Origin of the sequence: Streptomyces sp. BK022, from assembly GCF_004217355.1 — a bacterium.
Classification (GTDB): Bacteria; Actinomycetota; Actinomycetes; order Streptomycetales; family Streptomycetaceae; genus Streptomyces; species Streptomyces griseoluteus.
Map to the genome: position 1 here is coordinate 1 of NZ_SHKU01000001.1, position 113,878 is coordinate 113,878.

Consider the following 113,878-nt stretch of genomic DNA (forward strand, 5'->3'; position numbering starts at 1 on the left):
TCCACGTTCGACACGAACCGCACCGTCAGATCACGGTCCGTGAAGGCACGCAGCGCCTCGAACGCCATCGCCGGACCCAGATCCGAACCACCGATGCCGATGTTCACGATGTTGCGGATCCGCTTACCCGTGTGACCCGTCCACTCACCCGAACGGACCCGGTCGGCGAAACCGCTCATCTTGTCCAGCACCGCGTGCACGGCCGGGACCACGTTCTCCCCGTCCACCTCGACCACCGCGTCCCGAGGCGCGCGCAACGCCGTGTGCAGCACCGCCCGGTTCTCGGTCGTGTTGATCCGCTCACCGCGGAACATCGCGTCCCGCTGCCCGAACACATCCGTGGCGACGGCGAGTTCCTGGAGCAGGGCCAGGGTCTCGTCGGTGACCTGGTGCTTGCTGTAGTCGATGTGCAGGTCGCCCACCCGGACGACGTAACGCTCGGCCCGGCCGGGATCGGCGTCGAACAGCTCGCGCAGGTGCGGCTGCCCGCCGGCGCGGTGGTCGGCCAGGGCCGTCCACTCGGGGCGCCGGGTGAGCTTGGGGGTGTCTGACGATGCGTCGGACATCAGGCGTTCTCCTTGAGTGCCTCGCCGGTCAGGGCGACGGCGTACATCTCGTCCGCGTCGAGGCGGCGCAGCTCCTCGGCGATCAGTTCCGAGGTCGGGCGGACCTTCAGGGCCAGGGTGCGCGGCGGCTGGCCCGGCAGGGTCAGCGTGGCGAGGGGGCCTTCGGGGCGGTCGATGACGATCTCGCCCTCGTCGGTGCCGAGCCGCACGGCGGTGACCACCGGGCCCTCGGAGACGACGCGGTCCACCTTGACGTGCAGACGGGCCTCCAGCCAGCGCGCGAGCAGCTCGGCGCTGGGGTTGTCCTCCTCCGCCTCCACGGCGGCCGACGTCACCTTGACCCGCGCCTGGTCCAGCGCGGCCGCGAGCATCGAGCGCCACGGGGTGAGCCGGGTCCAGGCCAGGTCGGTGTCGCCCGGCGCGTAGGTGCGGGCACGGGTGTCCAGCACCTCCAGCGGGTTGTCCACCGCGTACAGGTCGGTGATCCGGCGCTGGGCGAGCGCGCCGAGGGAGTCCTTCGCGGGGGCCTCGGGGGCGTTCACCGGCCACCAGACCACCACCGGCGCGTCCGGGAGCAGCAGCGGCAGCACCACCGAGTCGGCGTGGTCGGACACCTCGCCGTAGGTGCGCAGCACGACCGTCTCACCGGCGCCGGCCTCGGAGCCGACCCGGACCTCGGCGTCGAGCCGGGAGGTGGTGCGGTCGCGCAGGCGGGCGTGGCGCTTGATGACGACCAGGGTGCGCGAGGGGTGCTCGTGCGAGGCATCCCCGGCCGCCTTGAGGGCGTCGTAGGCGTTCTCCTCGTCCGTGACGATGACCATCGTCAGGACCATGCCCACAGCCGGGGTGCCGATGGCGCGGCGGCCCTCCACCAACGCCTTGTTGATCTTGCTTGCCGTGGTGTCGGTCAGGTCGATCTTCATGGCCTGCGCCAGCTCCGTCCGTCTCGTGCGAGCATCTCGTCCGCTTCCTCGGGTCCCCAGCTTCCGGACGCGTACTGCGCCGGCGTGCCGTGCTCGCTCCAGTAGCGCTCGATCGGGTCGAGGATCTTCCAGGACTCTTCCACTTCCTGGGTGCGCGGGAACAGGTTGGCGTCGCCGAGCAGCACATCGAGGATCAGCCGCTCGTACGCCTCGGGGCTGGACTCGGTGAAGGACTCGCCGTAGGCGAAGTCCATCGACACGTCCCGGATCTCCATCGACGTGCCCGGCACCTTGGAGCCGAAGCGGACGGTCATGCCCTCGTCCGGCTGGACGCGGATGACGATCGCGTTCTGGCCCAGCTCCTCCGTGGCGGTGGAGTCGAACGGCGAGTGCGGGGCGCGCTTGAACACGACCGCGATCTCGGTGACCCGGCGCCCCAGCCGCTTGCCGGTGCGCAGGTAGAACGGCACGCCCGCCCAGCGGCGGTTGTCGATCTCCAGCTTCAGCGCCGCGTAGGTGTCGGTCTTCGACTTGGGGTCGATGCCGTCCTCGTCGAGGTAGCCGACGACCTTCTCGCCGCCCTGCCAGCCGGCCGCGTACTGGCCGCGCACGGTGTGCTCGCCCAGCTCGTCCGGGAGGCGGACCGACTTCAGGACCTTCAGCTTCTCGGTGAGCAGCGAGTCCGCGTCGAACGCGATCGGCTCCTCCATGGCGGTGAGCGCCATGAGCTGGAGCAGGTGGTTCTGGATCACGTCACGGGCGGCGCCGATGCCGTCGTAGTAGCCCGCGCGGCCGCCGATGCCGATGTCCTCGGCCATCGTGATCTGCACGTGGTCCACGTAGGAGCGGTTCCAGATGGGCTCGTACATCTGGTTGGCGAACCGGAGCGCCATGATGTTCTGGACGGTCTCCTTGCCCAGGTAGTGGTCGATCCGGAACACCTGGTCCGGCTCGAACACCTCGTGCACGACCTTGTTCAGCTCGTGCGCGCTCTCCAGGTCGTGGCCGAACGGCTTCTCGATGACCGCGCGGCGCCAGGAGCCCTCGGGGGCGTCCGCCAGCCCGTGCTTCTTGAGCTGCCGGACGACCTTCGGGAAGAACTTCGGCGGCACCGAGAGGTAGTACGCGAAGTTGCCGCCCGTGCCGCGGGAGGCGTCCAGCTCGTCGACGGCCTCCTTGAGCTGGTCGAAGGCGATGTCGTCGTCGAAGTCACCGGGGATGAAGCGCATGCCCTCGGCGAGCTGCTGCCAGACCTCCTCGCGGAACGGCGTCCGCGCGTGCTCCTTGACCGCGTCGTGGACGACCTGCGCGAAGTCCTGGTCCTCCCAGTCGCGGCGGGCGAAGCCCACCAGGGAGAAGCCCGGCGGCAGCAGACCGCGGTTGGCCAGGTCGTAGACGGCCGGCATCAGCTTCTTGCGCGACAGGTCGCCGGTGACACCGAAGATCACCAGGCCCGACGGCCCCGCGATACGGGGCAGCCGGCGGTCCTGGGGGTCGCGCAGCGGGTTGTCCCACTCGGCGGCCGGCGTGACCGGGACCCTGATGTCCTCGGCCTCGCGGACCGCGGCGGGCTTCGCCTTGGTCCGCGTCCTGCGCGCCTTGGGCTCCGCCTCGGCGGCGGCCGGCTTCGGCTCCGCCTTCGGCTCCGCCTTCGGCTCGGCCTCGGGCGCGGCCTTGGCCGCCGCCTTCGGCTCGCCTGACTTGCTCGTCATTACGCGTCCACTCCCTTGCTCTTCAGGGACTCGGTCACGGCGCCCAGCAGCTCCAGCCAGGCCGCCTCGAACTTGGCGACGGCCTCGTCCTCGAGCTGCTGGACGACCTCGTCGTAGGAGATGCCCAGCTTCTCCACGGCGGCGAGGTCGGCGCGGGCCTGCTCGTAGCGGCCGGTCACCGTGTCGCCGGTGATGTCACCGTGGTCGGCGGTGGCCTTGAGCGTGCCCTCGGGCATGGTGTTGACGGTGCCGGGGGCGACCAGCTCGTCCACGTACAGGGTGTCCTTGTACGCCGGGTCCTTCACGCCGGTGGAGGCCCACAGCGGGCGCTGCTTGTTGGCGCCGGTGCCGGTCAGCGCCTGCCAGCGGGCGGAGGAGAAGACTTCCTCGTACGCCTCGTAGGCCAGACGGGCGTTGGCGAGGGCCGCGCGGCCCTTCAGGCCGAGGGCCTCCTCGGTGCCGAGCGCGGTCAGGCGCTTGTCGATCTCGGAGTCGACGCGGGACACGAAGAAGGACGCCACCGAGTGGATCTCGGACAGGTCCAGGCCGCGCTCCCTGGCCTTCTCCAGGCCCGCCAGGTAGGCGTCCATGACGGCGCGGTAGCGCTCCAGGGAGAAGATCAGGGTCACGTTGACGCTGATGCCCAGGCCGATGACCTCGGTGATGGCCGGGAGGCCCGCCTCGGTGGCCGGGATCTTGATCATCACGTTGGGGCGGTCGACCAGCCAGAAGAGCTGCTTGGCCTCGGCGACCGTGGCGAGCGTGTTGTGGGCCAGACGGGGGTCCACCTCGATGGAGACCCGGCCGTCGCGGCCCTCGGTGGCGTCGTACACCCCGCGCAGCACGTCGGCCGCGTCGCGCACGTCGGCGGTCGTCATCATGCGCACGGCCTCGTCGACCGTGACACCGCGCTCCGCGAGGTCGGTGAGCTGCTCCTCGTACCCCTCGCCGGAGCCGATGGCGGCCTGGAAGATCGACGGGTTGGTGGTGACGCCGACGACGCCGCCGTCCGTCACGAGGGCGGCCAGGTCGCCCGAGGTGATCCGCTTGCGCGACAGGTCGTCCAGCCACACCGACACGCCCTCGTCGGCGAGACGCTTGAGGGCTCCGGGGGTGCTGATTGCTTCGGTCACAGTGCTCATCTTTCTTCGTCGCGTAATTCTGTGTCGCGGGGGATCAGGCGCGCGCGGCGGCCAGCGAGGCGCGGGCGGCGGCGGCGACGTTCTCGGGGGTGAAGCCGTACTCGGCGAACAGGGCGTTCGCGTCGGCGGAGGCGCCGAAGTGCTCCAGGGAGACGATGCGGCCGGCGTCACCCACATAGCGGTACCAGGTCAGGCCGATGCCCGCCTCGACGGCGACGCGCGCCTTCACGGCGGCCGGCAGGACGCTCTCGCGGTAGGCGGCGGGCTGCTGGTCGAACCACTCCACGCACGGCATGGACACCACGCGCGTGCCGGTGCCCTCGGCCTCCAGGGCCTCACGGGCGGCCATGGCGAGCTGGACCTCGGAGCCGGTCGCCATGATGATCACCTCCGGGACCTCGGTCGAGGAGTCGGCGAGGACGTAGCCGCCCTTGGCCGCGTCCTCGTTCGGAGCGTACGTCGGTACGCCCTGACGGGTGAGGGCGAGACCGTGCGGGGCCGGGTCGGTGGCGTGCCGCTTCAGGATCTCGGCCCAGGCGATGGCGGTCTCGTTGGCGTCCGCCGGGCGGACCACGTTCAGGCCCGGGATCGCGCGCAGCGAGGCCAGGTGCTCGACCGGCTGGTGGGTCGGGCCGTCCTCGCCGAGGCCGATGGAGTCGTGGGTCCACACATAGGTGACCGGGAGCTGCATCAGGGCCGACATGCGGACGGCGTTGCGCATGTAGTCGGAGAACACCAGGAAGGTGCCGCCGTAGATGCGGGTGTTGCCGTGCAGCGCGATGCCGTTCATCTCTGCGGCCATGGAGAACTCACGGATGCCGAAGTGGACGGTACGGCCGTACGGGTTCGCCTCGGGCAGCGGGTTGCCCTTCGGCAGGAAGGAGCTGGTCTTGTCGATCGTGGTGTTGTTGGAGCCGGCGAGGTCGGCCGAGCCGCCCCACAGCTCGGGCAGCACCGGGCCGAGCGCCTGGAGGATCTTGCCGGACGCGGCACGGGTGGCGACGGACTTGCCCTCCTCGAACACCGGGAGCGCGTCCTGCCAGCCCTCGGGCAGCTCGCCCTTGGAGACGCGGTCGAACAGCTCCGCGCGCTCGGGCTGGGCGGTGCGCCACTCGGCGATCTTCTTGTCCCAGGCGGCGTGCGCCTCGGCACCCCGGTCCAGGGCGCGGCGGGCGTGGCGCAGGACCTCGTCGGAGACCTCGAAGGTCTGCTCCGGGTCGAAGCCGAGGACGCGCTTGGTGGCCGCGATCTCCTCGTCGCCCAGGGCGGAGCCGTGGGACGCCTCGGTGTTCCGGGCGGTCGGCGCGGGCCACGCGATGATCGTGCGCATGGCGATGATGGAGGGGCGGCCGGTCTCGGCCCTGGCGGCCTCCAGCGCGGCGTGCAGCGCCGGGACGTCCACGTCGCCCTCGGCGGTGGGCTCGATGCGCTGGGTGTGCCAGCCGTACGCCTCGTACCGCTTCAGGACGTCCTCGGAGAAGGCGGTCTCGGTGTCGCCCTCGATGGAGATGTGGTTGTCGTCGTAGAGGAAGACGAGGTTGCCGAGCTTCTGGTGGCCGGCGAGCGAGGACGCCTCGGAGGAGACGCCCTCCTCCAGGTCGCCGTCGGAGACGATCGCCCAGATCATGTGGTCGAAGGGGGAGGTGCCCTCGGGGGCCTCCGGGTCGAAGAGACCGCGCTCGTAGCGGGCGGCCATCGCCATGCCCACCGCGTTGGCGGCACCCTGGCCGAGCGGGCCGGTGGTGGTCTCCACACCGGCGGTGTGCCCGTACTCGGGGTGGCCGGGCGTCTTGGAGCCCTGCGTGCGGAAGGCCTTGAGGTCGTCCAGCTCCAGCTCGTACCCGGCGAGGAAGAGCTGGGTGTAGAGGGTCAGCGAGGTGTGACCGGGGGAGAGCACGAAGCGGTCACGGCCGGTCCACTCGGGGTCGGCCGGGTCGTGCTTCATCACCTTCTGAAAGATCGTGTACGCGGCAGGCGCGAGGCTCATCGCGGTGCCGGGGTGGCCGTTGCCGACCTTCTGCACCGCATCGGCCGCGAGAAGCCGGGCCGTGTCGACGGCACGGCGGTCGAGATCGGTCCACTCGAAGCTCTCGGGTGTCTGCGTGCTCATCTTCAAGAAGTCCTCTTCAGAAGCAGGGATGCTGATCAAACGCGTTCAAACTTAAAAGTCTGACTTTTTCGCGGAAAGGTCGGGGTGTGTCAGCCTGTGGTGAATCTGGGACACCGATCGCTTGATAGGAACGGCAAATCGAACATGGCGGACAGATCGCCTCAAGGTGTGGGTCGCGGCACGGACGGTGACGGGATCAGGACCTTCCCCTTCCCGACCGAGCTGGCCGTGGGCGGTGTCGGCATGCAGGTCGGCGCCATGGGTGAGGACCGCACCTGGCATGCGGATGCCCCGCTGGACCGGGTCCACCGCATCGACTTCCACGTGGTGATGCTGTTCACCGAGGGGCCGGTCCGGCACATGATCGACTTCGCCGAGTACGAGGCCGGCGCGGGTGACGTGCTCTGGATCCGTCCCGGCCAGGTGCACCGCTTCTCCCGCACCAGCCGGTACCGGGGCACCGTGCTGACCATGCAGCCCGGCTTCCTGCCCCGCTCCACCGTCGAGGCGACCGGGCTCTACCGGTACGACCTGCCTCCGCTGCTGCACCCCGGCCCGGCGCAGCGCGCCGCGCTGCGGGACTCCCTCGCCCAGCTCGGCCGCGAGTACGAGGACACCGAGACCCTGCCGCTCAGCCTGCACACCGCCGTCCTGCGGCACAGCCTCACCGCGTTCCTGCTCCGCCTCGCCCACCTCGCGGCCAGCTCCGCCGAGGCCACCCGGAGCCAGGCGGACACCACCTTCACCCTGTTCCGGGACGCGGTGGAGCGCGGTTTCCACTCCAACCACAGCGTCAACGCCTACGCCGACGCGCTCGGCTACTCCCGCCGCACCCTCGTCCGCGCGGTCCGCGCCGCCACCGGCCAGACCCCGAAGGGCTTCATCGACAAACGCGTCATCCTGGAGGCCAAGCGCCTCCTCGCCCACACCGACATGCCCATCGGCCGGGTCGGCGCCGCGATCGGTTTCCCGGACGCGGCCAACTTCTCCAAGTTCTTCCATCTGCACACCGGAGTCACGCCGGTCGGGTTCCGGGCGGAGCTGAGCTGACGCGTCGTCCTCACCTCCGTGTCACGGTCCGGTGTCGCTTCGGTTGTGAAGGCAACTTCCCGGACTCTTCACGGGTCTCGCACACGCATGGTGTGGGAGAGCACAGGGGGGACTCATGAATCGTCCGGGACGATCGCAGGTGCCGGTCCGGGGCGCGCGCACGGCATGGCTGAAGGGCATCGGGGCCGGGGTGCTGATATGCGCCCTCGTCACCGGATGCGGCGGCGGGGACGACGAGAAGGCGGCCGCGGCCGTCAAGCCGGGCCCCACGGTGACGGTCACCGCGACCGTCACGGCGACGCCCGCCCTGATGGAGAGCCAGGTGGACAGCACGGTCGGCTCCGCGACCGGGGTCGCGAAGGAGCGCGGCTACCGCGTCGCCGCGCACGACGCGAGCGAGAAGGACGCGTCCCCGGCGGACGACTGGACGGTCTGCTTCGAGAAGTACGGGCGCGACAGCGTCGACTTCGGGGCCGTCGCGTCCGGGGCGCCGTGCCCCAAGGCGGACGGCGGCCCCATCCCGTGGCCGACGATGCCGGGGGTGATCGGACGTACCTACTCGGCCGCCGCCACCGCGGTCGGCAGGGTGACGAAGGGTGAGATCTCCGTCAGGGCGTCCTACCGGGACGAGCGGGTGCCCGCCGGGCACGACGGCTGGAAGGTGTGCTTCCAGTCGCCGGACGCGGGAACGAAGGTCGTGGGCGACCGGGATGTCACGCTGTGGCTGACGAAGAGCGGGTGCCCGGCGGCGACGGGGACGTACAAGGACAGGGCCAACGACCCGGACTACACGCCGCCGGTCGCGGCGGACAACGGCAGCGGCGGGTCTTCCGGCTCGTCCGGCGGGTCCTCCTCGGCGGGCTCCTCCACCGGTGGATCTTCCGGCGGAAGCGCCGGCACCACCTGCGAGATCAGGTCGAACGCCGGAAACTGCTACAATGCGGGCCAGTTCTGCCGCAACGCGGACGTCGGCCGCTCCACCCACGCGGGGAACGGCCGGCTGATCCACTGCCGCGGCGAAGGCAGCCGGAACCGCTGGAACTACTGACGGCCGGCGGCGCCGGACCTCGTGCCCGGCGCCGCCCGCTCGCGTCAGTGCGTGAAGGTGAACCAGTTCACGTTCACGAAGTCGGCCGGCTGGCCGCTGCTGAACGTGAGGTAGACGTCGTGGGTGCCGGTGACCCCGCTGATGTTGGCCGGGATCGTCTGCCAGTTCTGCCAGCCGCCGGTGCCGGAGAGGGCGAAGCTGCCGACGGGGGAGTTGGAACGGCTGTCGAGCCGTACCTCGACCAGGCCGCCCACCCCGGACGCCGCCCCGCTGGCGACGCGGGCCTTGAACTGGGTGGCGGGCGTCGAGCCGAAGTCGACGCCCTTGTACTGGGCCCAGTCGCCGTTCGAGACATAGCTGAGGTTCTGGCCGCCGCCGGAGTCCGTGGTGGTCTCGGTGGTCACGCCGGACTGGCTGTCGAAGGACTCGGCCTGGACGGTGCCGTAGGCGTCGCGGTTGCCGGAGGGCGGGGGAGTGGTGCCGCCGCCGCTGCCGGACTGGAGCACCTGGACGTAGTCCACGGTCATGGGGTGGCCCGGGTCGGTGTCGGCGTAGGGACCGCCGCCGAAGGCCCCGGGGAAGCCGCCGCCCATCGCCACGTTGAGGATGAGGAAGTAGCCGTGCTTCGTGGCGTTGTTCCAGGTCGTGGCGTCGAACTGGTTCGCCCGCACGGTGTGCAGGTTGACCCCGTCGACGTAGAAGCGGATCTCCTCGACCGAGGTCGAGCGGTCCCACTCCATCGCGTAGGTGTGGAACGCGGACTGGCAGGTGCTGCCGGGACAGGCCGTGGAGTTGCCGACGCCGGTGGTCTCGTTGCACGGGCCGCCGGGGTTGGTGCCGCAGTGGAACGTGGACCAGACGGTGTTCAGGCCCTGGACGTTCTCCATGATGTCCAGCTCGCCGACGCCCGGCCAGTTCTGGTAGTTGCCCCGGTAGGGCGCCCCCAGGGCCCAGAAGGCCGGCCAGTAGCCCTTGGCCGCCGCACCCGTGACGTTCGGCATCTGGATGCGCGCCTGCACCCGCAGCTTGCCGCCCGCCGGAGGCTGGAAGTCGGTGCGGTTGGTCTCGATGCGGCCCGAGGTCCAGCGGCCTGAGGAGTCGCGGCGCGGGGTGATCTGCAGATTGCCGTTGCCGTCGAGCGCGACGTTGCTGGTGCTGTTGGTCATCGTCTCGACCTCGCCGGTGCCCCAGTTGGCGGCGCCGCCCGGATACGACGTACCGGTGTCGTAGAGCCAGTTGGCGGTGTTGACGCCGGAGCCCGCCGAGCCGTTGAAGTCGTCCAGGAACACCTGGGTCCAGCCGGACGGCGGCGCCGGGGCGGACGCGTCGGCGGGCGCGACGCCGGCCACCGCGGCCGCGGCCGCGAGCCCCAGCGTGCCGAGGGCGGCGACCAGCGCCCGCCGGACGGAACGCCGGCGTCTGCCGCCGGCCGGGGAGGTGCCGGAGGTTTCACTCATGGGGGTGCCTTCCGGGGTACGGGGATGGGGTGCGGGGACCCCGAGAGCCTTTTGAGAGCGCTCTCAAGGTGCGCACAATGTGCTCCCCGGTCCTGCGGGCGTCAAGGGTTGAAGCAGATAAAGTCCTTACCGGGCTGGGGAGTTCACAGTCCGAAGGCGTGGTTGACGGTGCGGGCCGCGTGCTCGGCAGGACGTGGCCGGGGCGATCTTCCGGACCTCCGGCCCCGCGTCGACGCATGCCATGATCGGACCAGGCGGGCCGGAAAGGGTGAGGCATGAGGCTGGCGATTCTGGGGGGCGGCGGGTTCCGGGTGCCGCTCGTGTACGGCGCGCTGCTGGGCGACCGGGGCGCGGGGCGGGTGACCGAGGTCGTCCTGCACGACGTCGACGCCGGGCGGCTGGACGCGGTGACGCGGGTGCTGGCCGAGCAGGCGGACGGGGTCCCGGACGCACCCGCCGTACGGGCGACCACCGATCTCGACGACGCCCTGCGCGGGGCCGACTTCGTGTTCTCCGCGATCCGGGTCGGCGGGCTGCGCGGGCGGGCCGAGGACGAGCGGGTGGCGCTGGCCGAGGGGGTGCTCGGGCAGGAGACGGTGGGCGCGGGGGGTATCGCGTACGGGCTGCGGACCGTGCCCGTCGCCGTCGACATCGCCCGGCGGGTGGCCCGGCTCGCGCCCGACGCCTGGGTCATCAACTTCACCAACCCGGCCGGACTGGTCACCGAGGCCATGGCCCGGTACCTGGGCGACCGGGTCATCGGCATCTGCGACTCCCCGGTCGGCCTCGGCCGCCGTGTCGCCCGTGCCCTCGGCGCCGACCCGGCGGAGGCGTTCGTCGACTACGTCGGCCTCAACCACCTCGGCTGGGTACGCGGCCTGCGCGTCGCCGGACGTGACGAACTGCCGCGCCTGCTGGCCGACCCCGACCGGCTCGGCTCCTTCGAGGAGGGGCGGCTGTTCGGCCCCGAGTGGCTGCGCTCCCTCGGCGCGATCCCCAACGAGTACCTGCACTACTACTACTTCAACCGCGAGACCGTACGCGCCTACCAGGAGGCCGAGTCGACCCGCGGCGCCTTCCTGCGCGACCAGCAGTCCCGGTTCTACACCGACGCGCTGCGCCCCGGCGGGTCGGCGCTGCGGGCCTGGGAGGACACCCGCGCCGAGCGCGAGGCGACGTACATGGCGGAGAACCGGGAGAGCGCCGGGGCCGGGGAGCGCGAGGAGGAGGATCTGGCGGGCGGCTACGAGCAGGTGGCGCTCGCCCTGATGCGGGCCGTCGCCCGCGACGAACGCACCACCCTGATCCTCAACGTCCGCAACCGCTCCACGCTCACCGCGCTGGACGCGGGCGCCGTGATCGAGGTGCCCTGCCTGGTCGGCGCGGACGGCGCGCACCCGCTGGCCACCGATCCGCTGCCGGGACACGCCACCGGGCTGGTCTGCTCGGTCAAGGCGGTCGAGCGGGAGGTGCTGGCCGCCGCCGAGTCGGGATCGCGGGAGACGGCTGTGAAGGCGTTCGCGCTGCATCCGCTTGTTGACTCGGTCAACGTGGCCCGCCGGCTGGTCGACGGTTACACCGCGGCTCACCCGGAGCTGGCGTATCTGAAGTGAACACACGTGGGGGCCGCTCCGCCGAGCGGCCCCCACGCGGGGCTTGCGGCACTCAGCCGGTGAAGCCGGCCGTGATCGAGGTGAACTGCCAGGTGCTCTGGTTGATACCGGAGCAGTTGCTCACCACACCCCCGCCGGCGCACGGCCGGTCCCGGTTGACCGCCCAGTAGGCGAGCCGGGCGATGTGGTGCGAGTTGGACCAGTCGCGGATCTTGGTCCAGATCTCCGGCGTGGTGTTCTCCTGCTGGTCGGAGAGACCGTTCATGCCGGAGATGCCGATGTGGGAGTAGGCGGTCGCGTCGTCCCAGCCGAAGGTCGACTTCAGCTTGGCCTTCAGGCCCTCCGCCGCGTTCACCGTGTTGCCGTACATGTCCGAGCCGCCGCCGAAGTCGAACGGCATGATCGTGAACACGTCGATGTCGGCACCGATCGACTTGGCCTGCTCGATGAGCCGGTTGCCGTAGTAGGTCGGGCCGGTGGTCGTGGTGCCGAAGGTGACGATGGTCTTCAGGCCGGGGTTGTTCGCCTTGACCGTCTTCAGCGCGGTGAGGATCTTCGCCTGCACGGCCTCGTTCTCGAACTCGTCCGTGTTCTCGATGTCCATGTCGATCGATTTCAGCGAGTAGGCGTTGATCACCTTCTGGATCGCGCCGGCCAGGGCGCTCGCCGAGGAGCAGTTGGCGCCGAGCTTGCTGCCCTGCCAACCGCCGAACGACGGCACGATGTCACCGCCCGCCGAGCGGATCTGGTTGATCGCGGTCTGGTCCGCCCCGCCGGTGAGCGGCCGGCTGCCGTCCCACGCCGGGTTGCAGCCGCCGGAGTCCAGCACGAACGCCATGGTGAACCACTTCACCCCGGTCGCGTTCATCACCGTCGCCGGGTTCGGCGGGTCGCCCCAGCCCTCGTAGAGGTACGGCGCGGCCTGCTTGAATCCGGTGCCGCCGCCCGAGCCCGCGTTGGTGGTCACCGAGACGGAGTTGGAGGCGCCGGAGCTGTTCCCGGCCGCGTCCCGCGCCTTCACGGTGAAGGTGTACGCGGTGCTCGGGGAGAGCCCGCTGACCGTGGCCGACGTCCCGGAGACGCTGAGCACCTGGTTGGAGCCGCTGTAGATGTCGTACGCGGTGACGCCCACGTTGTCGGTGGCCGCGTTCCACTGCAGCGAGACGCTGTTCGAGGTCTTGCCGGTCGAGGTGAGGCCGCCCGGTGTGCTCGGCGCCTGGGTGTCACCGGTGCCGCCGCCGCCCGGTCCGTCCAGGCTGATGTCGTCCGCCTGGTAGGAGCCCTGCGCGTACCAGCCGTGCACGTACACGGTCGCGCTGGTCTGCGAGGCGCCGGTGGTGAAGGAGACGCTGAGCTGGCTGTAAGCCGACGGGGACGAGGTCCAGGTCGAGGCGCCGCCGTCCACGCCGAGGTAGACGTACGAGCCGCGGACCCATCCGCTGAGGGTGTAGGCGGTGTTCGGCTTCACCGCGACCGTCTGCGCGCACTGCGCGGTGTCGCTCGAACTCACCGCTCCCTGGAGCGCCTTGGAGCCGCCGTGCACAGGGGAGGAGACGACCGAGCCGAGGTTGCCGGAACAGCTCCACGGGGACAGGCCACCCGACTCGAAGCCGGGGTTGGTGAGCACGTTGGCCGCCTCGGCGGTGCCCGGCAGGGCGACGGCCCCGCCGAGGGCCAGGGCGGCGGTGCCGACCAGGGCGAGAAGCCGGCGTCTGGGACGCCCGAGAATGTGTCGCACGCGATCTCCCTGATGGTATGGGGGCGTTCGGGAGTGCACCGGGGTGCGGGAAGTGCCGGAACGAGCCTGCGGAGAGTGCGCCCCCCAAAGTGGTATGGACCAATCCAACTGTCAAGGGACAGCGCGGGATTGGTCCATACCGGGATGGTGACGGGTGCTACAGCGGCAGCGCGGCTCCGGCTCCCGCCGCCGCGGCGGCGGACGCGGCGAGCGGGGCGGTGGGCGCGGGCAGGCACACCTCCGCCTCCTCGGGCCCCTGCTCGGTGAGCGTCGGCGGGCCCAGCGGGCGCGGCCCGGAGACCACCGCGTAGTCCTGGCCCAGGAACGGCGGCTCGACCCTGCCGGGGTCCTCGCCCAGCGCCAGCTGCACAGCGGCCCACGGGGCGTTGACCCCGCACAGGGAGAGCTGGTGCAGCCCGCCGGCGGCACGGGTGTTGACGTCGAGCAGTACCGGCCGGTCACCCAGCATGCGGAACTGGATGTTGGACAGGTAGTGCAGCCCGAAGCCCTCCGCGATCAGCCGGGCCGGCTCCAGCCAGCGCTCGTCCAGGGTGAAGCCGCGCCGTCGGCCGTTCTTGGTGCGGCCCACCATCAGCCGGACCCGGTTGTCGGGTCCGGTCAGGCAGTCCACCGACACCTCCGGCTGCTCCAGCCTCGGCATCACCAGCAGGTCCACCGGCTCCTCGGCCTCCCGCAGCGCCGACACCGCCAGGTCGAGCTGCACATACGGGCTCGGGAAGCCGCTCAGATGGGCCAGCGAGAAGGGCGAGCGGGTGATCATCCGGAAACCGACCCCGCCCGCACCGGAGGCGGGCTTCAGGCACGCCCGGTGTCCGGCCGCCTCCAACTCATCGACAGCCAAGAGGAGTTCGTCCGCCGTGCGGACCCGGAACCACGGCGGCACGGGCACGCCCACCGAGCTGACCGCCTCGTACGCGGTCACCTTGTCCTCGAACACCGCCACCGCCTCGGGCGTCGGCGCCAGCAGGGCCGTACCCACCGCTGTGAAGTCGGCGCGGTGCGCCACGATCGCCGCCTGGTGCAGCCGGGGCACGAAGACATCGATGCCACGCCGGGCGCACTGGTCGAGCGCGTATTCGACGTATCCGGCCGGGGACAGCCCGTCCGGCTCCAGCGCGGCGGTGTCGGCGGCGGCCAGCACGGGGGAGTCCGGGTCGCCGTGCGTCGCGTGGATCTCCACGGCGCGGTCGCTCGGGTTTCTCCGCAGCTGATCCATGAAGAACACGTTCTCCGCGTACGTGCGGTTGAGCCATACGCGTACGCGAGAGACCATGCGGGCCGCCTTTCGGGGGTTTTCGGGCAGGACTCAGCGGTCCGCGCCCGGACAGGAGGAAGGAAGGGTCACCAAACCGCCCTGGGAAAAGGGGTGTTGGGCAGCGTGTGATGGGGCGATCATACGGCCTGCGCGGAGTGGTCCGTGCAACGCGCGTGTTACGGATTCGCCGGGCGCGTCGGCACCGGAAGAGGGCCGCTCTTGCCCGCGCCCGAGGCGATGTGCTGTCGTGGTGCCGCACCGCACTGTCGTGGGAGGTCGGGTACCGGGTGATCGAGGAGCTGCTGCCGGACACGGTGGTCGCCGTGGAATCGTACGGCGTCCCCGACGACGACCCGGACACCGCGCTCTTCCCCGAGGAGCGGGCGCTGGTGGACCGCGCGGTCGCCAAGCGGCGCCTGGAATTCACCTCGGCGCGGGTCTGCGCCCGGCGCGCGATGGAGAAACTCGGCCGGGCGCCCGCCGCCGTGCCGACCGGCGAACGCGGCGCGCCCGTCTGGCCCGACGGCCTGCTCGGCAGCATGACCCACTGCGACGGCTACCGGTGCGCGGCCCTGGCCCGCACCGGTGACCTCGCCTCGCTCGGCATCGACGCCGAGACGCACGAACCGCTGCCCGAGGGAGTCCTCGAATCCGTCTCCCTGCCCGCCGAACGCGACCGCCAGCGGGCGCTGGCCGCAGCCCGGCCCGGTGTGCACTGGGACAGGCTGCTGTTCAGCGCCAAGGAGTCCGTCTACAAGGCGTGGTTCCCGCTCACCCGCGCCTGGCTGGACTTCTCCGAGGCCGACATCGACCTCGTCCCCACGCATGACGACCGGGGCACCTTCCACGCCCGGCTGCTGGTGCCGGGCCCCGTGGCGGGCGACGCCCGCCTGACCGGACTCGACGGCCGCTGGCGCACCGGCGACGGGCTGGTCCTGACGGCGGTCACCGTACCGGCGCCTTGATCCGGGCCTACGGGCACCAGGCGCGCAGCAGCTCGAAGAACTCGTCCTCGTTCCCCGTCAGCCCCGCTCCGGCCAGCGCCCGTTCGGCCTCGGCCAGTACGGTCGGCGGCACCATCGCCGGGACCGCGCCCGGCGGGCCGTCCAGGGTGGCGCGCACGGTGTGCAGCAGCCGGAGATACGCCTGTACGGCGGTGCGCTCACGGTCGGTCAGTACGGCGGTCGGCATCGGTCGGGCTCCCCGGTCGGCGGCACGGTTCACGCACGCTGGCGCCGCGCACCGCCCCTCGCGGCACGCAGGGTTCCAGCTTGCCGCCCCCCACTGACAACGAGCCGGCTCAAGGTCGCCCGGGGTCGCCCGTACGGCCCAGGGCGCCTCAGCCCTGCGGCCCCGGATATCCCAGCGACGTACCGATGCGCCCCGCCACGTCGTCCCGGCGGACCGGGCCGCTCAACGACGAACCCCGCATCCTGGTACGGCACTTGCTGGCCAGCAGCAGGCCGAAGGTCTCGGCGTCCCGCTCCTCGTCCTGGTCGAACCGGGTACGCGCGGCGACCCGGTGCACGGCCGCCCGCAGCGCGTCCCGGTCGGTGTCGTCCGCCAGCAGCCGGGTGGCCACGCCCATGCCGAGACCGTCGACCCGGTGGGCGACGTGGTCGGTCTGCATGTGCCACAGCTCATGGCCGAGGATCACCAACTGGTGGTCGGGTGCGGTCCGTTCCTCCACCACGACCAGATCCCGGTCGCTCATGTCCACCCACAGCCCGCTGGCCGTGCCGGGCGGGAAGACCGACGTACGGAAGTGCACCGGGCGGCCGCGCCTGCGGCTCATCGCCGAGCACAGCGAGCGGTACAGCTCCTCGGGCGGCACCGGCGCGGGCCGCCGGTCCAACTGGCCGACGAGTTCGGCGCACAGCCGCCGCATCCCCCTGGCGATGTTCTTGGACCCCATCCCGATCACGACCCCGGCTGCCGGACGCTCTCCAGCAGCATGTCCAGCCACTCCGCCACCTTGTCGCGGTGCTGGTCGGTGGGGAGCTGGGCGGCACGCCAGGCGATCCCGCGCACCCCGTGGTCCTGGAGCAGTCGCTCCAGCGGGTCCTGCGCCGTCCCTGAGGCGGCCCTCTCCCGGTCGGCCAGCTTCTGGAGCAGCTCCTGCTCGGTGTGCTGGAGGACGCCCGCGAGCGCCTCGGGGTCCTCCGCGGTGAGGAAACCGGCGTGTACGTGGAAGAACCGCTGGAGCGCGTCGCAGTGCTCCATCGTGGGGCGCCGGTCGCCGTTGATCAGGGCCCCGGCCTGCTGCCGGGACATGCCGGCGCCGTCCGCGATCTCCTGCTGGGTGTATCTGCGCCCGCCGGGCTTGAGCCGGGTGCGGCGCAGCAGGTCCAGCCGTTGCAGGAAGCGGGCCTGCACGTCCGGTTCACCGGCCGGGCGGCCGGTGAGCAGCGCCTTGACGACGGGCTCCGGGACCCCGCTGCCGACCGAGAGCCGGGCGGTGTCGAACACCTCGGGGTGCGGGACGCCGAGGCGGTCGGCGAGCGCGGTGACGCGGGCGACGACGGCCGGAAGCTGAGCGGTCGCCGCGGCGCCCGTATTCCCGTAGCCATCCGTCACCGACAGAACTCCTACGTCTCTTGGGGCCGCGCGAGAGCGGGCGCGCTTGTCACCCCCGGCCGCCGTGAACATCCCGGAGAGTAGCCCGTGGTTCGAACTCGCATCCAGGTCTCGCCACAACTGTGGCGAATTTCAGCCGTCAACAGGCATGAAATGCCACGATAGTTGACACGGCTCTTGTCGGAGCAGCAGGATCGCAGCGCCGCGTGCAGGCGGCCAAGGCAAGAGGGGTGACCACCCGATGGCACATCAGGCGGGAGGGCGGCGGCCGGTATCCCGGTCCGTCCCCGAGAGCTGTGAGGCGCGGGAGTATCTGGACGACTACGCCGCCGTGGTGGAGGCTGCCCCGTTCCCCTCGCTCGTCGTGGACCACCGCTGGAACGTCGTTCTGGCCAACGACGCCTTCGCCACCCTCTTCGGAGAGGTGCGCCACCACCCCACCGCGATGCCCGGCGACAACTTCCTGCGCTTCGTCCTCTTCCACCCCGACGCGGGCCGGGTGCTCGGCGAGCACGAGCCGGCCTGGTGCCTGCCGATGCTGGCCCAGCTCAAGACCGCGATGGAGGGGTACGGCCACGACCACGAACTCCAGGCGATACGCCGGGACGTGGCCCACGACCCGATCATGGAGGCCGCCTACCGGCAGGGGCTGCCGCACTGGATACACGCGGTCGGCGAGAGCGCGGCCCGGCTCGACGGCGCGGTACGCCTGCTGCACCACCCCGATCCGCGCCGGGGCACCGCCGAGTGCCGGGTGGTGGACGAGACCCCGCCCCTGCTGCGCGACCTGGGCCACCGGCGCCTGACGATGATCCCCCGGCAGCCGTCCGCCGCAGGCCGGCGCGCCCACCTGATGGTCGTCCCCACCCCGTAGACCCGGCCCGGCCCCGTCGGTGTTCAGGTCATCGACGGCGCCGGGTCATCCGCACCCGCCGCACACTTACGCAAGCTGCTTGCGTAGCTTGCGCTACCCTTGCGCGCATGACGCGACGACTTGCGGAAGTGGCGAAGAAGGTCGGGGTCAGCGAGGCCACGGTCAGCCGGGTGCTCAACGGCAAGCCCGGAGTCTCCGACGCCACCCGGCAGTCGGTCCTCACCGCCCTGGACGTCCTGGGGTACGAGCGCCCCACCCAGCTGCGCGGCGAGCGCGCCCGGCTGGTCGGCCTGGTCCTGCCGGAACTCCAGAACCCCATCTTCCCCGCGTTCGCCGAGGTCATCGGGGGTGCGCTCGCCCAGCTCGGGCTGACCCCGGTGCTCTGCACCCAGACCAAGGGCGGCGTCTCGGAGGCCGACTACGTCGAACTCCTCCTCCAGCAGCAGGTCTCCGGCGTCGTCTTCGCCGGCGGGCTGTACGCGCAGGCCGACGCCCCCCACGACCACTACCGCCGCCTCGCGGACCGGAGCATCCCGGTCGTACTGGTCAACGCGGCCATAGAGCACCTCGGCTTCCCCGCCGTCTCCTGCGACGACACGGTCGCCGTCGAGCAGGCGTGGCGCCATCTCGCCTCCCTCGGCCACGAACGCATCGGTCTGGTCCTCGGCCCCGCCGACCACGTCCCCTCCGCCCGCAAGCTCGCCGCCGCCCGAGCGCTGGCCGGGGATCTGCCGGACGCCCATGTGGCCCGCGCCATCTTCTCCATCGAGGGCGGCCACGCCGCCGCCTCCCGGCTCATCGACCGGGGTGTCACCGGCATCATCTGCGCCAGCGACCCGCTCGCCCTCGGCGCGGTGCGGGCCGCCCGCCGCAAGGGACTCGACGTGCCGGGGCGGATCTCCGTGGTCGGCTACGACGACTCGGCCTTCATGAACTGCACCGAGCCCCCGCTCACCACCGTCCGCCAGCCGATCGAGGCCATGGGGCGGGCGGCCGTGGAACTGCTGAACGCCCAGATCGGCGGCACCGCCGTCCCCGCCGAGGAGCTGTTGTTCGAGCCCGAGCTGGTGGTCCGGGGCTCCACCGCGCAAGCGCCGCGCGACTGAGCGCTCCGAGGAACCGTCTAGCTGTCAAATAATTACAGATTCTGCGCGACATCTTGCGGCCAGGTGTCGTCGGTGCTTGAGTGTGCGGCGCCCACCGCTCCTGCCTTGAGGGGTCCACCGATGAGAAGCACCGGGTTCCGCCGCACCGTCGCCGCGATCGGCGTCTGTTCCTCCCTCGCCCTCACCGCAGCAGCCTGCGGCTCGGACGACGACAGTTCGGCGGGCGGCAAGACCCGCATCACCGTCAACTGCGAGCCGCCCAAGAGCGCCAAGGTCGACCGCCGGTTCTTCGAGGAGGACATCGCCTCCTTCGAGAAGGCCCATCCGGACATCGACGTGGCCGCCCACGACGCCTTCCCCTGCCAGGACCCCAAGACCTTCGACGCCAAGCTCGCCGGCGGCCAGATGGAGGACGTGTTCTACACCTACTTCACCGACGCCCGGCATGTGGTCGACATCCACCAGGCCGCCGACCTCACCCCGTACGTCAAGGAGCTCAAGAGCTACGACAGCATCCAGAAGCAGCTCCGGGACATCTACACCGTCGACGGCAAGGTCTACGGCATCCCGCGCACCGGCTACTCCATGGGGCTGATCTACAACCGTGCCCTGTTCGAGAAGGCCGGCCTCGACCCCGACAAGCCCCCGGCCACCTGGGACGAGGTGCGCGCCGCCGCCAAGAAGATCGCCGGACTGGGCGACGGCACCGTCGGATACGCCGACTACAGCGCCCAGAACCAGGGCGGCTGGCACTTCACGGCGGAGCTGTACTCCCAGGGCGGCGACGTCGTCAGCGCCGACGGCAAGAAGGCCACCGTGGACACCCCCGAGGGCCACGCCGTGCTGCGGAACCTGCACGACATGCGCTGGGCGGACGACTCCATGGGCAGCAAGCAGCTCCTCGTCATCAACGACGCCCAGCAGATGATGGGTTCGGGCAAGCTCGGCATGTACCTCTCGGCGCCGGACAACATCCCGATCCTGGTGAAGGAGAAGGGCGGCTCGTACAAGGACCTGGCGCTCGCCCCGATGCCCGGCGGCAAGGGCACGCTCATCGGCGGCGACGGCTACATGTTCAACAAGAAGGCGAGCCCCGCCCAGATCCGCGCCGGCCTGAAGTGGCTCGACCACATGTTCCTCACTCCCGGAGACGGCTTCCTCGGCGACTACGCCCGCGCCAAGAAGAACGACGCGCCCGTGGGACTGCCCGAGCCGCGCCTGTTCACCGGCGCCGCCGACGCCAAGGACCAGCAGGTCAAGAAGGCCAACGCCAACGTCCCGGTGGAGAACTACCAGTCGTTCCTGGACGGCAACCAGAGCCTCGACATGAAGATCGAGCCGCCGCACGCCCAGCAGATCTACTCGGTGCTCGACGGGGTCGTCTCCGCCGTCCTCACCAAGAAGGACGCGGACGTCGACCAGCTGCTCAAGGACGCCGACGGCAAGATCGACAGCATCCTGGCGCGGGGCTGACCACCATGACCAAGACGGCCGAGCGGCTCCCCGCTGCCGCCGCCCCCCTGGCCCCGCCCCCGTCCCCGGCGGGCGGCGGCCGGGGCCGCCGGGCGCTCGCCGACCAGGTCCGTGCCTACGGCTTCCTCCTCGGCGGCCTGCTCTGCTTCGCCCTGTTCTCCTGGTACCCGGCGATCCGCGCCGTCGTCATCGCCTTCCAGCGCTACACCCCGGGCTCCGCGCCCGAATGGGTCGGCACCGCCAACTTCCGCCGGGTCCTGCACGATCCAGAGTTCGGCGCGGCCTGGCGCAACACCCTCACCTTCACCGTGCTCGCCCTCCTCATCGGCTTCGCCGTCCCCTTCGTGCTCGCCCTCGTGCTGAACGAACTCCGGCACGCCAAGGCCTTCTTCCGGGTCGTGGTCTACCTCCCGGTGATGATCCCGCCGGTGGTCAGCGCCCTGCTGTGGAAGTGGTTCTACGACCCCGGCGCCGGCCTCGCCAACGAGACCCTGCGCGCCCTGCACCTGCCCACCTCGAACTGGTCCAACGGCACCGACACCGCGCTGATCTCCCTGGTGATCGTGGCGACCTGGGCCAACCTCGGCGGCACCGTCCTCATCTACCTCGCCGCCCTCCAGTCCATCCCCGGCGAGCTGTACGAGGCCGCCGAACTCGACGGAGCCAACCTGATCCAGCGCGTCCGGCACGTCACGGTCCCGCAGACGCGGTTCGTGATCCTGATGCTGATGCTCCTCCAGATCATCGCCACCATGCAGGTGTTCACCGAGCCCTTCGTGATCACCGGAGGCGGTCCGGAGAGCGCGACCGTGACCGTGCTCTACCTGATCTACAAGTACGCCTTCCTCTACAACGACTTCGGCGGGGCCTGCGCCCTCAGCACGATGCTGCTGGTACTGCTCGGCGCCTTCTCCGCCCTCTACCTCCGGCTCACCCGCGGCGAGGGGGACGCATGAACACCCGTACCGAGGAGGGCGCGTGAGCACCCGCACCCTCATCTCCCCGGCCACCCTCGCCCGTCCGCGCGGGCGGGCCCTGTACTGGACGGTGTTCGGGGCCGTCGTCGTCCTCTTCGCGCTCGCCTTCCTGTTCCCGGTGTACTGGATGGCGTCCGGCGCGATGAAGTCCCCGGACGAGATCGCCCGTACCCCGCCCACCCTGGCCCCCGAGCACTGGCACCTGGACGGCTACACCGACGCCTGGGACCTGATGCAGCTCCCGCAGCACCTGTGGAACACCGTGGTGCAGGCCGCCGGTGCCTGGGCCTTCCAGCTCGTGTTCTGCACGGCCGCCGCCTACGCGCTGTCCAAGCTGAAGCCCGCCTTCGGCAACGTGGTCCTCGGCGGCATCCTCGCCACCCTGATGGTCCCGGCGCAGGCGCTCGTCGTGCCGAAGTACCTGACCGCGGCCGACCTGCCGCTGATCCACACCAGCCTGCTCAACGACCCGCTGGGCATCTGGCTGCCGGCCGTCGCCAACGCCTTCAACCTGTACCTGCTCAAGCGGTTCTTCGACCAGCTGCCCCGCGATGTGCTGGAGGCCGCCGAGATCGACGGCGCGGGGAAGCTGCGCACCCTCTGGTCGGTCGTGCTGCCCATGTCCCGCCCGGTGCTCGGCGTGGTCTCCATCTTCGCGCTGGTCGCCGTCTGGCAGGACTTCCTCTGGCCGCTGATGGTCTTCTCCGACACCGACAAGCAGCCCATCAGTGTGGCCCTCGTCCAGTTGTCGCAGAACATCCAGCTCACCGTGCTCGTCGCGGCCATGGTGATCGCCAGCATCCCCATGGTGGCGCTCTTCCTGGTGTTCCAGCGGCACATCATCGCCGGGATCAGCGCGGGCAGCACCAAGGGCTGACCCGGCCCCCTCGACAGACTCGACAGAAAGGGCACGCACCGTGGCACAGCCCAGCCATGCCCGCAGGCAGGCCGACTGGTGGCGCTCGGCCGTCATCTACCAGGTGTACGTGCGCAGCTTCGCGGACGGCGACGGCGACGGCACCGGCGACCTCGCCGGGGTCCGCGCCCGACTGCCCTACCTCGCCGAACTCGGCGTGGACGCACTGTGGTTCAACCCCTGGTACCTGTCCCCGATGAAGGACGGCGGCTACGACGTCGCCGACTACCGCACCGTCGACCCGGCCTTCGGCACCCTCGCCGAGGCCGAGAAGCTCATCGCCGAGGCCCGTGAGCTGGGCATCCGCACCATCGTCGACATCGTGCCCAACCACGTCTCCGACCAGCACCCCTGGTTCCGGGCCGCGCTCGCCGCCGGGCCCGGCAGCCCCGAGCGCGAACTGTTCCACTTCCGCCCCGGACGCGGCGCGCACGGCGAGCTCCCGCCCAACGACTGGCCGTCGCAGTTCGTCGGCTCCACCGAACCGGTGTGGACCCGGCTGCCCGACGGCGACTGGTACCTGCACCTGTTCACCCCCGAACAGCCCGACCTCAACTGGGCCCACCCCGCCGTGCGCCGCGAGCACGAGGACATCCTGCGCTTCTGGTTCGAGCGCGGTGTCGCGGGCGTCCGCATCGACTCCGCCGCCCTGCTCGCCAAGGACCCCGACCTGCCCGACCTCGCCGGTGCCCCCGACCCCCACCCCTTCGTCGACCGCGACGAACTGCACGACGTCTACCGTTCCTGGCGCGCGGTCGCCGACGAGTACGGCGGGGTGTTCGTCGGCGAGGTCTGGCTCCCCGACGCCGAGCGCTTCGCCCGCTATCTCCGCCCCGACGAGCTGCACACCGCCTTCAACTTCGCCTTCCTGTCCTGCCCCTGGGACGCGGACCGGCTGCGCGCGGCCATCGACTCCACCCTCGCCGAGCACGCCCCCGTAGGCGCCCCCGCCACCTGGGTGCTCTGCAACCACGACATCACCCGCACCGTCACCCGCTACGGCCGCGCCGACACCGGCTTCGACTTCGCGGCCAAGGCGTTCGGCACCCCCACCGACCTCGCGCTCGGCACCCGCCGCGCCCGCGCCGCCGCCCTGCTCTCCCTCGCCCTGCCCGGCTCGGTGTACCTGTACCAGGGAGAGGAACTGGGCCTGCCCGAGGCGGACATCCCGGTGGACCGGATCGAGGACCCGATGCACCACCGCTCCGGCGGCACCGACCCCGGCCGCGACGGCTGCCGGGTCCCGCTGCCCTGGTCCGCCGACGCCCCCCACGCGGGCTTCGGCTCGCGCGAGGAGCCCTGGCTGCCGCAGCCGGCGGACTGGGCGGCGTACGCGGCCGACCGGCAGGAGCGCGACCCGCACTCCATGCTCACCCTGTACCGCGCGGCGCTCGCCACCCGTCCCGCGTTCGGCGAGGGCCCGCTGACCTGGCTCCCCGCCCCCGAGGGCGTCCTCGCCTTCGCCCGCTCCGACGGCGCCCTGTGCGTGGTGAACCTCGCCGCCACCGCCGCCGAACTGCCCGCGCACGCGGAACTCCTGCTCAGCAGCGGCCCCCTGGACGAGTCGGGCCGGCTGCCGCAGGACACGGCGGTCTGGCTGCGCGCCTGAACCGCCGCCCCACCCCCGCACCTGCTATCCCCGGCACCCCCACCCTGAAGGGATCAGCACATGCACAGCAGCACCGCAAGACACCTCAGGAGCCTGCCCGCCCTGGGCGCCGTCGTCGCCCTAGCAGCGGGCATGACGGTCGCCGTGGCCCCGGCCGCGCACGCCGCCTCCGGCGCGACGCTCCCGTTCACCTCCGTCGAGGCCGAGTCCGCCGGCACCACCGGCAGCAAGGTCGGCCCCGACTACACCCAGGGCAGCCTCGCCTCGGAGGCCTCCGGACGGCAGGCCGTCCGCCTGAGCTCCGGGCAGCGCGTGGAGTTCACCGTGCCGCGCGCGGCCAACGCCGTGAACGTCGCCTACAGCGTCCCGGACGGCCAGTCCGGTTCGCTCGCGGTCTACGTCAACGGCACCCGGATCGCCAGGACGCTGCCCGTGACCTCCAAGTACAGCTACATCGACACGAGCTGGATCCCCGGTTCGAAGAACCACCACTTCTTCGACAACGCCCGCCTGCTGCTCGGCCAGAACGTCCAGGCGGGCGACAAGGTCGCCTTCGAGTCCACCGGCACCCAGGTCACGGTGGACGTCGCCGACTTCGAGCAGGCCGCGGCCGCCGCCACCCAGCCCGCCGGTTCGGTGTCCGTCGTCTCCAAGGGCGCCGACCCCAGCGGCGGCGGCGACTCCACCCAGGCGTTCCGCGACGCCATCGCGGCCGCGCAGGGCGGCACGGTGTGGATTCCACCGGGCGACTACCGGATCACGTCCTCGCTCAGCGGGGTGCAGAACGTGACACTGCGCGGCGCCGGGCACTGGTACTCGGTCGTGCACACCTCACGCTTCATCGACCAGTCGAGCTCCGCGGGCAACGTCCACCTGCGGGACTTCGCGGTCATCGGCGAGGTGACCGAGCGCGTCGACTCCAGCCCGGACAACTTCGTCAACGGCTCGCTCGGCCCCAACTCGTCGGTGTCCGGCATGTGGGTCCAGCACATGAAGGTCGGCCTGTGGCTGACGGGCAACAACGACAACCTGGTCGTGGAGAACAACCGCATCCTCGACACCACCGCCGACGGCCTCAACCTCAACGGCAACGCCCGCGGGGTCCGCGTCAGCAACAACTTCCTGCGCAACCAGGGCGACGACTCCCTCGCCATGTGGTCGCTCTACGCCCCCGACAGCAACTCCAGCTTCGAGAACAACACCATCTCGCAGCCCAACCTCGCCAACGGCATCGCCATCTACGGCGGCACCGACATCTCGGTGAAGAACAACCTGGTCTCCGACACCAACGCCCTCGGCAGCGGGATCGCCATCTCCAACCAGAAGTTCCTCGACCCCTTCTCGCCGCTGGCCGGCACCATCACGGTCTCGGGCAACACCCTGGTCCGCACCGGCGCCCTGAACCCCAACTGGAACCACCCGATGGGCGCGCTGCGCGTCGACTCCTACGACAGCGCCATCAACGCCACGGTCAACATCACCGACACCACGATCACCGACAGCCCCTACTCCGCCTTCGAGTTCGTCTCCGGCGGCGGCCAGGGCTACCCGGTACGCAACGTCAACGTGACCGGCGCGACGGTGAAGAACACCGGGACCGTGGTCGTGCAGGCCGAGGCGCAGGGCGCGGCCACCCTCAGGAACGTCACCGCCACCCAGGTGGGCGTCGCCGGGATCTACAACTGCCCCTACCCGGCGAACTCCGGCTCCTTCGCGCTCACCGACGGCGGGGGCAACTCCGGCTGGAGCAGCACCTGGGCGGACTGCTCGACCTGGCCCCAGCCCGGCCAGGGCAACCCCGAGCCGGACCCGGGCCGCAACCTGGTCAAGGGCCGCCCGGCCACCGCGACCGGCTCCCAGGACGTCTACACCCCCGGCAAGGCGGCCGACGGCGACGCCAACACCTACTGGGAGTCGGCCAACAACGCCTTCCCGCAGTCCTGGACGTCCGACCTCGGCTCCGCCTACCCGGTCCGCCGCGTCGTGCTCAAGCTGCCCCCGTCCTCGGCGTGGGGCGCCCGTACCCAGACCGTCGCCGTCCAGGGCAGCACCGACGGCTCGAACTTCACCACCCTGGCCGCCGCCAAGGACTACCGCTTCGACCCGGCGACCGGCAACACCGTCACCGTCTCCCTCCCGAGCGGCACCAGCCTCCGCCATCTCCGCCTGACCGTCACCGGCAACACCGGCTGGCCGGCCGGGCAGTTCAGCGAGGTGGAGGCGTACCAGACCTCCTGACGAATGAAGCCCGCGCACCGGTCCGCTCCTCGACGGGGGAGTGGGCCGGTGCGTCCGGAACCAAGCGGAACTTCCCGTTCCCGGAACAGAATGGTCAGGTACGGTTCAAGCCACGGTAGGGTGCCCCGGTGACCACGCAATCGAACGTTTCTTCAGGCTCCCACCCCGGCCCGGACGGTACGGAACCGACACCCGGCGGGACCCTGTTCACCGAGCCCGTCCTCGTGGTGAACCAGAAGGCCAAGCTCATCGAGCTGACCAACGAGTACAAGGTCATGGACCAGAACGGCCGGGACCTCGGTGCCGTGGTCGAGGTCGGCCAGGGCGTGCTCCGCAAGATCCTGCGCTTCGTGTCGAGCTGGGACCAGTTCCTCACCCACCGGCTGGAGATCCGGGACACCCAGGGGCAGCCGCAGCTGCTGCTCACCCGTCCCGCGAAGATCTTCAAGTCGCGTGTCCTGGTGGCCCGTCCGGACGGCTCGCAGGTCGGTGAGATCGTCCAGCAGAACATGATCGGCAAGATCAACTTCGCCATGAACGTGGACGGCCGGCAGGTCGGCGCGATCAAGGCGGAGAACTGGCGGGCCTGGAACTTCGCCATCGTGGACCACGAGGGCACCGAGATCGCCCGTATCACCAAGTCCTGGGAAGGTCTGGCCAAGACGCTGTTCACCACGGCGGACAACTACGTCCTCCAGATCCACCAGCCGCTGCCCGAGCCGCTGCGGAGCCTCGTCGTGGCGACGGCGCTCACCGTGGACACCGCGCTGAAGCAGGACTCGCGCGGCCTGGGCTGACGAGTCCCCGGGTCGAGACACGAAAGGGCGGCCGGCGCGTGACGCGCCGGCCGCCCTTTCGTGTGCGGTCTCTCCGGGCCCCGGCTACAGCCGGGTCAGCCGCCGTGGCCTCGACCGCCGACGGGTCAGCCTCGGCTCCCGCGTCGCTGTGTGCGGCTCCAGGGCCAGTACCGCCGCCACCGGGTGCTCCTCGTCGTCCGGTCCGGGCGCGGGCGTCGGTACGGACGCGGTGGCCGGGGTCGCGCGGGTCAGCAGGACGACGCCCCGGGCCGCCAGGGCCGCCCCGGCGAGGGCCAGCAGGATGCCGACGGCGCCGCCGTGGAGGCCCTGGCCGAGCAGGGTCAGCCCGATGACCGAGGCGGCCAGCGGGTTGGCCAGGGTGACCACCGCGAGCGGGGCACCGAGACCGCCCCGGTAGGCCGTCTGCGACAGCAGCAGCCCGCCGGTGGCGAACGCGGCCACCAGTACCGCGACCACGATCACCAGCGGGCTCAGCGCCGGGCCGGTGCCCTCGGTGGCCGCCACCGTCGCGGTCTGGGTGAGTGCGGAGGCGACACCCGAGGCGAACCCGGACGCGGTCGCGTGCCTGAGGCCCGGCCGGGCGCCGGGGCGGCTCAGGGTGCCGATCACGGCGGTGGTCGTGGCGGCGACCGCCAGCGCGGAGGGCAGGCTCAGCGCCCGCTCCGGCGCCGGACCGGAGGCCGCCGTCAGCAGCGCGCCCAGCCCCAGCAGGGTCAGGGCCGTACCCCGCCACTCCAGGGCGCTGACCCGGCGTCCGGCCGCCCGCGCGCCGAGCGGCACCGCCGCGACCAGGGTCAGGGCGCCGAGCGGCTGGACCACGGTGAGCGGGCCGTACCGCAGGGCGACGACGTGCAGCAGGGCGGCGCCCGCGTTGAGGCCGACCGCCGACCACCAGGCGCCGGTGCTGAGCATCCGCAGCAGACCCGAGCCCGGGTTCCGGGAGGCGAGGCGCTCCTGCGCGACGGCCGCCGAGGCGTAGGCGACGGCCGATATCAGGGACAGGCCGATGGCGGCCGCCAGCGCGCCGCTCATCGGGCCGGTCCCGCGAGCGCGGTGTCCTGCGGAAGGAGCCGGAGCCGGGCGGTGCCCGCGTTCCCCGGCCCCGCGGTGCGGTGCGGGGAGGGGATCAGGGCCAGCGCGGTGACCAGCAGAGCCGTCGCCACGATCGAGTCCAGCCAGTAGTGGTTCGCGGTGCCCACGATCACCGCCAGGGTGACCAGCGGATGCAGCAGCCACAGCCAGCGCCACCGGGACCGGGTGGCGGCGATCAGGCCGACGGCCACCATCAGCGCCCAGCCGAAGTGCAGCGAGGGCATCGCGGCGAACTGGTTGGACAGGTGGTCGCGGGCGGGCGGCCCGTACACCGAGGGGCCGTATATCCGGGCCGTGTCCAGCAGGCCGGTGCCGCTGAGCATCCTCGGCGGGGCCAGCGGGAAGGTGAAGGTCAGCACCAGCGCCGCGCTCGTCACCAGCGCCAGGACCCGGCGGGCCCAGACGTAGTGGGCGGGGCGGCGCAGATACAGCCAGGCGAGGAAGGCGACGGTGGCCGGGAAGTGCACGGTGGCGTAGTAGGTGTTCGCCAGGTGGACCAGGGCGTCGCCGTGCAGCAGCGCCGACTGGACGTCCGTCTCGGACGGCAGATGGACGGCGCGCTCCAGGTGCCAGACCCGGTCGGCGTCGCGGAAGGCGTCCGAGGTGTGGCCGTCGGCGAGCCGCCGTCCGAGCTTGTAGACCAAGAAGAGCCCCGCGACGAGCAGGAACTCCCGCAGGAGCGGCGGCCGGAGCGTTGGTTCCGGTTCCGTTCCGGCGGGCTCGGATCGGGCGTTCATCCCCCGGCCCCCTTCACTGACGGTGGTGCGTGCTGGGTCCGGACGGCTTCCGAACTCAGCGATACGTTTCCGTACCGATACGCCAGTGTACCGATACGGTCGAGTACCGGTACACTGGCGTATCGGTACAGTGCGACACACTGGGATCGGGCAGGACATGCCGGGGACGAGTGAGGGGAAGCCAGGTATGACGTCGCAGGCCGCGGACGAACCGGAGACGGTCGTCGCCTCGCGCCGCTCCAAGCTCACGCCCGAGCGTGAGCAGGAGTTCTTCGACGCCGTGCTCGACCAGATCCGCCACTGCGGCTACGAGTCCGTCACCATGGAGGGCATCGCCGCCAGCACCCGCTGCAGCAAGTCCACGCTCTACCGGCAGTGGAAGACCAAGCCCCAGTTCGTCGCCGCCGCGCTGCGGGCCAGCCGCAAGGTGCGGTTCGCCGGGATCGACACCGGCTCGCTCACCGAGGACCTGCGGCAGGCCGCGCGGGCCGCGGGGGACTGGTCGGGCAAGGACACCCGGCTGCTGCAGTCGCTGGGGCACGCCGTCACCGACGACCGGGAACTGGCCGAGGCGCTGCGCGAGGCGCTGGTCCACCCCGAGATCGCCGCGCTCCAGGAGATGCTGGAGCGGGGCGTGGCGCGGGGCGAGGTCCCGGCGGGCCACCCCGCGCTGGAGTACGTACCGGCGATGATGTTCGGCGTCCTGCGCGTGCGCCCCGTGCTGTGCGGGCAGTATGCCGACTCCGAATACCTGGCCGGGTTCGTGGAGGCCGTCGTGCTTCCCGCGCTCGGTCTGACGAGGAATCCGGCCGAGTAGGCCGGTACAGACGCCAGGGCGCCGTTCACGGGATGACTGAACGGTGACCTGGACGCGCCGCACCGTGGGGACGGGGGCGGCGCACGCCCAGGCCGGGCGGGGTTCCCCTTGAGCGGAGGGGGATTCCGCCCGGCCCGGACTTCGTCCGCGGGATTGTCCGGCCGGCCCGGTTCAGACGTCCTGGCCGGAGCCTCCGGCGGACGACACCTTGATCCCCTCGAGGATCTCGTCCATCACCGCCGTGGACTGCCCCACGTCCAGCCCGAAGCGCACCACCAGCATGCGGCTCGGATCGGCGGGCGAGGGGAACGCGGCGGACTCCACATAGCCGTCGGCACCCTTGCTGGTGACCGCCTTCCAGCGCACCAGATAGCCCTTCTGCCCGGCCACCGTCACCGCCCGCGCCGCCAGCACCTGGTGCGACGTGATGCCCCCGTAGGACTTCCCGCCGTACGACTCCTCGGCGTTGGCCGCGACATCGGCCTTGGCGACCGCCTCCGCCGTCTCACCGCGCGTGCCCAGCACGCGGGCCGGAGCCGAGTACGCCCCGCCCGCGGTGCAGTTCTTGGAGGTGTCGCCGGGACACTTGTAGGACGTGTCCGAGGTCACCTGGGCGCCGGCGGCGAACGCCTGGCCGGTCCAGCCCTCGGGCACCGGCATGCTGATCCCGTTGACCGGGTCCGGCAGGGTGCCGCCGCCGCGCACCTCGGGCGCGGCCGACCGGTCGGGGGACGGCGACTTCTGCGGGTCGCCCGGTCCCTCCTGCCGGCGCTCCTGCCCCTGCCCGGGGCGGGAGTCGGCGCGGTCGCCCCCGCCGGGGTCCTTGGCCAGCGCGTAGACGCCGACCCCGACGCACGCCAGCACCGCGGCCGCCGCCGCGACGGCTATGCCGGTGCGCAGCCCGCGGCGGTTCCCGGCCGGGGGCTGCGGCGGGTAACCGCCGTAGGCGTACGGAGGGTAGGCGGGCGGGGGAGCGGCCTGGGCCGTCCCGGCCGGACGGACCTCGGCCGTCCAGGCGTTGCCGTCCCACCAGCGCTCGGTGGGCGGAGCGTCGTGCGTCTGTCCGGGGTCGGGATACCAGCCGGGAGGAGTCACCTGGGTCATGGGCATACCGTATGAGGAGTCGGTGAAAGCCGGATGAGAGCACCCGCCCACGGGCGCACCGAAGCCCCGTACCGATTCACAGGTTTATCGGATTCCTGGTCAATAAGTGCCCGACTGAACAGAGTTGACGTAGGCAAGGGCACAAACCGGCCGGTCGGGAGGGGTGCACGTCAGCCGGGCCGGTACCTGGCTCACCCGGCGGGGCAACACCTGCCCGGAGCGGGCGCCGATGGCCCGTTCGGACGGCTACGCTCGTTCTTCGTACGCCGTTCGGACTACCTGCGGAGGTAACGGGATGACGGAGGAGCGGCCACAGGCGGTCGCCTCGGGCTACCTGTGGGAGCGGGAAGCGGAGATCGCCGCCGTCACCGAGGCGATCGAGCTGCTGTGCGCCGACCGCGAGTCCGCCGGCAGCCTCCTCCTCTTCCGCGGCGAGGCCGGACTCGGCAAGACCGCCCTGCTCGCCGAGATACGCCGCATCGCCGAACGCCGCGGCTGCGTGGTCTGGTCGGCCCGCGCCGGCGAGACCCTCAAGTCCGTCCCGTTCCACGTCCTGCGCCAGCTCCTCCAGCCCGCGCTCGCCGCCCTCACCCAGGACGAGGCCCGCGACTACCTCGCCTCCTGGTACGACATCTCCGGCCCCGCCCTCGGCATCGTGGAGCCCGGCGAGGGCAGCCCCGACCCGAGCTACGTGTGCGACGGACTCGTGTACGCGGTCCGCCGCCTCGCCTCCCGCACCTATCCGCTGGTCCTCCTGGTCGACGACGCCCACTGGGCCGACCTGGAGACGCTGCGCTGGCTCGCCGCCTTCGCCCAGCGCCTGGCCGACCTGCCCGTGCTCGTGGTGGTCGCCCGCAGGCCCGGCGAGGCCCAGGGCGAGAGCGCCCGCCTGCTGGACGACATCGCCGCCGCGGGCCGCCCCGTCAGCAACCTCAGCGCGCTCACCCCGCAGGCCACCGCCGGACTCACCCGCGCCACCGTCGGCCCGCAGGCCGACGACCCGTTCTGCCGCGAGGTCTGGGCCGTCACCGGCGGCAACGCCTACGACACCGTCGAACTCCTCGCCAAGGTCCGCGACCGCGAACTCCAGCCCAGGGAGGACCGCGCCGCCGAACTGCGCGACCTCAACCGCTCCGCGCGCGGCGGCGGACTCGTCAGCCGGCTGCGGGAACTCGGCGTCGAGCCCACCAAGTTCGCCTGGGCGGCGGCCATCCTCGGCACCGGCAGCCCGGTCGGCCTCGTCGCCCGGCTCGCCATGATGGACGCCGACACCGCCACCCGCTGTGCCGAGCTGCTCTGCGGCGCCCGCATCCTCGCCGAGGTCGTCCCCGACCCGGCCGCACCCCAACCCCAGGACGTCACGCTGGAGTTCGTGCACCCCCTGATCGCCTCCGCCGTCTACGACTCCATCACGGACGCCATGCGCACCGCCATGCACGGCATCGCCGCGAACATCGTCGCCGAGACCGGACGCAGCGCCGCCGAGGCCGCCCGGCACCTGCTCAAGGTGCACCCCGAGGGTGACGAGACCCTGGTCGAGCAACTGCGCGAGGCCGCCCGCGAACACCTCGCCGTCGGCGCCCCCGACGCCGCGTGCGCCTGCCTGGAACGCGCCCTGAGGGAACCCCCGTTGCCCGAGGTGCGGGCCCAGGTGCTGTACGAACTCGGCCGCGCCAGGCTGCTGTCGGCACCCGCGCTCACCATCGAGCACCTGCGTGACGCCCTCGCCGTCCCCGGACTCGACAGCGCCCAGCGCGTGGACGCCTCCATCCGGCTCTCCCAGGCCCTGCTCCACAACGACCAGCTGGAGGAGGCCGTCCGTACCGTGGAGGCCGAGGCCGACCGGCACGAGCCGGGCCCGGTGCGGATGCGGCTCCAGGCCGTGCAGTTCACCTGGGAGGCCGTGCACGGCGAGACCGTCTCCCCGGAACGCTCCCGGCGACTGGCCGAACTCGCCGCCACCTGCACCGGACGCGACAACTCCGAGCGCGCCCTGCTGATCCTGCGCGGTTTCGACGCCATGACCCACGGCGAGAACGCCGAGCTGGTGGTCGAGCTGTGCGACCGCGCCCTGGTCAACGGCCGCCTCGCCCCCGGTCTCGGCTGGACCGACGACGAGTGGGGCGTCGAGCTGCTGATGATGCTCGGCAGCGCCTACGCCCACACCGACCGGCTCGACCGCGCCGAGAGCCTCTTCTCCGAGGCCCTGCGCGCCTACACCCGCGCCGGCTGGCACGGCGGCCACCTCTCCCTGGCCAACGCCTACCTCGGCCTCGCCTACCGCAGGCAGGGCAAGCTGCAGGACGCCGAGGGCGCGCTGCGCGAGGCGCTCCGACTGGCCGAGCGGGTCGGCCGGGGCCTGCCGCTGTACTGGTCGGCCATCTGCGGCCTGGTCGACATCCTGCTCGCCCGCGGCCACGTCGCCCAGGCGTGGACCGTCGCCGAGAGTTACGGCTTCGCCCCGCCCTACCCGTCCACCATCGTGCTGCCCGACATCCGCTCCGTACGCGGACGCCTGCTGCTCGCCGTGGGCCGCACCGAGGAGGGCGTCAACGAGCTGGAGGCCGCCGAGAAGGCCGCCGCCGCCCGTGGCGGTCACAACCCGGTGCTCGCGCCGTGGGCCGTCGACCTGGCCCGCGCCCTCGCCCCGCACGACCCGGAACGGGCCCGCGCGCTCCTCACCGACGCCCGCCGCCAGGCCGAGCGGTTCGGCACCGACACCGCCATAGGAGAGGCCCTGCGCTGCGCCGCCGCCCTGGAGACCGGCCCGCGCGCCGAACGCCTCGCCGCCAAGGCCGTCGCCTATCTGGAGGCGTCACCCTGCCAGTACGAGCACGCCGCGGCTCGGGTCGAGCACGGCATCCTCGCCCGCTCCCGGGCCGAGCTCACCCGCGGTCTCGACTTGGCCCAGGCGTGCGGAGCCGACGGACTCGTGGCCCGCGCGAGCGGAGCGCTGGAGCACCTCGGCGGCTGAAGGCCGCTCACGCCCCGGGCGCACCACCCAGGATCTCCGCCAGGTCGTAGCGCACCGGCTCCTCCAACTGGGCGAACGTACAGCTCTCGGGGGTGCGGTCCGGGCGCCAGCGGCGGAAGCGGGCGGTGTGCCGGAAGCGGCGGCCGTTCTCCATGTGGTCGTAGGCCACCTCCGCGACCTTCTCCGGGCGCAGCGGCACCCAGGACAGGTCCTTCTTGCCCGACCAGCGGCTCGGCGCCCCGGGCAGCCGGGCCGTCTCGTGTGCCGCCTCCTCCGCCCAGCGCGCCCACGGATGCCCGCTCACGTCGTCCATCCTGAGCGGCGCGAGTTCCGCCACCAGCTCCGCGCGCCGCTTCATCGTGAACGCGGCCGCCACGCCCACGTGCTGGAGAGCGCCCGTGTCGTCGTACAGCCCGAGCAGCAGCGAGCCCACCACCGGGCCGCTCTTGTGCAGGCGGTACCCGGCGACCACCACGTCCGCCGTCCGCTCGTGCTTGACCTTGAACATGGCCCGCTCGTCCTGGAGGTACGGCACCGTCAGCGGCTTGGCGACCACCCCGTCCAGACCGGCGCCCTCGTACTGCTCGAACCAGCGGCGCGCTTCCTCCAGGTCCGTCGTCGCGGGCGCCAGATGCACCGGTGGGCTCACCCCGGCGAGCGCCCGGTCCAGCAGCGCCCGCCGGTCGGTCAGCGGCACGTCCAGCAGGGCATGGTCGTCCAGCGCCAGCAGGTCGAAGGCGACGAAGGACGCCGGGGTCCGCTCGGCCAGCGTCCGCACCCGCGAGTCCGCCGGATGGATGCGCTCGGTCAGCGCGTCGAAGTCCAGATGGCCGTCCCGCGCGATCACGATCTCCCCGTCCACCACGCAACGCGGCGGCAGCCGCTCCCTCAGCGCCGCCACCAGCTCGGGGAAGTACCTGGTCAGCGGCTTGCCGGTGCGGCTGCCCAACTCGACCTCGTCGCCGTCGCGGAACACGATCGCCCGGAAGCCGTCCCACTTGGCCTCGTAGTGCATGCCCGGCGGGATCTTCGCCACCGCCTTGGCCAGCATCGGCTTCACGGGCGGCATCACCGGCAGGTCCATACGCCGATTCTGCGCGCCCCCGACCGCCGGCGCCCGGTGTGCGGGCCGCGCGGGGGACGCCTACGGTGGCCGCATGGGCGATGCGGTGGAACTTCAGGTAGGAGGCCGGACCGTACGGCTGACCCACCCGGAGCGGGTGTTCTTCCCCGCGCACGGCTACACCAAGCTCGACATCGCCCAGTACTACGCGGCGGTCGGCCCCGGCGTGCTGCGGGCCCTGCGGGACCGCCCCACTACCCTCCAGCGCTACCCGGAGGGCCTGGAGGGGGAGTGGTTCTACCAGAAGCGCGCCCCGAAGAACATGCCGTCCTGGATCCCCACCGCCCACATCACCTTCCCCAGCGGCCGCAGCGCCGACGAGATGTGCCCCACCGAGGAGGCGGCCGCGGTGTGGGCCGCCCAGTACGGCACGCTCACCTTCCACCCCTGGCCGGTGCGCCGCGACGACGTCGACCACCCCGACGAACTCCGCCTCGACCTCGACCCGCAGCCCGGCACCGGCTATGAGGACGCGGTCCGCGCCGCCTTCGAACTCCGTTCCGTGCTGGAGGAGTTCGGCGGTCTGCGCGGCTGGCCCAAGACCTCCGGCGGGCGCGGCCTGCACGTCTTCGTGCCCATCGAGCCGCGCTGGACCTTCACCCAGGTGCGGCGCGCGGCCATCGCCGTCGGCCGGGAACTGGCGCGCCGGATGCCGGACCACGTGACGGTGAAGTGGTGGAAGGAGGAGCGGGGCGAGCGCATCTTCCTGGACTACAACCAGACCGCCCGCGACCGCACCATCGCCTCCGCCTACTCCGTGCGCCCGCTGCCCGACGCCACCGTCTCCGCGCCGCTGCGCTGGGACGAGGTCGCCGACGCCCGGCCGCGCGACTTCGACATCGTCACCATGCCGCGCCGCTTCGCCGAACTGGGTGATGTGCACGCCGACATGGACGACCACCGCTACTCGCTCGACGCCCTGCTGGACCTGGCCCGCCGTGACGAGGCCGAACACGGTCTCGGCGACCTGCCGTACCCGCCGGAGTACCCCAAGATGCCCGGCGAACCCAAGCGGGTGCAGCCCAGCCGGGCGCGCAAGGACCAGGCGCCCTCCTGAAGCGAGCCCCCGGGGGGCGCCGGGCCCCGCGGCTATCCTGATCACAGCCGCCGATGAGGAGCCCCAAGTGACCGAGGCAGTGTCGCGTCCCACGCTGGAGGCGGTGGCCGCGCGTGCCGGGGTGTCCCGCGCCACCGTCTCCCGGGTCGTCAACGGCGGCGACGGCGTACGCGACTCGCTCGTCGCCCGCGTCCGCCAGGCGGTCGAGGAACTCGGCTACGTCCCCAACCAGGCCGCCCGCAGCCTCGTCACCAAGCGGCACGACGCCGTCGCGGTCGTCATCGCCGAACCCGGCACCCGCGTCTTCGCGGACCCCTTCTTCGCCGCCCAGTTGCGCGGCATCAGCAAGGAACTCACCGCGCACGACAACCAGCTGGTCCTGCTGCTCACCGAGGGCCGGGACGACCACGCCCGCGTCGCCCGCTACCTCGCCGGCGGCCACGTCGACGGCGCCCTGGTCTTCTCCCTCCACCTCGACGACCCGCTGCCTGGCCTGATCCGCGACGCGGGCGTCCGCACGGTCTTCGGCGGCCGCCCCGACTGGGACGACGGGGACACCGGCGGCGCGGTGTACGTCGACAGCGACAACCGGGGCGGCGCCCGCGACGCGGTACGGCACCTCGCCGGTCTCGGCCGGACCCGGATCGGGCACATCACCGGCGCCCTGGACCAGACCTCCGCGGTGGACCGGCTGGACGGCTACCGGGACGTGATGGGCGACGCCGCACCCGAACTCGTCGTGGAGAGCGACTTCACCCCCGGCGGCGGCGAGCTCGCGATGCGCGAACTCCTCGCCCGGCGCCCCGACGTCGACGCCGTCTTCGCGGCCAACGACCTCACCGCCCTCGGCGCGCTGCGCGTCCTGCGCGCACACGGGCGCCGCGTCCCCGAGGACGTCGCGGTGATCGGCTTCGACGACATGGCCCCGGTGGCCGAACAGACCGACCCCCCGCTCACCACGGTCCGCCAGGACATAGAGGAGATGGGGCGCATCATGGCCCGCCTCCTCCTGGACGGCGGCCCGCCGGGCGGCGTCATCCTGCCGACCACCCTCGTCCGCCGGGCGTCCGCCTAGGCGGGAGAAGCGCCCTGGGCTTCCTGCGCCGGGTCGCCCTTGATCACCGCGAACTCGTACCCGTGCGGGTCGGCGAGGCGGGCCAGGCGGCCCACTCCGGGGACACTGGTCGCGGGGAGGCGGACCGAGCCGCCGAGTTCCTCCGCGCGGGCCACCAGCGCGTCGGTGTCGTCCGTGCCGAAGTACGGAAGCCAGGAGGGGGCGGTGCCGGCGGGGTCCTCGAAGGTGGGGACGACACCGCCGAACATGGCGTCCTCGTCGGCGCCGCCGGGGTACAGCGAGGTGTAGACACCGCCGGGGAAGTCGACGCCGGAGGTCTGCACGCCGAGGACCCGGTGGTAGAAGGCGGCGGCCGCCGCCACGTCCGGGGTGTGCAGCTCGACCCAGCAGAGGGCGCCCGGCTCGGTCGCCGCGTCCAGGCCCTCGACCGGGTCCGGCTGCCAGACGCGGAACGCGGCCCCGGCCCGGTCCTTCAGACCCGCCACCCGGCCGAGTCCCAGCAGCTCCGTCGGCCAGAACACCACCGTGCCGTGCGCCACCCCCGCCGCCTCGGCGGTGCCGAGCGCGTCCGCGCAGCGGAAGTACACCGTCCAGCCCGCCCGGCCGCGCTCCGGGTCGAGCGCCATCGCCCCGGCGACCGTCCTGCCGTCGAGCTGGAGGAGGACGTAGCCGCCCGTCTCCGGGCCGGCGGGGGCGGGCTGCCAGCCGAAGAGGCCGCCGTAGAAGGCGAGGCTCGCCGCCAGATCGGGGGAGCCGAGGTCGATCCAGTTAGGAGCGCCGTCGGGGAAACGGGTGGTGAGCATGCGCGCCCTCCTCGGGGACCGGGGCCGTCCTTGGCCCCGACGAGTCTGGCACCGGCCGGGGAGGATCGCCCCGCGCGCCGCCGTGCGCGGGCGTGTCCGCGCGGAGGATCATCGGGACGGCCCACGCGACGCCTGTTGACACGGCGTTGATCAAACGTTTTTCGGCGCCCGGCACGATCCTGGCCATGCCCATCGAGACGATCACACCGGCCGATTCCGCCTGGCAGGGCCAGGCCCTGTGCGCGCAGACCGGGGCGGACTTCTTCTTCCCCGAGCCCGGCAGTTCGGTGCGCGAGGCCAAACGGATCTGCGCCCTGTGCGAGATCCGCCCCGCCTGCCTCGACTACGCCCTCGCCCACGACGAACGCTTCGGCGTCTGGGGCGGCCTCTCCGAACGCGAACGGCTCGCCCTGCGCCGTACGGCCCGCTGAGGAACGGGCCGTACGGCGGGCCGTCGGCGGGTCATGGGGCCGTACGGCCCAGGTCTCAGCCGGCCGCCCGCGCCGCCATGCGCGCCTTGCGGGCCGCGAGCCGCTCGTCGAACTTGGCCGCCTCCGAGTCGAGTCCGCCCATGTACACGCCCAGCTCCTCCTGGGCCTTGAGGCCCTCCGGGCCGAGGCCGTCGATCTCCATGACCTTCAGGAAGCGCAGCACCGGCTGGAGCACGTCGTCGTGGTGGATCCGGAGGTTGTAGACCTCCCCTATGGCCATCTGCGCGGCCGCGCGCTCGAAGCCGGGGATGCCGTGGCCCGGCATACGGAAGTCGACCACGACGTCACGGACCGCCTGCATGGTCAGGTCGGGCGCGAGCTCGAACGCGGCCTTCAGCAGGTTCCGGTAGAAGACCATGTGCAGGTTCTCGTCGGTGGCGATCCGGGCCAGCATGCGGTCGCAGACCGGGTCGCCGGACTGGTGGCCGGTGTTGCGGTGCGAGATGCGGGTGGCCAGCTCCTGGAAGGCGACGTAGGCGACCGAGTGCAGCATCGAGTGCCGGTTGTCGGACTCGAAGCCCTCGCTCATGTGCGACATCCGGAACCGCTCCAGCTGGTCCGGGTCGACAGCGCGGGAGGCGAGCAGGTAGTCGCGCATCACGATGCCGTGCCGGCCCTCCTCGGCGGTCCAGCGGTGCACCCAGGTGCCCCAGGCGCCGTCCCGGCCGAAGAGCGAGGCGATCTCGTGGTGGTAGCTCGGCAGGTTGTCCTCGGTCAGCAGGTTGACGACCAGCGCGACCCGGCCGATGTCGGTGACCTTGGACTGCTCCTTGCCCCACGCCTCGCCGTCCTCGAAGAGGCCGGGGAAGTTGCGCCCGTCGCTCCACGGCACGTACTCGTGCGGCATCCAGTCCTTGGCGATCTTCAGGTGCCGGTTCAGCTCGTTCTCGACCACTTCTTCCAGCGCGAACAGCAGTCGCGCGTCGGTCCAGGCGGACGGGCTGCCGAGGTGAGGGGAGGTGATCGTCACGGGGGTACTCCAAAAAACGGCCGAGCAGAAAAGGGAGGTTCACGGACAGAACCGCCCGAGAGGGCGGCGCCAAGAACCTACGGCTTCGTAGCCTACGTGTCCGTAGGTTACGAAGCCGTAGGTTAAGGCGGGCGTAAGGACCCCGACCAGGCCCTGCGCCCGCCCTCAGCCGATCTCCTCCCGTGTCGCGTCCCGCAACTCCCCGTCGGCCACCAGCAGCCAGCGGGTGATGCCGATCGAGTCCAGGAACGGCAGATCGTGCCCGGCGACGATCAGCGCGCCCTCGTACGACTCCAGTGCCGAGGTCAGCTGGCGCACGCTCGCCATGTCCAGGTTGTTGGTCGGCTCGTCCAGCAGCAGCAGCTGCGGGGCGGGTTCGGCCAGCAGCAGGGCGGCCAGCGCGGCCCGGAAGCGTTCGCCGCCGGAGAGGGTGCCGGCCGGCTGGTCGGCCCGCTTGCCGCGGAACAGGAAGCGGGCCAGCCGGGCGCGGACCCGGTTGGGAGTGGCTCCCGGCGCGAACCGGGCCACGTTCTCCGCGACCGTCGCCCCGTCGTCCAGCACGTCCAGCCGCTGGGGCAGGAAGCGCAGCGGCACATGGGCCTGGGCCAGCCCGGCGACCGGGGGCAGCTCCCCGGCGATCGTCCGCAACAGGGTCGTCTTCCCGGCCCCGTTGCGCCCGACGAGCGCGATCCGCTCCGGGCCCCGCAGGTCCAGCAGGCCCGTCACACGCGGCCCGTGGACCGTCTGAAGCTTCTCCAGCGTGAGCACCTGCCGGCCCGGCGGCACGGCGGTGTACGGCAGGTCGACGCGGATCTCGTCGTCGTCCCGTACCGCCTCCACCGCCTCGTCCAGCCGCTCCCTGGCCTCCGCGAGCCGTTCCTCGTGCATGATGCGGTGCTTGCCCGCGGACTCCTGGGCGGCGCGTTTGCGGGCACCCATCACGATCTTCGGTTCGCGCTTGGACTCGTACATCTTCTGCCCGTACCGCTTGCGGCGGGCCAGCTTCATATGGGCGTCGGTGAGTTCGCGGCGCTGCTTGCGGACGTCGGCCTCCGCCGCGCGCACCGTCCGCTCGGCCGCCTCCTGCTCGACGGCGAGCGCCTCCTCGTAGGCGGAGTAGTTGCCGCCGTACCAGGCGACCTCGCCGGCGCGGAGGTCGGCGATCTGGTCGACGAGGTCCAGCAGTTCGCGGTCGTGGCTGACCACGACGAGGACGCCGGGCCAGCCCGCCACGGCCGCGTACAGCCGGCGGCGGGCGTACAGGTCGAGGTTGTTGGTGGGCTCGTCCAGCAGCAGGACGTCGGGGCGGCGCAGCAGCAGCGCCGCCAGCCGGAGCAGCACCGACTCGCCGCCGGAGACCTCGCCGACCGTACGGTCCAGGCCGATGCGGCCGAGGCCGAGTTCGCCGAGGGTGACCAGGGCGCGCTCCTCCACGTCCCAGTCCTCGTCGAGGGTCTCGAAGTGCTCCTCGGAGGCGTCGCCCGCCTCGATGGCGTGCAGCGCGGCCCGCTTGGCGGCGATGCCGAGGACCTCGTCGACGCGGAGGGCGGTGTCCAGGGTGACGTTCTGCGGGAGCAGGCCGATCTCGCCGGACACCCTGATCGTGCCGTCGACCGGGACGAGGGCGCCGGAGAGCAGTTTCAGCAGGGTGGACTTGCCCGAGCCGTTGGCGCCGACGAGCCCGGTGCGGCCGGGGCCGAAGGAGATGTCGAGGCTGTCGAGGACGGGGGTGCCGTCCGGCCAGGCGAAGGTCAGGGAGGTGGCGGAGAGGGAAGACGCGGGTGATGACATAGGGGCCTCACGGGTGCCGGGTGCGGTCTGGTCGGGGGACTGACGAGACACCGCGGGGCGGAGACCGGAAGCCTTGAGGCACTGGGGCCGGGGTGACCGGGCCCGTGGAGGGCCGGAAAAAAGGGGCCTGTGCCTGAGGGACGGCTCGTACGCCGAGGTCGAACGCCACGCACACCTCACCGGTGTGAACGCGATGTCTCATGACCTCAGACGAGCAACGTCCTTCTCCTATCGACGGCAACAGAACCGCTGTACACGCTACGAACGGCCTCGAAGCCTGTCAACGCGATTAACGCGGGCCCCGCTCAGCCGGAGTCCCGCATCAGCTCGGCCAGCCCCTGGTCGAGGTCGAGCTGGAGGTGCTCCAGGCCCACCGGCACCAGCTCGCCCGCCGCCCGCAGGAAGCGCCGGATCTCCCCGGAGCGCACGTGCACCACGGCGGTGCCCTCCGGCGCGTGGAACTCCAGTACCGTCCGGTCGTAGCCGTAGGGGCGCACCCGTACGTCCCCTTGGCCCTGCGGCTCGTGCAGCCCGGCGGACAGCAGCTCCCGGGAGAAGGTCCAGCACACCTCCACGCCCGCCAGGGTCGCCGGGGCGGGGAAGGTCATCCGGACGGCGTAGGGGTCGCGCCGGTCGTAGTGCAGGGCGGCGGGAATGCTCGGCATGCGGGGTGCGGCGGCGACCAGACGCGCCTCCACGATTGCCTCGATCACGGTGGACAAAGCCTGTGCTCCCTCGGACGGCTGGAAACTGCTCCTCGGCGGGTCGCGGCCCGACACCGGGAGAGACGACGGAAGCCTCCGTTCCGTGCACACCCGTCCGGAGTGACCTCGGTCACGATTCAGGGGTGCGAAACATGCCCGAATCCGGGTACTCGCCTCCCTACCGGACACCCCCGCAGGCCCGCGGGGCGATGAAGGGAGCGATCATGCCGGCCGGTTCCAGCCCCAAGCGTGAGCGGCAGTACGAGCACATCAAGGAGAGCGAGCTGGACCGAGGGGTCGGCGAGGACCGCGCCGAGGAGATCGCCGCCCGCACGGTCAACAAGGAGCGCGCCCGCGCCGGCGAGTCCAGGACCGCCAGCCGTACCTCGACGCGGGACATGTCATCCGGGGAGCGGGGCGGCCGGCGCTCCGGCAAGGGCTCGCAGGGCCCGACGTACGACCAGCTCTACAACGAGGCCAGGCAGCGCGGCATCCACGGCCGCTCCGACATGAACAAGGAGCAGCTCCAGCGCGCGCTGGACAAGAAGAAGTGAACGGGAGCCGGCTCAGCCGGCGCTCTGCCGGTACCGCGCCAGCTCGGGCGCCGTCTTCGTGGCGGTGAACTCGGTCACGCGGTACTCGCACACTCCGGCCGTGACGAACGGGTCCTCGGCGACGACCGCCTCGATCCGCGCCCGGCTGTCCGCGACGGCCAGGATCACCCCGCCGTCGCGGGGGTTCTTGCGGCCGGAGGCGAGGAACAGGCCCTTGTCGTACTGCTCGTCCAGCCAGGCCATATGAGCGGCCAGGGCGGCGTCGACGGCGTCGAGCGGGGCGGTGTACGTCAGCTCCAGTACGAACATGATCGCGAGCCTACCCCGGTGCCCCGTATCGTCAGGGCCACCATGATCACCTCACAGGTTCCCGCCGACTGGCCCGCCACCGAGGAAGAGGCCCGTGCCGTCCAGGACGCGTTGCGCGACCGCGTCGTCCGCGACGAGCCGGGGCCGCCGCCCGGCACCGGTCATGTCACCGGGGTGGACGTGGCCTACGACGACGCCCGCGACCTGGTCGCGGCGGCGGCCGTGGTCCTGGACGCGGCCACCCTCGCCGTCGTCGCCGAGGCGACCGCCGTCGGCCGGGTCGCCTTCCCCTACGTGCCCGGCCTGCTCGCCTTCCGTGAGCTGCCGGCCGTACGGGCGGCCCTGGACGCGCTGCCGTGCCCGCCCGGCCTCGTCGTCTGCGACGGCTACGGCCTCGCCCACCCCCGCCGCTTCGGCCTCGCCAGTCACCTCGGCGTCCTGACCGGCCTGCCCGCCATCGGCGTCGCCAAGAACCCCTTCGCCTTCACCCACCCGGCCCTCGCCCCGGCGCGGGGGAGCACCGCCCCGCTGCTCGCGGAGGATGCCGAGGAGGTGGGCGCCGCCCTGCGCACCCGCGGCGGGGTCAAGCCGGTGTACGTGTCGGTGGGGCACAGGGTGTCGCTGGAGAACGCCGTCGCCCACACTCTTGCCCTCACCCCCGAGTACCGCCTCCCGGAGACGACCCGCAGGGCGGACTCCCTGTGCCGGAGGGCGCTGCGGGCTCTCGGTCCGCAAGCCTGATCAGCGGAGCGTCGCGGGAGAGCTCGCGGAAACCGAGTCCGCGGTACAGCCCGCGTGCCCGGGGATGGCCCGGGGCGCCGAGGCAGACGACCGTCGCGTGGGTGGCTCCGGCCGCGCGGGCCAGACGCATGCCGTGGAGCATCATCGCCCGGGCCAGGCCGAGTCGGCGGTAGGCGGGGTGGGTGCCCACCGGTTCGAACTCGACGGTTCTGTTCATGTGGTCGAGCCACATGATCGTGGAGGCGGCCATGGTGCCGTCCGGGGCCTCCACCAGGACGTGCAGGTCGGCGCGGTAAGCCGCTGTCCGCCGGACGCCCTCGTAGCTCCGGGCCGTGTAGGGCGAGGGGGACCAGGCGTCCACGTGGGCCCGGACCGCGGCCCGGGGGCCCGCCTCCCCGGCGGTGCGGAAGCGGAAGCCGGGCGGCAGGACGGGGTGTTCCACGTCGGTGAGGTCCCGCTGGTTGAGCTGGGTCCAGTCGCCGCTGTCGCCGAGGGCCCGGGTGTCGGGCTCGTAGCCGTGCGCCGCCCACCGGGTCAGGGCGTACCCGTCGGCGGTGGTCGGCGACGCGGTGCGCTCCAGACCGGCCGCCACCGCGTCGAACCACTCGATCACCTCGTCGACCAGCCCGGCGTGGGCCGGGTGGACCTGGTGGCTCAGTGAGGCGCCGGTGACGTCGGTGACCGACCCGTCGTCACGCCGGACCCGGTGGGGGAGGAAGGCCCAGCCCCACGCCACCAGCTCGGCACCGGCGAACCACAGACGGCGCCGCCAGCCGGCGCCCTGGGCGGCGTGGTCCTTGCCGTGGATCCAGGCCAGCTCGCCGTACGAGGCGCCCGCGCTGATCAGGTCCGGGCGGAGGGCGGTGACGCGCTGCGCCAGGCCCTGCATGAGCGGGATGTCCGAGGCTGCCAGGGGTGCGGAGTCCGTCATGGGGCGCCACTGTGCCAGGCTCCGCACCGCCGCCGAACCGTTTTTCCGCTCAGACGCTCCGCTCGGCCACCACCCGGAACCCGATCCCCGCAGCCCGCAGCCGTTCCAGCAGGGCGTCGCCCATCGCGGTCGCCGGGGTGAGCTGGCCGGAGCGGTCGGGGAGGTCGTCCGTGGCCAGGGACAGGGCCGCCTCCGCGAACATCTTCGCCGTCTCCCCGTAACCCGGATCACCGCCCGTGACCTCGGTGAACACGCGCCGCCCGCCGCCCTCGCCGACGAAGCGGACGCGGAACCAGCTCCGGGCGCGCTTCTCCGCGTCGGGGCCCTCGCCGGGCTGGAGCCGGCCGGAGAGCCAGGAGCGGACGGGAGCGAGCTGGGCCGCCACCGCGAGGACACCCACGCCCGCGAGCCCCGCCGCCGCGACCGGGAGGTGCTCGACGGCCGCGTAGTGGCGGTAGCGGAAGTCGGGGCCGTAGCGGTCCAGGGACTTGGCGGAGCGGCGCACGATCTGCGGGTCGATGGTGGGCAGCGGCAGCGCCCAGGCGCCGACCTCCCCGGCGAACCGGGGCGCACCCGTCGGCGCCGAGACCCGGCGGCCCATCAGCCGCGGCTCGTGCCGCGCCCGGTCGCGGGCCGCCGCCCACATGCTCCCGGCGCGCGCGAACTGGTTCAGCGCCGAGGCGAGCGTGCCCCCGGAGAAGGTGGCGTCCGCGGTGACGAACCCGTCCACGCTGAGCGGCACCCCCTCGGGAAGCTGCCGCACCGTGAAGTAGGCGCCCAGGTCGTGCGGTACGGAGTCGAAACCGCAGGCGTGCACCAGCCGGGCGCCGGTCTCGCGGGCGCGGGCGTCGTGGCGGATGAACATCAGGTCCACGAACTCGGGCTCGCCGGTGAGGTCGAGATAGTCCGTGCCGCTGTCGGCGCAGGCGGCGACCAGTTCCTCGCCGTAGGTGATGTACGGGCCGACGGTCGAGGCGACCACGCGGGCCTGTTCCGCCAGCGTCCGCAGGGTGGCGGGCTCGCTCACGTCGGCGTGGAGCACTCCGATGGCGGAGCCGCCCGGCAGCCGGTCCCGCAGCGCCTCCAGCCTGCCCGGGTCGCGGCCCGCGACGGCCCAGCGCAGGTCCTCGGGAGCGTGCGCGGCGAGATACTCCGCCGTCAGCGTGCCGACGAAGCCGGTGGCGCCGAACAGCACGATGTCGTAGGGACGGTCCGTCGATTTCAGCCTGCTCATGACACTCCTTGCCGTGCAGCCCGCGCGACTGTCGGGGGCCGAGGCTAGCGTGAACGGTACGGGGCCCGGCAGGCGCCCCGTGCGGTGTGCCCGGGGAATCGGGGCGCACCGGGGCACTTCGCTAAGCGCCCGCTCGTTCAGGTCTTGTGCCGGGTGCGCGGTGTTCCTAGCATCACCGGTGTTACATCGTTTGTGTCATACGCGCTTGGGGGCATGACGGCATGACGACGGCAACGGCGCCGGGGCAGGGCCCGCTCAGCGGGGTGCGGGTGGTCGAGCTGGCCGGTATCGGCCCCGGCCCCTTCGCCGCGATGCTCCTGGCCGACCTCGGCGCCGACGTGGTCCGGGTGGACCGGCCCGGCGGCCCGGGCCTCGGCATCGACCCCGCGCGCGATGTCACCAACCGCAACAAGCGCTCCGTCGTCGTCGACCTCAAGGCCCCGGACGGCGCCGCGCGCGTGCTCGACCTCGCCGAGCGCGCCGACGTCCTGCTCGAGGGCTACCGCCCCGGCGTCGCCGAGCGCCTCGGCGTAGGCCCCGCCGACTGCCACGCCCGCAACCCCCGCCTGGTCTACGGCCGGATGACCGGCTGGGGCCAGGACGGGCCGCTCGCGGACCGCGCCGGGCACGACGCCTCCTACATCGCCGTCACCGGCACCCTCGGCATGATCGGCCGCCCCGGCGAGCCCCCGGCCCTGCCCGCCAACCTCCTCGGGGACTACGCGGGCGGCTCCCTCTACCTCGTCGTCGGTGTCCTCGCCGCCCTCCACCACGCCCGCGCCACCGGCACCGGCCAGGTGGTGGACGCCGCCATCGTGGACGGCACCGCCCACCTCTCCGCCATGATCCACGGCATGCTCGCCGCCGGCGCCTGGCAGGACCGCCGCGCCGCCAACCTGCTGGACGGCGGCTGCCCCTACTACGGCACCTACGAGACCGCCGACGGGAAGTACATGGCGGTCGGCGCGCTGGAACCCCGGTTCTACGCCGAGTTCCTCCGCCTCCTGGACCTCGGCGGCCTGGCCGGCGCCCACCACGACCCGGCCCGCTGGCCCGAGCTGCGCGAGCGGGTGGCCGCCCGCTTCAAGTCCGGTACGCGCGCCGAGTGGACGTCCCGGTTCGAGGGCACCGACGCCTGCGTGGCACCCGTGCTGAGCCTGCGCGAGGCTCCGCACCATCCCCACCTGGCCGCCCGCGCCACCTTCACCGAGCACGACGGGCTGGTCCAGCCCGCCCCCGCCCCACGCTTCTCCGCCACCCCCACCCGCGTCCGCACCGGCCCCGCCCTGCCCGGCACCGGCGCCGAGGACGTGGCCCGCGACTGGGACCTCCCCGAAGCCACCGCCTGACACCCTCCCGAAAGGCACACCAGTGACCACCGAAGCGTTTGTGTACGACGCGATCCGCACCCCGCGCGGCCGAGGCAAGGCCAACGGCGCGCTGCACGGCACCAAGCCGATCGACCTGGTCGTCGGCCTGATCCACGAGATCCGCGCCCGCTTCCCCGGTCTGGACCCGGCCGCCATCGACGACATCGTGCTCGGCGTCGTCGGCCCCGTCGGCGACCAGGGCTCGGACATCGCCCGGATCGCCGCCGTCGCCGCGGGACTGCCGGACACCGTGGCGGGCGTACAGGAGAACCGCTTCTGCGCCTCGGGTCTGGAGGCCGTCAACACCGCCGCCGCCAAGGTCCGCTCCGGCTGGGAGGACCTGGTGCTGGCGGGCGGTGTCGAGTCGATGTCCCGGGTGCCGATGGCCTCGGACGGCGGCGCCTGGTTCAACGACCCGATGACCAACCTCGCCACCAACTTCGTCCCGCAGGGCATCGGCGCCGACCTCATCGCCACCATCGAGGGCTTCAGCCGCCGTGACGTCGACGAGTACGCGGCCCTGTCCCAGGAGCGTGCCGCCAACGCCTGGAAGGAGGGCCGCTTCGAGCGCTCGGTCGTCCCGGTGAAGGACCGCGCGGGCCTGACCGTCCTCGACCACGACGAGCACCCCCGCCCCGGCACCACCGCCGACTCCCTCGCCGGTCTCAAGCCGTCCTTCGCCGACATCGGCGAGCTGGGCGGGTTCGACGCGGTCGCGCTGCAGAAGTACCACTGGGTGGAGAAGATCGACCACGTCCACCACGCGGGCAACTCCTCCGGCATCGTGGACGGCGCCTCCCTGGTCGCCATCGGCTCCCGCGAGGTGGGCGAGCGGTACGGGCTCACCCCCCGCGCCCGGATCGTCTCCGCCGCCGTCTCCGGCTCCGAGCCCACCATCATGCTCACCGGCCCCGCCCCGGCCACCCGCAAGGCGCTCGCCAAGGCCGGGCTGACCATCGACGACATCGACCTGGTCGAGATCAACGAGGCGTTCGCCGCCGTCGTCCTGCGCTTCGTCAAGGACATGGGCCTGTCCCTGGACAAGGTCAACGTCAACGGCGGCGCCATCGCGCTCGGCCACCCCCTCGGCGCCACCGGCGCGATGATCCTCGGCACCCTCGTGGACGAACTGGAGCGCCAGGACAAGCGGTACGGCCTGGCCACCCTGTGCGTCGGCGGCGGCATGGGTATCGCCACGATCATCGAACGCGTCTGAACTCCCAGCGGAACCAAGCGACTTCTACGGAGACGACTGTCATGACCGAGAGCACCACCATCCGCTGGGAACAGGACGACACCGGTGTCGTCACCCTCGTCCTCGACGACCCCGGCCAGTCCGCGAACACCATGAACCAGGCGTTCCGCGAGTCCCTCGCCGTGATCACCGACCGGCTGGAGGCCGAGAAGGACTCGATCCGGGGCATCATCCTCACCTCCGCGAAGAAGACCTTCTTCGCGGGCGGCGACCTGCGGGACCTGATCCGGGTCACCCCCGACACCGCGCAGGACCTCTTCGACGGCGGCCTCGCCATCAAGCGGAACCTGCGCCGCATCGAGACCCTGGGCGTTCCGGTCGTCGCCACGATCAACGGCGCGGCCCTCGGCGGGGGCTTCGAGATCGCCCTCGCCTGCCACCACCGGATCGCCCTCGACGCCCCCGGCTCCCGCATCGGCTGTCCCGAGGTCACCCTCGGCCTGCTCCCCGGCGGCGGCGGTGTCGCCCGTACCGTGCGGCTGCTCGGCATCACCGACGCGCTGCTCAAGGTGCTGCTCCAGGGCACCCAGTACAACCCGCGCCGCGCGCTGGACAACGGGCTCGTGCACGAGGTCGTGGAGACGCCGGAGGAGCTCACCGCGCGGGCCCGCGCCTTCATCGACGCCCACCCCGAGTCGCGGCAGCCCTGGGACGAGCCCGGCTACAAGATCCCCGGCGGTACCCCGGCCCACCCCAAGTTCGCGGCCAACCTGCCCGCCTTCCCGGCCTCGCTGCGCAAGCAGACGGGTGGCGCGCCCTACCCGGCGCCGCGCAACATCCTCGCCGCCGCCGTCGAGGGCGCCCAGGTCGACTTCGAGACCGCGCAGGTCATCGAGGCCCGGTACTTCGTCGAGCTGGCCGCCGGGCAGACCGCGAAGAACATGATCCAGGCGTTCTTCTTCGACCTCCAGGCCGTCAACTCCGGTGCCAACCGGCCCCAGGGCATCGAGCCGCGGAAGGTCCGCAAGGTGGCCGTGCTCGGCGCGGGCATGATGGGGGCCGGCATCGCCTACTCCTGCGCCCGCGCGGGGCTGGAGGTCGTCCTCAAGGACGTCTCGCTGGAGGCGGCCGCCAAGGGCAAGGGCTACTCCGAGAAGCTGTGCGCCAAGGCTGTCGCCAAGGGCCGCACCAGCCAGGAGAAGGCCGACGCCCTGCTGGCCCGGATCACCCCGGCCGCCGACGCCGCCGACCTCGCGGGCTGCGACGCGGTGATCGAGGCGGTCTTCGAGGACACCGCGCTCAAGCACAAGGTGTTCCAGGAGATCCAGTCCGTCGTCGAGCCCGACGCGCTGCTCTGCTCCAACACCTCCACGCTGCCGATCACCGCGCTGGCCGAGGGCGTCGAGCGGCAGGGCGACTTCATCGGGCTGCACTTCTTCTCGCCGGTCGACAAGATGCCGCTGGTCGAGATCATCAAGGGCGAGCGCACCGGGGACGAGGCGCTCGCCCGCGCCTTCGACCTGGTCCGGCAGATCAACAAGACGCCGATCGTCGTCAACGACTCGCGCGGCTTCTTCACCTCGCGGGTGATCGGCCACTTCATCAACGAGGGCGTGGCGATGGTCGGCGAGGGCATCGAGCCGGCGTCGGTGGAGCAGGCGGCGGCCCAGGCGGGCTACCCCGCCAAGGTGCTCTCGCTGATGGACGAGCTGACCCTCACCCTTCCGCGCAAGATCCGTGCGGAGACCCGCCGTGCCGTGGAGGAGGCGGGCGGCACCTGGACCGCGCACCCCGCCGACGAGGTCGTGGACCGCCTGGTCGACGAGTTCGGCCGCCCCGGCCGCAGCGGCGGCGCCGGCTTCTACGAGTACGAGGACGGCAAGCGGGCGGGCCTCTGGCCGGGCCTGCGCGAGCACTTCACCAAGCCGGGCTACGAGATCCCCTTCGAGGACATGCGGGAACGCATGCTCTTCGCCGAGGCCCTCGACACCGTCCGCCTCCTCGAAGAAGGCGTCCTCACCTCGGTCGCCGACGCCAACATCGGCTCCATCCTCGGCATCGGCTTCCCCGGCTGGACCGGCGGCGTCCTCCAGTACATCAACGGCTACGAGGGCGGCCTGCCCGGCTTCGTGGCCCGGTCGCGCGAACTGGCCGACCGGTACGGCGACCGCTTCACGCCTCCGGCGCTGCTGGTGGAGAAGGCGGAGCGGGGGGAGACCTTCACGGACGCCCGCTGACGAGTCGTACGCGGGGTGCGCTTCGGGGGGTCCTCCCCCGGAACGCACCCCGGACTCATCGGGTGAGCATCCAGTGGCTGAAGGCCACGTAGTTCGTGGCGAACTCCTCCGGGGTCGCGGAGTCCTCCACCCGCTTGGACAACTCGTCGACCTTGGCGTAGCGCGGCAGCCGTTCCCGCTCGTAGGCGGCGAGCGCGGACGGTACTTCCTCGCCCGGCCCCAGCAGCCGGGCGAGCAGCAGCGCGTCCTCCACGCCCAGGGACGCGCCGGCGGTGATGTGCGGAGACAGCGCGTGCGCGGCGTCACCGACCAGGGCCACACGGTTCGACACCCACCGCGACAGCGGGGGGACGAGCATGATCTGGTTGTACAGGATCTTGTCGTCGGGGGTCGACTCGACGAGCGCGGGCAGTACCGGGTTCCAGCCCGTCGTGTCGAGGAACTCGGCTCGTGCGCGCGCCTGCTCCTTGGGCGTGCCGTCGAGCGCCGGTGAGCCGAACTGATTGATCAGCCAGTACACCGTGCCGTCGCCGGTGGGTACGTACCCGCCGCGGGTGCGCCGCTCGCCCAGCACGATGACGCTCCGGTCGACAGTGACGCCTTCGGGAGGCGTGACGATCGAGCGCCAGGCGTGGTGGCCCTCATGGGCGATCGCGTCGCTGCCCGGCACCAGCTGAGACCGGACGGCCGAGTGCGCGCCGTCGGCACCCACCAGCAGGTCCGCGTCGGCTGTGCTTCCGTCCTCGAGACGGACCACTACCCCCGCGTCGTGTTCGTCGTAGCCGACGACGCGGGATTGCAGCCGGATGTTGTCCCTGCCCACGGTCCGCGCGAGCAGCGAGTTCAGCTCGGGGCGCCGGGCGAGCAGGTAGCGGTGATCGTCCTTCGAGAAGCCGGGCGGGTCGATCAACTTCCCGGCCGGATCACGGAAGTACATCTCGGTCGGCTCGGCGATGCCCCTGACCCGGTCACCGAGGCCGAGCTCATCGAAGACGGCCATGGCGTTCGCCCATATCCCGAGCCCCGCACCCGCCGCGCGGATCTCGGGAGCCTGCTCGCAGACCACCGCTTCGATGCCTGCCTTGTGCAGGGCGATCGCGGTGGTGAGTCCGACGATCCCCCCTCCGGCCACTATGGCGCGCATGGGTGTCCTCCTGATGTGACGGCGTGTTCCGCGCCCCTTCTCCGGCCGGTGCGGGATGGCCGGCGAGCGCTCGAAAGCGACGCTAGGGCGCCCTCTGGATATCGACAAGTGCATGCTGTGGGCGCGACCATTGCCGCAAGTGATAATCGGGGAATGGACAACGTCGATCTGAACCTGATCCGGGGCTTCGACGCCCTGCTCACCGAGGGCAGCGTCACCGGCGCGGCCGAACGACTGCACACCTCCGCGCCGGCGATGAGCAGGACGCTCGGACGACTGCGACGGGTCTTCGGCGATCCGCTCTTCGTCCGCGCCGGACGGCACCTTGTTCCCACCGCGCGGGCGCTGGAACTGAGCAGCGAGGTCCGGACGATCGCCGCGCGCGCCAGGGCCCTCTTCGAGCCTCCGCAGGACGCCGATCCCGCAACCGCGGTCCGGGCCTTCGACCTCCAGATCAGCGACGCGCTGTCCATGACCTTCACGCCCGCGCTGCTCCAGGAAGTGCGGAGCTCGGCGCCGGGCCTCACCGTCCGGCTGCACCCGGAGAGCATGGAGGCGGTACCCGCCCTTCGGGAGGGACTGATCGACCTGGAGATCGGCGACGTCAGCCGTCACGAGCGCGAGATCGAGGTCGAGGCACTGGCGGCGGACGTCTTCGTCGCCGCGGTGCACCGCAGCCATCCGCTGAGCACGTCACCGCACGTGACGCCGGAGCAGTTCGCGGCAGCCGACCACGTCGCCATCTCCCGAACCGGCCGGGCGTACGGCCCGATCGACGCACATCTCGCCGAACTCGGTCTCCGCAGGCGGGTGGTGGCGGTCGTGCCCACCTTCGCCGAGTCGCTCCATCTCGCCCGGAGAGCGGGACTGGTGTGCATGTGCCCGGCCGTGCTCGGCCGCCGGGCCGCCGAAGCGCTGGAGCTGACCACGTTCCCGATCCCGCTCACCCTCCCCGCCGCCGACATCGGTATGGCCTGGCATCCGCGCAACACGCACGACCGGCTGCACCGCTGGCTGCGCACGCGCGTACACGCCGTGATGGCACGCGAGTCGGCGTCGGAGAGCTGAGGGCCGGCGGCTCCTCACCGGCGCGCGGTGCATGGCGGAGCCGGGTCGCTGGTTCAGGCGAACGTGCGCCGGTAGGTCTGGGGGCTGACGCCGGTGGTGCGCTTGAAACGGTCGCGGAAGGTGGTCGGGGAGGCGAAGCCGACCTGATGGCCGATGCGTTCCACGGAGTGGGCCGTGGTCTCCAGCAGGTGCTGCGCCTGGCGGATGCGGGCGCGGTGCAGCCATTGCAGCGGGGTGGTGCCGGTCTGGTCGCGGAAGCGGCGGATCAGGGTGCGGGTGCTGGTTCCGGCGCGCTCGGCGATGTCGGTGAGGGTGAGGTCGCGGGCCAGGTTCTCCCGCAGCCAGACGAGCAGCGCCTCCAGCTCCGAGCCGTGCGGTGTCGGCAGGTGGTCGTGGACGATGAACTGAGCCTGGCCGCCCTCCCGTTCGAGAGGCATCACCGACAGACGGGCCGCGTCGGCGGCGACGGCCGAGCCGTAGTCACGGCGGATCATGTGCAGGCACAGGTCCAGGCCGGCGGCCGCGCCCGCCGAGGTGAGGAACTGGCCGTTGTCGACGTAGAGGACGTCGGGGTCGACCTCGACGGCCGGGTAGGTGGCGGCCAGGAGAGCGGCCGCACGCCAGTGGGTCGTGGCGCGCAAGCCGTCCAGGAGGCCGGTGGCGGCCAGGGGGAAGGTGCCCACGCAGATGGAGGCGATCCGTGTGCCCTCGGCGGCGGCCGCCCGCAGCGCGTGCCGCACGGCGGGGGAGAGCGGGGCGGTGGGTTCCGCGACACCCGGCACGATGATCGTGTCCGCGCCGTCGAGACCCGCCAGCCCCCAGGGGGCGCGCACGGCGAAGGCTCCGGCGTCGATCTCCTCGCGCTCGGCGCACACCCGGACCTGATAGCCGGGCCGCCCGTCCGGCAGCCGCGTCCGGGAGAACACCTCGACCGGGGTCGACAGGTCGAACGGGATCACCCGGTCCAGCGCGAGGACGGCGACGGTATGCATGGCAGGAACCTACCTCTCCGCCACCTGGGCGATGCCGGCCGGCTGTTCGGACACCCCATGGTCAGCGGTGTTCCGATGCCTCCGGAAGCCTTTGGCGTTTTCCCGTCGAAGCCTGTCATTAGTGCCACTGGGCGATCGCGGCGGCGACCGGTTGACTTCGGATGTCCGCAAGGCCACGACCCGAGGGAACCCCTATGCATGCCCAGATCATCCTGTTCGACGGCTTCGATCCACTCGACGTCGTCGCCCCCTACGAGGTGCTGTACGCCGGCGGCACGGCGTCCGACGGCGCGGTGACCGTCGAACTGGTCTCCGCCGAGGGCCCTCGCGAGGTGATCAGCGGCACCGGCGGGCTGGCCCTGCGCGCCACCGGAGCCGTCGACCTCGAACGCGCGGACCTGCTCCTGGTGCCCGGCGCCTCCGGGCGCGTGGGCGAACCCGGCGAGGTGCCGGACGAGGAGGCCGGCGCCGGCGAGCCGGAGCGGGACGAGCTGAGCGCGGTACTGCTGGCCCGCGCGCTGACCACCGGGCTCCCCGCGCTCCTGGAGCGGGCCATGGCCGATCCGCGCGTCACGGTCGCCGCCGTCTGCGGCGGCTCGCTCGTGCCGGCCATGGCGGGTCTGCTGGAGGGGCGTCACGCGACCACGCACCATCTGGGCCTCGACCTGCTGGACGCCACCGGCGCCCACGCGGTCCGCGCCCGCGTCGTGGACGACGGAGACCTGGTCACCGGGGCCGGCGTCACCTCCGGGCTCGACCTGGGCCTGTACCTGCTGGAACGCGAGGTGGGTCCCCGCGTCGCGCACGCCGTCGAGGAACTCTTCGCCCACGAGCGGCGCGGCACCGTCTGGCGCGCCCAGGGACCGGCACCCGCCGCCCTCTGAGCCCCCCTGCCGCTCCCCTCCCGCGCACCGTCAGAAGGAACATGAGCATGTCTGTAGCAGGCACCTGGGACCTGTCCGTCTCCACACCCGTCGGCAGGATCAAGGCCGTGGTGGAACTCCGGGAGCGGGACGGTGTCCTGACCGGAGTCGCCCGTGGAGCCCGCGAGGAAGTACCGCTCGGCGGCATCACCCTCGACGGCGACCGGCTCACCTGGAAGCAGGCCGTCACCGAGCCCCTGCGGCTGAACCTGGCGTTCGACGTCACGGTGGACGGCGACACCCTCCGGGGCGTCTCCAGGGCCGGCCGCCTCCCCTCCTCCAAGGTCACCGGCGAGCGTCGGCCGGAGCGGGAGCACCAGGCATGACCAAGCTCCTCCTCTCCCTGCACGTCCTGGCCGCCCTCGTCGCCGTCGGCCCGGTCACCGTCGCCGCGAGCATGTTTCCCGCGACGCTCCGACGCGCCCTCGGCGATCCCTCCGACGGCGACGCCTGGACGACCCTGCGGACACTGCACCGCATCTGCCGCGTCTACGCGGCCGTCGGCATCGCCGTTCCCCTGTCCGGCCTCGCCACGGCCGGCAGTCTCGGCATCATGGGCGACGGCTGGCTGATCGCCTCGATCGTGCTGACCACGGCGGCCGTCGCGGTCCTGGTCGTACTGATCCTGCCCGCCCAGGACCTCGCGCTGACCGGGACGGCCGATTCCGCCCCGCCGGCGTCGACCCCACCGGCACCGAGGCGGCTCGCCATGCTCACCGGCGTCTTCAACCTGCTGTGGGCCACGGTCACCGTCCTGATGATCATCCGCCCCGGCTCGACCACGGGGGCGTGATCCGGGCACGGCTCAGTCCTCGGGGCCCTCGTCGTCGCCCAGCCACTCCCTGACCTCCTGGCGCAGCGACCGCTGGAACGTGGTCAGGAGGGCCTGGACGACCAGGGGCTGCATGTGGGCGGAGAGGGTGCGGACGTCCTTCGGGGTGTGTTCGGGAACCGCGTCGCGCAGGAGGGACGAGAGTTCGCGGGCGGCGGCGCGGGAGTGGTCGAGGAGGGTGGTGCGGGCGGCGAGGATGACCTCCTGGGAGAAGGGGAGGTCCAGAAGCTGTACGGCGAGGCGCAGCAGCCCGGAGTCGACGCGGTGCGAACCGTCCGGCTCCGCGGGGGCCAGCACGTCCATCGCCGTCAGCCGCCGTACGTCCTCCTCGGTCAGCCGACGCCCCGCGCGGCGGTCCAGCTCGGCGCGGCCGACCCTCTCCACCGCCTCCGGGGCCCAGGAGGAGACGACCGCCCGGTGCACCGCGAGGTCCTGGGCGGTCAGGTCGGCCGGAAGCCTGCTGATGTACCGCTCGATCGCCGCCAGCGTCATGCCCTGCAGCCGCAGTTCCTCGATCAGCGCGAGCCGGGCCAGGTGCTCACGGCCGTACCGGCCGACCCGGCGGGGTCCTATCTCGGGCGGCGGGAGCAGCCCGCGGGTGCCGTAGAAGCGCACCGTGCGCACGGTGACGCCGGACCGCGCGGCCAGCTCGTCGATGGTGAGGGTGGGGTCCTCGGCCTCGGTCGTCATCGCAGCAGTATCGCTGTCGCAGCAGGAGTGTGAAACCCGCGAAGGTCATGTGAGAAGTGCCGCTCTGTGACGTGGACCACCGCATATCGGGTGATCTCTCTGGGAAGCTGCTGCCTTGGTCTGTACCGCGACACGATCGTGCGGGCGGGCCGCCCTGTAAGGAACCGGCCCCTCGTGGTCCGGGAGTACCAGAGAGTGGAACGACCCGTGAGCAAGGACGCCGTCGACTCGGCCCCGGCCGCTGCCCCCGCGCAGCAGGCCCAGACGCCCGCGGACGCGGGCGACGCCGGTTACAGCAAGGACCTCAAGGCCCGCCACGTCAACATGATCGCCATCGGCGGCGCCATCGGCACCGGCCTGTTCCTCGGAGCGGGCGGCCGCCTGCACAACGCGGGCCCCGCGCTCGCCCTGGCCTACCTGGTCTGCGGAGTCTTCGCCTTCTTCGTGGTGCGGGCGCTGGGCGAGCTGGTCCTGTACCGCCCGTCCTCCGGGTCCTTCGTGTCGTACGCGCGCGAGTTCCTCGGCGAGAAGGGCGCCTATGTCGCCGGCTGGATGTACTTCCTGAACTGGTCGACCACCGGCATCGCCGACATCACCGCGATCGCGCTCTACACGCACTACTGGAGCATGTTCACGTCCATACCGCAGTGGGTGCTGGCGCTCGTCGCGCTGGCCGTGGTGCTCGCCGTGAACCTGATCTCGGTGAAGATCTTCGGCGAGATGGAGTTCTGGTTCGCGATCATCAAGGTCGCCACCCTGGTGGGCTTCATGCTCATCGGCATCTTCCTGCTCGCCACCCAGCACGACGTGGACGGCCACCAGCCCGGCGTCAGCCTCATCACGGACCACGGCGGGATCTTCCCGCACGGCATGATGCCCGTCGTCCTCGTGATGCAGGGCGTGATCTTCGCGTACGCCGCCCTCGAGCTGGTCGGCGTCGCCGCCGGTGAGACCGCCGAGCCCGAGAAGGTCGTCCCGCGCGCGGTGAACTCGATCATGTGGCGCGTCGGCGTGTTCTACGTCGGCTCCGTCGTGCTGCTCGCCCTGCTGCTGCCCGGCTCGGTGTACTCCGCCGACCAGAGCCCGTTCGTCACCGTCCTGTCCAAGGTCGGCATCCCGGCGGCCGGCGACGTGATGAACCTGGTGGTGCTCACCGCCGCCATGTCCTCGCTGAACTCCGGCCTGTACTCCACCGGCCGCATCCTGCGCTCCATGGCCACGGCCGGTTCCGCGCCGAAGTTCACCGCCCGGATGAACCGCAGCCAGGTCCCGTACGGCGGCATCCTGCTGACCTGCGCGGTCTGCGTGCTCGGCGTCGGCCTGAACTACCTCGTGCCCAGCCAGGCGTTCGAGATCGTGCTGAACGTGGCCTCGCTCGGCATCATCAGCACCTGGGTGATCATCATGGTCTGCCACATGATCTTCGTCCGCCGTGCCCGCGAGGGCCTGGTCACCCGGCCGCGCTTCCAGCTCAAGTTCAGCCCGGTCACCGAGATCGTCACCATCGCCTTCCTGCTGGCCTGTCTCGGCATGATGTGGAACGACCCCGAGGTGGGCCGCCGCACCCTGTACCTGATCCCGCTGATCGCGGTCCTGCTGGTCGCCGGCTGGTTCGGCGTCCGCCGCCGCGTCACCGCGAACGCCGGGCGGGAGCTGACCGACCTCACGAAGTAGCAGGTCACGGCCACTGTCAGTGGCAGCACCTACGGTGGCGTCATGTCGGAGGAGATCGTTTACATCCGGGGTGACGCCACCGCGCCATGTGCGGAGGGTGCCCGCGTGATCGCCCATGTCTGCAACGACATCGGCGGCTGGGGGCGGGGCTTCGTCTCCGCGCTGTCCGAGCGCTGGCCGGAGCCGGAGGCGGCCTACCGCGCCTGGTACCGGGGACGGGCGGCGAACGACTTCGGGCTGGGTGCCGTCCAGCTCGTCGAGGTCGGCCCGCGGCTGTGGGTGGCCAACATGATCGGCCAGCACGGCATCAAGGGGCGCGGCAAGGGCGTCCCGGTGCGGTACGAGGCGATCGACACCGCGCTCGGCCGGCTCGCCGACCGAGTGGCCGGACTCGGTGCCTCCGTGCACATGCCCCGCATAGGCTGCGGTCTGGCGGGCGGTGAGTGGCCGCTCGTGGAGCCGCTCGTCGCCGGGCGGCTGGCGGGGCGGGGCATCCCCGTGACCGTGTACGACCACGGGGAGGGCGCATGACGGACGTACTGGTGCTCGGCGGTGCCGGAGTGGACACCATCGTCCGCGTGCCCGAGCTGCCGCTGCCCTTCGCGGACAGTTATCCCGTCGACACCGGGGTGCACACCCGCGCCGGGCAGACCGGCGACTTCGTCGCGCTGGGCCTGACCGCGCTGGGCCTGGACGTCCACCACCTCGACCTGATCGGCGACGACCCCGAGGGCGACCTCGTCCGGGCACTGCACCGGGACCACGGCATCGCCCTGACCGCGCTGCCCCAGCCCGCCGGCACCAAGCGCGCCGTCAACCTGGTGGGCCCCGACGGCCGCCGCCTCTCCCTGTACGACACCAGCCGCGCCCGCCCCGGCGACCGCTTCCCCGAGGAGGTGCTGCGCCCCCTCGCGGCGGCCGCGCGGCACGTCCACGTGACCATCACCCAGCCCTGCGCCGAGGCCCTGCCGCTGCTCCGGGAGACCGGCGTGCCACTCTCCACCGACCTGCACGACTGGGACGGCGAGAACCCGTACCACGAGCCGTACGCCCTCGCCGCCGACGTGGTCTTCCTGTCGGCCGCCGCCCTCACCGACCCCGAGCGCACCATGCGCCGGATATCCGAGCGGGGCCGGGCCCGGGTGGTCGTCGCCACGGCGGGCGCCGAGGGCGCTCATCTGCTGGCCGACGGCGAGCTGATCCATGTTCCGCCCGCGACCCCGCCCGCCCCGGTGGTCGACTCCAACGGCGCGGGCGACGCCTTCGCCGCCGCCTTCCTCTACGGACGCCTCGCCGGGGAACCGCCCGAGCGGTGCGCCCGCTACGGCGCGGCGGCGGGCGCGTACGCCTGCACCGTCCCCGCCACCCGCACCGACGCGATAGGCCGCGACGGCCTCCTCGGGGAGGGAGCCGTCACGGCCTAGCGCAGCGGGGCAGCGGGGGGCTCAGTGCGCGTGCACGTCGTTCGTGGCCTCGATCTTCTTCCACGACTCCGGCTGCGCGACCTTCGCCGTCAGCGACCGGGCCGACGAGTCCGCGTTCCGCGCGTCCGGCTTCGAGGGCTGGAACAGCCAGGTGTCGAAGAGCGCGGCCAGCGGCTTGCCGGACACCTGCTCGGCGTACTTCTGGAAGTCGGCCACCGAGGCGTTGCCGTACGCGTGCTCCTTCGGCCAGCCCTTCAGCACGGCGAAGAACGCGTCGTCCCCGATCTCCTCGCGCAGCGCCTGCACCGCCAGCGCGCCCCGGTCGTAGACCGCGAGGTCGAACTGCGCGTCCGGCCCGGGGTCACCGGGCTTGACGGTCCAGAACGGGTCGTCGGCCGGGTGCGAGGCGTACACGTAGTCCGCCAGCTGGCGCGTGGTGCCCTCGCCCTCGTGCTCGGACCAGAGCCACTGCGCGTACCGGGCGAAGCCCTCGTTGATCCAGATGTCCTTCCAGCCCTTGAGGGACACGTCGTCGCCGTACCACTGGTGGGCCAGCTCGTGCACGACGACCGAGGTGTTGGAGCCGGCCGCGAACTGCTTGGGGCTGTAGTAGACGCGGGTCTGCGTCTCCAGCGCGTACCCGGTGGTGGTGTTGGGGACGTAACCGCCCGCCGAGGAGAACGGATACGGCCCGAAATAGCCGCTCAGCCAGTCCACCAGCTCACCGGTGCGCTCCACGCTCGCCCGCGCCGCCCCGTCGTTCGCGCCGAGGTCCTTGCTGTACGCGTTGACCACCGGCACGCCGCCCTCGGAGGTGGAGGTGGTGATGTCGAAGCGGCCGAGCGCGAGAGTGGCCAGATAGGTCGCCTGCGGCTTGTCCTGGCGCCAGTTGTAGCGGGTCCAGCCCAGCTTCGAACTGGTCGACGCCAGCGTGCCGTTGGAGATCGCCTGGGTGCCGTCCGGCACCGCCACCGACACGTCGTAGGTGGCCTTGTCGCTGGGGTGGTCGTTGCTCGGGAACCACCACCAGGCCGCCTCGGGCTCGTCCGCCGCGACGGCGCCGTCCGGGGTGCGGTGCCAGGTGCTGAAGCCGTAGGCGCTCTTCGTGGAGGGCACCCCGCTGTAGCGGACGACCACGGTGACCTGTGTGCCCTTGGCCAGCGGGGTCTTCGGCGTGACCACCAGCTCGTGCTCGCCGGACGTGGTGAACGCGGCCTTGGTGCCGTTGACCCGCACCTCGCTCACATCCAGCAGGAAGTCGAGGTCGAAGCTGGACAGGTCCTGCGTGGTCCTGGCCAGGATGGTCGCGGTGCCCTGCAGCTCGTCCGTCTTCGGCTGGTACTGGAGCCTCAGGTCGTAGTGCGAGACGTCGTAGCCGCCATTGCCGTACTTCGGGTAGTAGGGGTCGCCGATGCCGGGCGCGCCGGGGACGGACGACGCGGCCGACGCCGGGATCGCCAGCAGGAGGGAGGCCGCCGCCAGGGCGCTCGGCGCGAGGATTCTGCGGTGCACGTCAGCTCCAAGTCTTCTGGACAGGAAGTCTGTTCGGAGCCTATTCAGTCCCGGCCACTCCTGGCGTGTCCACGACCACTGCTGTCACACGATCGCCATTCAGCCGTCACGCGTCCCGGTGACCGCCGAAAGGCCCTCTTCTGTACGGGTGTTGACGGAGGTAGCGTCCGCCCATGCCGATTCGCTCGCTCTGGAGAACCCTCGCGGTCCTGGCCGTCGGTGCGCTGACGGCCGTCCTCCTCGCCCCCACCGCCGCCCAGGCGTCGCCGCGCGAGAGCAGGCCCGTCTACTCCTACGCCGACGCCGTCCGCGAGTCCGTCTGGGTGGACACCGGTCTGGACGAGGACGGCGACGGCCGCACCGACCGCGTCGCCGCCGACATCGTCCGCCCCGCCGAACCCGCCCGGCAGGGCCGCAAGGTGCCCGTCATCATGGACGCCAGCCCCTACTACTCCTGCTGCGGCCGCGGCAACGAGAGCCAGCTCAAGACGTACGACGCGCAGGGCCACGTCGTGCAGATGCCGCTCTTCTACGACAACTACTTCGTGCCGCGCGGCTACGCGTTCGTCGGCGTCGACCTCGCCGGCACCAACCGCAGCGACGGCTGCGTGGACGTCGGCGGACGCTCCGACATCGGCTCCGCCAAGGCCGTCGTGGACTGGCTCGGTGGCCGGGCCCGCGCCTACACCAGCCGCACCGGCGGTACGCCGGTGAAGGCGAGCTGGACCGACGGCACCACCGGCATGATCGGCAAGAGCTGGGACGCCACCATCGCCAACGGCGTCGCCGCCACCGGCGTGAGGAACCTCAGGACCATCGTGCCGATCAGCGGCATCTCCTCCTGGTACGACTACTACTTCGCCCAGGGTGCCCAGCTCTACGACGGCGGCCCCGACGAACTCGCGGGGTACGTGGAGAGCGAGCAGGCCCACTGCGCCGCCGTACAGAAGAAGCTCGCCGACGGCAGCCCCGACTCGGGCGACTGGACCCGGCTGTGGACCGAGCGGGACTACGTGAAGGACGCGGGGAAGGTCCGCGCCAGCGTGTTCCTGGTGCACGGCATGCAGGACCTCAACGTCCGGACCAAGCACGTCGGCCAGTGGTGGGACGCGCTGGCGAAGCACGGCGTCGAGCGCAAGATCTGGCTCTCCCAGACCGGCCACGTCGACCCCTTCGACTACCGGCGCGGCGCCTGGGTCGACACCCTGCACCGCTGGTTCGACCACGAACTCCTCGGCTACGACAACGGCATCGACCGCGAGCCCATGGCCGACATCGAGCGCCACCCCGACCAGTGGGCGACCTCCGCCGTCTGGCCCCCGCGCGACACCCGGACCACCACCCTGTACCCGGCCCGCGGCAGTACGCCCGGCGTCGGCACCCTGGGCCTCGGCCGGGGCACCGGCAAGGAGACCTTCACCGACGACCCGAGCCGGAGCGAGACCGACTGGGCGGCCGACCTCACCAAGCCGACGCCCGACAAGGCCGCCTTCATCACCCCGGCCCTCACCGGCCCGCTGCGGATCTCCGGGTCCTCCCGGGTGACCGTCACCGCCGCCCCGAGCACCGCCTCGGCCCACCTGTCCGCCGTCCTGGTCGACCTCGGCCCGGACACCATCCGCGACTACGCCGACGGCGGCGAGGGCATCACCACCCTCACCGAGCGCACCTGCTTCGGCGCGAGCACGGCCGGGGACAGCGCCTGCTTCAAGGCCACCGAGGCCAGGACGGCCGACGTGGGCGCCACCGTCGTCAGCCGGGGCTGGGCCGACCTCGGCCACCACGCCTCGCTCGCCAAGGGCACCCCGCTCACCCCCGGCCGCGCCTACACGATGACCCTCGAACTCGCCGCCACCGACCACGTCGTGCCCGCAGGACACCGGCTGGCCCTGGTCGTCGCGGGCACCGACAAGGACCTCATCGAGCCGCCCGCCACGCGTCCCACCCTCACCCTCGACCTCGCCCGCACCACCGCCCGCATCCCGCTGACCGGCGGCCCGGCCGCCCTGGACCGCGCGACCACCGCGCCGCCCGCCGGGCGCACCCTCACCGTCATCGGCACCCCGCGCTGCCGGACGGGCCACGGCGACGGCTGCACCGCGGGCGTGAACCGGTAGACACCGCGCCGGGCGAGGGTGCGAGGATTGCACCCTCGCCCAGGTCATCCGTCGGTCGGAGTGCCCATGCCTGTCGTCACCGCGCTGACGTACTACCCCGTCAAGGGCTGCGCCGGCGTCTCCGTCGACCAGGCGCGGCTCACGCCCGCCGGGCTCGCGCACGACCGCAGCTTCATGGTCGTCAGCGAGGAGGGCGTGTTCCGTACCCAGCGGCGCGACCCCCGGCTGACCCTGATCCGGCCGGACGTCACCCACGACGGGACGCGGCTCACGCTCCGGGCGGACGGCTTCGAGCCGCTGGTCGTCACCGTCGACGCGTCCGGTCCCACCCGGCCCGTCCAGCTGTTCGGCGTCGCCTACCGGGGGATCGACCAGGGCGGCGCCGCGGCCGGCTGGCTGTCCTCGGTGCTCGGCGCGCCCAGCCGCCTGGTCCGCGTACCGCCCGACCACGACCGGGTCACCGACGGCCGGACGCCGGGCACCTCCGGGTACGCCGACAGCTCCGCCGTGCACCTCCTCTCCCGCGCCACGCTCGACCTGCTGAACGAGAAGCTCGGGGAACGCGGCGCCGGCCCGCTGCCGATGAACCGCTTCCGGCCCAACATCGTCGTCGACGGCTGGGCCGAGCCGCACACCGAGGACCGCGCCCACCACCTCACCCTCGGTGCGGCCGAACTCGGCTACACCAAGCTCGCCGTACGATGCGCCGTCACCACGGTCGACCAGGAGACCGGCGCCCGCCCGGGCCCCGAGCCGCTGCGCACCCTGGCCGCCTACCGCCGCGCGGCCCAGGGCGGGGTCGTCTTCGGGGTCAAGTACGCGGTGCTGCGCCCCGGCAAGGTCTCCGTGGGGGACGAGGTGGTCGTCGGGGAGTGGGGGGAGTCGGAGAGGTAAGCCGCCGTACCGCCCGTACGCCCTCGACCACGCGTACGCCCGCCGCCGGACGGAGCCGGTCGGCAGGCCGGGACGGGGAAGCGGGCGCCAGTGCGACCCGCTGTTCGGGCCGGACGTGGGAATACTCATCTCATGTCACCCGTCTACGCCACCTTCGGACTGGAACCGGCGACCCGCGTCGGCGCCGTGCTCGCCGACGGCGGCCACCAGGTCCACCGCGACTTCGTGGACTTCGTCGTGGACGGCAGCCCGCTGCTCTTCCGGCTCGCCGACCTCGACGCCGTGTCGCCGCTCGCCTCCGACCTCCCGCCCGCCGTCCTCGACGCCCAGGTGCGCGCCCTGCTGCTGGAGGACGAACCTCCGCTGCCCGGCGGCCGGTTCGTGCTCTACGGCTGCCCGGAGTGCGCCGACCTGGGCTGCGGCGCCGTCACCGTCGTCATCGAGCGGGACGGCGACGACTACCGTTGGCGGGACTTCGCCTGGCAGACCGGTGAACACGTCGACCTCGACCGCGACGGCTACCACGGCACCGGGCCGTTCCACTTCCACGGCCCCGCCTACCGGGCCGCCCTCACCGCCCTGCTGGACGGTGCCACTGCCGCCCCGCCGCGCCGGGTGCTGCTCATCGGCCCTCGCGCCGGCCTCCTCGCCAAGCTCGCGGCCGCCCTGCGCGGCATCGGCATCGGCGCCGACGTCACGCCGGACGCCACCGACGTCCCGGCCGGGGAACTCAAGCAGTACGGAGCGGCGTTGACCGTCTCGCCGACGCAACGGGCCGCCCTGCGCGAGACGTTCGCCCGCACCGGTACCGCCTTCGTGGACGCGCCCGCCCCGGTCGTCCCGGTCCTCGTCGCCCAGCTCCAGCAGGCCCTCGACCGGACCCCGGCAGAGCGCCGCCGCCTCACCGCGCTGTCCGCGACCCCGTACGCCGCCGAGATCGAAGTGAGCGTGCCGGGCCGCGTCCAGCTCACCGCGTACCGCGTCGACCGGCTCCGCCGCACCCACGTGCGGACCGTGCTGGACGCCGTGCTCGGCCCCGGTCGCCATCGGCTGCCGCTCGACCCGAGGACGGTCAGGGGCGAGGCGTACCTGGTGGCCCGCACCTCCGGCGGGGTGCTGGTGGCGGCGGTCAGAGGGGCGTCGGCCCGCGACTAAAATCGGCGTCCTGATGACTGCCACCCTCGTCGCCAAGAATCTCGCCGCCGGCCACGGCGACCGCTCCCTCTTCACCGGGCTCGACCTCGTCGTCGCGCCCGGAGACGTGATCGGGCTGGTCGGCGCCAACGGCGCGGGCAAGTCCACCCTGCTCAAGATCCTCGCCGGGCTCACCGCGCCCGAGGAGGGCGAGCTGCGGCTCTCCCCGCCGACCGCGACCATCGGCCACCTCCCGCAGGAGCCGGAGCGCAGGGAGGGCGAGACGGTGGGCGAGTTCCTGGCCCGCCGCACCGGCGTAGCCGAGGCCCAGCGGGTCATGGACGAGGCCACCCAGGCCCTGGTCGACGGCGCGCCCGGCGCCGACGACGCGTACGCCACCGCGCTGGACCGCTGGCTGGGCCTCGGCGGCGCCGACCTGGAAGAACGCGCCGAGGACGTGACCGGCACCCTGGGCCTCGCCGTCGGCCTCGACCGGCCGATGACCTCGCTGTCCGGCGGCCAGGCGGCCCGCGCCGGACTCGCCTCCCTGCTGCTCTCCCGCTACGACGTCTTCCTGCTGGACGAGCCCACCAACGACCTCGACCTCGACGGTCTGGAGCGGCTGGAACGCTTCGTCACCGGCCTGCGCGCGGGCACCGTCGTCGTCAGCCACGACCGGGAGTTCCTCACCCGCACCGTCACCAAGGTCCTCGAACTCGACCTGGCCCAGGGGCAGATCAACCTGTTCGGCGGCGGCTACGCGGCCTATCTGGAGGAGCGGGACGTGGCCCGCAGGCACGCCCGCGACGACTACGAGGAGTACGCCGACAAGCGCGCCGCCCTCCAGGACCGGGCGCAGACGCAGCGCTCCTGGATGGACAAGGGCGTGAAGAACGCCCGGCGCAAGGCGGGCGGCGACAACGACAAGATCGGCCGCAAGTTCCGCAGCGAGGCCAGCGAGAAGCAGGCCGCCAAGGCCCGCCAGACCCAGCGGATGATCGAGCGCCTGGACGTGGTGGAGGAGCCGCGCAAGGAGTGGGAGCTGCGCATGGAGATCGCCGCCGCCCCGCGCTCCGGCGCCGTGGTGGCCACGCTCCGGGACGCCGAGGTCCGGCGCGGTGACTTCACCTTCGGCCCGGTCTCGCTGCAGATCGACTGGGCCGACCGGATCGCGGTCACCGGAGCCAACGGCGCGGGCAAGTCCACCCTACTCGGCGCGCTGCTCGGCCGGGTCCCGCTGGACGCCGGCGACGCCACGCTCGGCTCCGGGGTGCTGGTCGGCGAGGTCGACCAGGCCCGCAAGCTGTTCCACGGCTCCGAGTCGCTGCTCGACGCCTTCCAGGCCGCCGTCCCGGACACCGAGCCGGTCGAGGTGCGCACCCTGCTCGCCAAGTTCGGCCTGAAGTCCGACCACGTACTGCGTCCGGCCGCGTCCCTCTCGCCCGGCGAGCGCACCCGCGCCGCCCTCGCGCTGCTCCAGGGCCGGGGCGTCAACCTGCTGGTGCTGGACGAGCCGACCAACCACCTCGACCTGCCCGCCATCGAGCAGCTGGAGTCGGCGCTCGACGCCTACGAGGGCACGCTCCTGCTCGTCACCCACGACCGGCGCATGCTGGACGCGATCAAGGTGACCCGCCGCCTGGAGGTCGCGGACGGCAAGGTGACCGAACGCTGACCCCCGCCCCCGGCCCGGCTGCGAGGCCGGGCCGGGGGCGGGGCAGTGGTCAGCGGCGGCCCTTGTTCGGGTCGACCAGACCGGCGCGGCGCAGTGCGTCCGCCATGGCGCTGTTGGCCGGCGCGGGCGCGGGACGGCCGCCCCGGTCCTTGCCGCCACCGTTCCCCCGGCCCTGACCGCCCTGGCCGCCGCCCTGACGCCGGCCCTGCCCGTCCTGGCCCTGTCGCTGCTGGGGCGGGCGGGCGCCGCCGCCCCGGGGCTGGCGGGCACCCCGCTCCTGCGGCGCCGCCTCGTCGTCCAGCCGCAGCGTCAGCGCGATCCGCTTGCGCGGGATGTCCACGTCCAGGACCTTCACCTTGACGATGTCACCCGGCTTGGCGACGTCCCGGGGGTCCTTGACGAACGTCTTGGACATCGCGGACACGTGCACCAGGCCGTCCTGGTGGACGCCGATGTCGACGAACGCGCCGAAGGCGGCCACGTTCGTCACCACGCCCTCCAGCACCATCCCGGCGGACAGGTCGGAGATCTTCTCCACGCCCTCCTTGAAGGTGGCCGTCCTGAACGCCGGACGGGGGTCGCGCCCCGGCTTCTCCAGCTCCTTGAGGATGTCGGACACGGTCGGCAGACCGAAGGTGTCGTCCACGAAGTCGGCGGCCCGCAGCGAGCGCAGCACCCCGGTGTTGCCGACCAGCGAGGCCACCTCCTGCCCCGTCGTCTTCACCATCCGCCGCACCACCGGGTACGCCTCCGGGTGGACGCTGGAGGAGTCCAGCGGGTCGCTGCCGCCCCGGATGCGCAGGAAGCCCGCGCACTGCTCGTACGCCTTCGGGCCCAGCCGGGACACCTTCTTCAGCTGCGCGCGCGAGGTGAAGGGGCCGTTCTCGTCGCGGTGCGTCACGATGTTCTCGGCCAGCGTGGCGGAGATGCCGGACACCCGGGAAAGCAGCGGCACGGACGCGGTGTTGACGTCCACACCGACGCCGTTCACACAGTCCTCCACCACCGCGTCCAGCGAACGGGACAGCTTCAGCTCGGAGAGGTCGTGCTGGTACTGGCCGACGCCGATCGACTTCGGGTCGATCTTCACCAGCTCGGCCAGCGGGTCCTGCAGACGCCGGGCGATGGAGACCGCGCCGCGCAACGACACGTCCATGCCGGGCAGTTCACGGGAGGCGTACTCCGACGCCGAGTACACCGACGCGCCCGCCTCGGAGACCATCACCTTGGTGAGGTTCAACTCCGGGTGTTTGGCGATCAGTTCCGTCGCCAGCTTGTCCGTCTCGCGGGAGGCGGTGCCGTTGCCGATGGCGACCAGGTCGACCTTGTGCTCCTTGGCCAGCCGGGCCAGCTTGGCGATCGCCTCGTCCCACCTGTTGGCGGGCACGTGCGGGTAGATCACATCGGTGGCGACGGCCTTGCCGGTCTCGTCCACCACGGCCACCTTCACCCCGGTGCGGAAACCGGGGTCCAGGCCCAGCGTGGTGCGGGTGCCGGCGGGGGCCGCCAGCAGCAGGTCGCGCAGGTTTGCGGCGAACACCTCGACCGCCTCGTCCTCGGCGGCGGTACGCAGCCGCAGCCTGAGGTCGATGCCGAGGTGCACCAGCACCCGGGTGCGCCAGGCCCAGCGGACCGTGTCGGCGAGCCACTTGTCACCGGGACGGCCCCGGTCCGCGATGCCGAACCGGTTCGCGATGATGCCCTCGTACGAGGACCGGCCCTCCGTCGGCTCCTCCGGCTCCAGGACGAGGTCGAGGACCTCCTCCTTCTCGCCGCGCAGCATCGCCAGAACGCGGTGCGAGGGGAGTGCGGTGAACGGCTCGGTGAAGTCGAAGTAGTCGGCGAACTTGGCGCCCGCCTCCTCCTTGCCGTCCCGTACCCGGGCGGCCAGCCGGCCGCGCGTCCACATCCGCTCGCGCAGCTCACCGATCAGGTCGGCGTCCTCGGAGAACCGCTCCGCCAGGATCGCCCGCGCGCCCTCCAGCGCGGCCTGCGCGTCCGCTACACCCTTGTCCGCGTCCACGAACGCGGCCGCGGCGGCCGCCGGTTCCACCGACGGGTCGCTCAACAGCCCCTCGGCCAGCGGCTCGAGACCGGCCTCCCGCGCGATCTGCGCCTTGGTGCGCCGCTTCGGCTTGTACGGGAGGTAGATGTCCTCCAGGCGCGCCTTGGTCTCGGCGCCCCGAATCCGCTCCTCGAGGTCGCCGGTGAGCTTGCCCTGCTCGCGCACCGACTCCAGGATCGCGCTCCGGCGCTCCTCCAGCTCACGCAAGTAGCGCAGCCGCTCCTCGATGGTGCGAAGCTGCGCGTCGTCCAGGAGTTCGGTCGCCTCCTTGCGGTAGCGGGCGATGAAGGGCACGGTCGAACCGCCGTCCAGCAGTTCCACCGCGGCCTTCACCTGCCGCTCCCGTACGCCGAGTTCCCCGGCGATCCTGCTTTCGATGGACCCTGTGAGGGGTGTCGTCACGATCCCGTACCGCCTTCTGACGCCGAACGTTGCGCGGCAATTGTGGCAGGTGGCACGGGGCCGGCGACGACAGGGCGCACCGGGCGCCCGCGTCAGGCCCGACCGCTGGAGGCCCCGCCGAACAGCCGGGCGAGCGCCCGGAACGGCAGGGTGACGACGGTGGCGATGGCTCCGCCTATCTGACGCAGCACATCGGCGATGGCACGGAACATGAGACAAACTCCAATCCACCCGGCGGGTTGCCCGGTCCGCACCGGGTACCCCGCGTGTGGCTCGCCACGCCCCCGGGCGGATCACCCGCTCGTGGGCGCGCTCCAGGTGAAGCGGGGTTCGCGGCGTTCCAGGAAGGCGGTCACGCCCTCCTCGGTGTCGGTGGAGGCGAGGGCCTCGGCGGTCCAGTGGGCGGTGCGGTCGGTGCGGCCGTCGGCGTAGTCCTTGGCGGCGGCCTGGGTGAGCAGGGAACGGGAGGCCAGGGTGGCGGTGAGGGCGGCGACACGCTTGTCCAGCTCACCTTCCGGGAGCACCTCGTCTACCAGCCCGGCGCGCAGCGCGCGGTCGGTGCCGATCAGCTCGGCCGAGAAGAGGAGGTACTTGGCGGTGGCCGGGCCGACCAGCGACACCAGACGCCGGGTGGAGGAGGCCGGGTAGACGATGCCGAGCCGGGCCGGGGTCACGCCGAACAGCGCGCCCTCCTGCGCCAGCCGGAGATCGCAGGCGGCCGCGAGCTGGGACCCGCCGCCCACGCAGTGGCCCCTGACCGCGGCGAGCGTCGGCTTGGGGAACGCGGCCAGCGCCTCCTCGGCGGCCACCGCGAGCCCCTGCGCCTCGGCGGGCGAGCCCCGCAGCGTGGAGATGTCGGCGCCCGCGCAGAACGTCCCGCCCTCCCCGGTGAGCACCAGCACGCGCACCTCGGGATCGCCGGCCAGCTCGGCCAGCAGCGGGGGCAGCGCCCGCCACATCGCGGCCGTCATGGCGTTGCGCTTGGCCGGGTGGCGGATGACGACGGTGGCGACGCGGTCGGCGACGGCGTGCGACAGATCGGGCTCCATGCGGCGGATGCTATCCGCGGGCACCGGACACGGCCGGGTGAGATGGCTCGCAGCGGAGGCGGTCGGAAAGACCCCGCCGCCCCGCGCCCCCGTACAGACCCGACCAACCCGTACAACCTGAATAGTTCTCGAACCGGACGTAGCGGCGACAGATGCGGTCATCTGCGCGAGCACACCGTGCGGATGCGGTCGGAACCGTTCGATACCCGCTGACTTGTGTTCAGTCATCCGGAGCTGACCCCCGCGTTACCAACACTCGACGTGTGGTGACAATCGAGCGCGAGGGTGGCGACCGGACGATGGACAACCACGGGCGCGGGGGTGTGCCGCGCCCCGCGGAGGGCGCCGAACGCCCGCCCGAACCCCTGCCGTACGAAGGAGTGTGGCGGTTCACCGCCCCCGCCGTGGACGCCTCGGTCCCGCAGGCCCGGCACGCCGTACGGGATCTGCTGCTGCGCCAGGGCGTACCCGTCGCGGACGAAGTGGTGGACGGGCTGCTGCTGATCGTCTCCGAGCTGGTCACGAACGCGGTCAAGCACGCCGCGCTGCTCTCCCCGACGCTCGGGGTGGAGGTGGCCGTCGGCGCCGAGTGGATCCGGGTCTCGGTCGAGGACAACCACCCCTACCGTCCGACCGCGCTGGAGGCCGACCACGGCCAGACCGGCGGCCGGGGGCTGCTGCTGGTGCGCGAGGTGGCGCGCGAGGCGGGCGGCGCGGTCGACGTGGAGCACACGGCGAGCGGCGGCAAGGTGATCTGGGCCGCCCTGCCGCTCAAACCCGCGCTGCCCGGATGAGGGTCCCGCGGGCCTACCAGCCCGCGGCCGACCCCGTCAGCTCCTTGATCGCCGGACGCGCCGCGTCCAGCACCGTCATGAACCACGCGGAGAACGGCTCCCGCGCGTGCCGCTCCGCCAGCTCGGCCGCCGTGACGAAGGCGGTCCCGCCTACCTCCTCCGGGTCCGGCGCCGGCGTCTGCTGCACCAGCCCGACGAAGAGGTGGTTGTACTCCTGCTCCACCAGGCCCGACGCCGGGTCCGGGTGGTTGTAGCGCACGGTGCCCGCCTGGGCCAGCAGCGAGGGCGAGACCCCCAGCTCCTCGTGGGTACGCCGGGCCGCCGCCGCGAACGGCGACTCGCCGGGGTAGGGGTGACCACAGCAGGTGTTGGACCAGACCCCGGGGGAGTGGTACTTGCCGAGCGCCCGCTGCTGGAGCAGCAGCCGCCCCCGCTCGTCGAAGAGGAACACCGAGAACGCCCGGTGGAGCCGGCCCGGCGGCTGGTGGGCGGCCAGCTTCTCCGCGGTGCCGGTCGTCACGCCGTTCTCGTCCACGAGTTCCAGCAAGATCGGCTCCGCGGTGCCGTTCGACGAGCTGTGCGTCTCGGTGGCTGGTGTGATCGGCATACCCATCCTTCGCGTCGGTCTTCGCACCCCCAAGTCTGCCGTACGAAACCGGCACTCCCGGCACTTCCCGGCACGTCCGCATGTCCTCGACCCGTACGAGTACCTCAGTGGCAGAGCCGCGCCTCGTGCTCCGCGTGCCCGCCCGGCTCCAGCTGGAAGGTGCAGTGCTCCACGTCGAAGTGGTCGCCCAGACAGCCCTGCAACTCGTGCAGTATCTTCTCGTGGCCGATGGCGTTCAGCACATCCGTGCTTACCACCACATGTGCGGAGAGCACAGGCATGCCCGAGGTGATCGTCCAGGCGTGCAGATCGTGTACGTCCTCCACACCGTCCAGCGCCAGGATGTGTGCCCTTACCTCGGTCATGTCGACGTCCTTGGGCGCCGCCTCCAGCAGCACGTCCAGCGTCTCGCGCAGCAGCCGAAGCGTCCTCGGCACGATCATGAGCCCGATGAGCAGCGAGGCGATCGGGTCGGCGGCCTGCCAGCCGGTGGTCAGGATCACGGCCGCCGAAATGATCACCGCCACCGAGCCCAGCGCGTCCGCGGCGACCTCCAGGAAGGCACCGCGCACATTGAGGCTCTCCTTCTGCCCGCGCATCAGCAGCAGGAGCGAGACGGAGTTCGCCACCAGGCCGATCGCGCCGAACACCACCATCAGCCCGCCGTGCGTCTCGGCCGGCCGCAGGAACCGCTCCACCGCCTCGACCAGCACATAGCCGCCCACCCCGAGCAGCAGCACACAGTTGGCGAGCGCGGCCAGGATCTCGGCGCGGGCGAAGCCGAAGGTGCGGTGGGTGCTGGGCGGCCGGGCCGCGAAGTGGATCGCCAGGAGCGCCATGACCAGCCCCACCGCGTCGGTCGCCATGTGGGCGGCGTCCGCGATCAGCGCCAGGGAGTCCGCGACCAGACCGCCGACGATCTCGACCACCATGATGCTGAGCGTGATGCCCAGCGCCGCGCGCAGTCTGCCCCGGTACGCGGCCGCGGCCGTACCGGTGGACGGCACATGGCTGTGCGCATGCCCGTGGTCGTGCCCTGCCCCCATGAGAGAACCGCCCTTCAGCGCCGCGCGCCGGCTCGCAAAACGAACGCACCGGCTCACAGTGAACTACGGTCGGCGGCCACCGGGCAACGCGGCACTGAACACCGTTGTCATATGCTCTGACCTGCGGAAACGATCCGCAGGTCAGAGCCGTGTCGGCTGCCTCTACCGGCCGCCGTGGTGCTGCCAGCCCGCCCACGCCGAGGCGACCATCTCCGGCATCCCGAGCCGGGCCCGCCAGCCCAGTTCGGCCGCCGCCCGCTCGGCGGAGGCGACCGCGCGCGGCGCGTCCCCCGGCCGCCGGTCCTCGATCACCGGCTCCCGCCGGTCCCCGGTGACCTCGCCGATCAGCGTGATCAGCTCGCGCACCGACACCCCCTCGCCCCGGCCGACGTTCAGCGTCAGATCACCGGCCGGCGCGTCCTCGGACAGGCGCCGGGCCGCCGCGAGGTGGGCCTCGGCGAGATCGGCGACGTGGATGTAGTCGCGGACACAGGTGCCGTCCGGCGTCGGGTAGTCGGCGCCGAAGATCCGGGGCGCCTCGTCGCGGGTCAGCCGGTCGAAGACCATCGGGACGATGTTGAACACCCCGGTGTCGGCCAGCTCCGGCGCGGCCGCGCCCGCCACGTTGAAGTAGCGCAGGCACACCGTGGAGATGCCGTGCGCCTGTCCGGCGGCGCGGACCAGCCACTCACCGGCGAGCTTGGTCTCGCCGTACGGGTTCACCGGGGCACAGGGGGTGTCCTCGGTGATCAGGCCCACGTCCGGGTTGCCGTACACGGCCGCCGAGGAGGAGAAGACCAGCCGGCGGACGCCCGCGTCCGCGATCGCGTCCAGCAGGGTCGCCAGGCCGCCGATGTTCTCCCGGTAGTAGCGGACGGGCTCCGCCACCGACTCCCCGACCTGCTTGCGGGCCGCGAGATGCACCACACCGGTCACCCCGTGCTCGGCGAACACCCGCTTCAGCAGGTCCCCGTCCAGCGTCGAACCCGCGACCAGCGGGATGCCCTCGGGCAGCCGCTCGGGCACCGCCGCCGACAGGTCGTCCAGGACGACCACGTCCTCCCCGGCGCCGTGCATGGCCCGCGCCACGTGGGCCCCGATGTATCCGGCTCCGCCGGTGATCAACCACGTCATGTCCGCAGACCCTACGCCGAGCCCGCGCCGGACGTCCCCGATGCCCGGATTGCGCGCCGCCCGCCGGGGCGCGGTTTGTGGGCCGGCCCTCCCATCCCCGATGATGATCGCGGCACAGGCGGGCGCGGCCCCGGTGGACCGGGCCTGAACGCCCGGTGAACGGGCGCACCGGCCCATCCGATAGCCTCTGCCGACATGCCGCCCCGGCGAGCCGCAGGCGAGGGGCGCCCCCAATCTCGGAGCAGACCGGCGCCGACGCGCCGGACCCAGGGAGTGAATTCGGTTGCCGACCGCCATCGTCACCGGTCAGCCGGTCCCCGGATCGTCCCTCGAAGGCGATCTGCGGTCCCTCGGCTTCGACGTACGCATGGCCGCCGACACAGCCGAGGCCCGGAACCTGATCGCCGCCGCCCCCGCCGACGGACGCGTGGCCCTCGTCGACGCCCGCTTCGTCGGCCACCCGCACGCCCTGCGCCTCGGCCTCACGGACCCCCGCTTCCCGCTCGCCGCCGTCCCCGGCGCCGTCACCGCCCAGGGCACCGCCCGGCAGACGCTGAGCCGGGCCCTGGACGGGCAGGACCAGATACAGGACGAGACCGGCGGCGGCACGGCGGTCGCCGTCGACAGCCTGCCCGACCGCCTGGTCACCGCCCTCGACGCCGACGGCACCGCGGTGCACCGCCCCGAGCTGGGCAGCCTGGTCGCCGCCGTCCCCGCCGACCCGCAGGCCCGCAACGAGGCCCGGCAGGCCGTCCTGGCCGTCGACGAGGAGGACGTCCGCCTGAAGTCGGCGGTGAAGTCCCGCGACGGCTTCTTCACCACCTTCTGCATCAGCCCGTACTCGCGCTACCTCGCGCGCTGGTGCGCCCGCCGGGGCCTGACCCCGAACCAGGTCACCACCGCCTCCCTGCTCACCGCGCTGATAGCGGCGGGCTGCGCCGCCACCGGTACGCGCCCCGGCTTCATCGCGGCCGGCGTGCTGCTGATCGCCTCCTTCGTGCTGGACTGCACCGACGGCCAGCTCGCCCGCTACTCCCTCCAGTACTCCACGCTCGGCGCCTGGCTGGACGCCACCTTCGACCGGGCCAAGGAGTACGCCTACTACGCCGGCCTCGCGCTGGGGGCGGCCCGGGGCGGCGACGACGTCTGGGCGCTCGCGCTCGGCGCGATGATCCTCCAGACCTGCCGGCACGTCGTGGACTTCTCCTTCAACGAGGCCAACCACGACGCCACCGCCAACACCAGCCCCACCGCCGCCCTCTCCGACAAGCTGGACAGCGTCGGCTGGACGGTCTGGGTCCGCCGGATGATCGTCCTGCCGATCGGCGAACGCTGGGCCATGATCGCCGTCCTCACCGCGGTCACCACCCCCCGCATCACCTTCCTTGTGCTGCTGATCGGCTGCGCCCTCGCCGCGACGTACACGACGGCCGGGCGCGTGCTGCGCTCGCTGACCCGCAAGGCCAGGCGCACGGACCGGGCCGCGCGGGCGCTGGCCGACCTCGCGGACACCGGCCCGCTCGGCGGGGCCCTGGGCCGCGTGCTCAGGAGGGGCCTGCCCGGCCTCGCCGTCCCGGCCGTCGCCTTCCTCGGGGGCGCCGCCGTGGTCGCCTGCTCGGCGCTGACCGGCTTCGGCGGGTGGCTGCCGGTCGTGGGCGCGGTGGTGTACGTCATCGCGTCGGCGCTCGCCACGGCCCGCCCGCTCAAGGGCTCGCTGGACTGGCTCGTCCCGCCGTTCTTCCGCGCCGCGGAGTACGGCACCGTGCTCGCGCTGGCCGCCCGTGCCGACGTCCACGGTGCCGTCCCGGCGGCGTTCGGGCTGGTCGCGGCGGTCGCCTACCATCACTACGACACGGTGTACCGCATCCGCGGCGACGCCGGAGCGCCGCCGGCCTGGCTGGTGCGCGCCATCGGGGGGCAGGAGGGGCGCACGCTGCTCGTCACCGTGCTTGCCGCGCTGCTGACCGCCCCCCGGTTCACCGTCGCGCTCACGGTCATCGCCGTGTGCGTCGCTCTGCTGGTGCTCGTGGAGAGCATCCGCTTCTGGGTGTCCGCTGGGGCGCCCGCCGTCCACGACGAAGGAGAAACCGCATGATCGGCCTCGTGCTGGCGGCCGGCGCCGGACGGCGTCTGCGCCCCTACACCGACACCCTGCCCAAGGCCCTGGTGCCGGTGGGCCCGGAGGGCGACGAGGAGTCGCTCACCGTTCTCGACCTCACCCTCGGCAACTTCGCGGAAGTCGGCCTGACCGAGGTCGGTGTGATCGTCGGCTACCGCAAGGAGGCCGTGTACGAGCGCCGGGCGGCCCTGGAGGCGAAGTACGGCCTGAAGATCACCCTGATCGACAACGACAAGGCCGAGGAGTGGAACAACGCCTACTCCCTGTGGTGCGGCCGGGACGCGCTGAAGGACGGCGTGATCCTCGCCAACGGCGACACCGTGCACCCGGTCTCGGTCGAGAAGACGCTGCTCGCGGCCCGTGGTGACGGCAAGAAGATCATCCTCGCGCTGGACACGGTGAAGTCCCTGGCGGACGAGGAGATGAAGGTCGTCGTCGACCCCGCCAAGGGCGTCCAGCGGATCACCAAGCTGATGGACCCCGCCGAGGCCACCGGTGAGTACATCGGTGTCACCCTCATCGAGGGCGACGCGGCCGCCGACCTCGCGGACGCCCTGCGCGCGACCTTCGAGCGCGACCCGCAGCTCTACTACGAGGACGGTTACCAGGAGCTGGTGAACCGGGGCTTCCAGATCGACGTCCAGCCCATCGGCGACGTCTCCTGGGTCGAGATCGACAACCACGACGACCTCGCCAAGGGACGGAAGATCGCGTGCCAGTACTGACGAGGCTCATCCCCTCGCCGGTCGTCGTCGACATCCGCCCGGGTGCCCTCGCCGACCTGGCCACCGTGCTCGCCGACGAGCGCATCTCGCACTCCGGCCGCCTGGCCGTCGCCGTCAGCGGCGGCTCCGGCGCCCGGCTGCGCGAGCGGGTCGCCCCGCAGCTGCCGGGCGCGACCTGGTACGAGGTCGGCGGCGGCACGCTGGACGACGCCGTACGCCTCGCGGACGACATCCGCGCGGGGCACTTCGACGCGCTGGTCGGCCTCGGCGGCGGCAAGATCATCGACTGCGCCAAGTACGCCGCCGCGCGGGTCGGCCTGCCGCTGGTCGCCGTGCCGACGAACCTCGCGCACGACGGCCTGTGCTCGCCGGTCGCCACCCTGGACAACGACGCGGGCCGGGGCTCCTACGGGGTGCCGAACCCGATCGCGGTCCTGATCGACCTGGACGTGATCCGGGCCGCCCCGGCGCGCTTCGTGCGCGCGGGCATCGGCGACGCGGTGTCGAACGTGTCCGCCATCGCGGACTGGGAGCTGGCCAACCGGGTCAACGGCGAGAAGATCGACGGTCTCGCCGCCGCCATGGCCCGCCAGGCCGGCGAGGCCGTGCTCCGGCACCCCGGCGGGATCGAGGACAACGACTTCCTCCAGGTCCTGGCCGAGGCGCTGGTGCTGTCCGGCATCGCCATGTCGGTCTCCGGCGACTCGCGGCCGTCCTCGGGCGCCTGCCACGAGATCAACCACGCCTTCGACCTGCTCTTCCCCCAGCGGGCCGCCAGCCACGGCGAGCAGTGCGGCCTCGGCGCCGCCTTCGCCATGTACCTGCGCGGGGCGCACGAGGAGTCGGCGCACATGGCCGGCGTCCTGCGCCGCCACGGGCTGCCGGTACTGGCCGAGGACATCGGCTTCACCGCGGACGAGTTCGTCCGCGTCGTGGAGTTCGCCCCCGAGACCCGGCCCGGCCGCTACACGATCCTCGAACACCTCGACCTCAAGACTGAGCAGATCAAGGACATCTACGCCGACTATGTCAAGGCCATCGGTAGCTGAACTCCGCCCGGTCGTCCACCCCGCGGGGGTGAAGGACCGGCGCAGCGGTGAGCACTGGGCGGGACGCCTCTACATGCGTGAGGTGTCCCTGCGCATCGACCGCTACCTGGTGAACACCAGGATCTCGCCCAACCAGCTCACGTACCTGATGACCGTCTGCGGTGTGCTCGCGGCCCCGGCCCTGCTGGTGCCCGGGATCACGGGCGCCGTGCTCGGCATCGTCGCCACGCAGCTCTACCTGCTGCTGGACTGCGTCGACGGCGAGATCGCCCGCTGGCGCAAGCAGTACTCGCTCGCCGGGGTCTACCTCGACCGGGTCGGGGCCTACCTGACCGACGCGGCCGTGCTGGTCGGCCTCGGGCTGCGCGCCGCCGACCTGTTCGGCAGCGGCCGTATCGACTGGCTGTGGGCGTTCCTCGGGACGCTGGCGGCGCTCGGCGCGATCCTGATCAAGGCGGAGACCGACCTCGTCGGGGTCGCCCGGCACCAGAGCGGACTGCCTCCGGTCAAGGAGTCGGCCGCCGAGCCGCGTTCCTCCGGGATGGCGCTGGCCCGGCGTGCCGCCGCGGCCCTCAAGTTCCACCGGCTGATCCTCGGCATCGAGGCGTCGCTGCTGATCCTGGTGCTGGCCATCGTGGACCAGGTACGCGGCGACCTGTTCTTCACCCGGCTCGGCACCGCCGTGCTGGCGGGCATCGCGCTGCTCCAGACCCTGCTGCACCTGGTGTCCATTCTCGCGTCGAGCAGGCTGAGGTGAACGGCATGAAGGTCGGCGCGGTCATCATCACCATGGGCAACCGCCCCGAGGAGCTGCGGGCGCTCATCGACTCCGTCGCCAAGCAGGACGGCGACAAGGTCTCCGTGGTCGTCGTCGGCAACGGCTCGCCGGTGCCCGACGTGCCCGAGGGCGTGCGCACCGTCGAACTGCCCGAGAACCTCGGCATCCCCGGCGGCCGCAACGTCGGCATCGAGGCGTTCGGCCCCGGTGGCGGTGACGTCGACATCCTGCTGTTCCTGGACGACGACGGTCTGCTCGCCCGCCAGGACACCGCCGAGCTGTGCCGGGCCGCGTTCGCCGCCGACCCGGAGCTGGGCATCATCAGCTTCCGCATCGCGGACCCGGAGACCGGTGAGACCCAGCGCCGGCACGTGCCCCGGCTGCGTGCCGCGGACCCGATGCGCTCCTCCCGCGTGACCACCTTCCTCGGCGGCGCCAACGCCGTCCGTACCAAGGTGCTCGGCGAGGTGGGCGGACTGCCGGACGAGTTCTTCTACGCCCACGAGGAGACCGACCTCGCCTGGCGGGCGCTGGACGCCGGCTGGATGATCGACTACCGGTCGGACATGGTGCTGTACCACCCGACGACCGCGCCCTCGCGGCACGCGGTGTACCACCGCATGGTGGCCCGGAACCGCGTCTGGCTGGCCCGCCGCAACCTTCCCCTGCCGCTCGTCCCCGTCTACCTTGGCGTCTGGCTGCTGCTCACGCTGGCCCGCCGTCCCTCCGGACCGGCGCTGAAGGCGTGGTTCGGCGGGTTCAAGGAGGGCTGGGCCACCCCCTGCGGTCCCCGCCGCCCGATGCGCTGGCGTACGGTGTGGCGGCTGACCCGGCTGGGCCGTCCCCCGGTGATCTGAGAAGCTCGGGTGGGGCGGGCCAGTGGCCCCGCCGAGGCGAACCGGACGATGTACTCGAAGACGAAAGTTTCCCCCAGTGAGTGAGACAACCCATGACGGCGGTGTCGCGGTGACCGCGGCCCCGTCGCCCGACGAGAGCCTGCCGGCGGCAGACCTCGCCGCCAAGTACGGGCTCGCGGTGAGCGGTGCCCGCCCCTCGCTCGTCGAGTACGTCCGGCAGCTGTGGAGCCGCCGCCACTTCATCCTCGCCTTCTCCCAGGCGAAGCTGACCGCCCAGTACAGCCAGGCCAAGCTGGGCCAGCTCTGGCAGGTGGCCACCCCGCTGCTGAACGCGGCCGTGTACTACGCGATCTTCGGCCTGATCCTCAAGGCCAGCCGGGGTATGTCGCAGGACGTCTACGTGCCCTTCCTGGTCACCGGCGTGTTCGTGTTCACCTTCACGCAGAGCTCGCTGATGTCGGGCGTCCGCGCGATCTCCGGCAACCTCGGCCTGGTGCGCGCCCTGCACTTCCCGCGCGCCGCGCTGCCGATCTCGTTCTCGCTGCAGCAGCTCCAGCAGCTGCTGTTCTCGATGATCGTCGTGTTCCTGGTGGCGATCGGGTTCGGCAACTATCCGCAGCCGTCCTGGCTGCTGATCCTTCCGGCGCTGGTGCTGCAGTTCCTGTTCAACACCGGGCTCGCGATGATCGTGGCCCGCATGGGCGCCAAGACGCCGGACCTCGCCCAGCTGATGCCGTTCATACTGCGGACCTGGATGTACGCGTCCGGCGTGATGTTCTCCATCAACCACATGCTGGCGGGCAAGCCCGAGTGGATCGTCCGGGTGCTCCAGGCCAACCCGGCGGCCGTCTACATGGACCTGATGCGCTACGCCCTGATCGACGGCTACGGCGCCTCGAACCTGCCCCCGCACGTGTGGGCCCTGGCCCTCGGCTGGGCCGTGGTCGTCTTCTGCGGCGGCTTCGTGTACTTCTGGAAGGCTGAGGAGCGGTACGGCCGTGGCTGAGCAGAACACCGGCGATCGCCGGCCCACCGTCATCGCGGACGAGCTGCACATCGTCTACCGGGTCAACGGGGCCAAGACCGGCAAGGGCAGCGCCACCGCCGCCCTGAGCCGCATCATCAAGCGGGGTGAGCCGCGCGGGGTGCGCAAGGTGCACGCCGTGCGCGGGGTGTCCTTCACCGCCTACCGGGGCGAGGCCATCGGCCTCATCGGCTCCAACGGCTCCGGCAAGTCGACCTTGCTGCGGGCCATCGCCGGCCTGCTCCCGGCGGAGAAGGGCAAGGTCTACACCGACGGCCAGCCCTCGCTGCTGGGCGTCAACGCGGCGCTGATGAGCGACCTGACCGGTGAGCGGAACGTCATCCTGGGCGGTCTCGCCATGGGCATGTCCCGTGAGCAGATCAAGGAGCGCTACCAGCGGATCGTCGACTTCTCCGGGATCAACGAGAAGGGCGACTTCATCACGCTGCCGATGCGCACGTACTCCTCCGGCATGGCGGCGCGGCTGCGGTTCTCCATCGCCGCCGCCAAGGACCACGACGTCCTCATGATCGACGAGGCGCTGGCGACCGGCGACCGGGCCTTCCAGAAGCGCTCCGAGGAACGCATCCGGGAACTGCGCAAGGAGGCCGGCACGGTCTTCCTGGTGAGCCACAACAACAAGTCCATCCGCGACACCTGCGACCGCGTCCTGTGGCTGGAACGCGGCGAACTCCGCATGGACGGGCCCACCGAAGAGGTCCTCAAGGAGTACGAGAAGTTCACGGGCAAGTAGCCCGTGTCTCCGTCAGGGCCCTGCCGGACATTCCCCGGCGGGGCCCGGCGTCTGCAAAGGATGCGTCAACTCCGGTGGTGCGCAGGAATCTTGGCGTCCATCGGTGTGTTGTCGTGATGCGCCGGACACCCCGAGGGACCGTGGCGCGTTGTACAACGTAAGCTGTACCGGTGCCGGAAACCGGCAATCGGGGCGATAATGCGCGACACCCTCCGCCGGGACGCCCCCCGGAGGGTCGGCGGCGTGTCCGAAATAGTGTGTATCGGGTCGGCAGTGTAGAACGGGAGATGTGACGGCAATGGCTACGGAAACTCCCCTGCTCGACGTGAGCCCCGCCGTCCTTGCGCCGGGCAGCGCGCAGTGACGGGAACCGACACGGCGACGGCACTGGAACGCGCCACGCTGGACAAGGCCGCGCGCGAGAACTTCCCCGTGGCCCCCTTCTTCCTGCCCCGCGCCTGGCGCACCGACCTCATGGCCGTCTACGGCTTCGCCCGCCTGGTCGACGACATCGGCGACGGCGACCTGGCCCCCGGCGGTGCCGACGCCCGCGTCCTCGGCGTCCCGCCGGAGCGGGCCGACGACCGGCTCGCCCTGCTCGACGCCTTCGAGGCCGACCTCGGCCGCGTCTTCGAGGGCACCCCGCACCACCCGCTGCTGCGCCGCCTCCAGCCCACCGTGCGCCGCCGCCGCCTCACCCCCGAGCCCTTCCTCGGCCTGATCGCCGCCAACCGCCAGGACCAGCTCGTCGCCCGGTACGAGACCTACGACGACCTGCGCGCCTACTGCGAACTCTCCGCCAACCCGATCGGCCGCCTGGTGCTCGCCGTCACCGGCACCGCGACCCCCGAGCGCATCCGCCGCTCCGACGCCGTGTGCACGGGGCTGCAGATCGTCGAGCACCTCCAGGACGTCGCCGAGGACCTCGGCCGCGACCGCGTCTACCTGCCCGCCCAGGACATGAAGCGTTTCCATGTCCAGGAGAGCGATCTCGCCGCCCCGAGTGCCGGCGCGTCCGTACGCGCCCTGGTCGCGTTCGAAGCCCGACGCGCACATGATCTGCTGAATGAAGGCGCCCCCCTCGTGGGTAGCGTCCACGGCAGACTGAAGCTGCTGCTCGCGGGATTCGTGGCGGGAGGAAAGGCGGCGGTCCGGGCGATCGCCGCCGCCGATTTCGACGTACTTCCCGGCCCGCCCAAGCCCGGCAAGCTCCAGCTGCTGCGTGAGGCGGGCACGACCCTGCGAGGAGAGGGGTGATCCGGGCAGTGGAGGCTTCGCAAGCCGTGTCCGCACCGGTACTCGCCGCCTATCGCTACTGCGAGACGGTCACCGGCCAGCAGGCCCGCAACTTCGCCTACGGCATCCGGCTGCTGCCGACGCCCGAGCGCCGCGCGATGTCGGCGCTCTACGCCTTCTCACGGCGCGTCGACGACATCGGCGACGGCGAGCTGCCCGGCGCGGTCAAGGTGGAGCGTCTGGAGGACACCCGGGCGCTGCTCGGCCGGGTCCGGGCGGGCGCGGTCGAGGAGGACGACACCGACCCGGTGGCCGTCGCCCTCGCCCACGCCGCCGGGGTCTTCCCGATCCCGCTCGGCGGCCTGGACGAGCTGATCGACGGCGTCCAGATGGACGTGCGCGGCGCGACCTACGAGACCTGGGACGACCTCAAGGTCTACTGCCGCTGCGTGGCCGGTGCCATCGGACGCCTCTCGCTGGGCGTCTTCGGCACCGAACCCGGCGCACGCGGCGTCGAGCGCGCCCCCGAGTACGCCGACACGCTGGGGCTCGCCCTGCAGCTCACCAACATCCTCCGCGACGTCCGCGAGGACGCCGAGGGCGGCCGCACCTACCTGCCCGCCGACGACCTGGCCAAGTTCGGCTGCTCGGCCGGGTTCGCCGGACCCACCCCGCCCGAGGGCTCCGACTTCGCGGGCCTGGTGCACTTCGAGGTCCGCCGCGCCCGCGCTCTGTTCGCCGAGGGCTACCGGCTGCTGCCCATGCTGGACCGCCGCAGCGGCGCCTGCGTCGCCGCCATGGCCGGGATCTACCGCCGTCTGCTGGACCGGATCGAGCGCGACCCGGAGGCCGTGCTGCGCGGCCGCGTCTCGCTGCCCGGCCGCGAGAAGGCGTACGTCGCCGTGCGCGGCCTGTCCGGCTTCGACACCCGGCACGTCTCGCGGCACACGCTCAGAGGGCGCGCCTGATGGCGGCCGGGACCCGGGAGGCGGTCGAGGCGGCCCGGCCGCCGCGGGCAACCCCCGCCCGCGGCGCGGCGTCCCTGACTGCGACGGCCGGACGGGCGCGGTGCGGCCGGCCCGCGCGGCACGCACGGAAGGACGCGGCATGAGGGAGACCCCCCGCCCGGCACGGGCGCAGACCGGCGGCACCGGCCGGGACGCCGTCGTGGTCGGCGGCGGTCTCGCCGGGGTCACCGCGGCCCTCGCCCTCGCCGACGCGGGCGTGCGCGTCACCCTGCTCGAAGGCAGGCCCCGGCTCGGCGGGCTCGCCTTCTCCTTCCAGCGCGGCGACCTGACCGTGGACAACGGCCAGCACGTGTACCTGCGCTGCTGCACCGCCTACCGCTGGTTCCTCGACCGGATCGAGGGCACCGCGCTGGCCCCGCTGCAGCACCGGCTCGACGTTCCCGTGGTCGACGTCGACAAGCCCGAGGGGCGGCGGCTCGGCCGGCTGCGGCGCGACCCGCTGCCCGTACCGCTGCACCTGGGGCGGAGCCTGGCCGCGTACCCGCACCTCTCGCTCGCCGAGCGGGCCTCGGTGGGTCGGGCCGCGCTCGCGCTCAAGGGGCTCGACCCGGCCGACCCGGCGCTGGACGACCAGGACTTCGGCTCCTGGCTGGCCCGGCACGGCCAGTCGGCACGCGCCATCGAGGCGCTGTGGGACCTGGTCGGGGTCGCCACCCTCAACGCGGTCGCGGGCGACGCCTCGCTCGGACTGGCCGCGATGGTGTTCAAGACCGGGCTGCTGTCCGAGCCGGGCGCGGCCGACATCGGCTGGGCGCACGTCCCGCTGGGCGATCTGCACGACCGGCTGGCCCGCAAGGCCCTGGACGCCGCGGGTGTCCGCACCGAGCTGCGCACCCGCGTCACCTCCCTCTCCCGGAACACGGACGGGCGCTGGAGCGTGCGGACCGCCGACGAGACGATCGACACCGACGCGGTCGTCCTCGCCGTACCCCAGCGCGAGACCCACGACCTGCTCCCCGCCGGTGCGCTCGACGACCCCGGGCGGCTGCTGCGCATCGGCACCGCGCCGATCCTCAACGTGCACGTGGTGTACGACCGTCCGGTGCTCGCCCGGCCCTTCCTGACCGCGCTCGGCACGCCCGTGCAGTGGGTTTTCGACCGCACCGCCGCCTCCGGGCTGCGCGAGGGCCAGTACCTGGCGCTCTCCCAGTCGGCCGCGCACGACGACATCGACGCCCCCGTGGCCGACCTGCGCGAGCGCTATCTGCCCGAGCTGGAGCGGCTGATTCCCGGTACCCGTACCGCACGGGTACGGGACTTCTTCGTCACCCGCGAGCGCACCGCGACGTTCGCCCCCACCCCCGGCGTCGGGCGGCTGCGCCCCGGCGCCCGCACCAAGGCTCCCGGCCTCTGCCTGGCCGGCGCGTGGACCGCCACCGGCTGGCCCGCGACCATGGAGAGCGCGGTCCGCAGCGGTGTGAGCGCGGCCGACGCCGCGCTGGACGCCCTGGGCCGGCCCCGCCCCCGCCGCCTCTTCCAGTTCGAGGAGGCGGCCTGATGCTCGATCAGCACAGCCCGGAGGGGCCCCGCACCCCCGGTACCGCAACAAGAGGAGAGACTGTGCCCACTGTGCCGCCCCCGGCCTCGACAGCCGCCGACGCCGTGGACGTGACCGCACTGCTGGAGCGCGGCCGGACCCTGGCCACCCCGGTGCTGCGCGCCGCCGTCGACCGGCTGGCGCCCCCGATGGACACCGTCGCCGCCTACCACTTCGGCTGGATCGACGCCGCCGGGAACCCGGCCGCCGGTGACGGCGGCAAGGCCGTGCGTCCCGCCCTCGCCGTGCTCTCCGCCGAGGTCACCGGCGCCGCCCCCGAGGTGGGGGTGCCCGGTGCGGTCGCCGTCGAGCTGGTGCACAACTTCTCCCTGCTGCACGACGACCTGATGGACGGCGACGAGCAGCGCCGCCACCGCGACACCGTCTGGAAGGTGCACGGCCCCGCCCAGGCCATCCTGGTCGGCGACGCCCTGTTCGCCCTCGGCAACGAGGTCCTGCTGGAGCTGGGCACCGTCGAGGCCGGCCGCGCCACCCGACGGCTGACCGCGGCCACCCGCGCCCTGATCGACGGCCAGGCCCAGGACATCTCCTACGAGCACCGCGACCGCGTCAGCGTCGAGGAGTGCCTGGAGATGGAGGGCAACAAGACCGGTGCCCTGCTGGCCTGCGCCTCCTCCATCGGCGCGGTCCTCGGCGGCGCCGACGACCGCACGGCCGACGCCCTGGAGCGCTACGGCTACCACCTCGGCCTGGCCTTCCAGGCCGTCGACGACCTCCTCGGGATCTGGGGCGACCCGGAGTCCACCGGCAAGCAGACCTGGAGCGATCTGCGCCAGCGCAAGAAGTCCCTGCCCGTGGTGGCGGCCCTGGCCGCCGGGGGCCCCGCCTCCGAGCGGCTCGGCGAGATCCTCGCCGCCGACGCCAAGAGCAGCGACTTCGCCGCGTTCTCCGAGGAGGAGTTCGCGGCCCGCGCCGCCCTCATCGAGGAGGCGGGCGGCCGCGAGTGGACGGCGGACGAGGCGCGGCGTCAGCACACCGTCGCCGTCGAGGCCCTGCACGCCGTCGACATGCCCGACCGGGTGCGGGACGCCTTCACGGCGCTCGCCGACTTCGTCGTCGTCAGGAAGAGATGATCACTATCGGCCGAATAACCCTCGCGTAGTCGCCGGCCGGTGCGACGCGATCAGCGGCACACCGGCCGACGGCGGACCCACAGCAGCACGACTCGAACGACTGCCAAAAGGGGAAGCCATGACAGCGACGACCGACGGAAGCACCGGGGCCACCATCCCGCCCCGCGCTGCCGCGGCCAGCGACACCGACAGCACCGACCCCCTGGCGGCCGGGGTACCCGAGGCCGCCGAACGCGCCGCCGCGCGCGCCACCGAGTTCCTGCTGGCCCGGCAGGACCCCGAGGGCTGGTGGAAGGGCGACCTGGAGACCAACGTCACCATGGACGCCGAGGACCTCCTGCTGCGCCAGTTCCTCGGCATCCTCGACGCGGCGACCACCCGCGCCGCCGCCCTGTTCATCCGGGGCGAGCAGCGCGAGGACGGCGCCTGGGCCACCTTCTACGGCGGCCCCGGCGACCTGTCCGCCACCGTCGAGGCGTACGTCGCCCTGCGGCTGGCCGGGGACGCGCCGGACGCGCCGCACATGGCACGCGCCTCGGCCTGGGTGCGGGAGCGGGGCGGCATCGCCTCCGCCCGCGTCTTCACCCGGATCTGGCTCGCCCTGTTCGGCTGGTGGAAGTGGGAGGACCTGCCCGAACTCCCCCCGGAGCTCATCTGGTTCCCCACCTGGCTGCCGCTCAACATCTACGACTTCGGCTGCTGGGCCCGGCAGACCATCGTGCCGCTGACCATCGTCTCGGCCAAGCGTCCGGTCCGCCCCGCGCCCTTCCCGCTCGACGAGCTGCACACCGACCCGGCCAACCCCAACCCGCCCAAGCCCCTCGCTCCGCTGGCCAGTTGGGACGGCGCCTTCGAACGGCTCGACCGGGTGGTGCACCGGCTGCGGGGGGCCGTACCGCGCCGGGTGCGCCGGGCCGCGGTGAACGCCGCCGCCCGGTGGATCGTCGAGCGACAGGAGAACGACGGCTGCTGGGGCGGCATCCAGCCGCCGGCCGTGTACTCGGTCATCGCGCTGCACCTGATGGGCTACGACCTCAGGCACCCGGTGATGCGGGCCGGGCTGGAGTCGCTGGACCGGTTCGCCGTCTGGCGCGAGGACGGCTCCCGGATGATCGAGGCGTGCCAGTCCCCGGTGTGGGACACCTGCCTCGCCGTCATCGCGCTGGCCGACGCCGGAGTCCCCGCCGATCACCCCCAGTTGCTCAAGGCGGCCGACTGGATGCTGGCCGAGGAGATCCGCCGGCCCGGCGACTGGTCCGTCAAGCGCCCTGAACTTCCGCCGGGTGGCTGGGCGTTCGAGTTCCACAACGACAACTACCCCGACATCGACGACACCGCCGAAGTCGCCCTCGCCCTGCGCCGGGTCCACCACCCCCAGCCCGACCGGGTGGACGGGGCCATCGCGCGGGCGGTGCGCTGGAACTTCGGGATGCAGTCGAAGAACGGCGCCTGGGGCGCCTTCGACGTGGACAACACCAGCCCGTTCCCCAACCGGCTGCCGTTCTGCGACTTCGGCGAGGTGATCGACCCGCCGTCCGCCGATGTCACCGCGCACGTCGTGGAGATGATGGCGGCCGAGGGGCTGGCCCACGATCCGCGTACCCGGCGCGGCATCGCCTGGCTGCTCGCCGAACAGGAGGCGGACGGTTCCTGGTTCGGCCGCTGGGGCGTCAACTACGTGTACGGCACCGGCTCGGTGGTGCCCGCCCTGACCGCGGCCGGACTGCCCGTCTCCCATCCGGCGATCCGTCGCGCGGTGCACTGGCTCCAGCAGGCGCAGAACGACGACGGCGGCTGGGGCGAGGACCTGCGCTCGTACAAGTACGCCAGGGAATGGAGCGGCCGGGGTGCCTCCACCGCCTCCCAGACCGCCTGGGCGCTGATGGCGCTGCTCGCGGCGGGGGAGCGGGACTCCGAGGCCGTCGAGCGCGGAGTGCGGTGGCTGGCCGACACCCAGCGGGACGACGGCTCCTGGGACGAGCCGTACTTCACCGGCACCGGCTTCCCCTGGGACTTCTCCATCAACTACCACCTCTACCGGCAGGTGTTCCCGCTCACCGCGCTCGGCCGGTACCTGCACGGCGACCCCTTCGACAAGGCGCCCCTGGCCGCCCGCAGAGGCCCGCGCGCCACAGCCGGAGGGAGCTGAATGAGACCCCGGCCCGCCTCGGCACCCCTGCTGATCGTCTGCGCGCTCGGCATCGAGCGGTTCGCCCTGCGCACCGGCGACCGGGGTGGGGCCGGGGGGCGGTTCACCGTCCTGCGTACCGGCATGGGCCCCAGGGCGGCGGAGCGGTCCGTCGCCGAGCGGCTCGCCGGGCCGGGGACGGCCGGCACCGCCGTGCTGGCCACCGGCTTCTGCGCCGGGCTGGCACCGGGCATGCACCCCGGCGACCTGGTGGTCGCCGAGGAGACCCGTGACCCGCGGGGGGCCGTCCCCTGCGTGGGCACCGACCTGCTGGTGAAGGAGCTGAGGCGCGCCGTACCCGGCCGCACCGTCCACACCGGCCCCCTGACCGGCTCCGACCACGTGGTCCGGGGCCCGGAACGCTCCGCCCTGCTGGCGACCAGCGCGATCGCGGTCGACATGGAATCGGCGGCCACCCTGCGCACCGCCGTCGGCACGGGCGACCGCCCGGTTGCGGCCGTACGGGTGGTCGTGGACGCTCCTGAACATGAACTTGTCCGGATCGGAACGGTACGCGGTGGAATATCAGCCTTCCGCGTTCTCCGTTCCGTCCTTCCCGCGTTTTTCGAATGGCACCGTTCCTTGCCGCTCCCCCGGAGGTGAGCCAGATGGCCATGCCGTTGCGTCAGTCCATCAAGGTCGCTACATACCTGGCCGAACAGAAGCTCCGCAAGCGGGACAAGTTCCCGCTGATCGTCGAGCTGGAACCGCTGTTCGCCTGCAACCTCAAGTGCGAGGGCTGCGGGAAGATCCAGCACCCGGCCGGGGTGCTCAAGCAGCGGATGCCGGTCGCCCAGGCGGTGGGCGCGGTGCTGGAGTCCGGTGCGCCGATGGTGTCCATCGCGGGCGGTGAGCCGCTGATGCACCCGCAGATCGACGAGATCGTGCGCCAGCTCGTCGCCCGGCGCAAATACGTCTTCCTGTGCACCAACGCCATGTTGCTGCGCAAGAAGATGGACAAGTTCACCCCGTCCCCGTACTTCGCGTTCGCCGTGCACATCGACGGGCTGCGCGAGCGGCACGACGAGTCGGTGGCCAAGGAGGGCGTGTTCGACGAGGCGGTGGCGGCGATCAAGGAGGCCAAGCAGCGCGGCTTCCGGGTCACCACCAACTCGACCTTCTTCAACACCGACACCCCGCAGACCATCGTCGAGGTGCTGAACTTCCTCAACGACGACCTGGAGGTGGACGAGATGATGATCTCGCCCGCCTACGCCTACGAGAAGGCGCCCGACCAGGAGCACTTCCTCGGCGTCGAGCAGACCCGCGAGCTGTTCAAGAAGGCGTTCTCCGGCGGCAACCGCAGGCGGTGGCGGCTCAACCACTCCCCGCTGTTCCTCGACTTCCTCGAGGGCAAGGTCGACTTCCCCTGCACCGCCTGGGCCATCCCGAACTACTCCCTCTTCGGCTGGCAGCGCCCCTGCTACCTGATGAGCGACGGGTACGTGCCGACCTACCGCGAGCTGGTCGAGGACACCGACTGGGACAAGTACGGCCGGGGCAAGGACCCGCGCTGCGCCAACTGCATGGCGCACTGTGGTTACGAGCCGACCGCCGTCCTCGCCACCATGGGCTCGCTGAAGGAGTCGCTGCGGGCCATGCGTGAGACCGTCTCCGGAAACCGGGAGTGAGGCCGTGAGCGCCGTCTCCCTGGGCGTCCCCGGGGTACCGGCCCGCCCTGTCGCCACCCGCAGGGTGTCGCGGCAGATCCAGGTGGGGCCGGTGGCGGTCGGGGGCGGGGCGCCCGTGTCGGTGCAGTCGATGACGACGACCCGTACGTCGGACATCGGGTCGACGTTGCAGCAGATCGCGGAGCTGACGGCGTCCGGCTGCCAGATCGTGCGGGTGGCGTGTCCGACGCAGGACGACGCGGACGCGTTGGCCACCATCGCGGGTAAGTCGCAGATCCCGGTGATCGCGGACATCCACTTCCAGCCGAAGTACGTGTTCGCGGCGATCGAGGCGGGCTGCGCGGCGGTCCGTGTGAACCCGGGCAACATCAAGCAGTTCGACGACAAGGTCCGTGAGATCGCCAGGGCGGCCAGGGACCACGGCACCCCGATCCGGATCGGCGTGAACGCGGGTTCGCTGGACCGCCGTCTGCTGCAGAAGTACGGCAAGGCCACCCCGGAGGCCCTGGTGGAGTCGGCGCTGTGGGAGGCGTCCCTCTTCGAGGAGCACGACTTCCGGGACATCAAGATCTCGGTGAAGCACAACGACCCGGTCGTGATGATCGAGGCGTACCGCCAGCTCGCCGCGCAGTGCGACTACCCGCTCCACCTGGGTGTGACGGAGGCGGGTCCGGCGTTCCAGGGCACGATCAAGTCGGCGGTGGCCTTCGGGGCGCTGCTCTCCGAGGGCATCGGTGACACCATCCGGGTCTCCCTGTCGGCTCCGCCGGTGGAGGAGGTCAAGGTCGGCAACCAGATCCTGGAGTCCCTGAACCTCAAGCAGCGCGGCCTGGAGATCGTCTCCTGCCCCTCCTGCGGCCGCGCCCAGGTGGACGTCTACAAGCTGGCCGAGGAGGTCACCGCCGGTCTGACCGGCATGGAGGTCCCGCTCCGCGTCGCGGTCATGGGCTGCGTGGTGAACGGACCCGGCGAGGCCCGCGAGGCGGACCTGGGAGTCGCCTCCGGCAACGGCAAGGGGCAGATCTTCGTCAAGGGCGAGGTCATCAAGACCGTCCCGGAGTCGAAGATCGTGGAGACCCTCATCGAAGAGGCCATGCGGCTGGCCGAGGAGAACGGCGCGACGGATCAGGTGAGTTGAGGCAGAGCACGGCACGGACCGAGAGGGGGCCGGCGTGACGATTCTGGAGAGCATCCGGGGACCACGCGACCTGAAGGCGCTGTCGCAGGACGACCTGGGCGAACTGTCCGCCGAGGTACGGGCGTTCCTGGTGGAGGCGGTGTCGAGGACGGGGGGGCACCTCGGCCCCAACCTGGGCGTGGTGGAACTGACCATCGCCCTGCACCGGGTCTTCGAGTCGCCGGTCGACCGCATCGTGTGGGACACCGGACACCAGAGCTATGTGCACAAGCTGCTGACGGGCCGTCAGGACTTCTCCAAGCTGCGCGGCAAGGGCGGCCTGTCCGGCTATCCCTCACGGGAGGAGTCCGAGCACGACATCGTCGAGAACAGCCACGCCTCCACCTCCCTCGGCTGGGCCGACGGCCTCGCCAAGGCGCACCAGGTGCTCGGGGAGGACGGGCACGTCGTCGCGGTCATCGGGGACGGCGCGCTGACCGGCGGCATGGCCTGGGAGGCGCTCAACAACATCGCGGCCGCCAAGGACCGCCCGCTGATCATCGTCGTCAACGACAACGAGCGCTCCTACGCGCCCACGATCGGCGGCCTCGCCAACCACCTCGCCACGCTGCGCACCACCGACGGCTACGAGCAGGTGCTGGCCTGGGGCAAGGAGGCGCTCCAGCGCACCCCGGTCGTCGGCGGGCTGCTGTACGAGGCCGCGCACGGCGCCAAGAAGGGGTTCAAGGACGCCTTCGCCCCGCAGGGCATGTTCGAGGACCTGGGGCTGAAGTACGTGGGCCCCATCGACGGGCACGACATCGGCGCCGTCGAGTCCGCGCTGCGCCGGGCCAAGCGGTTCCACGGGCCGGTGCTCGTGCACTGTCTCACCGAGAAGGGGCGCGGGTATCCGCCCGCCCTGGCGCACGAGGAGGACCACTTCCACACCGTGGGCGTGATGGACCCGCTGACCTGCGCTCCGCTCACCCCCGTCGGCGGGCCCTCGTGGACCTCGGTGTTCGGCGAGGAGATCGTCCGGATCGGGGAGGAGCGCGAGGACGTCGTCGCCATCACGGCGGCCATGCTGCACCCGGTCGGCCTCGGACCGTTCGCCGCGCGGTTCCCCGACCGGGTCTGGGACGTCGGGATCGCCGAGCAGCACGCGGCCGTCTCCGCGGCGGGCCTCGCCACCGGGGGAGTGCACCCGGTGGTCGCCGTCTACGCGACCTTCCTCAACCGCGCCTTCGACCAACTGCTGATGGACGTGGCCCTGCACCGCTGCGGGGTGACCTTCGTGCTGGACCGGGCCGGGATCACCGGCGTCGACGGCGCCTCGCACAACGGCATGTGGGACATGTCCATCCTCCAGGTCGTCCCCGACCTCAGGATCGCCGCCCCGCGCGACGCCGCCCAGCTCCGCGCCCAGTTGCGCGAGGCGGTCGGCGTGGACGACGCGCCCACCCTGGTGCGCTTCCCCAAGGAGTCCGTCGGCCCCGAGATCCCGGCCCTCGGTCACGTCGGCGGCATGGACGTGCTCCACCGGGACGACGAGCCGGACGTACTCCTCGTCGCCGTCGGTGTGATGGCGCCGGTCTGCCTCCAGGCCGCCTCGCTGCTCGCGGCGCGGGGACTCAACTGCACGGTGGTGGACCCGCGTTGGGTCAAGCCCGTCGATCCCGCGCTGCCCGGACTCGCCGCCGGACATCGGCTGGTGGCCGTCGTGGAGGACAACAGCCGGGCAGGAGGCGTGGGTTCGGCCGTGGCGCTGGCCCTCGGGGACGCCGACGTGGACGTGCCCGTACGGCGGTTCGGCATCCCGGACCAGTTCCTCGCGCACGCCAAACGGAGCGAGGTGCTGGCCGACATCGGCCTCACACCCGTGGAGATCGCCGGGCGGATCAGCGCGAGCCTCGCAGTCAAGGACGCCGGCGCACGACAGAACCAGGAGAGCTGAATGAGCACGGAGTTCGACCTCGAAGCCCTCCTCGCCGCGCGGGGGGAGGAGCGCTACGACCTGCACACGCGCCATCTCAACCCCCAACTCCCGCGCATGCTGCACACCATCGGCTTCGACAAGGTCTACGAGCGTGCCGAGGGTGCCCACTTCTGGGACGCCGAGGGCAACGACTACCTCGACATGCTCGCCGGGTTCGGCGTGATGGGCCTCGGCCGCCACCACCCGGTGGTCCGCAAGGCCCTGCACGACGTGCTCGACCTGAGTCTCGCCGACCTGACCCGCTTCGACTGCCAGCCGCTGCCCGGCCTGCTCGCCGAACGCCTGCTGGCCCACAGCCCGCACCTGGACCGGGTGTTCTTCGGCAACAGCGGCACCGAGGCCGTCGAGACCGCGCTGAAGTTCGCCCGCTTCGCCACCGGCCGCCCCCGCGTCCTCTACTGCGACCACGCCTTCCACGGCCTCACCACCGGCTCCCTGTCGGTCAACGGCGAGAACGGCTTCCGCGACGGCTTCGCCCCGCTGCTCCCCGACACCCCCGTGCCCCTCGGTGATCTCGACGCCCTGGCGCGGGAGTTGAAGAAGGGCGACGTCGCCGCCCTCATCGTCGAGCCCATCCAGGGCAAGGGCGTGCACGAGAGTCCGACCGGCTATCTCCGCGCCGCGCAGGAGCTGTTGCACCGGCACAAGGCGCTGCTCATCGCCGACGAGGTGCAGACCGGGCTCGGCCGCACCGGCGACTTCTACGCCTACCAGCACGAGGACGGCGTCGAGCCCGACCTGGTGTGCGTCGCCAAGGCGCTCTCCGGCGGCTATGTCCCGGTCAGCGCCACGCTCGGCAAGGACTGGATCTTCAAGAAGGTCTACTCGTCCATGGACCGGGTCCTGGTGCACTCCGCGAGCTTCGGCTCCAACGCCCAGGCCATGGCCGCCGGGCTCGCGGTGCTCTCCGTGATGGAGGACGAGCAGATCGTCGCCCGGGCGCGGACCACGGGGGAGCTGCTGAAGTCCCGGCTCGCCGCGCTCGTCGGCGAGTACGAGCTGCTGGCCGACGTGCGCGGGCGGGGGCTGATGATCGGCATCGAGTTCGGCCGCCCCGACTCCCTGAAGCTGCGCGGCCGGTGGACCATGCTCCAGGCCGCCCGCAAGGGGCTGTTCGCGCAGATGGTCGTCGTCCCGCTGCTCCAGCGGCACCGGATTCTCACCCAGGTCTCCGGCGACCACCTGGAGGTGATCAAGCTGATCCCGCCGCTGGTCATCGACGAGGCGGACGTGGAGCGGTTCCTGGACGCCTTCACCGCGGTCATGGACGACGCGCACAGCGGGGGCGGGCTGATGTGGGACTTCGGGCGGACGCTGATCAAGCAGGCGGTCGCCGGCCGCTGAGGCTCTCCACCGGGGCTTAGGACGGTTTTTTTGCCTCTGAGGCAACAAAATTGCCTGACAGGCAAAAGTGCGGCTCAATGGAGGTATGAACGCCTCCGAAGCGCCCTCCCCGGCGGGCCAGGGCGACGACCTGCCCGCCGTGGCGCCGCAACTGCGCGCCCTGCGCCGTCGGGCCGGCCTCACCCTGGAGGCCGCGGCCGGGGCCGCCGGACTCTCACCGGCCCACCTCTCCCGGCTGGAGACCGGACACCGCCAGCCTTCGCTGCCGATGCTCCTGGCTCTCGCCCGTATCTACGGTACGACGGTCTCCGACCTGCTCGGTGAGACGGCCGCCGACCGGGACGCCATCGTGCGCGCCGCCGACATGGAACCCACCCGCGCCGCCGGCTGGACCTACTTCCAGGCCGGTGCCCCCGGCCGCGGCATGCAGGCCCTACGGGTCCGGGTGCCGTACCGCGCCGAGGGCGACATCGTGCGCGTCCACCCCGGCGAGGAGTGGCTGTACGTGCTCAGCGGCCGGCTGCGGCTGCGCCTCGGGGACAGCGCGCACGTGCTCGCGCCCGGGGACAGCGCCCACTTCGACTCGCTGACCCCGCACCGCCTCAACGCCGACGACCATGACGGCGTCGAGCTGCTGTTCGTCCACACCCTGCTGCAGAGCCCCACGGCCACCCTGTGCCTGGGCCACCCGACCGGAGACCCGTCATGAGTGACATGGAAGACAAGCTGCCGCCCTCCCTGTGGGTCCGGCTCGTCGTGTACGTCGCCCTCGGCCATGTGCTGGCCGCCTTCCTCTTCCTGCTGTTCTCGCTCGGCGCCAAGGGCTGAGCGAGACGCGGGAGCCCCGGGACGGCGGGTTCAGTCCACCAGGCGCTCGCGCAGCCGCTCCCGCGCGGAGTCCGAGAGCTTCAGCCCCCGCTCCAGGTACGCGTCCACGCCGCCCCAGGTGTCGTCGATGCTGTCGAAGGCCGCCGCCAGGTACTCCGCGCGCGCGTCGAAGAGGGGGCTGAGCAGCTCCATCACCTCGGGCGTGTACGCGCTGGCCTGGTCGCCGTTGCGCCGGACCTTGTAACGGCGGTGCTTGGCGTTGGACTCCAGGTAGTCGGCGGTGATCGCGTCCCGCTCCACGCCCACCGCGAGCAGCGTCACCGCCACCGAGATGCCCGCGCGGTCCTTGCCCGCCGCGCAGTGCATCAGCGCGGGCACGCTGTCCTCGGCCAGCGCGTGCAGTACACGGGAGTGCTCGGCGGTGCGCTCCGTGACGATCCTCCGGTACGAGTCGATCATGCGGCCCGCGCCCTTGCCGTCGGCCAGGATCTCCCGCAGCTGGTCCAGGTCGCCGTCGCGGACCATCCGCCAGAACTCGGCGCCGTCGGCCGGGTCGCTCAGCGGCACGTTCACGTTCCGCACCCCGGGCAGCTCGACATCGGGGCCTTCGAGGCGCTGGTCGGCCGAGTTCCGGAAGTCGAAGACCGTGTGCAGGCCGAGCGAGGAGAGGTAGGCCGCGTCCTCCTCGGTCGCGTGCGCGAGGTGCCCGCTGCGGAACAGCACCCCGTGCCGCACCCGGCGCCCGTCCACCGTCGGAAGGCCGCCCACGTCGCGGAAGTTGCGGACGGCGGACAGCTCGGGTTCGGTCGACGGGACCTGCTGCGTCACGGGTGCTCCTTCAAGGCTCCGCCCCGCCGCGGCTCGTCGGCGGGCGCACCGCCGACGATACGACATCGCCTTTGCCCCGCTCCGGCCCCGTGATCGCCCGGTCGGCAGGACGGCCGGAAGCCCTATTCCGTGATTGGCAAATTCTTTAAGCGTGGCTTATCTCACCGTCCGTCAACCCCTGCTTACGGTCGCGTAGGTCACATCCGAAGGTGAATCATGGTCCGATGTGGCAGACGATATGGAGAACGACAACAGGACAGTGATCGGGTCGTACGTGGCGGTGGGGGACAGCTTCACCGAGGGCGTCGGCGACCCCGGCCCCGACGGGGCGTTCGTCGGCTGGGCCGACCGGCTCGCGGTACTCCTCGCCGACCGGCGGCCCGAAGGCGACTTCAGGTACACCAACCTCGCCGTGCGGGGGAAGCTGCTCGACCAGATCGCGGCGGACCAGGTGCCCAGGGCGGCGGCGCTCGCCCCGGACCTCGTCTCCATCTGCGCCGGGGGCAACGACATCATCCGCCCCGGCACCGACCCGGACGAGACGGCCGAGCGCTTCGAGCGCGCCGTGGCCCAGCTCGCCGCGGGCGCCGGCACCGTGCTGGTGGCGACCGGCTTCGACACCCGCGGCGTTCCGCTGCTCAAGCACCTGCGCGGCAAGATCGCCACGTACAACGGTCATGTACGGGCCATCGCCGACCGGTACGACTGCCCCGTGCTCGACCTGTGGTCCCTGAAGTCCGTGCAGGACCGCCGGGCGTGGGACGGGGACCGGCTGCATCTCTCGCCCGAGGGCCACACCCGCGTCGCGCTGCGCGCGGGCCAGGCGCTCGGCCTGGAGATCCCGGCCGACCCCGAGCAGGAGTGGCCGGTGCTGCCGCCGCGCGGCACGCTGGAGATCCGGCGCGACGACGTGCACTGGGCGCGTACGCATCTGGTGCCGTGGATCGGGCGCCGGCTGCGCGGCGAGTCCTCCGGGGACCACGTGGTGGCCAAGGGCGCGCTGTCGCCGAGCGACATCAGGATGCGGATCGCCTCGGTGGCGTGAGGTCCGCGGGCTGCCGCCGCCCCCACGGCCGTGGGGGCGGCGGGTGCCGAACACTGTCCGGGAACAGTGAGGGCCGCGTGGGCGTTGGGACTTGTGGCCGGGCCGACCGGCCCGCGGCGGCCTCCGGTCCGTCGCAGCCGCCGTCGACCATGGAGCCCTTGTGCGACTCCACCTGGAGGTACCGTGTCCGGTCTGCGTTCCCTGAGCTCCGGGCTCCGCGCGCTACAGCCCGAAGCCTTCGGCGTGGAACCGAGCGGTGAGCGCCTGGCCCGCATCCAGCGCTCCCCGCACTTCAAGGACGGCGTCTTCGTCAACCCCGGCGGCACGGCCCGTACCCGGCCCTCCGGCTCCACGCTGGAGCTGGCCAAGGCGTACTTCGACAAGGACACGCGTCCCGTCCGCGCACCGCGGGGCACGATCCCGGTGCACCCGACCACGGTGGCCGACCTGGCCAAGCCGCCGGCGAGCGGCCTGCGGGTGACCTGGCTGGGACACTCCAGCGCGCTGGTGGAGATCGACGGCCACCGGGTGCTGTTCGACCCGGTCTGGGGTGAGCGCTGTTCCCCGTTCCCGTTCGCCGGGCCCAAGCGGCTGCACCCCGTCCCGCTGCCGTTGGCCGCACTCGGCCCGGTCGACGTGGTGGTCATCTCCCACGACCACTACGACCACCTGGACCTGCCCACCATCAAGGCACTGGCCGGCACCGACACCCTGTTCGCCGTCCCGCTGGGCGTGGGCGCGCACCTCGAACACTGGGGGGTCTCCCCGGACCGGCTGCGCGAGCTGGACTGGCACGAGTCGACCGAGGTCGGCGGGGTGACGCTCACCGCGACCCCGGCCCGCCACTTCTGCGGCCGCGGCCTGCGCAACACCCAGCACACCCTCTGGGCCTCCTGGGTCGTCGCGGGCGAGCGGCACCGCGTCTACCACAGCGGCGACACCGGCTACTTCGACGGCTTCAAGGACATCGGCGCGGCCCACGGCCCGTTCGACGTCACGATGATCCAGATCGGCGCCTACAGCCCCTACTGGCCCGACATCCACATGACCCCCGAGGAAGGCGTCCGCGCCCACCTCGACCTCCAGTCCGGCACCCCGCACGGCGTCCTCCTCCCCATCCACTGGGGCACCTTCAACCTGGCGATGCACGCCTGGGCGGAACCGGGGGAGTGGACGAAGGAGGCGGGCGAGGCCGCGGGCCAGACGGTGGCCTCCCCCCGCCCCGGCGAGCCCTTCGAGCCGGGCGGGCGGGTGCCGTCCGACGCGTGGTGGCGGTCCGTGTCGGGCCCGATCGCGCAGACGTGGCGCCGCCCGCGGGTGGTCGCGTCGGCTGCCGCGCGGGAGCAGAGCGGTGATCTCGACTTCGCGGGTGACCTGTGACGCCGTCCGCCGACCCGGCATAGAGCCTGCCGGCCGGCCTCGACGGTCCGCGTCCTCTCGTCCGTGCCGGACTGGCGAACCAGCAGTTGTCGGAATCCGGCGTGGCGTTGGGAGGGGGCTTTCCCCTGCTGGCCTGATCGTCGCCTTTGCGTGCCGGCGTTGTCGGCAGGGTTGCCGTCACTGACAGATCACCGACAGCCGGACCGCCGGCCAAGCGGACGTGCTCACACAACCCTTGGCCACGGGTACTCTCTGGCAATGTCGAATCAGTCAGTGGCAGCGGGGGTCAGTCTCGCTGGTGTGATGGCGCACTGCGGCGGAAGCCCGGTGGGCGCCGTGAAGCTTCTGGTGGGGGCGATAGCTTCGGCTCCGGCGGCTCCGGAACCCTATGCGGCCCTCGCCGAGTTGTGGCAGGACCGACGCCCGGAACTGAAGGAGGGCCTCGGCGGGGACGGTTCCTTGAGTGCCGTGGCGGCCCAGGCGTACTTCTTCTTCCTCGACGGCGACATGGACGACGCGGTGATGACTCTCGGCTCGGTCACGGGTGTGCGACCCGACGTGGCATGGGGCGCCGCACCCTGGTTCGGCGACGCGCGCTTTCTTGGCGCGGTGAGTGCTGCGGCGCTGGCCGAGGCATGTCTGCGGACGCTGGACTACGGTCACGACCTGGACACCGACGAGATGCGGGAGCATTTCGTGCCCTGGTTCCATGCCCTCGACGTGGTGTCCGAACGGAATCCCGTGCCGGAGTCCCTGGCCGCCATGGCCCGGCTGCCCCGAGCCTGCGGACGACACGAACTGTCCTTCGCTCTGTGTGACCGCGCCGATGCCGTCGAACGGGTCGTGTGGACGGCAGTCGCACGAGCGGCCACCTGGCGTGTGCTGGGAGACCTGGATCAGGCGGCTACGGCCCTCGAACGCGCCCTGCGCCTGGACTCCGCCAACTGGTCCCTCTACCTGGACCTGGCGGACGTGCGTGCCGAGCAGGGCGACTTCGCGGCAGCAGCGAGCCTCGTCGAACAGGGCTTGGTGTACAACCCTCACGAAGTCCTCCTGCGCGCGGCGGGCGCCGCCTACCGCACGCGTCTTTCCGGCTCGTCCGAGGACCTGAGTACCCTGATCGCCCTGTCGCCGGAGCTGGCGGACACCACCTACCGGAACCTGCTGATCGACTACGCGTGTGCGGGTCCGAAGCTGCCCCACGGACTCGTTGCCGAGGCTCACCGCATCCGTGAGAACTGATGTTCTGCACCTGGGGCCGACCGAGGCCGTGTTCGCGGCACCTCCGTAAGGCGGCGACCGACCCCCACCGCGGCGGGTCGTAGCCGCTACCGGCACTCCTCCTCGAACTTCACCGCGTTCAGGGTGACCGGCTGTCCAGTCACCTTGGCCCCGGCGGCCGGCTCCTGCGAGCACACCTTCCAGTTGGACTCGACCAGGATGAACCGGTCCTGCCCGGAGACGTCCTCGACGGTGAACGAGGTGCCCGGGTCCAGTGCGTCCCGCGCCGCGGAGACGCTCTTCCCGGTGAACGACGGCATGATCCCGCCCGCCGCCGACGGGGCGGTCTCGTCGTGGGCCGGGCACGTCTCTTTCAGCTTGACCGCGCCGAAGTCCAGCACCTTGTCGGTGGAAGCGCTGCTGTTCGCCCGCACGTTCTGGGAGCAGACCTTCCAGTCGCGGTCGAGGATCTGGTGACGGGCGCGGCCGAGGGAGTCGTGGGACTTCAGCCCGTAGAACCCGGCGGCCTGCGCGGTGTCCTGAGCGGACTGAAGGCCCATGCCCACGAACTGAGGAACGGTCTTCGTCTCCGCCTCGACCTTCTCGGGCTTGTCGTCGGCCCCGGCGGGTGCGGGCGTCGCCGCCGCGGTGGTGGCGTACGACGGCGTCGGCGCGGCGGTGTCGGTGCCGTCACCGTTGACGGCGTTGCCGATGGCCCCCACGACGATGAGACCGCCTGCGATTCCGCCGATGAGCTTCCAGTTAGCCATGGTTCCCCCCTGGTTGGTGCGGGTTGTGGTGCAAGGGGGAGCGTAAACGGAAGGTAAGCGATGTGTGGAATCGGTGAGGGGGTTGTGGCTGGGTCGCGTGAAGTCGGATGTGCCGCGCGGGGGTTGTCCAGCGTGCGGGCGACCCCCGCGCGCGCCTGCCTCAACTCGGGCGCACCGCCGACTCGATGGCCCTCGGCATGGTGTGGGTGATCTCGTCGCCGAGGCGTTCGAACTCGCTTCGGAGGAAGGGGTCGGCCAGGCGGGCCAGGCCGTGGAACCGGATGGTGGCGTCGTAGGTGATCTCGGTGCCGTCGCGGGTGGGGCGGAGGGTGATGTCGTCGGTGGAGGTGGCGGTCTTGTTGGTGCCGGTGAAGGTGAGGCGGTCTTCGGAGCGGTGGTCGAGGCGGTACTCGAGTTCGGTGCTGCGGCCCCGGAACTCGGAGACGTTGTGCCAGGTGGCGCCCTCGGCGAGGGTGCCGGTGCCGCTCGTCCGGTCGCACTCCTGGGTGCCGGGGTCCCAGTCCACGGCGTTCGCGAAGTCGGCCAGGTAGGCGTTCACGGCGGGCAGGGGGCGGGGGACGGTGAAGGATCGTCGGACGTGGACCATGGTCGATCTCCTGGGGTCGGGCAGCGGGTTCGCCGTCAGGACCGGGTACCCCCGGAAGGCGCGGAACCGACCTCCGGCAGCCTCTCGCCCGAGGCCAGGTGGGCCCTGACCTTCGTGGAGGCGTCCTTGGGGGCCCGCACCGCCAGGGTGTGCCCGTTCCGGGTGGCGCGCACGTCACCGGTGAGGGTGAGCGAGGTGACGGCGCGGCTGCCCGCCGCCAGGACGTACCAGTGCCCGTGCGGGGACTTCCAGTGCGTCCGCGCCACCACGTGCCTGCCGAACCTGCTGCACGTGGCCGTCGACCGCACCCGAGCCACCACCCGCGCGTCCTCGCCCGGCCTGCGCAGGGAGACGGTGATGTTCCCCGGGCCCTGCCAGGTGTCCGCCCGCGCGCAGGTCCATACGGCGTGCCCCCCGCCGTCCGGGAGGTCCTGCCCGGCGAAGTCCCAGGCGTTGACCGCCCGCACCCCCGCGCCGCCCGCCGGGTCCAGATCACAGCCCGCATGTCCCCAGGCCACCAGCGCGGCCGGGCCGGTCGCCTCGCCCGGCTCCCGGGCGGGCGGGGAGCCGTGACCCGGCAGCGGGGTGTACGTCAGATGCGCGGGCGTGAGCCCGCCCAGGTCGGCCAGCAGGAACGCGTGGTGCTCCGCGATCGCCGGGGACGACCGCAGCTGCAGCGCCGGGCGATGCCCGCAGCCGCCGCCCGTCCACCGGGGCACCGGCGCGGTCACCCCGTCCCGCGCCACCGGGAGCGGCCGCGCGGGCGCGTCGGGACGGAGCAGATCGCGCACCGAGGACTCCGCCACCCACGGCGCCAGCAGATACCGCACCGCACCGCCCCGCTCCTCCAGCACCACGGCCGCGGCCGTCGTCACGTCGGCGTCGTCCACGCGGGCCAGCGCGAGACGCTCGCCGGTGCCCGACTCGCCGTACCGCACCAGGCGTTGGCCGTCGTGGAACACCACCACCGCGTGCCCGTCCACCGACCCGGCGTACAGCAGCCGCGGAGCGCGCGGCGGGGGATCGGCCGGGGTGCCGGGGGCGCGGTCGACCGGTACCCCGGACGGCGGATCGGCCCAGACCGCCAGGGCCCGGTCCAGCAGCGCGCGGTCGCGCACCCGGTCCCCGCGCGCGGGCCAGGCGGTGAAGTCCACCCGCGAGGTGTCCGCCCAGGCACCGGGATCGACCCGGACCAGATGGGCGGACCGCGGCTCGGGCGCGTCCGGTGTGCCCGGCCCCGAGTGGGTGACGGCGGCCAGCCCGCCGGTGGCGAGGGCGCCCGCGAGGACGGAGAGCGCCGCCAGGCGTACCCGGCGCCGGCGGCGGACCAGGTCGGTGGGGCGGGCGCGCAGGGTGCACGCGTCGAACTCGTCCGAGGTGAGCACCGCCGCGGCGGCCGTACCGAGCGAGGTGTCGAGCCGTGCCGCCTCCCGTACCGCCGACCGGGCATCCGCCACCCCGGCCGCCTCCAACACCCCGCGCGCGTGGTCGGCGGTGAGGCCCTCCACGCGGAGGAGGACGAAGGCGGCACGGGCCGGTGCGGAGAGGTCGGAGAGAGCCTGGCCGAGCGCCATCTCCTCGGCCCCGCCCGAGCGCGGTGCCAGCCGCAGCCCGAACACCACGGGCAGCCGGGGCACCAGCAGCAGCGGTGGCCGGGCCCCCTCCGGCCACAGCCGGGGGCGCCGGCACTGGGCGAGCGCCCCGCGCACCACCGCCAACCGGAGCGGGCGGTCGGGGTCGGCGCCCGGGGACCGGGGCGCCGGTACGGCGGCCGTGGCGTCGGGCAGGCTGCGCTGCACCAGCGAGTGCGCGGCGAGGACCCGGCGGTGCCGGCCGAGGGACGCCGGGAGGACGAGGTAGGCGAGGCGGACCAGCTCGGCGTACCGCTCGGCGATTCTGTGCTCGGCGTGCAGCAGGCGGTCGCGCGAACCGTGCGGGGAACGACTGAGCGAGGACAGGACCATCGGGCGACTGCCTTCCACGACCGGGGGCGTTCGGAGCTGGTGCTACGGCAAACGAGTGAACGCCGCTCGGGTCACCGCGCCCTCCGGCGCCCTCTCCAGGCGGCCCTGTCCAGGCAGAACGTTTCTCTCGGTCCCGCTTCTCACCCTGTGGTCCACTTCGTGGACACCTCTTGGTGGTGAGCCCCCGCTGAGGTAGAAAAGGGCCCCATGAATCCCATGCCGCTGGTGCGACGCCTGGTCATCGACCTGTGCCGACGCCCGGCCGCGTGTTGTCGCTGACCTCCGCTGTCCGCGCGTTCCTGACGGTCCGCTCCGCCCGGTGAGGCAACCCGGCGCGGTGCCAGGCGAGGTGTCTCGCAGGGCCGGTATCTCCCGCTGCGCAGGCGGCACTTCGCCGTACCCGCGCAATCGACCACGCCGCTGTTACGAGGCCCCCATGGAGGCCGTCCGTGTCCCTTTCCCTGCGCCCGGAGAAGGCCGACCCGCTCCCGGCCGCCGCCGCACCCCGTCCCGCCCGGTCGTCAAGTGCCGTGCGGCGTGGCGCACTTCCGCTCGGCTCGCTCGTCCTGTTCCTGCTCCTGTGGCAACTCCTCGCGGTGAGCGGCACATGGAGCGAGACCCTGGTGCCGCCGCCGGCCAAGGTGTGGCGGGCCTTCATCGACGTGTCGACCACACACGACGGGGTCCGCGGCTACAACGGCACCTATCTCATCGAGCACCTGGGCATCAGCCTGCGCCGCATCGCGTTCGGCGCCGGTATCGGCATCGCCGCCGGAGTGGTGTTCGGGCTCCTGATGGGCACCGTCGGCTGGGTGCGCTCGCTGTTCGAGCCATGGATCACCTTCCTGCGCACGCTGCCCCCGCTGGCGTACTTCTCCCTGCTGATCATCTGGCTCGGCATCAACGAGGAGCCGAAGATCACCCTGCTGGCCGTGGCCGCGTTCCCGCCGGTCGCCGTCTCCACCACCACGGCCGTGGCCGCGGTGCCCAAGGCGCTCACCGAGGCCGCCCGCGCGCTCGGCGCCTCGCGCTGGGACGTCGTACGGGACGTAGTGATCCCCTCCGCCCTGCCGGAGACGCTGACCGGCGTCCGGCTGGCCGTCGGCGTCGCCTACTCCTCCCTGGTGGCGGCGGAGTTGGTCAACGGGCTGCCCGGCATCGGCGGCATGGTCAAGGACGCCGCCAACTACAACAACACCCCGGTCGTGCTCGTCGGCATCATCGCCATCGGCATCTCCGGCCTGATCATCGACGGCCTGCTGCTGCGCCTGGAGCGGGCCGTCGTGCCCTGGCGCGGCCGCTCCTGAGAAGCGCACCTACTCCCGCGAGAAGAAACGGCACTCCCATGTCCCACGCCCCGCACCGCCCGTCCCGCCGCCAGTTGCTCGCGGGTGCGCTCGCCGTCGCCGCCACCGCCGCGGTCACCGGCTGCTCCACGGCCGGCTCCGCCTCGGCCTCGGGCTCCGGCAAACGGCTGCGCATCGGCTACTTCGCCTTCCCCAGCGGCGACTTGATCGTGAAGAACAGAAAGCTGCTGGAGAAGGCGCTGCCGGACCACGACATCACCTGGATCAAGTTCGACTCCGGGGCCAGTGTCAACCAGGCCTTCCTCGGCAAGTCCCTCGACATCGCCGCGCTCGGGTCGAGCCCGTTCGCGCGCGGCATATCCGGGCCGTCGCCGATCCCGTACAAGGTCGCCTGGATTCTCGACGTGGCGGGGGAGAACGAGGCGCTGGTGGCGCGGAAGAGCACCGGGGTCTCGGACGTGGCCGGGCTGAAGGGGCGTACGGTCGCCACGCCGTTCGCGTCGACCTCGCACTACAGCCTGCTGGCCGCGCTGGACAAGGCCGGGCTGAAGCCGTCCGACGTCAAGCTGATCGACCTCCAGCCGCAGGCGATCCTCGCCGCCTGGCAGCGGGGCGACATCGACGCCGCGTACGTCTGGCTGCCCACGCTGGACGAGCTGCGCAAGACGGGCAGGCAGCTCACCAGCAGCAAGCAGGTGGCCGGTTCCGGCAAGCCGACCCTGGACCTCGCCGTCGTCTCGGACGAGCTGATCGCCCGCGACCCGAAGGCGATCGACGCCTGGCGCAAGGCCGAGGCGGAGGCGCTGCGGCTGCTGAGGTCCGACCACGAGGGCTCGGTGAAGGCGGTCGCGGCCGAGCTGAACATCAGCGCCGCCGACGCCCGGGCCCAGCTCGCGCAGGGCGTGTTCCTCACCCCGGAGCAGGTGACCTCGGCCGAGTGGCTGGGCGCCGACGGCAAGCCCGGCAAGCTGCTGACCTACGTCGGGGACACCGGCCGCTTCCTGGCCGGCCAGAAGCAGATCGATGCCGCGCCCTCCGCGGCCTCCGTCGAGAAGGCGTTCTACCTCAAGGGGCTGCCCGATGTCCTCAAGTGAGCTGGCGGAAGCGCAGGTCGAGCCCGGCGGAGCCGAGGCCGGTGCCGTCCGGCTCGACCACGTCACCCACCGGTACGGTGCCGTGACCGCCGTCGGCCCGGTCGATCTCACCGTGCCCACGGGAGAGTTCCTCGTCCTGGTCGGCGCCTCCGGCTGCGGCAAGAGCACCCTGCTGCGCCTGATCGCCGGGTTCGAGCGGCCCAGCGAGGGCACCGTGCGGGTCTCCGGCATCGATCCCCGCCCCGGTGACACGGCGGGCGTGGTGTTCCAGACGCCGAGGCTCTTCCCGTGGCGCACCGTGCGCGGAAACCTCGACCTGGCCCTCAGGTACGCGGGTGTCGAGCGCGCCCGATGGCCCGAGCGGCGGGCGGAGCTGCTGGCGCGGGTCGGGCTGGAGGGCACCGAGGTGCGCCGGGTCTGGGAGATCTCCGGCGGCCAGCAGCAGCGCGTCGCCATCGCCCGCGCGCTCGCCGCCGAGAACCCGCTGCTGCTGCTCGACGAACCCTTCGCGGCGCTGGACGCGCTCACCCGTGAACGGCTCCAGGAGGACGTGCGCCGGATGGCCGCGCAGGCAGGGCGCACCACGGTGTTCGTGACGCACTCGGCCGAGGAGGCCGTGTTCCTCGGCTCCCGCATCGTGGTGCTGACCAAGAGCCCGGGGACCGTCGCGCTCGACCTGCCGATCACCCTGCCGCGCGGTGAGGTGGACGCCGAAGAGCTGCGCGGATCACCGGAGTTCGGGGAACTGCGCGCCGAGGTCGCGCACGCCGTGAAGAGCGCCGCCGCGGCCTGACCGCCGTACCGCGACAAGAAACCCAGGTCCCCGACGGGGCCGCACCGGAAAGGACACCCGTATGAGCATCCTCAGCGACCGGCCCCTGGCGACGCGGCTGCCGCTCACCGAACTGGGCCCGAACATCGGCGCCGAGATCGACGGCATCGAGCTGGCGCACCTGGACGACGACGGCGTGCTGGCGCTGCGCGAGGCCCTGGTGCGCCACAAGGTCCTCTTCGTACGGGGACAGCACCTGCTCGACGACGCCGGTCAGATCGAGCTCGGCCGCCGGCTCGGCGAGGTCACGGTCGGGCACCCGGTGCACGACTCCGGCGACGTGGCGCCCGAGGTGTACTCGCTGGACAGCCAGGACAACGGCTTCGCCGACGTGTGGCACACCGACGTCACCTTCGTGGCCCGCCCGCCCGCCGTCTCGGTGCTGCGCGCGGTGGTGCTGCCGCCCACCGGGGGCGACACCAACTGGGCCGACAGCCAGGCCGCGTACGAGTCGCTGTCGCCGGGGCTGCGGGCGCACATCGACACCCTCACCGCCGTGCACGACGGCTCCCGCGAGTTCGGCTACTACCTCGCCCAGCGCCGGCAGGGCAAGGGCAACCTGTGGGAGGGCGAGGTGTTCACGCAGCTCACGCCGGTGGAGCATCCGGTGGTCCGGGTGCACCCGGAGAGCGGGCGCAAGGGGCTGTTCGTGAACCCCGGCTTCACCTCGCACATCGTCGGCGTCTCCGAGCACGAGAGCCGGGGTCTGCTCGACATTCTCTACGCACACCTCACCAAGCCCGAACATGTGGTGCGGCACCGCTGGCAGCCGGGTGACGTGGCCCTGTGGGACAACCGCAGCACCTCGCACTACGCCAACCGCGACTACGGCGACCAGCACCGGGTGATGCACCGGATCACCCTGCGCGGCGACATCCCGGTGGGGCCGCGGGGGTAGGTACGAGGGGGCTGCCCGGTCGTCGTCCGGACAGCCCCCTCGTACATCAGCCTCCGACCCGCGCGCAGTCGGCCGGACCCGGCACGTACGGCTCCGAAGGGCCGGCGTCCAGCGCCCGCAGCACCGCCCTGGCCACCGTGTCGTTCTGCCGGAAGGCGGGCGCGTCGGTGCGGGGGCGGGCGAAGGCGGCTATGGCCCTGCTGTCCGTCGGGGCGCCCAGGGCGATCCGGCGCGGGTGCGGCCGGCCCAGCCCGGGGTCGATCAGATGGCCGTCGGCGAGGGAGACGGTGATCCGGCCGGACCGGTGCCGGTGCGTGCCGTCGGCCACCACCTCCTCCGCCAGCGCGCCCGTGCGGTGCAGCTGCCGCAGCAGCGGGTCCTCGGTGCGGTCCAGGTTCGGACCCGGCAGATACGCCTCGATCAGGGCGGTCGCGTGCACCGTGTGACCCGGCACCGTCGGGCTCGTGGCCGTGAAGGTGCCGGTGGCCTCGTCCGTGCCGACCCTGATGTCGGCACCGAGGAAGCGCACCACGCCGGCGCGGGACAGTGCGTCCAGCTCCCGCAGCCGGAAGCCGGGCGGGCCGGAGGCGAGGAAGCTGAAGAACCCGTGCCACCAGCCGTCCAGCCCGTCCGCCAGCGAGCGTGCCGTCAGCCGTCCGGAGGCCACCAGACCGGGCAGCTGGCCGTATATGGAGAGCAGTGCGAGGAACGCGCCGAGGTCGGCGCTGTGCTCCGGGTTCTCGCGGCGGGCCACGTCCTCGCGGGCGTAGGCGCGCAGGTGCTCCTGGAAGGCGTCCGGGGTGCCGAAGACGAGACCGTCCAGCGGGCGGTCCAGCGCCTCGAAGTCCAGCCGGTCGGCCGGGTCGGGCACGGCGGTGGCGACCAGCCCGGCCAACCGGGCCGAGTACCAGCCGAACCGGTCGTAGGCGGCCAGGAACTCCGGCCAGGGCATGGCCGTCCGCTCGGGATGGGCGTGGAACAGCTCGTGGTAGTGGCCGAACCCGATCTCCTTGGCCATCAGCGGCCACACGTCGCGCCGCAGGTCCAGCGGGCCACCCCCCTCGGCCAGCGCGCCGACCGCCTCCGGGCCGAAGTACCGGGGGAGCGGCGGCCGGGGTCCCCGCAGCCGGTAGCCGGTCTTGGCGTGGTAGGGCACCCCGCGCCGCGAGCCGACGTGCAGTACGGGTTCGCGGCCGGAGGGCAGGTAGGTCAGCGTGCCGTCCGGCTCGGTCCGGTAGGCGCCTCCCCGGCCCTCGGTGAGCAGCACCGTCAGGTCGACGAAAGCGAGCCCGAAGCCGCGCAGCACGACGTCCTCGCCCGGCCGCAGTCCCGACAGGTCGGCGTCGGCGGAGAAGACGGGCGGCAGATGGAAGAGCCCGTGCCGCCGCGCGAAGTCCGCGTGCACCCGGTGCGCCGGGGCGGGGGTCGAGCCGAGGTGCCCCTGGGTCAGTATCACCAGGTCCGCCCGGAGCGGGTCGCCGCGGCCGGCCAGCCGCACCTCCTGGGGGCCGTCGGCCGGACCGGTGACCGAGGTCGCGGTGGTGCGGTGCCACTCGACGGTCACCGAGGGCGGCAGATCGGCCAGCGCCCGGCGGAAGACCCAGTCCAGATAGGCGCTCTGGGCACGCCGGGTCGGGAAGTCGGCCGGGCCCAGGGTGCGGAGCTCGGCGAGCACCTCCGGGTCGGCCGGTTCCGCGTACGGGAGGAAGCGCGGGGCGTCCGGCGAGGCGAACTGGGCCGCCCACTCGGCCAGCGAGGGGCCGGGGCGCACCGGGCCGGCCACGGTGGAGATCTCGTCGGTGAACATGGTGACGTCCTCGGCCATCGAGTTCATCCGCAGCAGCGGCGACTGCTCGTGCCGCCAGACCCGGCCCGGACCGGGCGGATGCGGGTCCACCAGATGGATGCGCAACTCATGTTCCCCCGACCAGAGTTCGGGCGCGCCGGCGCCGATGCGCTCCAGCAGCCCGGTGGCGCGCGGTCCCGCGCCGACGATCACCAGGGTGCGCGTGCTCATCGGTCACCGCCGGGGGAGACGCGGCGCGTCCGGGCGCGCAGCACGGTCAGCCAGGGGCCGAGCCGGGCGAGCGGACTGGGCGCCAGGGTGCGGGCGGCGCCCCGGCCGTAGTACCGCTCCACGTGGTACTGGCCCACACTGAGCACCGACGTCACCGCGATGTACCAGACGGTGGCCACCAGCAGCAGCGGGATGACCTGGTAGGTCCGGTTGTAGATCAACTGGACGGAGAACAGCAGGTCGTGCACCGCCAGCACACTGACGATGCTGGTGCCCTTCAAGGTGCCGATCAGCATGTTCCCGGCCGTCGGCACGATGGAGCGCATCGCCTGCGGGACGACGATCCGGCGCAGGGTGCGCCATCTGCCGAGGCCCAGCGCCTGCGCCGCCTCGGTCTGCCCGGCGTCCACGGAGAGGATGCCGCCCCGGATCACCTCCGCCGCGTACGCCGTCTCGTGCAGCGTGAGACCGATCAGCGCGGTCAGGGTCGGCCCGAGCAGGTTCACCGTCTTGACCGTGACGAACTCGGGGCCGAACGGGATGCCGACGCCGAGCGTCGGGTACAGGGCGCCGATGTTGAACCAGAACAGCAACTGCACCAGCAGCGGCGTCGAGCGGAAGATCCAGACATAGCCCCAGCTCAGGGTGCGCAGCACGGGGTTCGCGGAGAGGCGGAGCACCGCGATGCCGGTGCCGAGCAGGAACGCCAGCACCATCACGGCGGCCGTCAGCCACAGGGTGAGCAGCAGCCCGTCGAGCACGGCGGCGGTGGTGAAGTACTGCCCCACCACCTGCCACTGGAAGGCGTCGTTGCGCACCACGGAGTTGAGCACCATGGCCAGGACCAGCAGGGCGACGGCCGCGGCGACCCAGCGCCCGAGGTGCCGGCGGGGCACGATCCGGGGCAGCTCGGTGTCGTCGGAGGGCGGCGCGGCCGCGGGGGGCTTCAGCAGGGAAGGGGAGGTGACATCGGAAGGCGTGGCCATCGGTAGACGCTCCGGGGAGGGAGGTGCGGACGTGGGAGACCGTCCGGTGGCACACGTACTCGCGTACGGTGCGGCCGGTGGCCTGCGTCGTCACGTGCCGCGTCCCTCAACGCGACCGGATGAGCCCGCCGCGTGGCAGGCCCGTCCGCCGTCGATCGTATGTGTGTGCCACACATGTCTGTCAACCACACCTTCGGGAACCGCCCCGGACGGGGCGCCGGTTGCGGTCCGGCATGCGGTCATGGGTTGACGAATGGCGAGATGCGCTGCTCAATTGACCGCATGGATGCCCAGCAGCGCTTGGTCACGCGCGATCACATCGACTTCGGTCGAGTGTGGTCGTCCTCGTGTTGCGCCTGACTCGGCAGCGGGCCGTCTGACCGGCCCTTTCCCTCCGCCGGCTTGAGTCCCGGCGCGGGCCGATGCCCACCCTTCCGCGCGCTGCCGCCGCACCGTCCCACGTTCACCCGACGCCCGTCGTCGTCACGCCGCATTTCTGACGTCATTGTTCTGACGATCCATCAATTTGTTTGCTGCGCACGGCAGTTCGTCTCCGCATGCCTGCGCTTCCTCGCCGGAAAGGCTCACTCATGCCAGTGGAGTTCCTCGGCATAGCCGCGACCAACGACGGCTCCGAAACCACCCCGCGCTCGGGCGCGGCCTTCGACCGGGACTACACCCTCCGCCTGGCCCGGGCCCACGAGGACCACGGCTGGGACCGGGTGCTGTTCGCCTACGGTTCCGGCTCCCCGGACCCCGCGCCCGCCGCCGCGTACATCGCCGCCCGCACCGACCGGCTGCAGCTCCTGCTCGCCCACCGGCCCAACGTCTCCTACCCCACCTTCGCCGCCAAGACCTTCGCCACCCTGGACCAGATCAGCGACGGCCGGCTCACCGTCCACTTCATCACCGGCGGCAACGACCACGAACAGGGCCGCGAGGGCGACACCCTGACCAAGGACGAGCGGTACGCCCGCACCCGCGAGTACATCGGGATCGTCAAGAAGATCTGGACCACCCACGAGGCGTTCGACCACGAGGGCGAGCACTACCGGTTCCACGACTTCGTCAGCGACGTCTTCCCCGTCCAGCAGCCGCGCCCCGGCGTCTCGTTCGGCGGCTCCTCGCCCGCCGCGTACGCCGCCGGAGGCGCGGAGGCCGACATCTACTGCCTGTGGGGCGAGCCCCTGGCCGAGACCGCCGCGCAGATCGAGAAGGTCAAGGCCGCCGCCCGAGAGGCCGGCCGCGCCGACGTGCCCCGCATCCAGGTCGCCTTCCGCCCGATCATCGCCCCCACCGAGGAGCTGGCCTGGGAGAAGGCGCACCGCACGGTCGGCGCGATCAAGCAGCGCCGCGAGGCGGGCCTGGTCCGCCACCACCACGGCGGCGCCCCCGAGAACGCCGGCTCGCAGCGCCTGATCGCCATCGCCGAGGCGGGCGAGCGCTACGACCGTGCCCTGTGGACCCCGACCGCCGCCGCGACCGGCGGCGCGGGCAACTCCAACGCCCTGGTCGGCACCCCGGAGACGGTCGCCCAGGCCCTCCTCGACTACTACGACCTCGGCGTCGACATCCTCTCCGCGCGCGGCTACGACCTGCTCGGCGACGCCATCGACTTCGGCCGCCACGTCATCCCGATCGTCCGCGAGGAGGTCGCCAAGCGGGACGCCGCCCGCACGGCCGGCACCGGCCCGCTCACGGCGGTGGGCGAGTGACCCTGCCCGCCCTCTCCGCACGGTCGGTCGTCCAGGTGGCCGTCTCCGACCCGCGCGTACGGCCGCTGCTGCGCGAACTCGGCGAGGAGTACTCCACCCGCTACGGCAAGGACGCGCACGCCGAACTCGCCCGCTACCCCGACGAGGAGTTCACCGCGCCGCACGGCGGGGTCCTCCTGCTGATCCTCGAGGGCGGCGAACCCGTCGCGGGCGGCGCCTTCCGCCGGTACGACGAGGCCACCGCCGAGCTGAAGCGGATCTGGACCCACTCCGGCCACCGCCGCCGGGGCCTGGCCCGGGAGGTCGTCGCCGAGCTGGAACGCGAGGCGCGCGCCCGCGGCTACCGGCGGATCTACCTGACCACCGGACCCCGCCAGCCCGAGGCCCGCGCCCTGTACCTGAACACCGGCTACCGCCCGCTCTTCGACACCGAGGCCGACCCCGAGTCCATCGGCCCGCTGCCCTTCGAAAAACACCTCCGCACCGGAAAGGCCACCGCCCAGTGAAGCTCCCCGGCATCCCCGGCCGCACGCGCCCGCTCGTGGCCGCCGCCGCGCTCCTGCCCCTGCTGGCCCTGACCGGGTGCGGCTCCGGCGACCCCGCCGAGGCGACCGCCGCCGGGGGCTCGCCCGCACCGACCGCCGATCCCGTGGCCGCCGTCCGCAAGGTCGACTCCGCCGCCGCCCTGCTGCCCGCCGACGTACGCTCCGCGGGCACCCTGCGCATCGGCAACTCGGTCGGCGCGCCACCCTCCGCGTACTACCCGAACGGCTCCCGCACGCCCCAGGGCCAGGACATCGACATCGCCTCGGCCGTCGCCAAGGTGCTCGGAATCCGACTGGAGCGGCAGGACGCCTCCTTCGAGACCATCCTCCCCGCTCTCGGCAGCGGCAAGTACGACGTGGGCACCGGCAACTTCGGCGTCACCACCGAGCGGCTGAAGACCATCGACTTCGTCACCTACATCGACGACGGCCAGGGCTTCGCCGTGAAGCAGGGCGACACCTCCTTCGGAAGGAAGATCACCGACCTGACCCAGCTCTGCGGCCGCACCGTCGGCATCAACGCGGGCACCACCTTCGAGGCCACCCTCGCCGCGCAGAAGGGGGTGTGCGCCAAGGCCGGCAAGAAGCCGTACGAGGTGAAGGTGTACTCGGAGAACGGGGCGACGATCACCGCCCTCCAGCAGGGCCGTATCGACGTGATCATGTCGACCATCAACGGCCTGCGCTACCAGGCCGCCCAGCCCGCCGCGCACACCGCGTTCCTCGGCGAGTACCACCGCCTCGACGTCGGCTTCGCCTTCAAGAAGGGCTCGAAGCTGACCAAGGCGTTCCAGGCGGCCGTCAACGAGCTGATCGAGAACGGCACTTACGAACGCATCCTCAAGAAGTGGGGCACCACCGGCTCCGCCATCGACAGCTCGCGGATCAGCCCGCCCGAGCACGCCTGAGAAGCGACGGAACCCACCATGACCACCGCCGCCCCCGACACCGCCCCGGCCGCGCCCCGCGTGCCGCCGGCCACCGCGGACCCGGCCGCCTTCAGGGTCGTCCCCGCCCGGCACCCCGCCCGCTGGGCCGGGGCCGCCGCCGTCCTCGTGCTGGTCGCCCAGTTCACGCACGGGCTCGCCACCAACCCGGTCTGGGAGTGGGGGGTCTTCGGCGACTACGTACTGTCCGAGACGATCGTCCAGGCCGTCTGGGTCACCCTCCAGCTCACCGCCTACGCGACCGTGCTGGGCTTCCTCCTCGGCACCGTGCTGGCCTTCATGCGGCTCTCGTACAGCCCGGTGCTGCAGACCGTCGCCTGGACCTACATCTGGGTGTTCCGGTCCATCCCGATGATCGTGCAGCTCGTGTTCTGGTTCAACCTGAGCGCCCTGTACGAACGCCTCGGCATCGGCATCCCCTTCGGTCCCGTCTTCTGGTCCGTCGACAGCGACAGCCTGATCGGCACCATCGGCGCCGCCGTCATCGGCCTCACCCTCCACCAGGCCGCCTACGCCGCCGAGATCGTCCGGGGCGGAGTCCTCTCCGTCGACTCCGGACAGCGCGAGGCCGCCGCCGCGCTCGGCATACCCCGGCTGCGGCAGATCCGCCGGATCGTGCTGCCCCAGGCCATGCGCGCGATCCTGCCCACCGCCGGCAACGAGATCATCGGCCTGCTCAAGGGCACCTCGGTGGTCTACGTGATGGCCA

Annotated in this window: 101 protein-coding genes and 1 pseudogene (1 of these 102 cut by a window edge); 64 read left to right on the plus strand and 38 right to left on the minus strand. The window is 72.3% G+C overall.

Translation table 11 applies throughout. The annotated features are described in order from the left end of the window. The 5 genes and pseudogenes from EV284_RS00005 to tkt form a co-directional block, all read right to left on the minus strand. A pseudogene (locus EV284_RS00005) lies at positions 1-566 on the minus strand (glucose-6-phosphate isomerase); the annotation flags it as partial. Continuing rightward, positions 566-1,489 (minus strand): glucose-6-phosphate dehydrogenase assembly protein OpcA, encoded by a 924-nt coding sequence (gene opcA, locus EV284_RS00010; RefSeq protein WP_130328972.1) that lies wholly within the window; start codon positions 1,487-1,489, stop codon positions 566-568. The pseudogene EV284_RS00005 and the gene opcA, both read right to left, overlap by 1 nt. Next, complete coding sequence (gene zwf / locus EV284_RS00015) at positions 1,486-3,201, minus strand: glucose-6-phosphate dehydrogenase (RefSeq protein ID WP_207228875.1); 1,716 nt, start codon at positions 3,199-3,201, stop codon at positions 1,486-1,488. Before zwf ends, opcA begins: the two co-directional genes overlap by 4 nt. Further along, positions 3,201-4,343 (minus strand): transaldolase, encoded by a 1,143-nt coding sequence (gene tal / locus EV284_RS00020; RefSeq protein ID WP_130328974.1) that lies wholly within the window; start codon positions 4,341-4,343, stop codon positions 3,201-3,203. Before tal ends, zwf begins: the two co-directional genes overlap by 1 nt. 34 nt (positions 4,344-4,377) lie before the next feature. After that, positions 4,378-6,453: a transketolase gene (tkt, locus tag EV284_RS00025; RefSeq protein WP_130328976.1), complete on the minus strand. Its 2,076-nt coding sequence runs from the start codon at positions 6,451-6,453 to the stop codon at positions 4,378-4,380. A 144-nt stretch (positions 6,454-6,597) separates the two neighbouring features. Between tkt and EV284_RS00030 the strand changes: the two genes are divergently transcribed. Both EV284_RS00030 and EV284_RS00035 read left to right on the plus strand, forming a co-directional pair. Then, positions 6,598-7,503: an AraC family transcriptional regulator gene (locus tag EV284_RS00030; protein WP_130328978.1), complete on the plus strand. Its 906-nt coding sequence runs from the start codon at positions 6,598-6,600 to the stop codon at positions 7,501-7,503. A 115-nt stretch (positions 7,504-7,618) separates the two neighbouring features. Further along, entirely contained in the window at positions 7,619-8,551 is a 933-nt protein-coding gene (locus EV284_RS00035; protein ID WP_130328980.1) for a PASTA domain-containing protein, read from the plus strand. 44 nt (positions 8,552-8,595) lie between these two features. On the opposite strand, the gene EV284_RS00040 is transcribed toward EV284_RS00035, so the two are convergent. Then, complete coding sequence (locus tag EV284_RS00040; RefSeq protein ID WP_130328982.1) at positions 8,596-10,008, minus strand: glycoside hydrolase family 16 protein; 1,413 nt, start codon at positions 10,006-10,008, stop codon at positions 8,596-8,598. Between the two features lie 275 nt (positions 10,009-10,283). On the opposite strand from EV284_RS00040, the gene EV284_RS00045 reads away from it, so the two are divergent. After that, complete coding sequence (locus EV284_RS00045; protein WP_130328984.1) at positions 10,284-11,621, plus strand: 6-phospho-beta-glucosidase; 1,338 nt, start codon at positions 10,284-10,286, stop codon at positions 11,619-11,621. 52 nt (positions 11,622-11,673) lie between these two features. Here the strand turns inward: EV284_RS00045 and EV284_RS00050 are convergent, their stop codons facing one another. Both EV284_RS00050 and EV284_RS00055 read right to left on the minus strand, forming a co-directional pair. After that, positions 11,674-13,359 (minus strand): carbohydrate binding domain-containing protein, encoded by a 1,686-nt coding sequence (locus EV284_RS00050; RefSeq protein WP_130328986.1) that lies wholly within the window; start codon positions 13,357-13,359, stop codon positions 11,674-11,676. Between the two features lie 157 nt (positions 13,360-13,516). After that, a complete protein-coding gene (locus EV284_RS00055; RefSeq protein ID WP_130328988.1) occupies positions 13,517-14,653 on the minus strand; it encodes an ATP-grasp domain-containing protein in 1,137 nt (378 codons plus the stop codon). Positions 14,654-14,922: 269 nt separating this feature from the next. On the opposite strand from EV284_RS00055, the gene EV284_RS00060 reads away from it, so the two are divergent. Then, entirely contained in the window at positions 14,923-15,600 is a 678-nt protein-coding gene (locus tag EV284_RS00060; RefSeq protein WP_130328991.1) for a 4'-phosphopantetheinyl transferase superfamily protein, read from the plus strand. Between the two features lie 7 nt (positions 15,601-15,607). On the opposite strand, the gene EV284_RS00065 is transcribed toward EV284_RS00060, so the two are convergent. From EV284_RS00065 to EV284_RS00075, 3 genes are all read right to left on the minus strand, one after another. After that, the gene (locus EV284_RS00065; protein ID WP_130328993.1) at positions 15,608-15,826 is read right to left on the minus strand and encodes a hypothetical protein; all 219 of its coding nucleotides are present in this window, start codon (positions 15,824-15,826) and stop codon (positions 15,608-15,610) included. Between the two features lie 148 nt (positions 15,827-15,974). Beyond that, complete coding sequence (locus EV284_RS00070; protein ID WP_130330897.1) at positions 15,975-16,523, minus strand: toxin-antitoxin system, toxin component; 549 nt, start codon at positions 16,521-16,523, stop codon at positions 15,975-15,977. Between the two features lie 32 nt (positions 16,524-16,555). Further along, on the minus strand, positions 16,556-17,212 hold the full coding sequence (locus EV284_RS00075) for a helix-turn-helix transcriptional regulator (RefSeq protein WP_130328995.1): 657 nt from the start codon (positions 17,210-17,212) through the stop codon (positions 16,556-16,558). Between the two features lie 241 nt (positions 17,213-17,453). Between EV284_RS00075 and EV284_RS00080 the strand changes: the two genes are divergently transcribed. The 8 genes from EV284_RS00080 (at position 17,454) to EV284_RS00115 (ending at position 27,202) form a co-directional block, all read left to right on the plus strand. Further along, complete coding sequence (locus EV284_RS00080) at positions 17,454-18,086, plus strand: PAS domain-containing protein (RefSeq protein WP_130328997.1); 633 nt, start codon at positions 17,454-17,456, stop codon at positions 18,084-18,086. Positions 18,087-18,193: 107 nt separating this feature from the next. Beyond that, positions 18,194-19,192, plus strand: a complete 999-nt coding sequence (locus tag EV284_RS00085; RefSeq protein ID WP_207228876.1) for a LacI family DNA-binding transcriptional regulator — start codon at positions 18,194-18,196, stop codon at positions 19,190-19,192. A 120-nt stretch (positions 19,193-19,312) separates the two neighbouring features. Beyond that, a complete protein-coding gene (locus EV284_RS00090) occupies positions 19,313-20,665 on the plus strand; it encodes an extracellular solute-binding protein (RefSeq protein ID WP_130328999.1) in 1,353 nt (450 codons plus the stop codon). A gap of 5 nt (positions 20,666-20,670) precedes the next feature. Then, entirely contained in the window at positions 20,671-21,621 is a 951-nt protein-coding gene (locus EV284_RS00095) for a sugar ABC transporter permease (RefSeq protein WP_130329001.1), read from the plus strand. A 22-nt stretch (positions 21,622-21,643) separates the two neighbouring features. Beyond that, the gene (locus tag EV284_RS00100; protein WP_130329003.1) at positions 21,644-22,519 is read left to right on the plus strand and encodes a carbohydrate ABC transporter permease; all 876 of its coding nucleotides are present in this window, start codon (positions 21,644-21,646) and stop codon (positions 22,517-22,519) included. Between the two features lie 40 nt (positions 22,520-22,559). After that, the gene (locus tag EV284_RS00105; RefSeq protein WP_130329005.1) at positions 22,560-24,167 is read left to right on the plus strand and encodes an alpha-amylase family glycosyl hydrolase; all 1,608 of its coding nucleotides are present in this window, start codon (positions 22,560-22,562) and stop codon (positions 24,165-24,167) included. A 60-nt stretch (positions 24,168-24,227) separates the two neighbouring features. Continuing rightward, a complete protein-coding gene (locus tag EV284_RS00110; RefSeq protein ID WP_130329007.1) occupies positions 24,228-26,405 on the plus strand; it encodes a discoidin domain-containing protein in 2,178 nt (725 codons plus the stop codon). A gap of 128 nt (positions 26,406-26,533) precedes the next feature. After that, a complete protein-coding gene (locus EV284_RS00115) occupies positions 26,534-27,202 on the plus strand; it encodes a phospholipid scramblase-related protein (RefSeq protein WP_130329008.1) in 669 nt (222 codons plus the stop codon). Between the two features lie 84 nt (positions 27,203-27,286). On the opposite strand, the gene EV284_RS00120 is transcribed toward EV284_RS00115, so the two are convergent. Together EV284_RS00120 and EV284_RS00125 are read right to left on the minus strand one after the other, a co-directional pair. Further along, a complete protein-coding gene (locus EV284_RS00120) occupies positions 27,287-28,255 on the minus strand; it encodes a hypothetical protein (protein WP_130329010.1) in 969 nt (322 codons plus the stop codon). Then, on the minus strand, positions 28,252-29,052 hold the full coding sequence (locus tag EV284_RS00125; RefSeq protein WP_130329012.1) for a phosphatase PAP2 family protein: 801 nt from the start codon (positions 29,050-29,052) through the stop codon (positions 28,252-28,254). The genes EV284_RS00120 and EV284_RS00125 overlap by 4 nt, the downstream gene beginning before the upstream one ends. A 187-nt stretch (positions 29,053-29,239) precedes the next feature. Between EV284_RS00125 and EV284_RS00130 the strand changes: the two genes are divergently transcribed. After that, on the plus strand, positions 29,240-29,869 hold the full coding sequence (locus EV284_RS00130; protein WP_130329014.1) for a TetR/AcrR family transcriptional regulator: 630 nt from the start codon (positions 29,240-29,242) through the stop codon (positions 29,867-29,869). A gap of 171 nt (positions 29,870-30,040) precedes the next feature. Here the strand turns inward: EV284_RS00130 and EV284_RS00135 are convergent, their stop codons facing one another. Next, entirely contained in the window at positions 30,041-30,973 is a 933-nt protein-coding gene (locus EV284_RS00135) for a DUF2510 domain-containing protein (protein WP_130329016.1), read from the minus strand. A 295-nt stretch (positions 30,974-31,268) separates the two neighbouring features. On the opposite strand from EV284_RS00135, the gene EV284_RS00140 reads away from it, so the two are divergent. After that, on the plus strand, positions 31,269-33,947 hold the full coding sequence (locus EV284_RS00140) for an AAA family ATPase (RefSeq protein ID WP_130329018.1): 2,679 nt from the start codon (positions 31,269-31,271) through the stop codon (positions 33,945-33,947). A gap of 7 nt (positions 33,948-33,954) precedes the next feature. On the opposite strand, the gene EV284_RS00145 is transcribed toward EV284_RS00140, so the two are convergent. Continuing rightward, positions 33,955-35,031 carry an ATP-dependent DNA ligase gene (locus EV284_RS00145; protein WP_130329020.1) on the minus strand — a complete coding sequence of 359 codons (1,077 nt, stop codon included), beginning with the start codon at positions 35,029-35,031 and terminating at the stop codon, positions 33,955-33,957. Positions 35,032-35,104: 73 nt separating this feature from the next. On the opposite strand from EV284_RS00145, the gene ligD reads away from it, so the two are divergent. Next, positions 35,105-36,127 (plus strand): non-homologous end-joining DNA ligase, encoded by a 1,023-nt coding sequence (ligD, locus tag EV284_RS00150; RefSeq protein WP_130329022.1) that lies wholly within the window; start codon positions 35,105-35,107, stop codon positions 36,125-36,127. A gap of 67 nt (positions 36,128-36,194) precedes the next feature. Continuing rightward, positions 36,195-37,202 (plus strand): LacI family DNA-binding transcriptional regulator, encoded by a 1,008-nt coding sequence (locus EV284_RS00155; RefSeq protein ID WP_130329024.1) that lies wholly within the window; start codon positions 36,195-36,197, stop codon positions 37,200-37,202. Here the strand turns inward: EV284_RS00155 and EV284_RS00160 are convergent. After that, the gene (locus EV284_RS00160; RefSeq protein ID WP_130329026.1) at positions 37,199-38,005 is read right to left on the minus strand and encodes a VOC family protein; all 807 of its coding nucleotides are present in this window, start codon (positions 38,003-38,005) and stop codon (positions 37,199-37,201) included. The genes EV284_RS00155 and EV284_RS00160 overlap by 4 nt on opposite strands. A gap of 185 nt (positions 38,006-38,190) precedes the next feature. Between EV284_RS00160 and EV284_RS00165 the strand changes: the two genes are divergently transcribed. After that, on the plus strand, positions 38,191-38,436 hold the full coding sequence (locus EV284_RS00165; RefSeq protein ID WP_130329028.1) for a WhiB family transcriptional regulator: 246 nt from the start codon (positions 38,191-38,193) through the stop codon (positions 38,434-38,436). 55 nt (positions 38,437-38,491) lie between these two features. Here EV284_RS00165 and EV284_RS00170 read toward each other — a convergent pair whose 3' ends face one another. The 3 genes from EV284_RS00170 to EV284_RS00180 all read right to left on the minus strand — a co-directional run bounded on the left by EV284_RS00170 (position 38,492) and on the right by EV284_RS00180 (position 41,979). Continuing rightward, entirely contained in the window at positions 38,492-39,466 is a 975-nt protein-coding gene (locus EV284_RS00170; RefSeq protein ID WP_130329030.1) for an acyl-ACP desaturase, read from the minus strand. 165 nt (positions 39,467-39,631) lie between these two features. Then, the gene (locus EV284_RS00175; RefSeq protein WP_130329032.1) at positions 39,632-41,257 is read right to left on the minus strand and encodes an ABC-F family ATP-binding cassette domain-containing protein; all 1,626 of its coding nucleotides are present in this window, start codon (positions 41,255-41,257) and stop codon (positions 39,632-39,634) included. Positions 41,258-41,562: 305 nt separating this feature from the next. Then, positions 41,563-41,979, minus strand: coding sequence for an SsgA family sporulation/cell division regulator (locus EV284_RS00180; protein WP_130329034.1), 417 nt, complete (start codon positions 41,977-41,979; stop codon positions 41,563-41,565). A gap of 206 nt (positions 41,980-42,185) precedes the next feature. On the opposite strand from EV284_RS00180, the gene EV284_RS00185 reads away from it, so the two are divergent. After that, a complete protein-coding gene (locus EV284_RS00185; protein WP_130329036.1) occupies positions 42,186-42,515 on the plus strand; it encodes a plasmid stabilization protein in 330 nt (109 codons plus the stop codon). Positions 42,516-42,527: 12 nt separating this feature from the next. Here EV284_RS00185 and EV284_RS00190 read toward each other — a convergent pair whose 3' ends face one another. Continuing rightward, a complete protein-coding gene (locus EV284_RS00190; protein WP_130329038.1) occupies positions 42,528-42,824 on the minus strand; it encodes a YciI family protein in 297 nt (98 codons plus the stop codon). A gap of 42 nt (positions 42,825-42,866) precedes the next feature. On the opposite strand from EV284_RS00190, the gene EV284_RS00195 reads away from it, so the two are divergent. Beyond that, a complete protein-coding gene (locus EV284_RS00195) occupies positions 42,867-43,565 on the plus strand; it encodes an endonuclease V (protein WP_130329040.1) in 699 nt (232 codons plus the stop codon). Here the strand turns inward: EV284_RS00195 and EV284_RS00200 are convergent. Both EV284_RS00200 and EV284_RS00205 read right to left on the minus strand, forming a co-directional pair. After that, complete coding sequence (locus tag EV284_RS00200) at positions 43,477-44,496, minus strand: GNAT family N-acetyltransferase (protein WP_130329042.1); 1,020 nt, start codon at positions 44,494-44,496, stop codon at positions 43,477-43,479. The genes EV284_RS00195 and EV284_RS00200 overlap by 89 nt on opposite strands. 49 nt (positions 44,497-44,545) lie before the next feature. Further along, positions 44,546-45,730 carry a saccharopine dehydrogenase NADP-binding domain-containing protein gene (locus EV284_RS00205; protein WP_130329044.1) on the minus strand — a complete coding sequence of 395 codons (1,185 nt, stop codon included), beginning with the start codon at positions 45,728-45,730 and terminating at the stop codon, positions 44,546-44,548. A gap of 221 nt (positions 45,731-45,951) precedes the next feature. Here EV284_RS00205 and EV284_RS00210 point away from each other — a divergent pair, with 221 nt between their 5' ends. Genes EV284_RS00210 through EV284_RS00220 form a run of 3 tightly spaced genes read left to right on the plus strand, consistent with a single transcriptional unit; the run spans position 45,952 to position 50,532 of the window. Then, entirely contained in the window at positions 45,952-47,079 is a 1,128-nt protein-coding gene (locus tag EV284_RS00210) for a CaiB/BaiF CoA-transferase family protein (RefSeq protein ID WP_130329046.1), read from the plus strand. Between the two features lie 22 nt (positions 47,080-47,101). Further along, the gene (locus EV284_RS00215) at positions 47,102-48,316 is read left to right on the plus strand and encodes an acetyl-CoA C-acetyltransferase (RefSeq protein WP_130329048.1); all 1,215 of its coding nucleotides are present in this window, start codon (positions 47,102-47,104) and stop codon (positions 48,314-48,316) included. 41 nt (positions 48,317-48,357) lie between these two features. Further along, positions 48,358-50,532 carry a 3-hydroxyacyl-CoA dehydrogenase NAD-binding domain-containing protein gene (locus EV284_RS00220; RefSeq protein ID WP_130329050.1) on the plus strand — a complete coding sequence of 725 codons (2,175 nt, stop codon included), beginning with the start codon at positions 48,358-48,360 and terminating at the stop codon, positions 50,530-50,532. Positions 50,533-50,587: 55 nt separating this feature from the next. Here EV284_RS00220 and EV284_RS00225 read toward each other — a convergent pair whose 3' ends face one another. Further along, positions 50,588-51,676 carry an FAD-dependent monooxygenase gene (locus tag EV284_RS00225; RefSeq protein WP_130329052.1) on the minus strand — a complete coding sequence of 363 codons (1,089 nt, stop codon included), beginning with the start codon at positions 51,674-51,676 and terminating at the stop codon, positions 50,588-50,590. 153 nt (positions 51,677-51,829) lie between these two features. On the opposite strand from EV284_RS00225, the gene EV284_RS00230 reads away from it, so the two are divergent. Next, entirely contained in the window at positions 51,830-52,744 is a 915-nt protein-coding gene (locus EV284_RS00230; RefSeq protein WP_130329054.1) for a LysR family transcriptional regulator, read from the plus strand. Positions 52,745-52,797: 53 nt separating this feature from the next. Here the strand turns inward: EV284_RS00230 and EV284_RS00235 are convergent, their stop codons facing one another. After that, positions 52,798-53,736 (minus strand): helix-turn-helix domain-containing protein, encoded by a 939-nt coding sequence (locus tag EV284_RS00235; protein ID WP_130329056.1) that lies wholly within the window; start codon positions 53,734-53,736, stop codon positions 52,798-52,800. Positions 53,737-53,930: 194 nt separating this feature from the next. Between EV284_RS00235 and EV284_RS00240 the strand changes: the two genes are divergently transcribed. The 3 genes from EV284_RS00240 to EV284_RS00250 are packed head-to-tail and all read left to right on the plus strand — an operon-like array spanning position 53,931 to position 55,452. Continuing rightward, positions 53,931-54,620 carry a DJ-1/PfpI family protein gene (locus tag EV284_RS00240; protein WP_130329058.1) on the plus strand — a complete coding sequence of 230 codons (690 nt, stop codon included), beginning with the start codon at positions 53,931-53,933 and terminating at the stop codon, positions 54,618-54,620. A 47-nt stretch (positions 54,621-54,667) separates the two neighbouring features. Then, on the plus strand, positions 54,668-54,985 hold the full coding sequence (locus EV284_RS00245) for a hypothetical protein (protein WP_130329060.1): 318 nt from the start codon (positions 54,668-54,670) through the stop codon (positions 54,983-54,985). Next, positions 54,982-55,452 carry a DUF2269 family protein gene (locus tag EV284_RS00250; protein ID WP_130329062.1) on the plus strand — a complete coding sequence of 157 codons (471 nt, stop codon included), beginning with the start codon at positions 54,982-54,984 and terminating at the stop codon, positions 55,450-55,452. The genes EV284_RS00245 and EV284_RS00250 overlap by 4 nt, the downstream gene beginning before the upstream one ends. A gap of 12 nt (positions 55,453-55,464) precedes the next feature. Here the strand turns inward: EV284_RS00250 and EV284_RS00255 are convergent, their stop codons facing one another. Then, entirely contained in the window at positions 55,465-56,181 is a 717-nt protein-coding gene (locus EV284_RS00255) for a MerR family transcriptional regulator (RefSeq protein WP_165425415.1), read from the minus strand. A 207-nt stretch (positions 56,182-56,388) separates the two neighbouring features. On the opposite strand from EV284_RS00255, the gene EV284_RS00260 reads away from it, so the two are divergent. From EV284_RS00260 to EV284_RS00270, 3 genes are read left to right on the plus strand one after another with little or no spacing between them, the layout of a single operon-like run. Continuing rightward, positions 56,389-57,855 (plus strand): amino acid permease, encoded by a 1,467-nt coding sequence (locus tag EV284_RS00260; protein ID WP_130329064.1) that lies wholly within the window; start codon positions 56,389-56,391, stop codon positions 57,853-57,855. Between the two features lie 42 nt (positions 57,856-57,897). Then, positions 57,898-58,386: a macro domain-containing protein gene (locus EV284_RS00265; protein ID WP_130329066.1), complete on the plus strand. Its 489-nt coding sequence runs from the start codon at positions 57,898-57,900 to the stop codon at positions 58,384-58,386. Then, positions 58,383-59,279 (plus strand): PfkB family carbohydrate kinase, encoded by an 897-nt coding sequence (locus EV284_RS00270; protein ID WP_130329068.1) that lies wholly within the window; start codon positions 58,383-58,385, stop codon positions 59,277-59,279. The genes EV284_RS00265 and EV284_RS00270 overlap by 4 nt, the downstream gene beginning before the upstream one ends. A 21-nt stretch (positions 59,280-59,300) precedes the next feature. On the opposite strand, the gene EV284_RS00275 is transcribed toward EV284_RS00270, so the two are convergent. Continuing rightward, positions 59,301-60,791, minus strand: coding sequence for a M1 family metallopeptidase (locus EV284_RS00275; protein ID WP_130329070.1), 1,491 nt, complete (start codon positions 60,789-60,791; stop codon positions 59,301-59,303). Positions 60,792-60,964: 173 nt separating this feature from the next. On the opposite strand from EV284_RS00275, the gene EV284_RS00280 reads away from it, so the two are divergent. The 4 genes from EV284_RS00280 to EV284_RS00295 all read left to right on the plus strand — a co-directional run bounded on the left by EV284_RS00280 (position 60,965) and on the right by EV284_RS00295 (position 66,611). Further along, entirely contained in the window at positions 60,965-62,908 is a 1,944-nt protein-coding gene (locus EV284_RS00280; RefSeq protein WP_130329072.1) for a Xaa-Pro dipeptidyl-peptidase, read from the plus strand. A 66-nt stretch (positions 62,909-62,974) separates the two neighbouring features. After that, positions 62,975-63,802, plus strand: coding sequence for an MOSC N-terminal beta barrel domain-containing protein (locus EV284_RS00285; protein ID WP_130329074.1), 828 nt, complete (start codon positions 62,975-62,977; stop codon positions 63,800-63,802). A gap of 132 nt (positions 63,803-63,934) precedes the next feature. Then, a complete protein-coding gene (locus EV284_RS00290; protein ID WP_130329076.1) occupies positions 63,935-64,957 on the plus strand; it encodes an oxidoreductase in 1,023 nt (340 codons plus the stop codon). A gap of 13 nt (positions 64,958-64,970) precedes the next feature. Continuing rightward, positions 64,971-66,611 (plus strand): ABC-F family ATP-binding cassette domain-containing protein, encoded by a 1,641-nt coding sequence (locus EV284_RS00295; protein WP_130329078.1) that lies wholly within the window; start codon positions 64,971-64,973, stop codon positions 66,609-66,611. 49 nt (positions 66,612-66,660) lie between these two features. On the opposite strand, the gene EV284_RS00300 is transcribed toward EV284_RS00295, so the two are convergent. The 3 genes from EV284_RS00300 to EV284_RS00305 all read right to left on the minus strand — a co-directional run bounded on the left by EV284_RS00300 (position 66,661) and on the right by EV284_RS00305 (position 70,127). After that, complete coding sequence (locus EV284_RS00300; RefSeq protein ID WP_130329080.1) at positions 66,661-69,078, minus strand: Tex family protein; 2,418 nt, start codon at positions 69,076-69,078, stop codon at positions 66,661-66,663. A gap of 92 nt (positions 69,079-69,170) precedes the next feature. Further along, positions 69,171-69,290: an LPFR motif small protein gene (locus EV284_RS33480; RefSeq protein ID WP_254641675.1), complete on the minus strand. Its 120-nt coding sequence runs from the start codon at positions 69,288-69,290 to the stop codon at positions 69,171-69,173. 81 nt (positions 69,291-69,371) lie between these two features. Continuing rightward, positions 69,372-70,127, minus strand: a complete 756-nt coding sequence (locus tag EV284_RS00305; protein WP_130329082.1) for an enoyl-CoA hydratase/isomerase family protein — start codon at positions 70,125-70,127, stop codon at positions 69,372-69,374. Between the two features lie 299 nt (positions 70,128-70,426). Between EV284_RS00305 and EV284_RS00310 the strand changes: the two genes are divergently transcribed. Next, positions 70,427-70,921, plus strand: a complete 495-nt coding sequence (locus EV284_RS00310; protein ID WP_130330901.1) for an ATP-binding protein — start codon at positions 70,427-70,429, stop codon at positions 70,919-70,921. A gap of 13 nt (positions 70,922-70,934) precedes the next feature. Here EV284_RS00310 and idi read toward each other — a convergent pair whose 3' ends face one another. The 3 genes from idi to galE form a co-directional block, all read right to left on the minus strand. After that, positions 70,935-71,528, minus strand: coding sequence for an isopentenyl-diphosphate Delta-isomerase (gene idi / locus EV284_RS00315; RefSeq protein ID WP_130329084.1), 594 nt, complete (start codon positions 71,526-71,528; stop codon positions 70,935-70,937). 104 nt (positions 71,529-71,632) lie between these two features. Next, positions 71,633-72,574 (minus strand): cation diffusion facilitator family transporter, encoded by a 942-nt coding sequence (locus tag EV284_RS00320; protein ID WP_130329086.1) that lies wholly within the window; start codon positions 72,572-72,574, stop codon positions 71,633-71,635. Between the two features lie 162 nt (positions 72,575-72,736). Then, positions 72,737-73,708, minus strand: coding sequence for a UDP-glucose 4-epimerase GalE (galE, locus tag EV284_RS00325; RefSeq protein ID WP_130329088.1), 972 nt, complete (start codon positions 73,706-73,708; stop codon positions 72,737-72,739). 283 nt (positions 73,709-73,991) lie between these two features. Between galE and EV284_RS00330 the strand changes: the two genes are divergently transcribed. The 19 genes from EV284_RS00330 (at position 73,992) to EV284_RS00420 (ending at position 95,013) form a co-directional block, all read left to right on the plus strand. After that, the gene (locus EV284_RS00330) at positions 73,992-75,803 is read left to right on the plus strand and encodes a DUF5941 domain-containing protein (RefSeq protein ID WP_130329090.1); all 1,812 of its coding nucleotides are present in this window, start codon (positions 73,992-73,994) and stop codon (positions 75,801-75,803) included. Beyond that, positions 75,800-76,552, plus strand: coding sequence for a phosphocholine cytidylyltransferase family protein (locus EV284_RS00335; RefSeq protein ID WP_130329092.1), 753 nt, complete (start codon positions 75,800-75,802; stop codon positions 76,550-76,552). The genes EV284_RS00330 and EV284_RS00335 overlap by 4 nt, the downstream gene beginning before the upstream one ends. After that, entirely contained in the window at positions 76,540-77,601 is a 1,062-nt protein-coding gene (locus EV284_RS00340; protein WP_130329094.1) for an iron-containing alcohol dehydrogenase family protein, read from the plus strand. Before EV284_RS00335 ends, EV284_RS00340 begins: the two co-directional genes overlap by 13 nt. After that, positions 77,579-78,358 (plus strand): CDP-alcohol phosphatidyltransferase family protein, encoded by a 780-nt coding sequence (locus EV284_RS00345; protein WP_130329096.1) that lies wholly within the window; start codon positions 77,579-77,581, stop codon positions 78,356-78,358. The genes EV284_RS00340 and EV284_RS00345 overlap by 23 nt, the downstream gene beginning before the upstream one ends. A 5-nt stretch (positions 78,359-78,363) precedes the next feature. After that, on the plus strand, positions 78,364-79,236 hold the full coding sequence (locus EV284_RS00350; RefSeq protein WP_130329098.1) for a glycosyltransferase: 873 nt from the start codon (positions 78,364-78,366) through the stop codon (positions 79,234-79,236). Between the two features lie 76 nt (positions 79,237-79,312). Continuing rightward, positions 79,313-80,242, plus strand: coding sequence for an ABC transporter permease (locus EV284_RS00355; RefSeq protein ID WP_130329100.1), 930 nt, complete (start codon positions 79,313-79,315; stop codon positions 80,240-80,242). Next, positions 80,235-81,014: an ABC transporter ATP-binding protein gene (locus tag EV284_RS00360; protein WP_130329102.1), complete on the plus strand. Its 780-nt coding sequence runs from the start codon at positions 80,235-80,237 to the stop codon at positions 81,012-81,014. The genes EV284_RS00355 and EV284_RS00360 overlap by 8 nt, the downstream gene beginning before the upstream one ends. A 360-nt stretch (positions 81,015-81,374) precedes the next feature. Continuing rightward, positions 81,375-82,271 (plus strand): squalene synthase HpnC, encoded by an 897-nt coding sequence (hpnC, locus tag EV284_RS00365; protein ID WP_130329104.1) that lies wholly within the window; start codon positions 81,375-81,377, stop codon positions 82,269-82,271. After that, complete coding sequence (gene hpnD / locus EV284_RS00370; protein WP_165425416.1) at positions 82,268-83,218, plus strand: presqualene diphosphate synthase HpnD; 951 nt, start codon at positions 82,268-82,270, stop codon at positions 83,216-83,218. Before hpnC ends, hpnD begins: the two co-directional genes overlap by 4 nt. Positions 83,219-83,357: 139 nt before the next feature. Further along, on the plus strand, positions 83,358-84,776 hold the full coding sequence (gene hpnE / locus EV284_RS00375) for a hydroxysqualene dehydroxylase HpnE (RefSeq protein WP_130329108.1): 1,419 nt from the start codon (positions 83,358-83,360) through the stop codon (positions 84,774-84,776). Further along, complete coding sequence (locus tag EV284_RS00380; RefSeq protein ID WP_130329110.1) at positions 84,776-85,909, plus strand: polyprenyl synthetase family protein; 1,134 nt, start codon at positions 84,776-84,778, stop codon at positions 85,907-85,909. Before hpnE ends, EV284_RS00380 begins: the two co-directional genes overlap by 1 nt. Before the next feature lie 118 nt (positions 85,910-86,027). Continuing rightward, the gene (gene shc / locus EV284_RS00385) at positions 86,028-88,058 is read left to right on the plus strand and encodes a squalene--hopene cyclase (protein WP_130329112.1); all 2,031 of its coding nucleotides are present in this window, start codon (positions 86,028-86,030) and stop codon (positions 88,056-88,058) included. After that, the gene (locus EV284_RS00390) at positions 88,059-88,700 is read left to right on the plus strand and encodes a 1-hydroxy-2-methyl-2-butenyl 4-diphosphate reductase (RefSeq protein WP_130329114.1); all 642 of its coding nucleotides are present in this window, start codon (positions 88,059-88,061) and stop codon (positions 88,698-88,700) included. A gap of 5 nt (positions 88,701-88,705) precedes the next feature. Next, complete coding sequence (gene hpnH / locus EV284_RS00395) at positions 88,706-89,728, plus strand: adenosyl-hopene transferase HpnH (RefSeq protein WP_130329116.1); 1,023 nt, start codon at positions 88,706-88,708, stop codon at positions 89,726-89,728. Between the two features lie 4 nt (positions 89,729-89,732). After that, positions 89,733-90,866, plus strand: coding sequence for a flavodoxin-dependent (E)-4-hydroxy-3-methylbut-2-enyl-diphosphate synthase (gene ispG, locus EV284_RS00400; RefSeq protein WP_130329118.1), 1,134 nt, complete (start codon positions 89,733-89,735; stop codon positions 90,864-90,866). 34 nt (positions 90,867-90,900) lie between these two features. Continuing rightward, the gene (gene dxs / locus EV284_RS00405; RefSeq protein ID WP_130329120.1) at positions 90,901-92,799 is read left to right on the plus strand and encodes a 1-deoxy-D-xylulose-5-phosphate synthase; all 1,899 of its coding nucleotides are present in this window, start codon (positions 90,901-90,903) and stop codon (positions 92,797-92,799) included. After that, positions 92,800-94,185 (plus strand): aspartate aminotransferase family protein, encoded by a 1,386-nt coding sequence (locus tag EV284_RS00410; protein WP_130329122.1) that lies wholly within the window; start codon positions 92,800-92,802, stop codon positions 94,183-94,185. 85 nt (positions 94,186-94,270) lie between these two features. Next, a complete protein-coding gene (locus tag EV284_RS00415) occupies positions 94,271-94,894 on the plus strand; it encodes an XRE family transcriptional regulator (RefSeq protein WP_130329124.1) in 624 nt (207 codons plus the stop codon). Next, positions 94,891-95,013 (plus strand): DUF6126 family protein, encoded by a 123-nt coding sequence (locus tag EV284_RS00420; protein WP_130329126.1) that lies wholly within the window; start codon positions 94,891-94,893, stop codon positions 95,011-95,013. Before EV284_RS00415 ends, EV284_RS00420 begins: the two co-directional genes overlap by 4 nt. Positions 95,014-95,043: 30 nt before the next feature. Here the strand turns inward: EV284_RS00420 and EV284_RS00425 are convergent, their stop codons facing one another. After that, complete coding sequence (locus EV284_RS00425; protein WP_130329128.1) at positions 95,044-95,841, minus strand: tyrosine-protein phosphatase; 798 nt, start codon at positions 95,839-95,841, stop codon at positions 95,044-95,046. A gap of 259 nt (positions 95,842-96,100) precedes the next feature. Between EV284_RS00425 and EV284_RS00430 the strand changes: the two genes are divergently transcribed. The 3 genes from EV284_RS00430 to EV284_RS00440 all read left to right on the plus strand — a co-directional run bounded on the left by EV284_RS00430 (position 96,101) and on the right by EV284_RS00440 (position 99,508). Then, positions 96,101-96,886 (plus strand): SGNH/GDSL hydrolase family protein, encoded by a 786-nt coding sequence (locus EV284_RS00430; RefSeq protein WP_130330903.1) that lies wholly within the window; start codon positions 96,101-96,103, stop codon positions 96,884-96,886. Between the two features lie 183 nt (positions 96,887-97,069). Further along, a complete protein-coding gene (locus EV284_RS00435; RefSeq protein ID WP_207228877.1) occupies positions 97,070-98,266 on the plus strand; it encodes an MBL fold metallo-hydrolase in 1,197 nt (398 codons plus the stop codon). 273 nt (positions 98,267-98,539) lie between these two features. Further along, complete coding sequence (locus EV284_RS00440; protein ID WP_130330907.1) at positions 98,540-99,508, plus strand: tetratricopeptide repeat protein; 969 nt, start codon at positions 98,540-98,542, stop codon at positions 99,506-99,508. Between the two features lie 86 nt (positions 99,509-99,594). Here EV284_RS00440 and EV284_RS00445 read toward each other — a convergent pair whose 3' ends face one another. From EV284_RS00445 to EV284_RS00455, 3 genes are all read right to left on the minus strand, one after another. Next, positions 99,595-100,257: a PASTA domain-containing protein gene (locus EV284_RS00445; RefSeq protein ID WP_242625482.1), complete on the minus strand. Its 663-nt coding sequence runs from the start codon at positions 100,255-100,257 to the stop codon at positions 99,595-99,597. A 160-nt stretch (positions 100,258-100,417) separates the two neighbouring features. Continuing rightward, positions 100,418-100,864 carry an SRPBCC family protein gene (locus EV284_RS00450; RefSeq protein WP_130329130.1) on the minus strand — a complete coding sequence of 149 codons (447 nt, stop codon included), beginning with the start codon at positions 100,862-100,864 and terminating at the stop codon, positions 100,418-100,420. A gap of 35 nt (positions 100,865-100,899) precedes the next feature. Continuing rightward, positions 100,900-102,846 carry a hypothetical protein gene (locus tag EV284_RS00455; protein ID WP_242625483.1) on the minus strand — a complete coding sequence of 649 codons (1,947 nt, stop codon included), beginning with the start codon at positions 102,844-102,846 and terminating at the stop codon, positions 100,900-100,902. Positions 102,847-103,358: 512 nt separating this feature from the next. Here EV284_RS00455 and EV284_RS00460 point away from each other — a divergent pair. From EV284_RS00460 to EV284_RS00475, 4 genes are all read left to right on the plus strand, one after another. After that, a complete protein-coding gene (locus tag EV284_RS00460; RefSeq protein ID WP_130330913.1) occupies positions 103,359-104,135 on the plus strand; it encodes an ABC transporter permease in 777 nt (258 codons plus the stop codon). A gap of 38 nt (positions 104,136-104,173) precedes the next feature. Then, on the plus strand, positions 104,174-105,229 hold the full coding sequence (locus EV284_RS00465) for an ABC transporter substrate-binding protein (RefSeq protein ID WP_130329132.1): 1,056 nt from the start codon (positions 104,174-104,176) through the stop codon (positions 105,227-105,229). Continuing rightward, positions 105,216-106,022, plus strand: coding sequence for an ABC transporter ATP-binding protein (locus EV284_RS00470; protein ID WP_130329134.1), 807 nt, complete (start codon positions 105,216-105,218; stop codon positions 106,020-106,022). The genes EV284_RS00465 and EV284_RS00470 overlap by 14 nt, the downstream gene beginning before the upstream one ends. Positions 106,023-106,083: 61 nt before the next feature. After that, complete coding sequence (locus EV284_RS00475; RefSeq protein ID WP_130329136.1) at positions 106,084-106,959, plus strand: TauD/TfdA family dioxygenase; 876 nt, start codon at positions 106,084-106,086, stop codon at positions 106,957-106,959. A 46-nt stretch (positions 106,960-107,005) separates the two neighbouring features. Here the strand turns inward: EV284_RS00475 and EV284_RS00480 are convergent, their stop codons facing one another. Together EV284_RS00480 and EV284_RS00485 are read right to left on the minus strand one after the other, a co-directional pair. Continuing rightward, complete coding sequence (locus EV284_RS00480) at positions 107,006-108,976, minus strand: FAD/NAD(P)-binding protein (protein WP_130329138.1); 1,971 nt, start codon at positions 108,974-108,976, stop codon at positions 107,006-107,008. Beyond that, entirely contained in the window at positions 108,973-109,962 is a 990-nt protein-coding gene (locus EV284_RS00485; protein ID WP_130329140.1) for an amino acid ABC transporter permease, read from the minus strand. The genes EV284_RS00480 and EV284_RS00485 overlap by 4 nt, the downstream gene beginning before the upstream one ends. Before the next feature lie 590 nt (positions 109,963-110,552). Between EV284_RS00485 and EV284_RS00490 the strand changes: the two genes are divergently transcribed. The 4 genes in view from EV284_RS00490 to EV284_RS00505 are tightly spaced (at most 18 nt apart) and all read left to right on the plus strand, a layout consistent with a single transcriptional unit that may run on beyond the window. Beyond that, positions 110,553-111,677 carry an LLM class flavin-dependent oxidoreductase gene (locus EV284_RS00490; RefSeq protein ID WP_130329142.1) on the plus strand — a complete coding sequence of 375 codons (1,125 nt, stop codon included), beginning with the start codon at positions 110,553-110,555 and terminating at the stop codon, positions 111,675-111,677. Positions 111,678-111,679: 2 nt separating this feature from the next. After that, positions 111,680-112,183: a GNAT family N-acetyltransferase gene (locus EV284_RS00495; RefSeq protein ID WP_130330915.1), complete on the plus strand. Its 504-nt coding sequence runs from the start codon at positions 111,680-111,682 to the stop codon at positions 112,181-112,183. Next, positions 112,180-113,130 carry an ABC transporter substrate-binding protein gene (locus tag EV284_RS00500; RefSeq protein ID WP_242625484.1) on the plus strand — a complete coding sequence of 317 codons (951 nt, stop codon included), beginning with the start codon at positions 112,180-112,182 and terminating at the stop codon, positions 113,128-113,130. The genes EV284_RS00495 and EV284_RS00500 overlap by 4 nt, the downstream gene beginning before the upstream one ends. Before the next feature lie 18 nt (positions 113,131-113,148). After that, positions 113,149-113,878, plus strand: partial view of an amino acid ABC transporter permease gene (locus tag EV284_RS00505; RefSeq protein ID WP_130329144.1) — the 5' portion only. 275 nt of this gene lie beyond the right edge of the window; 730 of the gene's 1,005 nt are visible here — the first part of the coding sequence; the start codon lies at positions 113,149-113,151; its stop codon lies off the right edge, out of view.

What these genes read in the sequence shown, in the direction of transcription:
- EV284_RS00420 (WP_130329126.1), top strand. Translation starts at nt 94,891, where the DNA reads ATGAGTGACATGGAAGACAAGCTGCCGCCCTCCCTGTGGGTCCGGCTC.
- EV284_RS00055 (WP_130328988.1), bottom strand. Translation starts at nt 14,653, where the DNA reads ATGGTCTCTCGCGTACGCGTATGGCTCAACCGCACGTACGCGGAGAAC.
- EV284_RS00380 (WP_130329110.1), top strand. Translation starts at nt 84,776, where the DNA reads ATGCTCGATCAGCACAGCCCGGAGGGGCCCCGCACCCCCGGTACCGCA.
- EV284_RS00175 (WP_130329032.1), bottom strand. Translation starts at nt 41,257, where the DNA reads ATGTCATCACCCGCGTCTTCCCTCTCCGCCACCTCCCTGACCTTCGCC.
- EV284_RS00190 (WP_130329038.1), bottom strand. Translation starts at nt 42,824, where the DNA reads ATGTTCGTACTGGAGCTGACGTACACCGCCCCGCTCGACGCCGTCGAC.
- EV284_RS00480 (WP_130329138.1), bottom strand. Translation starts at nt 108,976, where the DNA reads ATGAGCACGCGCACCCTGGTGATCGTCGGCGCGGGACCGCGCGCCACC.
- EV284_RS00110 (WP_130329007.1), top strand. Translation starts at nt 24,228, where the DNA reads ATGCACAGCAGCACCGCAAGACACCTCAGGAGCCTGCCCGCCCTGGGC.
- EV284_RS00205 (WP_130329044.1), bottom strand. Translation starts at nt 45,730, where the DNA reads ATGAGCAGGCTGAAATCGACGGACCGTCCCTACGACATCGTGCTGTTC.
- EV284_RS00035 (WP_130328980.1), top strand. Translation starts at nt 7,619, where the DNA reads ATGAATCGTCCGGGACGATCGCAGGTGCCGGTCCGGGGCGCGCGCACG.
- EV284_RS00350 (WP_130329098.1), top strand. Translation starts at nt 78,364, where the DNA reads ATGAAGGTCGGCGCGGTCATCATCACCATGGGCAACCGCCCCGAGGAG.
- EV284_RS00070 (WP_130330897.1), bottom strand. Translation starts at nt 16,523, where the DNA reads ATGCGGCGGCTGTGCGCCGAACTCGTCGGCCAGTTGGACCGGCGGCCC.
- EV284_RS00270 (WP_130329068.1), top strand. Translation starts at nt 58,383, where the DNA reads ATGACGGACGTACTGGTGCTCGGCGGTGCCGGAGTGGACACCATCGTC.
- EV284_RS00450 (WP_130329130.1), bottom strand. Translation starts at nt 100,864, where the DNA reads ATGGTCCACGTCCGACGATCCTTCACCGTCCCCCGCCCCCTGCCCGCC.
- EV284_RS33480 (WP_254641675.1), bottom strand. Translation starts at nt 69,290, where the DNA reads ATGTTCCGTGCCATCGCCGATGTGCTGCGTCAGATAGGCGGAGCCATC.
- EV284_RS00265 (WP_130329066.1), top strand. Translation starts at nt 57,898, where the DNA reads ATGTCGGAGGAGATCGTTTACATCCGGGGTGACGCCACCGCGCCATGT.
- EV284_RS00085 (WP_207228876.1), top strand. Translation starts at nt 18,194, where the DNA reads ATGACGCGACGACTTGCGGAAGTGGCGAAGAAGGTCGGGGTCAGCGAG.
- EV284_RS00390 (WP_130329114.1), top strand. Translation starts at nt 88,059, where the DNA reads ATGAGACCCCGGCCCGCCTCGGCACCCCTGCTGATCGTCTGCGCGCTC.
- hpnE (WP_130329108.1), top strand. Translation starts at nt 83,358, where the DNA reads ATGAGGGAGACCCCCCGCCCGGCACGGGCGCAGACCGGCGGCACCGGC.
- EV284_RS00255 (WP_165425415.1), bottom strand. Translation starts at nt 56,181, where the DNA reads ATGACGACCGAGGCCGAGGACCCCACCCTCACCATCGACGAGCTGGCC.
- EV284_RS00310 (WP_130330901.1), top strand. Translation starts at nt 70,427, where the DNA reads ATGGACAACCACGGGCGCGGGGGTGTGCCGCGCCCCGCGGAGGGCGCC.
- EV284_RS00485 (WP_130329140.1), bottom strand. Translation starts at nt 109,962, where the DNA reads ATGGCCACGCCTTCCGATGTCACCTCCCCTTCCCTGCTGAAGCCCCCC.
- EV284_RS00345 (WP_130329096.1), top strand. Translation starts at nt 77,579, where the DNA reads ATGTCAAGGCCATCGGTAGCTGAACTCCGCCCGGTCGTCCACCCCGCG.
- EV284_RS00465 (WP_130329132.1), top strand. Translation starts at nt 104,174, where the DNA reads ATGTCCCACGCCCCGCACCGCCCGTCCCGCCGCCAGTTGCTCGCGGGT.
- EV284_RS00200 (WP_130329042.1), bottom strand. Translation starts at nt 44,496, where the DNA reads ATGACGGACTCCGCACCCCTGGCAGCCTCGGACATCCCGCTCATGCAG.
- EV284_RS00320 (WP_130329086.1), bottom strand. Translation starts at nt 72,574, where the DNA reads ATGGGGGCAGGGCACGACCACGGGCATGCGCACAGCCATGTGCCGTCC.
- EV284_RS00445 (WP_242625482.1), bottom strand. Translation starts at nt 100,257, where the DNA reads ATGGCTAACTGGAAGCTCATCGGCGGAATCGCAGGCGGTCTCATCGTC.
- tal (WP_130328974.1), bottom strand. Translation starts at nt 4,343, where the DNA reads ATGAGCACTGTGACCGAAGCAATCAGCACCCCCGGAGCCCTCAAGCGT.
- EV284_RS00230 (WP_130329054.1), top strand. Translation starts at nt 51,830, where the DNA reads ATGGACAACGTCGATCTGAACCTGATCCGGGGCTTCGACGCCCTGCTC.
- EV284_RS00165 (WP_130329028.1), top strand. Translation starts at nt 38,191, where the DNA reads ATGCCCATCGAGACGATCACACCGGCCGATTCCGCCTGGCAGGGCCAG.
- EV284_RS00120 (WP_130329010.1), bottom strand. Translation starts at nt 28,255, where the DNA reads ATGAGCGGCGCGCTGGCGGCCGCCATCGGCCTGTCCCTGATATCGGCC.
- EV284_RS00475 (WP_130329136.1), top strand. Translation starts at nt 106,084, where the DNA reads ATGAGCATCCTCAGCGACCGGCCCCTGGCGACGCGGCTGCCGCTCACC.
- EV284_RS00125 (WP_130329012.1), bottom strand. Translation starts at nt 29,052, where the DNA reads ATGAACGCCCGATCCGAGCCCGCCGGAACGGAACCGGAACCAACGCTC.
- tkt (WP_130328976.1), bottom strand. Translation starts at nt 6,453, where the DNA reads ATGAGCACGCAGACACCCGAGAGCTTCGAGTGGACCGATCTCGACCGC.
- EV284_RS00290 (WP_130329076.1), top strand. Translation starts at nt 63,935, where the DNA reads ATGTCACCCGTCTACGCCACCTTCGGACTGGAACCGGCGACCCGCGTC.
- EV284_RS00490 (WP_130329142.1), top strand. Translation starts at nt 110,553, where the DNA reads ATGCCAGTGGAGTTCCTCGGCATAGCCGCGACCAACGACGGCTCCGAA.
- EV284_RS00030 (WP_130328978.1), top strand. Translation starts at nt 6,598, where the DNA reads ATGGCGGACAGATCGCCTCAAGGTGTGGGTCGCGGCACGGACGGTGAC.
- EV284_RS00410 (WP_130329122.1), top strand. Translation starts at nt 92,800, where the DNA reads ATGAGCACGGAGTTCGACCTCGAAGCCCTCCTCGCCGCGCGGGGGGAG.
- EV284_RS00140 (WP_130329018.1), top strand. Translation starts at nt 31,269, where the DNA reads ATGACGGAGGAGCGGCCACAGGCGGTCGCCTCGGGCTACCTGTGGGAG.
- EV284_RS00090 (WP_130328999.1), top strand. Translation starts at nt 19,313, where the DNA reads ATGAGAAGCACCGGGTTCCGCCGCACCGTCGCCGCGATCGGCGTCTGT.
- EV284_RS00210 (WP_130329046.1), top strand. Translation starts at nt 45,952, where the DNA reads ATGACGACGGCAACGGCGCCGGGGCAGGGCCCGCTCAGCGGGGTGCGG.
- EV284_RS00285 (WP_130329074.1), top strand. Translation starts at nt 62,975, where the DNA reads ATGCCTGTCGTCACCGCGCTGACGTACTACCCCGTCAAGGGCTGCGCC.
- EV284_RS00235 (WP_130329056.1), bottom strand. Translation starts at nt 53,736, where the DNA reads ATGCATACCGTCGCCGTCCTCGCGCTGGACCGGGTGATCCCGTTCGAC.
- idi (WP_130329084.1), bottom strand. Translation starts at nt 71,528, where the DNA reads ATGCCGATCACACCAGCCACCGAGACGCACAGCTCGTCGAACGGCACC.
- EV284_RS00160 (WP_130329026.1), bottom strand. Translation starts at nt 38,005, where the DNA reads ATGCTCACCACCCGTTTCCCCGACGGCGCTCCTAACTGGATCGACCTC.
- EV284_RS00080 (WP_130328997.1), top strand. Translation starts at nt 17,454, where the DNA reads ATGGCACATCAGGCGGGAGGGCGGCGGCCGGTATCCCGGTCCGTCCCC.
- hpnH (WP_130329116.1), top strand. Translation starts at nt 88,706, where the DNA reads ATGGCCATGCCGTTGCGTCAGTCCATCAAGGTCGCTACATACCTGGCC.
- EV284_RS00225 (WP_130329052.1), bottom strand. Translation starts at nt 51,676, where the DNA reads ATGCGCGCCATAGTGGCCGGAGGGGGGATCGTCGGACTCACCACCGCG.
- EV284_RS00280 (WP_130329072.1), top strand. Translation starts at nt 60,965, where the DNA reads ATGCCGATTCGCTCGCTCTGGAGAACCCTCGCGGTCCTGGCCGTCGGT.
- EV284_RS00130 (WP_130329014.1), top strand. Translation starts at nt 29,240, where the DNA reads ATGACGTCGCAGGCCGCGGACGAACCGGAGACGGTCGTCGCCTCGCGC.
- EV284_RS00135 (WP_130329016.1), bottom strand. Translation starts at nt 30,973, where the DNA reads ATGACCCAGGTGACTCCTCCCGGCTGGTATCCCGACCCCGGACAGACG.
- EV284_RS00470 (WP_130329134.1), top strand. Translation starts at nt 105,216, where the DNA reads ATGTCCTCAAGTGAGCTGGCGGAAGCGCAGGTCGAGCCCGGCGGAGCC.
- EV284_RS00195 (WP_130329040.1), top strand. Translation starts at nt 42,867, where the DNA reads ATGATCACCTCACAGGTTCCCGCCGACTGGCCCGCCACCGAGGAAGAG.
- EV284_RS00240 (WP_130329058.1), top strand. Translation starts at nt 53,931, where the DNA reads ATGCATGCCCAGATCATCCTGTTCGACGGCTTCGATCCACTCGACGTC.
- opcA (WP_130328972.1), bottom strand. Translation starts at nt 1,489, where the DNA reads ATGAAGATCGACCTGACCGACACCACGGCAAGCAAGATCAACAAGGCG.
- zwf (WP_207228875.1), bottom strand. Translation starts at nt 3,201, where the DNA reads ATGACGAGCAAGTCAGGCGAGCCGAAGGCGGCGGCCAAGGCCGCGCCC.
- ligD (WP_130329022.1), top strand. Translation starts at nt 35,105, where the DNA reads ATGGGCGATGCGGTGGAACTTCAGGTAGGAGGCCGGACCGTACGGCTG.
- EV284_RS00295 (WP_130329078.1), top strand. Translation starts at nt 64,971, where the DNA reads ATGACTGCCACCCTCGTCGCCAAGAATCTCGCCGCCGGCCACGGCGAC.
- EV284_RS00335 (WP_130329092.1), top strand. Translation starts at nt 75,800, where the DNA reads ATGATCGGCCTCGTGCTGGCGGCCGGCGCCGGACGGCGTCTGCGCCCC.
- EV284_RS00185 (WP_130329036.1), top strand. Translation starts at nt 42,186, where the DNA reads ATGCCGGCCGGTTCCAGCCCCAAGCGTGAGCGGCAGTACGAGCACATC.
- EV284_RS00305 (WP_130329082.1), bottom strand. Translation starts at nt 70,127, where the DNA reads ATGGAGCCCGATCTGTCGCACGCCGTCGCCGACCGCGTCGCCACCGTC.
- EV284_RS00145 (WP_130329020.1), bottom strand. Translation starts at nt 35,031, where the DNA reads ATGGACCTGCCGGTGATGCCGCCCGTGAAGCCGATGCTGGCCAAGGCG.
- EV284_RS00040 (WP_130328982.1), bottom strand. Translation starts at nt 10,008, where the DNA reads ATGAGTGAAACCTCCGGCACCTCCCCGGCCGGCGGCAGACGCCGGCGT.
- EV284_RS00415 (WP_130329124.1), top strand. Translation starts at nt 94,271, where the DNA reads ATGAACGCCTCCGAAGCGCCCTCCCCGGCGGGCCAGGGCGACGACCTG.
- EV284_RS00250 (WP_130329062.1), top strand. Translation starts at nt 54,982, where the DNA reads ATGACCAAGCTCCTCCTCTCCCTGCACGTCCTGGCCGCCCTCGTCGCC.
- EV284_RS00065 (WP_130328993.1), bottom strand. Translation starts at nt 15,826, where the DNA reads ATGCCGACCGCCGTACTGACCGACCGTGAGCGCACCGCCGTACAGGCG.
- EV284_RS00045 (WP_130328984.1), top strand. Translation starts at nt 10,284, where the DNA reads ATGAGGCTGGCGATTCTGGGGGGCGGCGGGTTCCGGGTGCCGCTCGTG.
- galE (WP_130329088.1), bottom strand. Translation starts at nt 73,708, where the DNA reads ATGACGTGGTTGATCACCGGCGGAGCCGGATACATCGGGGCCCACGTG.
- EV284_RS00245 (WP_130329060.1), top strand. Translation starts at nt 54,668, where the DNA reads ATGTCTGTAGCAGGCACCTGGGACCTGTCCGTCTCCACACCCGTCGGC.
- shc (WP_130329112.1), top strand. Translation starts at nt 86,028, where the DNA reads ATGACAGCGACGACCGACGGAAGCACCGGGGCCACCATCCCGCCCCGC.
- EV284_RS00095 (WP_130329001.1), top strand. Translation starts at nt 20,671, where the DNA reads ATGACCAAGACGGCCGAGCGGCTCCCCGCTGCCGCCGCCCCCCTGGCC.
- EV284_RS00220 (WP_130329050.1), top strand. Translation starts at nt 48,358, where the DNA reads ATGACCGAGAGCACCACCATCCGCTGGGAACAGGACGACACCGGTGTC.